The organism is Mesorhizobium sp. M1027 (assembly GCF_040318745.1).
GTDB lineage: Bacteria > Pseudomonadota > Alphaproteobacteria > Rhizobiales > Rhizobiaceae > Mesorhizobium.
The window spans coordinates 56,859-162,174 of record NZ_JAMYMW010000015.1 but is presented as its reverse complement, the minus strand read 5'-3'; the positions used below and the strand labels follow the sequence as shown (position 1 = coordinate 162,174).

Sequence of the window (105,316 nt, the reverse complement as noted above, 5' to 3'; positions counted from 1 at the left end):
TTGTTGAAACGATCGAGGCAACCGAATGCAACAACTACTTCGCAAACGCCGGCTACGCTTCCGTCAAAACGTGAAAGACTCTAGAGGATCATTTCCATGATGGATGGGTCAGGGGGCATGTGGTTGATGAGTGGGATGGGCCTCATCTGGATCCTGGTGTTGGTCGCCCTCGTGCTCGCGATCGCAGCGCTCGTCAAATATCTACAACGCTGACCGATTGAAGCGCCGAGACGTTGGCCGCCGCGGCGGGCTTCGGCCGAGATCAGCAACGACATGCGGATCAGGGGCTTGCCGTCACGACCCACGTCGACGACCCTGCCGCGAGTCGGCAAGGCCGGCGCTCAGTTCGCACGACCCGCCAGACTGCAATGCCTTCGAGTCCCGGGCTCCATGTCGCGTGACTTTTCGGGGCGACGCTTAGTTCTGGCGGCTATCGCATGCCTCGGTCACGCTGATCGGACCTTGTCCGTCGTCGCGCGAACATAGTTCAGGTTCTTGGTTCCGACGGCGCCGACCTTGAATCCGCTCTCGGTCAACAACGAGGCGATCCCATTCATGTCCACGTGACCATGTCGATGAAGTCTCGGCAATCTGGACTTGCGTACCGGCCTGCCGAAATCGATAAGCAACAGCCGGCCAGTGGGCTTCAAGACGCATGCTGCCTCGCGGACGAAGGCCGATCGAACGGGCTTCGACAGATGATGCAGCATCAGCGTGCCGATCACAATGTCGAACTGCGCGTCCTTGAAGGGAAGCTTCTGCGCCGTCCCGTTGACGAAAGTCAGATCGAGGCCAGACCTTTTGGCCTTGGCGCGCGCCCTCTCGATCATTTCAGCCGAAGCATCGACGCCCGTGACGCCTCCATCAGAACCCACTAGCCGCTTCGCGGCAATCGCAAGGGTTCCCGTCCCGCAGGCGACATCAAGCACCGCTTCGCCGGGCCGGAGCTTCGCCAAGCGAAGCATGTGCTCGCGAAACCGCCCCTCGCGGCCGAGGGTCAGAACGCGCGCAAGCCAGTCATAGCCCGCCGCCCGGTGCAGGACGATGCCGATCCCCCTGTCGCTCGCGCCGTGCGTGCCTTTTCCGCCGAGGCCTATGCGAGAAAGGAAGCCCCAGAGCAATACGATCGCGATTGCCGCTAGGATAAGGCCGTGGAACGCCGCCACCCAGGCGCCGGCGCCGATGTAGCCCATGCCAAAATTGCCCAGAAAGAGGAAGCCGGCGACGAGCGACAGTTTGGCAAGCAGGGCCATCGCGATCACGCCCTTGCGCGAATGCCGTCCGTTGCCGGCGCGGTGACCAGATAAGTGCATGTCGGCGACCTTCCGTTGCGGCCTGTCCAATATACGATTTGAGCTTCTGGACTTGGCGTATCATACTGGACACAATGTCCAGCATGAGATTCCGGACACCAGACCTTTGAATGTCCAGAAGCAGGCGCCGAACGTGGCGATGACCATAAAAAATCGACCGAACGAGCGACTCAAACACCATCGATCGCCGCGTCGCGCGGACGCGCGCGCTGCTGCAGGATGCGCTTATTGCCCTGATCCCGGAGCACGCATATGCGGCCATCACGGTCGACGACATTTGTCAGAGAGCAAATGTCGGCAGGTCGACCTTCTATACCCACTACGCAGACAAGGATGCTCTACGCAGCGCGACCATCGAGGCGCATCTGGGGTCGCTAAGCCGTGGGCGCATGTCGGCAAGTCAGGAGATTGGTGCTCGCCTGTTTGCGTTTAGCCTTCCCATGTTCGAACACGCACTTGCGTTCCGGTCGCTTCACCACGCGCTGCTTGCGAGCAGCGGCGACACGATCCATGACGAATTGCGCGAGCGTATCCGGCGCGCCGTCCGAGCAGAACTTGTCGGAAAGCGGGTCGGTGGAGGTGGAGTGCCCGTCGAATTCGCCGTCCAGTTCATCGCCGGCGCATTTCTTGCGGTCCTCACCTGGTGGGTCGCCACCGACACGAACCTTTCACCGGCGCAAGCGGATGATCTGTTCCAGGGAATGGCGGGAAACGGTGTCGGCGCCTGGGATATATCAGGCTCCGATTCGTAAAACGGGATTGGCCTTGGCGGCGGCAGACGTGGCGCCTGATAGCGGTCGCCAGGAGGACTTATCGGGCTGGACTTGCCGAAGTGCCGATGGCGAGAAAGCTCCACTCCAGCGGCTCGCGCCAGAGACGATCCGCGTGAAGGTCGGCGAGACCCTGAAAGTGCGTTTCATCGGCACCAACAACGGCTTCATCCCACGCCATGCACATCCATGGCGGGCTCTTCGAGGTGGTCACCCGCGACGGAGAGACGATTTTCCCTTCGGCCCGCTTCCTTGCCGACACCGTTAATGTCGGGTCGAGCCGTCGTCGGCGCTACCCTGCCATCCATGGCATCGCCACCGCGCCGCTCGCCACCGCGATGCCGAGTGCGAGCAACGCGATCCCCACCGTCGCCTCGAAGCGGCGGCCGCGCGGCAACAGCTTCTCGACGAAGACGACCAGCGTCAAAAGCAGCATCCAGGCGAGGCTCATGACACCGGCCGCGACCAGAACGGCAAACAACGCCCAGCAGCAGCCGAGGCAGTACAGGCCGTGCCGCAGCCCCATGCGAAGGGCGCCGATCCGCCCGTCGCGCCAGTGCTCGGCAATGAAGGCCAGTGGCGAGCGGCAGTGCCCGAGGCAGATGTGCTTGGCCGCCGTGAACTGGTAGAGCCCAGCCGCTGCGAGCGTGGCGCCGAGCGCGAGCTGCGCCCAACGCGAACGCTGAGGCGGATCGAAGCTCATCGCGATATCGCTGCCGAGCTGGACCAGCGCATACACTAGAAAGCCGGCTCCAGCCCAGACGAGGATATAGCCGGCGACGAAGATCCAGGTCGGAACTGCAACGCGGCGTTCGCGCCTTGACTGTGCCGACGCGAACATGAAGATCATCGGCGCAGCAGCAGGCAGCATCATCGCCGCCATCATCACGGTCCATACCGCGAGAAACACGGCGGCGTTGCCGATCGACCAAGGCTCGGCGGCGATGCCGCCCATCGCCATGCCGGCCATACCCTCCACGCCTCCCATCCGGCCGCGCACGGCAATGCCCATCGGCATGTTCATGCTGAGGGTTTGGTAGAGCGTCACCGCCCAGGCTGCCGCCGTCAGCAGCGCGAGGGAAGCAAGCAGGCCGAGTGGCACGCCGCCCAGCCTTCTGACAAGCGGCGGCAAGGAGAACCGGCCGATGGCGCGTGGGTCTGCCACCGCCTTAGCTCGGGCCGGTCCACTCGAACGGTATGTGCTTGCTCGAGCGGGCAGTGCCCGTCCAGTCCAGGCCGAAGCCCTTGGTGCTGACCTCGACGGAACGGCCCCAGGCGGCAACCTGGCCGGGACCGACCTCGGAGCCCGGTGGGTTGATCGTCTGCACGCGTTTGCCGGGTGGGGTAGTCGGCCCCGAAAGCGCTTCCGCACGCCCGACGACGCGGCCAGGGATCTCGACCCGCCAGGTGGCGAGGTCGCCCGCCACCTCGAAGGCGATCGGCACAAACTCCATGCCGCGCATTTCGCCAATGTTGGCGGCAAAGCCCGCCGGCCAGCCGCCGGCCTGCCCGCCGAAGATGGTCTGCAGCGCCTCGCGCTGCTTCTCGTTGGCCTTCTCATCAAGGTACATGCCCATGACGGCCTTTGCCTCGCCGGCCCAGAGATTGCCTTCGAACTCTCCAAGCGCCACCAGCGTCAGGCCGTCGAGCTTCACGTCGCCGTATTGGCCCTCACGCACGTGCCAGGCGAGCACGCCCTGGCAGTGATTGCCGGTCGGCCGCTGTGCAAATTCGCAAGGACAAGGGATGTCGCAGCTGCAGATGTCGAACCAGTCGCCTGCGAGCCGCCATCGAGGAACTGCGTTCATGGCTCTTACTCCCGAGAACTGATGGGGCAAGATTACTCCATCGGCGCTCGCGGCGCCACGTCTTACCTAGGCGGGGTAATGGGCGGCTAAGCGGGCGGCTCACTTTGCTACGGCGCTTGAGTGGCGCGCTCCGCTCGCGGCCTGCTTGGCGGTCCGTTACCCCATCTAGTCAGCGAAGCCATCGAAGGCGCGGTGACACGCACGCTTTGCCGTTTCGTAGATCACGCCTCGCCGATGCTTCGGCCATTCGTCGAGAAAATCGAAAGCATCCTCAAGACAGGCGATCTCTTGAATGAGACCTTCCGCGGCTCTCACGAACACGGGACTCTCAAATGCTCTCTCGCTCATCGAAACCTCCAATCTTTGAACGATTTCAGGTGGTTGAGGATGGTCGCCCCAGCAATCGGCAGCGACCTGCGGGAAATATGTGAAGGCCGATTTTCGACGTCAAGACCGCATGAAGCCAGTGCGCTATCCGACAAAAGTCCTCGGTTACGACGGACACGGTGAGTGCTACTCAGGCGACGGCCCGCTCGGTCCAGCCGGTGGGTTGAACGAACGTCACTCGCTTGGTCTATGGCACACGCTCACCCTCTGCGCAGAACGCGGACGAGATCGGCCTCTTCTCCTGTCCTATTTTCACGCCGCAGCCGCCCTTTTGCCGCACTGGGCAGTCCGACCCGTGGAGAAGTGGATCCGGATCAAGCCGTGCAAGACAGACAAAAGCAAGGTGCGCAGCCAGCCGGTGGTCGTCGAATTGCCGTTGCTGCCGGAGCTCGCGGCCGAGCTTTCGTGCGCACTGGCGGGCAATGGCAGCAGGTGAGCCAATGGTGGGCCCGGAGGGTGTTCAGAAAGCGATAAAAATCAATTTCTTAGAGATCAGTGGGACTTCAGAGTATTCAAATCTTTTCCAATGTTTTTCGATGTTGTTGTCCCACTCAGAAGTGCCTCAGTCCACCAAGCCGACGCACTGAACGCCTCACTCGGAAAGGTTTGCGCAAGGCGAAAGGAGGATCGCGTCGGTGTGCAGCCTTCCTGATAAAGGTCGCGGTTGCGCCAGGAGCGGTCATCGCTGAGGCAACCATCGAATGGCGTGTGTTGGGGCCGTGTATGGACGGCTCTCCGTTGGCAAGGGATTTGTGAGCTTTTGCAGTTGCTGGTTGGTGCGGCCATGTATCCGACCTGTAGGTGCGGCCTTTCATGTGCCGCTGGCCATAATGCCATTCGCGCGTCTCAGGTCCCGATCGAAAGCTCGCACTTATAGTGCACGGCCCCAGTGGGTTTTTCCGATCCGGCGGTTTCAACCGGCTTTGTGCATTAGCTCCTGTCCGCCCTTTCCAACCTCGTCGGCGACCGCTCGCCTTGTCTGAGTTATGCGATTACCGGTTCCCTGTAGCGCTCGCCGCCGGTCATCAATGCCCAGACCATGCGGGCTGTCTTGTTAGCCAGCGCAACCGCCGCGACCTTGGTCGTTCGTCGTGCCATCAACTGCACGAGCCATGGGCGCCTGGTCCCGTTCCGCTCGGCATAGCGGATGACTGCCATCGCCCCGACGACGAGCAGCTGGCGCAGGTAGCGATTACCTGCCTTGGAGATGCTGCCGAGCTTCTCCTTACCCTCGCTCGAGTTTTGCTTCGGCACGAGCCCGATCCAAGCCGAGAGGCATCGCCCCGACTTGAATGCGTGCGGATCGGCGACGGTCGCAACGAACGCACTCGCCAGCAGCGGGCCAACGCCCGGAATCTCCCATCAACCTGCGACCCAGTTCGGTCTCTCGCGCACTCGCACGGACCCGGCGATCGTTTTCGAGGATCTGTTCCTTCACGACACGAAGCTGTGCTTCAAGCATCCTCAGGCAAAGCCGTGCGTCGGCCGGTATCCTGGCATCGTTCTCGTCGTTGATGACCACGAGAAGTTGCTCAATTCCATTACGCCCGATCGGCGCCACGACCCCGAACTCGGATAGGTGCGCCCGCAACGCGTTCGATATCTGTGTGCGCTGGCGGTTGAGCATCAATCGAACCCGGTGCAGCATCATCACACTCTGTTGCTCAGGCGACTTCACCGGCACGAAGCGCATCGTCGGTCGTGTCACGGCCTCGCAGATCGCCTCTGCATCTGCAGCATCATTCTTCTGCCGCTTCAGATACGGCTTCACATACTGTGCCGGCAGCAGCCGCACATCGTGGCCACGCGCGATTAGCTCGCGAGCCCAATAATGCGACGAACTGCACGCCTCGATCCCGACAAGGCATCGCTGCAAACTCTCAAAGAACGGCAGCACACGCCCACGCGTCAACTTCCTGCGAACTTGCAACCTCACCAGCCGCATCCACGCCGTGGACTTGAAACACGGACTTCGCAATATCCAGACCGATTGTCGTAACGTTGCTTATCATAGCGCTCCTCCAGCTCTAATCCCGCGATCATACCGCAGGAAGGGAGGAGAGCCGTCCACCGCATCAGAAGCAGACTGGCGGTTCCGGGCATCCAACTCGCGATTAGCGGACGTAGAAAACTGGTAGGGCTATGGCGTTGAAAGTCCCAACGGAATTCTCGAGATTACTGGGAGTCTCGAGCGACTAGCAAGAGAGTGGAGACATGCGCGAGCCGCCTCTTCGAACTAACGGCTCACCAAAGTGGTTCATTGCCTTACCTACGCGATGCGCTTACGGCGCAGGCGCTCCTGCGTTGGGTGCAGGCGTCGCGGATGTCGGGGCGGTAAGCGTGGCTCCCGGCGTGTTCTTCTGCGTTGGCGGGCCGAAGTCGATCATCATCAGTATGATCACACCAATGACCATCGCCACGGAGATTCCGCCGGCAATCCATGAAACGATCACGAATCCTTTCTTGGCGGCGGTCAGGGGATCGGTTACCAGCTTCCTGTAGTCTTCGGTTCCAAGGAAGCTGAAAAACCGCTGCTTCCAGTCGGACCTCAGGTCTTCCTGCAGGCCCATGTAGTGGGCGCTGGTGAAGATGATGGCTCCAACATAGGCTCCGAGGACGACCGAAAGAGCTATCAATATCGTTGGTGGCGCGCTCGATGTAACCCTTGCTGCCACTACGCCAAGTCCGAGGAAAACCGCGCCGGCCACGGCAGTGGCAAGCTGTCTGGCGATGTCGGCAGTCTTGTTGATTTCCTCGGTCACCGCCTTACGCACATCGGCGATCGCCTTAAGAGAGTCCTTGCTGATGTCAGAGAGCGACAATTGGTAGGCGATTTTGGCGCCCTCGATGGCCGCCTCCAGCGTCGCAGGTGTGATGTCGCCGTCGATAGAGTGTCGCGACAGCTCCGCTCCCATAAGCCCGTGGCGGATCTCGGACTGATGATCGGTCTCGTAAACCCACCGTAACGCACGTTGAAACTGAAACAGCAGTTCCTTAGACACCTGCATGTCGACCTTGCCGTTGACCTTCAGTTTTGGCGGGCCGGAATAGACGATCATACCGTCCGCCAAAATCTCGTTAGCCAGGCAGCGTCGCGCCATTCGAATGCTGTAATGCGCCCACTCGTCGAACACCGGATCGCCAAACGGCATGAGCGGCAACGGCATGTCCAGCAGCCACGGCTCTACTCTGGCAGGCACGCTCGGATCACCAGATTCGCGGACTAGATCGCGCGGCGCAGGCCGTCGAACACTCTGCGCGTCCGGCTGCAATCGTTCGTCCCATGCGAGGAAGCGTCTGGCCAGTGTAGTGAACGGCTTGTCCGTTTGAGCGTGCTTCCAAGCCGGTGATGAGGCATCTCTCTCCAGCCATTGCCGAAGTCCGGCCAGCGTGAACAGAACTACCGCCGGCTCCATCGCTGGCTTCTCCACCGTCAACCTGAACGGTTCAAGCGCTGGGTCGAAGTCCGCGCTGGAATCAAGGGCCCCATCGGCTGCATGCTCGGCGCTCCAGACCAAGCCAGCATCACCGACAAGAGCCGCCACCTCGGTCGCGTCCGCGGCTGACAGCCCGGACAGCACGGCAGAGTCGGCGCCCTCATTAACGAGAACCCGATTCTCCGTGCTCAGTGCATCCAGCCTACGCCCGAACTTTTTCAGCGATAGGGACATCGAGGACCAGATCCTTGGCAGTTTCGATGATGAAGCGCGTGCCGCCACCAGCAATAGCCTGCCGGGTGACGCCGTTGTTCTCGAGCGAGCCAGGATAGTCGAGATTGACGCCCTCGGCAGTCTGCACTTTCTGTCGCTTAGAGACGGCGAAGACCGTTCGATCCGGCTTGAAATTCACTCCGTCCAGTTTGTTCGTCTTCAGCACGCGCCTGACGGTCTTGTCGAGTCGGGTCCTAATATGCTCGTCCTCCGGGCTGCCGGCCGCGACGAGGACCGCCTCGACGACGGCCTCATTGTCAAGGTTGTCGCGCTGCCTGAGGGCTTCTCGAGCGATCCTGTACGCGGCTGTGACGTTTTTATTCGGTAGTACGTCCTTGCAATCCTTCAAGACTTTGAGCACGGCTGCGTCTAGCGCCTTGGTCAACTCGTTGTCGGAACGTGAGCGCGAGACGTCAAGGAATCCGGCGAAGTACTCGGTCAAGTCCGGCGCCTGCTTGGTTCTGTCGCGGGCGGATACCCCAAGCCTCGCGACACCGTCGACAACTCGAATGAAGCAGGACTTCTGGATCGCCTTCCGATCGGCGATGAAAGCTTGAACGATCTGGCGCAGCCCGCTCTTGCCATGATTGTCAAATCTCTCGATGGCCTGGCTGTAGTCGTATTTGGCCAAGGCATAGACTCGGTCGTCCTCGACCCCGCCCACCAGCTCGAATACGAAGAAGGCGCCGTCGCTGCTGTTGCCTCGGTGCTGTTTGGCAAAGAGGCGAGAAAGGCGCTGCGCGCCCTTCTCAAAGGCGATGTCGCCCTTCGCGATGCTCTCAATGAGCTGTTTGGTTTCGGAAGCCTCGGCGAACTCATGGACCGGTGCGACATCAACATCCTGAAGCCGCGCCAAAAAGAACTCGGAGTGCTCCACCACTTCGAACTCGGGCTGCTCTTTGAATTCGGCATCCGGATCGCCGACGACGTGCAGAATCATCCTACTTATCCATCGCGTTGTCAGCTCGTCATCGCCTAGTATTCCCACAGTCATCCCCTACATTCGACGTGGAGGCGTTGTGCACTACCTCAGGACGAAATGCCAATAGTTCTAATTACTAATCTGCTGGTAGGAACAAATCAAGAACATTATGATCAAGCCTATCCCGATTGCGGAATGCCGAGGGCGTTGTCATGGGAGATCGTCCATTCCGCCACCTGAGGTTTGTCGGCACTTTTGCCGAAGAACCGCCGTTCGGTAGTTCCAGCCTATCGCGGAGTTCCTCCTCCACCCAAAGCGTCAGAAGTTTTTCCGAGCTCCGGAGTAGCAGTTGTGAGCGTAAGCGGACTTCTCGGATCGAGTTCCTCTTGCTCGTGCACGAGACCACTAGCGGCGAGGAGATCCGCCAAGCCAGCGATCACGCTCGCGTGCATGTCGCCGATAGGACCGGCCACGCCCCGCGTGGGTCTCCCGAAGCGGCGGAGCAGATCGGCGTCCATCATATGAGGGCGCAACGGAATGTTGACGTCGGCAAGATGTCTTTCGAGGTGCCGGAATATGCGGACGCCTCCGGCGTCCATATCTCCCCAGTGAAACGTCGGCGCTTGCGCCTGGGCCGCCAGCCTTGTGATTGTAGCGAGCGTCGGCCGCGAGGGGAAGCCACCGGAATAGATGACGAGGGCCCGTTCGGACCGTGCGACCTCCCGGATGTGCCGGACGAATGACGTGAAGTTCTCGATCGTCAGGACGTAGTCGGGCTTCGTCAGGAGACTGATCCCGCCAACGCAGTCGGTCGGTATTCCGACATAGGGAATCGCCGGAAACGACCGCCCGTCCAGCGATACGTCACCGTGCATGAGGATTGGTTGCGGCAGGCGCCTGATACCGGCGCTGGCAAGCAGTTCCTCCGGATCGAGGCGAGTCTGCTCGTCCATGCTCGCGAAGATCTTCGCCATTGCTGCGGCGACTTGCCGGACATTCTTCTCCAGCGCCTTACTGTCGCCGACCGTCAGCCGCGAGAACGTCCGGAAGTCCTGCTCCTCCTGCGGATCGCCCAACATGCGACTGCGTACTGCGATGGCGAGGCCGATCACGTTTGCAAGCGTTCGCCCGTCCCCATTCCGGACTCCGATGTGGGACACGCCCCGCGTCCAGGCCGCGACGGCGTCGTCGATCAAGCTGGCGGCGCCGACCGGTAGCCCCGGTTGCGACCGGAGTTCTGCAGCGGCTTGGTATGCTAGCTCGCCAGCCGGCCGCCGTTGGAGCTTCCGGTAGAGTACCCCGGCATCCTTCAGCCTTGCACCTGTTACCCGACGTTCCGTCTTTGGACCGGTTTGGACCAGCTCGATCCCGCCTGCTCGCTCCAGCGCTGCGAGTTCCTCGTCGAAGGTGTCCCGCCGGTCCATGTTGGCGAACCCGTCATTATCGATCGAGGCAATCAGGTTTCGCGCGGCCGGACTGCGTTCGTGCCGCGTCAGCAGATCGTCGACGAGTGAACTGATGGTGGAATACCCGTGCCGGCTCATTCGGCGGCGCTCGCCTTGAGGCCGAGGCGTTCCGCGAGTTCTTCATCCGTCGCGTGCTGCGGATTGGCAGCGCGCATCTCCTCGCGGACACGATCCTTGATTTGGATGGATTCGGCCAGGGAAATGTCCCCGCTGCGGAATACGTCGATGATATAGTCTAGATTCTCGTAGACGACCGCACGTTTCTCGGTCGGCGCGGCGATGACTACCTGGAGGCCGATCGCGCGGTAGAAGTCGAGCAGTGTCCGCTGGTTGGGGCCATCCATCTTGCTGAAGGCCTCGTCGAATACGGCGAGGCCCATTCCGAGATCACTTGGAGAAGTCGCCTGGCGGACGCCATGATAGGAGCTGGCGAGGGCCGCTCCTATGACGACGTAGAATGGCACCTGGCGTTCAGCACCGCTGGCCACGCCGCGTCGGCGGTCGAAGCTGGTCGTCCGTCCGGTCGCGACGTCGCGCATCCTGAGATCATAGGTGAAATAGCTGCGGTAATCTTGAAAGACTGTAAAGTCGAAGGATTCGTCGGCGAGGAGCTGCTCTATCTGTCTCAGCGCTCGCGCGTGCCGCTCGTCGCGAGGCGCGGCCCGGCCGAACAGGGCATCCAGCACGCGCTCGTCGGTCTCGCTGTCCTTGGCGAGATGATAGAGGTCGTCGAACTCCGGTTTGACGAGCTCCGCCAGACGATAGATCTCGCCGTGAAGGGGACGTGTACGGAGCGCCGCGGATAGCTTCTCCATCTCTGAACGAAGCTGCCCGAAACGGCTGTTCAGCTCATGAATGAAGGTCGTCTTGAAGAGACGCGAAATCCGATCTGCCGCCTCGTCCGCGTGCTCGCGGTACCGAATGAGCTCGTTTTCTTCGAGCATCGCAATGCCAGTCGACACCCATGGCTTCACCGTGCCGATGATCGGCACGTCCGCGTAGCCCTCGAGTGCGTCGGGGAAGTCGATCGCATACCTTCCTAGAGCCGCCCTGATCTCGTGACCGAGCTCCCGATATCCCTCCTTCGCGTCGTCCGCTGCCTTCTCCATATCGGAAGCAATCCGAGCCGGGATTCTAGCGGGATGGCCTTTATATCGCTCGCGGAGCGATCGAATTTGTGCTGCGGAGGTCACGACACTACGGAATTGTCGACGGCGATGGCCGAGGCACAGATAAGAGCCGACACTCTGCTCGCCCGCGCCTAGTCTTGTCTTGACCTCCTCAATCTTCGATCTGAGCGACGCGCGATTGTCGATTAGTTCATCGCGATCTGCCCTGAGACTGCTCAATAAGGTCTGCGACCGCTTCTCTGCGTCGAGTAGTTCAGGGTCGACCTGGGCCGATATCCGATCAAGTCGTCGCCGCGCATCGGCCAGCCTGTCGGCCAAATCCCCCTGCGCGAATGCGAGCGCTTCCAACTTTTCCTTTTCGCCCACCGGTCTACTGCAATCTTCGAGGCGTCGGATCGCGTCCTCAAAGAAGCGCTTCTTCTCAAGATGAATCCTCAAAAGCTGCGCCCGCTGTTCTATCCGCTCCCGTAGTGTGGCCTCCATTAGTGGTGCCGCAGCCCGCCCAATCTTGAGGCCATCCGGCCGGCGTATCTCAGTAATCAGGCCGTCGTAATATGCACCGTCAGCCATAACGGCGCGGCCGCTGGATAGAAGCTCATCTTGGTTCTCCGCAAGCCGTACATTGCCTATTCTGAAGACTACGAACGCCATGGCCAGCTTGTCGTCACTGCCGATCATCGAAGCTAGCGTGCCGCCCTCGGCCACGGTCGGCCTCGACTGGAGCTTGCGGGTATTTGCTACGCGGCATCCCGGATAGGTGTCCCGTCCATGCCGCAGGATTTCGGTTGCACGGTAGGCGTGCTCCGGATCGACAATAATGGCCTCGCGGTCGCGGGTGAGTAGCGCCTCAAGTGCATTGCGCCAACGTTCGTCGATTACGTCGGCGACCTCGCAGAGTGTGCGCGGCGTCATGCCTTCGCGGCGCAGAGCCTCCATAAGTTTCGAGGTTGCGGTACTAAGGGTAATCTGTCCCCGTTTGGCGTTGGCGAGCTGTTTGTTGTCCTCGGCTGTCTCGGCCTCAAGCTGCTTGACCCATACGATGGCGTCGTCTCGTTGGTCGGTCGCCTTTTCTGTCCGGGCGATCGCCGCTTCAGAAACCGCGTCCAGCAGCTCATCCATCTTCGCCGGATCGCGTGGCCAATCGGGCGGTGCGAGCCCGCGGCTGTCCTCCTCGACGCGTTCGAGCGCGCGGAGCAGTTCGCCCGGGTTTATGATGCTCAGCTTGTCGCGCAGCCCCAGGAGCTGGATCGCGCGCGCAGCGCGGAGGTGTCGAGCTGACAGACGCTCCATGACGTCAGCACGGTCTCGCTCCAGCCCCCTAATCTCCTGCTCGACGATGGCGCGCTGTCCCTGCGCGCCGGTCGCGGCAAGCTGTCGCTGAACGGACGCGAGCGCCTCGGTCTCGCGCTCAATCTCCTCCTCCACCCGCGCGAACTCCTCCATGACTACATGCAACTCGTGCGACTTCGACCTTTGTTCACGAATGTTCGTCAACAGCCTGGCGAATCCTTCAATCAGCATGGCGGTCTTCTCGATCGCGCGGCAGGTGAGCTCCTCGGCGAGAAGTCTGTCGAACTCCACTATTTGGGCGCGGATTGCGCGAAGTGCTTCTAGTCTTCGGTTGAGGTCGGCAATGGTTTTTTGGATCTCACGGTAGCGGCGGATAGAATCGCGTAGCTCGGCGATGTCGATCGGCTTGGGCTCGAGCAGGTAGCGGTGCACGAACTGTTCGACAGACGAGATGTCTGTGAAGGAGAGCGCGGCCACGAAAGTGCGAACGAACCGCTCGGGATCTGACGCCCGGCGCCCCGTGAACAATGCGCGCATGTACTCACGGATGAATGTCTTGGCGTCGTCCGGCGTGAGCAACTGACCGCCCGCTTCGTCGCAGGCCTGATCGAGTCGACGGCGCACTACGGGCCAGACGGTTGGCCGGGATCCGTCTTGGCCGATATCCAGCAGCATTGAGGTGTCGACGCTGATCCCCTCGGCTACAAACCGTCCCACTACCTCTGTCTGTTGTCCGCGTGCGGCCTCAACAGACAGCCCGAGGCTCACAGGCATCCGCCGCCTTTCCGAATCCTCGAAGACAAGCGCGATGTAGCTCCTTGCCTGATTCCTGAGGAACGTGTCCTCGTTGAGTTGGCCGAGGCAGTAGCCCCCGAGGGTGCGGTCTGAACGGCCACTGCTCTCGCCCGCCGATCGGTTGAACCGGTACAGACGAGACGAACCGCCCGCCATGATCGCCTGTATCAGATCGATGATCGTAGACTTGCCGGATCGGTTCTGGCCGAGGATGGCCGCATCGCCGGCCAGATCGAGGTCGGCCCTTACCATCATGTGCCAGTTAACGAGGACGATGCGCCGCAGTTCTATCATGCCTCGCCCCTCACCGTGGCCTGATCGTCCGCGTCGGGGTTCGGGGCAGTCGGGCGCGACAGGATCTGCTCGAGCGACGCGACGAAGTCGTCGCCGGCGATGCTCGTAACGAGCGCGCGAATGTCGAGATTCATATCCTGCGCGTCTGGGTCGAACTCACCGAGGCAAACAATCGCCTTCCGTTCGAGCATCCGAAGCACATCCCGGAACTCGTTTGGCGCAAGGGCCGCGCGCCGACTTCCGGCGACTATGCCCTGATAGGCCACATACGCCTCGTTAAGCGTCGTGCGGACGGTGCCGTTGGTGTAGATTTCGCCGAGTTGGAGCGCCTCTTCCCAGAGCCGTCGCATGAGGAGTAGGGCAATCGTCTCATCAATGCGCATCCTCGGCAGCGACGTGCGCTCCGGATCGGGTAGGATCCCCGCCCAGCCTTCAGTCTCCCGGTGGACGAGACGATAGCCGGCGACGTCAAAATAAGCCTCGACGAGCTTCGCGAGCTCTGGACGGTAAAGCGTTTCGAGCAACGTTGCGGCCCCACGGTCCTCCACGTGGACGAACTGGTTCCGCATTAGATGAGCAATGAACTGCGTGACCCTTAGGAAGGCACGGGGGTTCGAATTTTCGAGGGCGTTGAACTCAAGCAGCATACCCGACCTCGAAAGTGATGCTGTCATCGAGGCGCTTCACATGAAAGCCGCCGCAGTCTAGCCACTCGTTTGACACCCCCTCGTCGAACGCCGCGAGCTCGAACCTGCCCTCGAGCACTTTCGCGAGTCGCGAGTCGGCGTCGGCACCGAGGCCACCTGCAACCATCATTCGGATGGCTTCGAAGGCGAGGAAGTCGTCTACGGTCTCGATCCACATGGCGGCGGCCGTAGTTTCGCCAAAGGGCGGGACCCGCCTTTCGAGGAAACGGCTAACCTTTGCCGGCGTGATGGTCAGGCGATCCAAGTATGCCCGCTCGAGTTGACGTCTGAATTCGCGTATCGGATCGGGCGCCGGAAGAGCTAGGTCTGCGTCGGCGATCTCTGGCCGCGCCCCGCGCGGCTTCGCGAGGAGCTCGGGAGCGACCACAGTCAACCGAGGCTCAATCAATCCTCGGACCGTAAGATCGTCAACGCCCCGCGAAAGAGCGTCATCGAGGCCCTGGATCACATGCTCGCTGCGCTGAACGAAGTTGGTTCGGCGCCCGGCATATCTGACCACGTTGCGCAGCCGCGTCTCGAGCCTGGACCGGTGTTGCTGGATCGCCTCGAAGGATTCCTCGATGCGCTCGAACACGCGGCGGATCTGGAACACGTCCTCCTGCACGAGGTCGCGCGCCGCTTGCCCATCAGGAACCAGCCTGGCCTCAAGGTACGCGTCTGCGATTGCTGCCAGATCAATCTCGGAATCCTCCAACTCGTCGAGGGAGGCGATAATGGTCCGCCGATGCCGGTAGGGATGAGCCGTGGTCGAGATGGACGTGTAGTCGCGCAGTAGCACCCGCTCGACGAAGTCCTCGAAGTAGTGCCGCAGCCGCTCGGCAAGCGTGTCCGAGGAGAGCACCCGCCGGTCAACTTCCCGCAGGGCCGCGAGCACGCTTCTTAGGTACCGTCCGAAACGTGCCGAGTCTTGGGCGGCCTTGTTGAGGCCCAGAGCGTTCTCGGCTGGCTTCTCGCGTACCGCGCGGATCGCGTTCCTCACCTCCACCACTAGGCCGCCGAGTTGCTCGGCGGCGCCCTCCTTCAGGGAGCACAGGAATTCGGCGAGACGCATCGCGCCGGACGGCATCTCTACGGTCGTCTTAAGCCCATAGCTCGCCTCGTCCAGCCAGCCCGTCTGCAACATGCGGTTATAGATATGCCGGGAGCGGCTAATCGCGCTCCCGGTGGCCTCATCATCAACGCCTGCGACGCGGCGACGTCTAACCCGTCGGCCGGTTCGCGTGATGAGACGGTCTAGGTCGACGGCAGCTTCGTCCTCAGCCCAAAGGCCGGGCTCCCGCGTGACACAGTCGTAGATCACGCCGACCACCTCCGCCTCGGTCGGGAACAGCAGGTCCGACCGGTAGAGGCCGTCGTAGACGGCAAGGATCGCCCGCTCATAGAGCAGCCGGTTCCCGCCAGAGAACACCGTAAAGACGTCCGGGCCGAGTTGGCCGAAGAGTTGCGGACGCGATGCATCCGATACTGAAGATACTGCAGACTTTGCCAAGAATCCCACCCCTGAAGACGAAGTTGACGGGAGCCCGTCTGAAGGTCAAGTGCTTAAGGATGATGCCTACCGGTAAGACACAAAAAATGGTTCAAACCGGCTTCGGGCAATGATGAACAAACGGCTGTTTTTGTGATATTGGACATCAGCGTTGGCTCCAGAATGCGGCGCTTTGCGGTCCGGCAGCTTTGGCGCGCGAGCGGAGGCTGAAGTCATCAGCAAGCGGACCTTCCGCTGACGACCTACTCAGGTCGACGCGAGCCTTGGACCGGCACCGGTGCGTATTTTGCGCAGCAAGCTCGCACGCCACCAGCCAAGGCAAAGAAGAAAGGAGCGCCGCATGAATATTGACGAATACGAGAATGGCGGCCGCGCGCTCTACGCCGACTTCGCGGAGGCGGTGGCGGCGATCCTCCAGGCGGCGGCCGCCGAGCACAAGGACCTGCGGCTGCAGAACATCCAGCATCGCACCAAGGAGGTGGACTAGCTGCGCGCCAAGCTCGTCAAGGCCGACGCGGCAGCGGATGCGGCAATCGGTGATATCGCCAAGGACGTCTCGGGCTGCCGTCTCATCTTCTACACCAATGGCGATGTACACCGCTTTGGGCAGAGCGGCATCCTGCGGGAGAATTTCACAGTGGATTATGATCGCTCGAAAATCCACTACCCCGACAGCAAGGAAGACGGCGCCGAGTTCTTCATCTCCGAAAACTGGGTGGTGACACTCAGCGATGCTCGCTGTGCGCTTCCCGAATATCGCCGGTTCGCCGGGCTGCGCTGCGAGATCCAGGTCCAGACGGTCCTGGACCAGGCCTGGGCGGAGATGGCGCACGACACAATCTACAAGCCGATGGCCGATGTCGGGTTCGGCGCCGCCAAGGTCGAGGCGATGCGCAAGCGGCTGCGCAAGGTGATGCAGGAGTTTCTCCTGCCGGCGGGTTATGCGTTCGATAAGATTGCGAGTGATTATGCGCAATTGCGCGACGGCAAGGCGATGTTCGACAGCGACGCGCTTGGCGTGATCCGCGCCTGCACTGATCGCAATTCTCTCGACGATGCCGTCGAGAAATTTTCTAACTATGTGCTGCCCAACTATGACGACTATATCGCGGCCGCTCCCGAGATTATCGAACACGCTGTCGGATGCAGTAATCCGCGCACCGGCGATGCCCGACGTGCCGCACAAAAGGTATTTCGGCGAATATCCCGGGATCAAGAGCGCGCGGTGATCACCAAGATTTGCCGCATTCTCGAGACTGGCTGTCTCCTTTATGCGAGCCCCGAGCGAATGCTCGATGCGCTGATAGCGATGCGCTGGACGACGGCCACCGAGGACGAGCGCAAGCCGATCGACGATTTCACCCGGCATTTCGCGAAGCACGGACCGGCGGGGACTTGGCAGCAGGTCGGACCGGGGCTCCAGCGACTGCTGGTCGACCGCATCGCATGCTTTGACGATGCGGCGTTCGTCGCAGCGGCGCCCAGCGCTGCCATCATGCTGCGCGAGGCGCTGTCGAGTACGGTGACCGGCACTAGCTGGCAGGCTGAATCCGTGACGTTGCATACCAGGTCGGTCGCGGTGACCGAGGACCTCAAGGCGATGCGGCGCGACGCACTGCACCAGCTCGAGCGCCTGCACGGCCTGCTGGGCAAGGACGCCGCGCGCGAGGACGTCCGCCACGCCATGCTCGCTGCAGGCAATACGCCGAACAACGCCGGCTATACCGACCTGCTTGGCGAGGTCATCATGGAGGATCTGGCGCATGTCGTCCGGTTTTTCACTGCGGTGGTGCCCGATCTCGGCCTAGAAGCAAAGAGACAGCTCGAGGTCGATCTACACCATAAATTCTACGCGTATCACGCACTGCCGCCGGGGATGGCGGACAAGCCCGGACTGGTCGCCGCACAGGGCCGGTTGGTTGACGCGATCACGGCGTGCCGCGCAGCGCTGGAAGGCGATCCCGATTTCGACCGCTACCGGTTGCTCGTCGGGCACGACAGCGTGACCCCATTCATGTGGGCGAAGCCCGGGTTCGATTATGAGGTGCGGCGAAGGAGCGCTCCGCCGGGATCGACACCTTGGTGGCGAGCGTCGATGCGGCGAGCGCCGACGAGTGGCTCGCGCGGCTCGAGCGGTTCGTCGAAACCGTAGCGAGGATATGGCGACGTTCCTCGGGTTGCAGGAGTTCATCAAAAAGCTCGCCGCAGCTCAGCCGGACATATTGCTTGACTGGATGCCGCGACTGAACGACCGACTCGCCAACTGGCTGCCCGGCATGCTGCAAGGCCTGTCGGACGCGGGTCATGGTGCTGCGGTCAATCCGCGGATCGAAACTTGGGGGCGAAGACAGGCATCTCTCGTCGATCACCTGGATCTTCAGTTCGCCGAGGCGTTCCGGTTCGACCTGCTCGCGACCATCACCGCCAAAGGCCTGGCGGCGAAAGACGATCAGGTCCTCCAAAATGTAGCGGTGGCCGCTGCGCGGCAGTCCACCAAGCATCCGGACGGACTGTTCGACGCGATCTTCCTGCCGGCGGTTCAGTCGCTGTCGTCCCGCGGATTGTTCGGCTGGGTCGGCGGCATGTTCAACTGGGATCAGCTGGGGCTGCTCAAGGGGTTGTCGGCTGAACAGGTCGAGCCGCTGCTCGCGCTCATAATCGACATGCCCCGCCTCGGCGCACCAATGGCGAAGCGCTACTGGCTGTGATTGCGCACGAGCACGTCCAGGCCGTGATCGATCTAATTGGCCAGCGCTTCTTGCGTGAGCGCGAGACCGGCGATTTCCGGTACGAGGACCTGCCGCATGCGCTCAACTATCTGAGGGCACCGCTCGCCGCTGCGCCGGTCGAGATGCCGACTTTGTCGAAGTGGCGTCCCCGTTCTCCGGCCAATCTGTCTTATTCGGCTGCTTTCAATGGGCCACCGACGACATGGCTCCGCCAACCGAGGCGGGAGGCTCGCCGATACGCAAGCCAGCCAATAAATTGTTTTTGCAACCAGAATACTGCCAAGCCTGACGCGAGACCAATCGAAATGGCCGCTGCCGGCCCGGAAGGCTGCTGCGTGCCCAGGTCGAGTTGGGGAAGCAGCCAGTCGGGGATTACGCGGTGAAAAAGATAGATGTGATAGCTGGCGGCAGAGACCGGCAGGATGAGGGGCGCCGCCCAACCGGGCAATGTAATGCGCGGAATGAAAAGCAGGACGAAGACCGCGCCGAGCACCAGCATGAACTTGACCCAGGAACCTGTCCAATTGCCGCCCCACCAGGCCAGCACCAGGCAAAGAACAGTGGCGACGGCAAAGAACGCCTTCCGTTTCGGCGGCGTGTCGAGGAAGTACAGGCACCAGCCTAGGATGGCCAAATAAAGGATGTCAGGCAGTGTGAATATTTGCGGCCCGCCGATGTACCAGACGAGTGGCGTGAGGAACTTGGCTGCTACAGCAATTGCCAGCACGAAAATGCCAGAAGCGAGCGGCATTGCATGTGCGATGCGCCGCGCCTGCGGAATGGAAAACAGGATCACCCATAGAAGAATGGTCTGCGCATACGCCTCAACGAACCAGTATAGATACGGCATCATGTGCGGCGGTGCGGCAAAGCCGAGATTGCCACTCAGGAAGACCGATGGCCATAGCACCTCGCCACGCGCCAGGGAGAAACCCGCGACGATGGGCGCATAGAGCGCGAGGTTGGCTGCCAGCGGCCGCAACACCGCCAGACCATCGCCGGCGAACAGCCGATGGCGCTGAAAGCGAGCCAGGCTGAACCCGACCAGTATCACGAGTGTGGCGGCTCCGCCCGGAATGGGCCAGAGCGTTGCGTGATGGATAACAACCAGCAGGATCGCGGCAGCACGCAGGACCAGTTGACTATCGATGGACCGATTATGGTTGCTGGGTTCGGCGGTTCGGGTAAGGTCGCCAAGGGGCATGGTTTCCCATCCCTCCGGCAGGCTCCCGAGTTCACGTTCCAAGGTCAGCGAGAGCTGCACATAGAGCAGCGAGTCGCCGCCGAGCTTTTCGAAAGTGTCGCTGGGACCAACTTGACGCGGATAGAAGGCATTCCTGAAGGCGTCCAGGACATTCATGGCCATCTCCTGACGCGGGGCTCGCAGGCGAGCCTGGAGTGAAGCATAGTCGATCTTCCCCGAGGCGAGTTTCCGCAACGACGTCGCCCTGCCGACTTCAAGGTGCGGCCTTGGCAGTCCGCTTGCAGCCATCATGACCTGGAGCACCTCGTTGTCGTCGACGTTGGGTGTCGTCACCATCGCCAGAATGCGCTCATCGTCTCCGACGACTGCTGCGGCGATCCCAGCTTTCTCAAGCGCCGTTTCGATCGCGTCGTGGCTCAGGCGTAGGCCCGCGATCTTCGACATCCGTTTGCGGCGACCGACTATCGAATAGAACCCGCGATCATCACGCTTTGCGATGTCGCCTGTACGCAAATCGGCGACTTCGTGCGCCATTGCCAGATCCGCCCGTCGATGGGCATAGCCCATCATCACATTGGGACCGCTGTAGATGAGTTCGCCCGGCTCGCCATTTTGTTCGATTGGCCGGCCGTCTTCATCAGCCAACCGGATTTTGCCGCCCGGGATGGCAATGCCGATGCTGCCCAGATTGCCCTTGAGCTCGCCGGGGGGAACATAGGCGATGCGAGCGGTTGCCTCGGTCTGCCCATACATCATGAAGAAGCAGCCAGAGTTGTCCGCGAGATGACGCCGAAAGGTCTCGGCCAGAGCTTGTTGCATGCGTCCGCCGGCTACCGTCATGAAACGCAACTCAGGCAAGTTGTGCCTCCGGAAGCCGGCGTGGTCCATCATTTCGAATGAGTAGGGAACGCCACTGATATTGGTGCAGCGCGCTTCGCGCATCTCTTGAGCAAAGGCGGCGTGGGAGGCACCGTGTTTCGGGAAATAAATGCTGGCACCTGCCTCTAGATGAGAGTTCAGGACCGAGAGGCCGTAAGAATAGTGGAATGGCAGGATAAGCGCCGCCCGGTCCCGATGGCCGAGTTCCAGATAGCTGACTATGGCTCCCGCATTGGCCTCGATTGCGGCGGCTGACAGGCGAACATACCGGCTCTTGCCGGTGCTGCCGGAAGTACCGAGCAGCAAGGCGAGATCGGGATGCAGTGCGCCATTGGACTTCCCGGCTTCCGCGCGGCAGCGCCAGCGGGCGTCTACTCGTCTGCAGATGATTTCGGGCGAATAGTCGGCGACGAAGTCGTCCAGAGCCGATGCGTTGCAGGGCGGGATCAATCCGACGGCCTGCTTGCCGTGCACGGCTGCCAGATAGGAGATGACCGCGTGTTCCCTCGGCTCGGCTGCTACCGCGACCAGCTTTTTCTCCGGTCCGAACTCGGCTGCCAACGCTGTGACACGCAGCGCAAGATCGCGGTAGGTGATCGGAGTGCGGCCGGGAAAGATCAGCGCCGGACGATCGCCGTATTCTTCCAAGCGCCGGGTTAACCCCATTCCCCTGATCTCCGTCAATTTGAAGAGGCTTATTGCAGCCATCAGTGCAGTCGGGGACGGCGGCTATCACGTTTGTTGAGTGATTGCATCAACTTTTACCGGATGTGTTCGCGCGCGAGCGGAGGGCGAAACTACGATGTCCAGCGTGGTCGCCGGCAACGTCTGCTATCGGGCAACAGCAAAGATCACCTCAATGACCGACTTGCTGAAGGGTTTAGGGTGACGTCAGGCGTACGAAAGTCTCTCATGCAGGAACCCGCGGGCCGCAGACGATTGCCTTGGGGATTTGTGCCTCGGGGTGTGCCAGCGCCTGTCGCGAACTTCCGCATAGGATGGGATGGGCATGTCGGGAAGCGGCTTCCGGGCCAGGTCGCAGAGGCTGTAGCGTTGATTCCGACGGGATTGGTGTGCGTGACGACCGGCGCCACGGCGCCGCGCACATGACATCCCGTTGACCGGCGCCGGCGTGGCGCGGTCGTACGAGCAACTTGGCCATGCCGGCTCATGGGCGTTCTCCCGGTTCGGCGCTCTTGAGGCAGGCGGTGCACGAGGCTGGCACCACCGTTCGAACCTCTCGATGACGACCATGCGTCCGCCGCAGTAAGGGCAAGGCGGGCGGACGTCAGCCGGTTCTTCTGGAATGTCGGCTTCGAGCGGCGGAGCAACGCTCAGCAGTTTGCGCGCGAGTGCGAGGCTGGCCTTGCGGGCGGAGCCGGCGAGCAGCCCATAGTGACGGATGCGGTGGAACCCACGCGGCAGGACATGGAGCAGGAAACGGCGGATGAACTCGTCGGCGGCAAGCGTCATGGCGCGCTGGCGCTCGGCACCGTCGCGGCGATAGTCCTTGTAGCGGAAGGTGACTCCAGCCTAATCGAAGGCGATCAGGCGGCGGTTCGAGATGGCGACCCGGTGCGTGTAGCGCGACAGGTAGGCGAGCACCGCTTGGGGTCCGGCTAAGGGCGGCTTGGCATACACCACCCAGCGCTTGCTGCGAACAGGCTTCAGATGACGCAGGAAGGCCGACGGTCGGCCAGGTGTGCCGCCGATCCGAAGAAGGCGAGCCGACCGGCGTCGTGCAGCGCGACAATTGGCGACACGCGGAACATAGGTCCGCTGCGGGTCATGAATACCGGTTCCGGCGAACGTCCGCTATTCGGGAGCAAAATCAGGCTGGGAATGTTTGCCTAGGTGGGTCAGGAACGCTGGTTGCGGTGAACGTCGGCTATCCGGCGGCGAAATGGGCTGATGAAGAGCGGCTTCGGGTCATGATTTCCGGTTTATCGCCGCTGCAATGACCGATGGGTCAGAGACGCTGCATTTCGCGCTAGACCGCAGCTGCGGTATTCTCGATCATACGCTCAGCCATCCTATTCGCAGGACGTTGCCGCCGGTCGCCGCACCTATCGATCGGAGGCCTTCCAGCCTCGCGATAGCCGCGCTATGTGTGACTGCACACAACCTGACGACGAACAGGAGCAAGATTAGACATAGAAGCCAGCACAAGATCGCCCTCCCCCTGTCCTTGGGTCGTTTTCATGCGAAAACAATCAAACTGAGTGCTGCGGGATAGCGAGGCCGATTTGGCCCACTTCAGAGCGAAGTCGGCCATAACCCATTGGTTTGAGATTTTGGTGGGCCCGGAGGGTATTCAGAAAGCCATAAAAATCAATTGGTGAGAGATCAGTGGGACTTCAACCGACGCACTGAACGCCTCACTCGGAAGGGAGGTTTGCGCAAGGCGAAAGGAAGATCGCGTCGGTGTGCAGCCTTCCTGAGAAAGGTCGCGGTAGCGCCAACTGCTGACGCTCAGCGCGAAGACATTCCTGTTATGGGGACGTCAGAGGACCGGCCGCTTCTCGCGCCCAGAAAGCGATAGCAGACATGCAACCAGGCGGTACAAAGTCTCTAGCGTGACCCTTTCGAGACATTTGCGTGCGGCATTTGCGTCTCGAAAGCGGTTCTTCAGTGGTACCAGCACCAACGACCGTCTGCGGTCGTTCAGAACACGGGTTACCGTCTCTAAACCGGATATTGGACCGGGCAGCCGCCGGAAATTGATCGAATGGAGGTGATCGCCTGTCAGGAGGCGTTCAAAAACGACCTACGACCGCGATCTTCATCGCGGCCGTTTTCATGGTGTCATTCCCGGCTATGCTGACAAGTTCTTTATGATCGGCAGCTTGCGGATCGTCTTGCCCGTCGCCGCCCGTAGCGCGTTGGCGACGGCCGGGCCGATCGGCGGCACACCCGGCTCGCCAACGCCCGTGGGCGGCTCGTCGGACGGCACAATGTGCACCTCGACGCGCGGCATCTGCTCGATCCTGAGCGGTGTATAGGTGTCGTAGTTCTCTTGGTCTACGACACCGCCCGTCAGGGTCAGCTCCTCCTGGAGGATCGCGCCTAGGCCGAAGCCGATACCGCCCTCCATCTGAGCGCGGATCTGGTCAGGATTTATCGCGGTGCCGCAATCTACCGCGCAGACGACGCGGTCGACTTTGAAATCATTTCCATCGTTGAAGGTGATCTCCACCACCTCGGCGACATAGGTCGAGAGGCTTTCATGCAGGGCCACGCCGCGGAAACGGCCTTCCGGCAGAGGCTTGTCCCAGCCTGCCTTCTCAGCAGCCAATTTCAGCACGCCGGCATGCCGTGGATGGTGACCGAGCATCGACAAGCGGAAGTCGACCGGATCACGGTTCGCAGCGGCGGCGAGCTCATCGATCAGGGTTTCCATTGCGTAAGCGGTGTGGGTGGAGCCTACCGAACGCCACCACAGCACTGGGATGTTCACGTCCGTGGTGGTCAGCTCGACCTTCAGGTTCGGGATCGCATAGGCCAGGTTGGTGGCGCCCTCCACGGAGGTCGGATCGATGCCGTTCTCGATCATCGCCGCAAAGGGGGAACCGCCCGCGATCGATTGGCCCACGATGTGGTCATGGAGAGCGACGACGTTGCCTTCCTTGTCGAGCCCCGCCTTGACTGCGTGCACATAGGCCGGCCGGTACCGCCCACCCCGCATGTCGTTCTCGCGGGTCCACTGCACCTTCACAGGCTTGCCGGGTCCCAGTGCACGCGCTGTGGAAACAGCTTCGATAATGAGATCTGCGTCCGAGACCGCTCGGCGGCCGAAGCTGCCGCCGGTCTTCATCACGTGCAGCCTCACCTTGTCCGGCGTGGTGCCGCCTACTTGAGCGGCAGCCGCCTGATAAAGGTCGGGCATCTGGTGTCCGCCCCAGACGTCGATGGTGCCGTCTTCGTTGATTCGGGCGGCCGCGTTGAGTGGCTCGATCGAAGCATGGACAAGATAGGGGAATTCGTAGTGCCCTTGGATGACTTTCTCAGCACTGGCCAACGCTGCGGGAGTGTTACCGTCGTCGCGCGCGGTGGCCGCGCCCGGATCGTCTGCTGCCTTAGTGTATTCGGCCATGATCTCGGCCGTGCCGCGCCTTTCGGCCTTCTCTTCGTTCCAGGTCACCTCCACGAGATCGCGGCCCTTGAGCGCCGTCCACATGTCCCTGCCGACCACGGCAATGCCGCGCGGCGTCTGGACGACATCGACAATGCCGTCGAGTGCCTTGGCCTTGGAGGCGTCGAAGCTCTCGATCTCAGCGCCGAACTTCGGCGGATGGATCATAACGGCCGTATTGAATCCATCCATCTTGAGGTCGATCGTGTAGGTCTGCGCGCCATTGGTCTTGCCGGCGGAATCGTAGCGCTTGAGGCTGTCCGATCCGATCTGGGCCCACTTGTCGCGCGGCTTTAGCGGCACGTCGTCGGGAACCGGCATTCCCGCTGCGGCTTCAGCCAGGTCACCGAAGCGCGCCTGCATCCCTGAGGCGTGCGACACGATCCCGGAAGCGACTGTGATCTCGCCGGCTGGCACGTCCCACCGCTGCGCCGCGGCCGCCACCAGCATGGCCCGTGCGGCAGCACCCGCCTTGCGGTAGCGCTCCCACGACGAGCTCATCGAAGTGGAGCCACCGGTTCCCTGCGCGGCCCCGCCCCAGGCGAGATTGCCGTAGAGCGCGGTATTGCCATATCCGCCGACCACGTCCACATGCGCCCAGGCCCCGTCGAGCTCTTCCATAACCAGGGTGGCGATGCCGAAATAGGAGCCTTGTCCCATCTCGAACTGCGAGGAGTGGATGACGATTCGGTTCTCCGGTGTGATCTCGACATAGGTATGGAAGGGGTTCGCCTGGACCGTTGCAGGCGTCGTTTGTGCGTTGGCGGGCGCGGCCATCATTAGCCGGTAGCCCACGGCGAGGCCCGCGGTGGTGACGGCCGTGCCGAGGAGGAACTGGCGGCGCGTGGGCCGCACGGCATTGTGCTTCGGGAGAAACTGCAACTGCCTCAAGTCTCCAGCCGGTTGGCGGTCTCGTGGATGGCCGCGCGGATGCGATGATAGGTGGCGCAGCGGCAGAGATTGCCGCTCATCGCCGAATCAATATCATCGTCCGTCGGCTTCGGCGTCTCTGTCAGGAGGGCCACGGCCGACATGATCTGGCCAGACTGGCAATAGCCGCATTGAGGTACGTCGAACTCGGTCCACACGGCCTGGACCGTTTCGCCGATCTTGCCCGACAGGCCCTCAATGGTGGTGATCGAGGCTCCTTCGATGTCGCCGACTGCGGTCTGGCACGAGCGCGTCGGCATGCCGTTAACGTGAACCGTGCAAGCGCCGCACTGGGCAAGGCCGCAACCGAATTTCGTTCCTGTGAGTCCGATGCCGTCACGGATCGCCCAGAGCAGCGGGATCTCTGGATCGACGTCGAGTGTTCGCGCCTCGCCATTGAGGGTAAAAGCGACCATGGCTTGCTCTCCTTGTCCTGAGCTGGCTATCTCGTTGCGCCTCCGCCCGGCTGGGAACCGGGCTCTTCTTGCTGAGGCATAGCGACCACACACTAGGATCGCGCAGCTCGAGCCACAAGCCGCTAGCTGGCAATCGCGAGATCGTGAAGTGGCTCGTGTCGAAAGGCTGGAGGCAACTGAATGTCATTTTTGGGCCGACCGGCCGGTCAGTTTCCGGCTCGATGACCTGGTTGCAGTCATTCCGCTTCTAAGCCTAAAGCCCAGCCATGAACTGTAGCAGCATCATAAAAGACGACATCAAGCGGCGATTTTTCGTTGCGCTGCACCGCTAGCTCGTTCGCGTGCTTCATGATCCGCTGGTTATCCGCGGATGCTGGTTCACCATAGATGCCAACACAGAGCTCGCGAAACTTGCCACGCGCTATGCGGTTAAGGATGTGGTCGTCATTCGTAGCGAGCGAATGGCCGAAAATGAAGAAGCAATGGCTGGCGGTCTTCACATTCGCGGTGAACTGCTTGAAGCCTTGGTACAGGTAGGCATTGTGACGGATCTTCGCCTTCTTCTGGGCGCTGGTGGGCTGATGAAGGGCGGCTTAGGGTCATGATTTCCGGTTCATCGCCGCTGCAATGACCGATGAGTCACAGACGCTGCATTTCGCGCTAGACCGCAGCTGCGGTATTCTCGATCATACGCTCAGCCATCCTATTCGCACGTCGTTGCCGCCGTTCGCCGCACCTATCGATCGGAGGCCTTCCAGCCTCGCGATAGCCGCGCTATGTGTGGCTGCACACAACCTGACGACGAACAGGAGCAAGATTGGACATAGAAGCCAGCACAAGATCGCCCTCCCCCTGTCCTTGCTCGTTTTCATGCGAAAACAATCAAACTGAGTGCTGCGGGGATAGCGAGGTCGATTTGGCCCACTTCAGAGCGAAGTCGGCCATAAGCCATTGATATAATTTTGGTGGGCCCTGAGCGTGCTTGGAAAGTCAGAAATATCAAAGGCTTATTCGACAGTGGTACTGTGTTGCGTTACTATGCTCTCCGGTCTTTTCCGGTTGATTTGTTCCACCCTGATGCCGATTGCGGTCATTCGCCGCTGCCTTGGTCAATTCCCGATTCCACAAGCATCCGGTCCTGAGTGGGCAGACGGCCTTCCTAGCTGTAATTAGCCAGCGACACGTTGACCGTTCTCGTCATGCGCGGGTGAAATCTACGTTCGACCATATACGTCGTCGAAGCGAACGATATCATCCTCGGCGAGATAATCGCCGCTCTGCACTTCAATGATCACCAGGTCAATTCTGCCTGGGTTCTCCAGCCGATGCTTATGGCCGCAGGGGATGTAGGCTGATTCGTTTGTCGCCAGGAACAACTCCTGCTCGCCATTGACGATTTTCGCGGAGCCGCTGACCACGACCCAGTGCTCCGAACGATGATAGTGCATCTGCAGGCTCAGCCTGCGACCGGGCTTCACCTCGATGCGTTTGATCTTGAAGCGCTCGCCTTCCTCAAGAACCGTGTAGGTACCCCACGGCCGGTGTACCGTGCTATGGACCAGGTGAGCTTCATGTCCTGAAGCCTTGAGGCCCTCGAACAGCTTCTTGACGTCCTGAACGCGGTCGCGGGATGCGACAAGCAAAGCGTCCGGGGAATCGACGATCACCAGATCGCTGACACCGACCGTGCCGATGACGCGCTTGTCGGAGCTCACATAGCTGCCGGTCGTGTCGACCATATGCACATCGCCGCGTATCCTGTTCCCGCTTTCGTCGGGGGCGATCAAATCGGCCATTGCGTTCCAGGATCCGATGTCGTTCCAATCCATGTCGCAGGCAACCACGGCAAGTTTGTTCGTCTTCTCCATGACAGCGTGGTCGAGGGAGATTCGCGGGGCGGAGCCGAAATGCTCAGGCGCGAGTTCGATTTTGGCAAAGCCTTCGCCTTGACTGAAGCGGCCGTTCTCGTAGCTGTCGGAGACGGCCTGGATCACCGCGGGGCAATGCGATGCCATCTCGTCGAGCATGGTTTGTGCGCTAAAGCAGAAAATGCCGGCGTTCCAGAAGAAGCGCTTGGACGCGACATAGGCTTTGGCTGTGTCCAGATCCGGTTTTTCAACGAAACGGACGACTTTCTCACCATCCGCTTCGATATAGCCGAATGCCGTGTCCGGTCTGGTTGGGGTGATGCCCAATGTGGCGATCCGCCCGAGCTTCGCATGTTCGATGGCCCGGCACATGACGTCTAAAAATGCAGGCAGGTTGCCAACCATGTGATCGGCTGGGAAGACGCATAGAATCGCGTCAGGGCCTTGCGTTGCCTTGGCATGGATGGCGGCTGCCGCAACGGCTGCGGCCGTATCCCGGCCTTCAGGCTCGAGCAGAAAGGTGCGTGGCAGGACCACGGAATCTAGTTCGTCGAACTCGTCCTTAGTAAGGAAGAGGTGTTCCCCAGATGTCACGGCGACGAGTTCCACTACGCCCTTTATCGAACCGACGCGCAACACAGTGTGCTGCATCAGTGAATGCCCGTCTGCCACTTTGAGGAAAGGTTTAGGGTGCGATTGCCTTGAGGCGGGCCATAGCCGCGATCCGGCTCCGCCGCTGATGATGACGGGAACCACTTTCATATAACAACCTCGATTTCGTCTCTGGAGTGATTGCCCGCGCCCTTTCGAGCGTTAGCGTCACGATCGCCGTCGCTCTGGCTTGGTCTGCGGGCTCCGAGTAACAGCGAAGTTCTGGCGCGTTGCCGAACGGCCTCAGATGACGACGCTATCGGTATCGTACGACGCTTCCATGGCCTCGATGAGAAATGGACATTCAACTATGCCTGTTGGTTGCATCCGCCGAATTGTGCAGGTGGCGGGTCTTAACTGAGACCAGAGATTCTTTGGCTGTCTTCTATCAAAATCAAACGACTTGGCTCCTTCAGATCGAACTCAATTACGCGTGGTACGAAAAGGCGTGCATATCGTGTAAAGGCGCTCGTCGGAGGAAACCGAATTACGGTATCGCAGCGCCCGAGAAGATACATCTCAACGAGGGCGGAAATTGCGCCGTCAATCCCAAGTGCTGCAGTGTGTAAGGGGCCGTCTTGATCGGATCGGAAATGCTTGGGGACGGTGAGAAGATCGGGAAACCTGGCCGACAGGTGATCCAGGATTTGCGCGCTGTCCGTGCACAAGAACAGCCGCACAGGCTTGGGGTGCGGTAACGCTTTAGCCTTATCAACCGCAGTGCACACTTGTCGAACGGCGAACTCCGGATCGGCCCAGTAGGGCGCATGGTCCATGATGTCTTCACCGTTACCATGTCGAACATGAACCCCGATGATGCTGTGCCCCTCAAAACATTCTTGGTAAATGGCATCTATGCGTGTTTGAATTTCAGACCGAGGCTTGACACTCTGGAAGACCTGCCGCTCGGCATCCTCATCGCAGCGCCACATCAAACAGGCGTCACACACTACTGTGTTCGCTTCGACATCGTGTTCGGCCTGAAAGAGCTCGCCCAACTCGTCGCGCTCTTGGAAAATCTGCTCATCTGGGCGGTAAAGGCAGTCGATCGCTGGCCTATTCCACCACTCCGGGAAGAATGGACCCGGGAAGGAAAAGTCGTTGATCCGGTCGTCGCAAATAGCCGGTACGCCAGCGATGTCATTGATCGGTTGGAAGAACACCGGAAAGGCATTTGTGAAGGGTTGGTCGAGATAGCAGGACCCGCGCCAGTCGACGGCTAGCGTTCGTCCCGACCGCTGAGCGTAGCGCCAAGCGGCCGCCAGCGACCACAGACAATCACCGAACCCCGTACGCCTCTGAGAGACGACGAACCTGCGCTTTACCAATCCACTGACCTGCATTTTCGGAAATCTCGTTTCAGAGACGAGGTTGCATCTGGCTTGGGATCCCTTAATCGACACTAGTCGACCGTGACGCCGGACGATTTGGTAGAGGCTGCGCCGTGGGGCAGAAGAGCTCCCTCAGCACTGCCCATCCTTATCTCTGTGACGCTCGCAAATCTTGACGCCGGGTGCACTCGCTTCCGGTTTAAATTCAGCGTTCTCTAATGCGCGCGGCGACATGTGTAAAATTGATTGCGTGGATGTGGCCCATCCATGTGATGGATACTCAGGCGTTCCTTGACCATGAGCCTCTGCTGACGTGGGGCCGCGCTTTGCTAAGCGAAACAGCCGGTCGAGGCAGTCCACAAAGTCCCTGTTTCAAGTCCAATTCTTAACTGCCTCAACGCAACATGTCATTTGCGGTCGTTTCCTGAAGGACGGATGTGCAGGACCCGCCAGCCGTCGAATGTCAGGCGCAGGCCATCCACGTCATTTATGGCCATCATGGCGTCCGGTCCCATCGAAAGATGCGACACGGCGCCCTCTGACGCTTTCAGGTGCGCCAACATGGCGCAACTCCTGCCGGATAGCTTTCGAGCCGGCTGGACTGAGCGACTGGCACGCGATGCTGTGCGACGATGGCCGAGAGAGGAATTTTGGCGTCTGTAGTCATGTGGAGGATCGTTCCGACGGTTCTGCGGATTCTCGGTGTCGGAGCCGACACCTGTGCGAACCCGCTTTCGTCCGTTTTCGAAAGGCCGTTGAGGTTCATGACCCTGTTGTTCGCCGAGATCACCCGCCAGCTCAGCGATCCAGGTGAAGACCGGCACGCTTGTCGATGCGGCGATCATCGCCTCGGCCAGCGAAGACGATGAAAGCGCCATTGGGTCAAGCACAAGGGCCGACCAGCGTTTCCCTTCAAAGCCCATGTCGGTGCCTACGCCGATACGGCCCTTGTCGAGGAGATCGCCGTCACCGCGCCCACACCGAGGACGGCAAGGCCGTTCCTGATGCTCTGCCCGACAATCCCGGCGAAGTGCTTGCCGACAGCGCCTACCGAGTCATCTCGGCGGCGCGGTACGCGCCAAGGGTGGAAGTCCGCGCATCGTCGCAACCGCTATGTGGGGGTGGGACGAGGCCGAAAGCTCGACGCCTAGAACCAACCGATCCACAGAATTGTAGTCGGATCGAGAAGATCTTCGGTACCTGTAAACGAAGCTACGACCTTCGCCGGATGCGATGGCGAGGGCTGGCAAAGGCGGCCGTTCAAATTCGCCGCACTGCGATCGCCTACAGTATGAAACACAGTTTGATGGTCGCTTCGTCCCGCCCATCGTTGAAGCCCAGCCACCGTTTTCGGGATAGCGCGCCCGAAATTCCATGGAGGTCAATACGTAATGCCCTCCCCGCGCTTTTCGCCGCCGTCTCAGATGTGCAGCCGCCGACTGACACGAACTTTGTCTTCGCGCGGAGCGAAACCTCGCACCCACGACTTTGTGCCGCCGATGGGGCCGCGCTGCCCAAACAATCCATTTTGTGGATGCACCTCATCCAAACAATCGATTTCACTGATCAAAACAATTTCCATTAGAAGACGCTGAAGCAGGCAATGATTAAGATTACTTGGTTAGCGCAAAAGAGCGGTAAGGTGGAGTTGTCGGCTTGGACCCACATGCCCGCCACTTTATCTGGGAACGGCTACGTGCCCTGTTGGCGCAGGGCAAGACGATTCTACTGGCTACCCACTTCGTGGAAGAAGCGGAGCGGCTATGCAACCGACGTGCGTGCTTGAGAACGGACGTAGAATCCCAGGAGGGCGTCCTCACTCGCTGATTGATGAGCAAATCGGGTGCGACGTGATTGAAATCTATGTCGCTCACCCCGTGAGCTGAGTTCGGCACTCAGGCCGCATGTGCGACTTAGGCAGGTTAGCGGCGAGACTCTGTTTTGCTATGCCTCGAAGCAGGAGCAGGTGTGCTCGCTGGCTGACACTGTCAATGACGAGCTCCGCGCCGCATCTGTCGAAATCCTACCATAGGGTATGAGGCGGGCCGCAGTTTGCTGGCGGTGTGGCGAGCCAGATTCGAAACTTCAACTATAATAGAGCAGGAAGAAAATGGGCGAGAACAGGACAGTTGCTCTGGTTACGGGCATAACGGGACAGGATGGTGCCTATCTCACGCGTCTTCTGCTGGAAAAAGGCTACATCGTTCATGGGATTAAGCGACGTTCCTCTTCCTTCAACACGGGTCGCATCGAAGACATCTACCAAGACCCGCACGATCCCGATCCGCGCCTAATTTTGCATTACGGTGACCTCACTGATGCGACCAATCTCATCCGAGTAGTTCAGGAATCCCAGCCAGACGAGATTTACAACTTGGCCGCTCAGAGCCATGTCCAGGTCTCGTTCGAAACGCCGGAATACACAGCAAACGCCGACGGTATCGGAACATTGCGGCTTCTTGAGGCGATCCGCCTCCTCGGTCTGAAGGACAAGACCCGCTTCTATCAAGCCTCGACTTCAGAGCTCTACGGCCTCGTGCAATCCGTACCGCAGAACGAAACAACGCCCTTTTATCCGCGCAGCCCTTACGCGGCCGCCAAGCTCTACGCCTACTGGATCGTGGTCAACTATCGCGAGGCCTATGGTATCCACGCTTCCAACGGCATTCTCTTTAATCATGAAAGCCCACTGCGCGGCGAAACTTTTGTGACGCGCAAGATCACCCGCGCCGCCGCTGCTATCTACCTCGGCAAGCAGGACAAGCTTTATCTCGGCAACCTCGATGCTCAACGCGATTGGGGCCATGCGCGTGAGTACGTGCGTGGTATGTGGATGATGATGCAGCAGGATCAACCGGATGATTACGTGCTGGCGACGGGCAAGACGACCCCTGTCCGCCAATTCGTCGAATGGGTTTTCGAAGATGTCGGCGTCGAGCTCGAATGGCGTGGTGAGGGAGTCGACGAAAAGGGCTATGATGTCGAGACCGGCAGATGCCTAGTCCAGGTAGACCCACGCTACTTCCGCCCCACGGAAGTCGATCTTCTCCTGGGCGACGCCACCAAGGCGAAGGAGAAGCTCGGCTGGGTGCATGACACATCCGTGCGCGAGCTTGCCGCGGAAATGGTGCGGGAAGACCTCAAGGTCATGCAGACATCGGTAATAATGAAGGAAGCATAACGTGCGATCTGAAGGGAAAAGCGGTGTGTGGGTCGCGGGCCACAAGCATGGTGGGCAGCGCTGTTGTACGCCGCCTCGCTTCTGAAGACTGCAAAGTTATGGCCGCCCTGACGTTTCCCCCAAGTTTTATCCAGACGTGAGTTCGTTTCCGGGGGTGGATTTGCCCTGATGCGCGATGGACGCGACGGGTGCTGGTGCGGAGCGTTTCACGTTGCGCAGCGCGAGCGACCGTCGCGGGTTGAAGGTCGATGCAAATTCGTTGGGTGTCTGCCATCCGATGTGCGAGTGCGGACGCGCGCCGTTGTAATCGGCGCGCCATACATTGAGCCTCGCGCGGGCCTGGGCCAGGGACGTGAACCGCGTCTCGTTGAGGAGTTCATCGCGAAGGCGGCCGTTGAGCTCTCGATGAAGCCGTTCTGCATCGGTTTGCCCGGCGCAATGTAGTGCCATGCGACGCGGCTCTGATCGGCCCATGCCAGGATGGCATTGCTGGTGAACTCGCTGCCATTTTCACTGACGATCATCTTCGGCCGGCGGCGCTCGATCATGAGTTGATCCAACTCCCGCGCCACCCGCACCCCAAGACCGAGGAATCCGCGACCAGTGCCAGGCACTCGCGCGTGCAGTCGTCGACGGCGGCGAAGATGCGGAAGCGGCGGCCGTCGGTGAGTTGAATCGACACGAAGTCGAGCGACCACCGTTCGTTGGGACGCTGCGGCACCAGCATGGGTGCCCTGGTCCCGATGGCCCGCTTGCGCCCGCCACGGCGAAAGGGCCAGCTTCTCCTCGCGATAGAGCCGGAAGAGCTTCTTGTGGTTAATGACATAGCCCTCGCGCCTCAGCATCACGAGCAAACGCCGGTATCCGAAGCGGCGTCGTTCCTGCGCGATCGGACGAGTTGGGAATGCCAAAGTGGAACGGTGAACTCAACCCATCCAGTCCGCGTGCTACGAGAGCTTTACGGACATATCGCGGGTGTCCCAGTTTGCGCCATGGGCAGACGCTTGGCATCAATGCCTTGAACGTCTCGTAGGGGCCGGAGAACGAACCCTCGGATTTCGGTTCGGCGGCCGGCCATAGCTGTCATTGGCACTGCTGAGACCGGCCGGCGGCTTCCGACCCGACTACAGTCGTTCAGGACAGGAGAGCGGCGATGTAAAACGGACCTTGCACTTCGCGGGCAGCACGAATCATATCTGTCTCAAAAGTGAGGTGCAGGACAGATCGGATTTTATTGGAAATCCATTGACTAAGTGGAGCCCGGCACCATGCAGGCGAAAACAATTTCTCCCTTTAGTTGTAATCCACGCCTACGATCCCTAAATTCCCGGGGGCTGAGCAATGGGGAGGGGTTATAATGATTTACCACAACATGGTCGCGGGATGGATGGGGTTTCCGTACCTGAGTATTTCGAACGGCCTGACGTATTCCTACGCAATTGGTTATAAGCTAAAAGATAAGACGAACGAGCATTGGACCGCCCGCTTTATACGATTCAAAGACAAGAACAATAAGGCTGAATGGGGTGGAGCAACGGTATTCTATGAAGCTGTCCCGGCCCTCATAAATAATTTAGGCGTTAGTCCGAAGCGGACAGCATTTATTCCCGCTCTGTCATCCAGCGAAACTAAGGCTGACTCAAACAGGTCTTTGCCATGGATCGCCAAGGAATGTGCTCGCCTGTGCGGAGCGCAGTATATTGACACAGCCCTTTTGAAGAATGTGCATCAGAGGATCCATACGATCTTCTCCGGCGATGGCCGAACTGCAGAACTCGACAAAGCAAAATATCAGTCAATTAAAATAGATGCGGATCATGTCTTCGTTTTTGATGATATTATCACTCGTGGTGATACACTGTCACGCATCGCTCAAGCGGTCCTTGCCACGAATCCAAAGTGCAAGGTCTACGGTGTGGCGTTTGCAAAGGCTGAAAGTGTGGCCTACTGCCCCAATCCTGATAACGATCAAGTTCCTGCCAGGTGGGACGTTCTCTGGAAGCAAGGCGAACAGGAGCACGAAGCGAAATTCAAGAAGGGCTAGACCATGGCTGCATCGCCCATATCATCAACTTCTGTGGCCCTCACCGCCTTGATGAAACTCAAGGGAGTAGGGCGTCGCGGCGCCTTACGCATTGTCCATGGTCCCATTCCAGATGGCGATGCGAGGGAAATCATCGCTGACAGAGCGATGCGCGCAAAGCTTCCAGAAAGCGAGCTATTCAACGCGTGGGACCGCGCTGAAGTCGAACTGGAAAACACGAAAGCTGGCGGCATCAAGTTCTACTCCTTCCATGATGAAGGGTATCCGGAGCGGCTGCGAAATATCCCCGATCCTCCGGCCGTCCTCTATGTGAAGGGTGAGCTATCGGGTCTGCACGCAGCTAAATGCCTTGCTGTCGTGGGAACGCGAGAGCCTACCTCCTATGGAGAGGCCGTTGCCAGAAAATCGGCCGCAACTGCCGCCGAAGCAGGTTTCACCATCGTCAGCGGTCTTGCGCATGGCTGCGACACTATGGGGCATGAAGGCTGCTTAGACGCTCACGGCGTAGGGATCGCGGTTATGGCGCACGGCCTTGATAAGGTTTACCCCGCCGCTAATCGCGGATTGGCTACGCGTCTGCTGGAAAACGGCGGTTGTCTGGTCAGCGAGTACCCGCTCGGCGTCACGCCGATGAGAACAGCCTTTGCAGAGCGCGACCGCATCCAGAGTGGATTATCAGATGCTGTGCTTGTCGTAGAAACGGACGTTAAAGGCGGAACCATGCATACGGTTCGCTTTTCACGCGAGCAAAGGCGAATGCTGGCTTGCATAGATCATCCAGCAAAGTGGAAGCACGAGGATAAGACAAAGGGAAATCAGATGATGATCGCGGAACGATGGGCGCGAGGCATTGCTGACGGCCCTGCTCTTACTCAATTCCTTAAGGAGATCGAAAAGGTAGAGCCTTCTATCGAGCCTGCACCAGAAAAACCAAAAAATGATGATCCTCAAACTTCGATGGCTTTCTAGATGATTATATTTGATTTCGACCAGACCCTTGTCGATACATCTTCAGTCGAGCATCTGCGCGCTGCGGGCAATTGGAAAGCCGTCATGGCGCAAGCGGCGAAACTCCCTGTGTACGATGGGATCAACGAACTGATCCAAGAACTGCATGAGGCTGGACAGACCATCGCTATCGTTACAAAAAGCCCGGACATGGTACCAAGGGCATTCATAAAAGCCCACGGCTGGCCGATAGATATTGTCGTTGGCTATCACCATGTGAAGAACCGCAAACCCCATCCAGAAGGCTTGCTGCTCGCCATGTCAAAGGCGGCGGCAGCCTCGGACGTCTCTTACCATGTCGGTGACCAGGCACACGATACCGAAGCTTCTCGCGGCGCAAAGGTGGTCGCAGTCGGTTCCGCATGGGGATGCTCCGATATGTCAGAACTGGAAGCTTCGAAGCCAGACGTTCTGTTCTCGTCGGTTGCCGCGTTGCGAAAATACTTTAAGTCCGAGTTAGGCATATAGGCAGCGGGGCCCGAAGGGCGGCACTCATTGCAAATGTCAGGATTTTTGGGACAACTGATTGGCCGCATTTTCGCAAGCCAGCCTAAGAACTGCCATTCCGCTTTCCACCACCATCAGATGTTAAACGTCGCCAGTACGGACGGCAGCTTTCAGGATCGTTGGCAATACCGCTGAATGGCGAACTTTCAGCGCAGAGCCGGCATTGGTTCGGGGCAGATCAGCTCGTCTATTGTGCCCTGTGTTTTCGGCTTGCCGCCGGCAAGTTGCTTCAATGCATTCGCCCGCCTAATAAGGTGCCCCCTCGGACTCACTGGTCGCTGTCACTTATTCGGACCCTGAAATTGGCTGCCGTTGCGATTTCTCTGACTTGTCGACGACAGGGAGCCCTTCCTTTCTGGCCTTGGCAAACGCTCGATCGCTCTCCAGGAACTCCGCCAGCATGAATGGGATGAGTTCCGCTACCGATTCGGACTCGCCATAGGTCTGACGATAAAGCGCTGCATAGTCCTTCAGTGCTTGGTTCAGGTCTGCACTTACGCTTATGGTGATCTTCGAAGGAGTCCGGTCCGGAAGTTTGGCGAGTTTCAGATTGGTCATGATGACTCCGGTCAATTCGGGTACGGCCGCAGCACAAGATCCTTGTGCACGATGACGCGCAGTGGCCAACCGGGCCGGACAGTGATGGTGGGTTGGATATTGAGGTTCTTCTCGGTGATGCGCTGGCCAGCTCGACTGACGTTCTGCTGAGCGGATTCGCGGATTGCTTTGACCAGGTCGCTTTCGTCTTCCCCGAGGCTCAGCTCGGTGCCGACCCCTACCAACGTGGCCAGCGCAACGCCTTTGATCAGCTGCCAGGTGTGGAAATCCACCTTGTCCTCAAGCCCGGCATAGCCGGCGGTGTCCGTCGCCGGCAGATTGTCGATTTCGATCGAAGAGCCGTCGGGCAGCAGTATCCGATGCCAGACCAGCAGCGCGCGCCTTTGTCCAAAAGCAACGACGCTGTCATAGGTGCCAATCAGGCGAGAGCCTTGCGGAATGAGCAAGGTGCTGCCGGTGACTGTGTCGTGCACATTCTCGGTGACCTGTGCGACGACGAGGCCGGGCAAGTCGGAATTGATGCCAGTGATCAGGCTCGCTGCGATGACGCTGCCGGCCATCAGCTGATACGGCGAAGCCGGCGTCTGCAGTGCATGCAGATTGTAGATTCCACTTGTGTTCCGCTGGCTGACAAAATCGAGCTTGCGCTGTTGGTTGTTTTGGTCGCCCTCGGCCGGTGCTACGGAAGCTGAATCGCGTGCGGCATCGGATTGTGGAGCCGTTCCATCAAAGGGTGGACGCCCGCCCTGCCCGCTGCCGGCGGCATCCGCTTGCCGGGGTCGATTTTCGATCCGGAAGAAGACTTGCGATTCGCGCGCCTCGATCGCCTGCTGTGCAAGGCGCTGCTCCTCCGCCGAAACCTCCTGGCCCGGCGCGATGCCCAGCTGGCGTTGGTGCTCAAGGATGGGGCGGCCGAGGTCGCCGGGCAGCGGTGGTCCAAGCACCGGAGGCTTGGGCTTGATCCCGGAATAGTCCTTAGGCAGCCTTTCAATTGCCTCCGCGGTTGGCTTCCGCTCAGTGTTGTAAAGCTCTTCAGCCTGCTCTTTGATGCGCAGCGCCGGTCCCTGCAGCGCCATCATGGTGACGCCTAGAACGGTCCCGGAACCAACAGCAGCAATGGCGACAATAATGCCGCGCTTGAAGCGCACAGCGCGGCGAGGCGAGGCCCGCAGCTGCAGCTGTTCTGGATCGAGTTTCGGTGAAGCATCGGAGCGGGAAGTATCCGTCATGGGCCGTCCCTCACCTGCTGGAACGCGAAAAGAGCAATTTCCGCAGCGGCGCTTGCCTGCCGTCGGTCCTCGTGATGCGCACCACCTGTTGCTGCTTGGCGCCGAGGCGCAGTTCGGCCGCGGCGAAGAGGCGATCGACAATGTAATAGTTGCCGCGTATGCGGTAGTTGACGAGCTGGTTGTCCCCGTCAGCACCGACGATGAAGAGCGGCGGGGCCTCGCCCTGATCGATGCGGCGCGGAAACTCGATGTAGACCTTGCTGCCATCATCGAACGCGCGCGTCGGCCTCCAGGGCGGCATGTCGCCGGTAATAGAATAGCGGAAGCGAATATTTTCGAGAGCCACATTCGACGCCACTGGGATAGCAGCCTCGGCCTGCGCATTGCGCCGGCTTAGCGCGATGATCTGGTCCTCGCTGTAGGTCCAGGAGATGGCCGCCATGGCGGTCTTATCCGTGCTTTGAAGCTGCAGGTGATAGCTTCGCCGGTCCGTGGTGATCACCAGATTGGTGGCAAGTCCTGGCGCGAAGGGCTTCACCAGCACATGGGTGCGCTGGTCATCGCCGGAGCCACTGACGGTGTCGCCAATCACCCAGCGCACTGTATCGCCGGCCGACACGGATTGGAGTTTCTCCCCTGATTGCAGAGCGATATCGCTGACGCGCTCCGGTGCGGCATAGAGCTGGTAGAGCGCGCCTTCGGCAAAGGGGTAAACCTGCACCGCATTCACATAGCCATATTTGGTGGGTTGCTGCGTCGCCGCCTTGTTGGCATCGGCGACACGTTCTTCAGGCGAGCGCTTGTCTTCAGCAGCCTTGCCCGGCTCGGGCTGCAACTGGCCGGGCAGCGGCAGCGGTTTCGGCACTTCCACGACCTTGACGGGCTTCTCCGGCGCCTTCTCGATTGCCGCCGGTTGGAACTTGGCAGCATCATAGGAAATCTGCGGCGGCGGCACCGGCTTCGAGGCACAGGCGGAGATGACTGCAGCCAACGCCGAGAGGATCAGCGCAATGCGGAGCGACGAGAGTCTATTTATCATTGGCGGGCTCCTTTGGGGGAACGGAAGTCTGCGCGGCACTGTCGAGCTCGCGCGACCAGTCGATGGCATTGATGAAGACGCCGAGCGGGTTTTTGCGCAGCTGATCGGTATTGTTCGGCGGCCGGATCACAATGGTGAGGATCCCGGTCCAACGCGTTGTGCTGGCGAGGCTGCCGCGCTCAAAGACCTGCTCGGTCCATTTGACTTGAAAGGAGCTGTCGGACGCTCGAACCACGCTCGTCACCTGCACCGAGACGCTGCGCGTGCCGATCTTGCCGAACGGGTCGTTGGCCTTAGCGTACTCGTTGAGAAAGAGGGCTCCACGGTCGGTGGCAAAGTCGTAGGCCGACAGCCAATTCTGCCGTACTAGCACCGCATCGGTGGAAACAGAGCGGACATTCTGGATAAAGCGGCCGAGATGCCAGGCGATCTGGGCATCGGTGGGCTCGTAGGTTTGGATTGCCGGCGCGACGGCGCGCGCCTCGCCGAAACGATCGACCTCGACAACATAAGGCACAACGCGGCCCTGCATCGACTGCCACAAGAGTCCACCAGAGAGCCCGGTGGCCAGAGCGAGGCAGCCAAAGGCCATCAGGCGCCAGTTCCTTGCCTGCACGCGCGCAGTGCCGATGCGCTCGTCCCAAAGTTGGGCGGCCTTCTGGTATGGTGTGACGGGCTGGGGCGTCTTCCCGTAACGTTGAACAGGTCGCTTGAAGAGCATCTAGTCTTCCTTATCGTTGAGAGAGGGGTTGGCGCCGCTTCCACCCCGATCGCCATCGCGGACGGCCTGCGTGGCGGCGTGGCGATGGGCGCGCGCGGTCTGTTCGGAACGCAAGCGCCTCGCCCACGCCGGCGCGGCATTGGCACCTGACGCGGCAGGGTTTCCGGTCATTGATGCCGTCGGCGTGCCGCCCGTCGCGGTCCAGGCGGCATCGCGGCCGGCATCGGCGCTGCGCCGGAATGGTTCTGTTGCAGATCGCATTCCCCGCATCGCGGCGCCGCCAGCTGCGCCGGCAACGCCCTGCAGTCCAGCCGCTACGCCGGAGAGGCCGGACTCGGGCGATGTTGCACGCCCCATCTGCCAAGCTGTGGAAGCAGCCGATCCCATGGCCGTGCCGGCTCGAACGGCGGCGAGACCGCCGCCGGTTGCCATGCGCGCGCCGGCAAGCGCCGCACCTCCGGCAACGAGCGTTGATCCGGCGGCCGCCGCGGTGGTTCCGAGTGCGGCTCCCGCGCCAAGCTGCGGCGCGCCCGAGACAAGACCCGAGGCAATTCCCGGCCCGAAAATGCCGAGCCCAAGCAGCGCCAACGCGCCCAGTACCTGTGACATGGCTGCGGCCAAGTCCGGCTCCTTGCCTTGCAGCGCGGAAGCGAATTCGCCGAAGAGCGTGGAGCCGATGCCGACGATGACAGCAAGCACCATGACCTTAATGCCCGACGAGATCACATTGCCGAGCACGCGCTCGGCCAGAAACGCCGAGCGGTTCCAGAGCGCGAAGGGCACCAGAACAAAACCGGCCAATGTGGTGAGTTTGAACTCCAGGATAGTGATGAAGAGCTGAATTGAAAGAATGAAGAAGGCGATGAGGACCAGAAACCAGGCGAGAAGCAGCACGAAGATGGTCAGCGCGTTGCCAAAGATCTCGGGGAAGCCGACTAGCTGGCTCGCTTGATTGAGCAGCGGCCAGGCGCCCTCGAAGCCGGCCGCGGCAATGCGGCCTGGCCGCAGGAGACTGTCGGCGGACAGATTGCCGGCCGATGCGTTGATGCCGAGCCCGGCAAAGGAATGGTAGATGATGTCGGCGAGGTTCTTAAAATTGTTCAGGATGAAGGCGAAGGCGCCGACATAGAGCACTTTTCGGACAAGCCGGCCAAGAACATTGGGCTCGCCGCCGAACGCCCAGACCAGGCCTGCCAGCGTGATGTCGATGCCGATCAGGATGGTGGTGAGAAAGGCGACGTCGCCCGAAAGCAGACCGAACCCGCTATCAATATAGCGGGTAAAAGTCTCCATGAAGCGATCAATGACGCCGAGGTCGTTCATGTCGCCGCCTTCCTCGTTGTCTTAAGAACTGTTGATCAGTTGCCGGGATAGGCCGTTCCGGTGCCCAGGAAACGCTTCGTCGTCTCGCGGGCGGCTTCCTCGGACTGCGCCTTGCGGGCAGCATCTTCGGCTTCAGCCCGGAACTGGGTCGCGAGCAGCGTCTGGATCTGAATCTGCTGCTTGGTCGAAAGCGCGATCAGCTGATTGGTGGCCTGGCTTGCCTCAAGGGCACCTGCCGCGCCCTGACTGCGGTTGACGAGATCGGTAAGCAGGTCGCCGTCGGCCCGCACGTTCTCCACGATCTGCGACTGCGCGCTCATGGTTTGGCGGAACGCCTGCATGGCGTTTTGCCAGCGCTCGCGCGCGGCGCTCGCCACATCGCTGACCTTGATTGTGGCGTCGTAGCTTTCCGGATATTGCACACGCCACTGGTTCTGAAGCTTGTCGAGATCGAAGCTCAGGCCGCTGGCCTGGGTCATCAGGCCGTCGATCCGTTGGAGCGAACCTGTGAGCTGGCCCACGGAAGAAAAATCCAGGCGCTGAAGGTTGCGCGCCATGTTCTGCAGCATGGTCGCCTGGTTCTGAAGCGACTGGATCTGGTTGTTTATCTGCTCCAGGGAACGTGCCGCTGTCAGCACGTTCTGCGCATAATTCGACGGATCGAACACGATTAGGGCGTGGGCCGGCTGGACGTAGTCGGCCATCGGTTTTGCGATTAGGGAAACGGTGATCAGGCTGGTGAGAAGGCGGCGCCGCATCATGACGATTGCTCCTTGTCTGGTTGAGGGAATTGCTGGAGAAGCTCGGCAGCCCAATCGAGGCCGCGCGCACTCAGGAACCGGGAGGCAAAGCTGTCCTGCCCGTGCTCTGACAGGACGCTGTCGATCAAAGCTTGCGTGGCCGGATCAGAGGCGCCGCAGAGCGCAAGAGCGATCGGGCCGAGCCCGAGCTCGAAGAGGCGGTTGCCGCGGCGCGACTGCAGATAATACTGGCGCTTCGGTGTGGCACGGGCGACCAATTCGATTTGCCGCTCGTTCAGGCCGAAGCGCTCATAGGCTGCCCGCGCCTGCGGTTCCACGGCACGGTCATTGGGAAGAAAAATGCGCTGTGGGCAGCTCTCGATGATCGCCGGCGCGATGGAAGAGCCAGCGATGTCGGCAAGCGACTGCGTGGCAAAGATCACCGACACGTTCTTCTTTCGCAGCACCTTCAGCCATTCACGGATGCGGGCGGCAAAGAGAGGGTTGTCGAGATAGACCCACGCCTCGTCGAGCATCAGCAGCGTCGGCCGTCCGTCGAACCGCTCCTCGAGGCGATAGAACAGATAGGTGAGCACCGGGAGCACAGCGCCTTGGCTGTGCATCAGCTCTTCGGTCTCGAAACACTGCACATCCGACAAAGCCAGCCGATCTTCATCGGCATCGAGCAGCCGGCCGAAGGGACCGTCGAGCGTGTAGGGCATCAACGCGGCCTTGAGCCCATTGGACTGAAGCAGAACCGACAGGCCCGTCAGCGTGCGTTCCTGCACCGGCGCAGTGGCAAGGCTGATGAGTGCCGACCAGATCGCCTCCTTTACCTCCGGCGTAACGGTGACATTCTCATGGGCAACGAGGCCGGCGATCCATTCCGCCGCCCAGCTGCGAGTAGCCTGGTCGCCGATATTGCTCAGTGGCTGGAAGGCAAGCGCACCATCCGCGCCCAGCGCGTGGTGTTCTCCGCCCATGGCCAGTGTTGCCGCACGAGCCGAATTGCCCTTGTCGAAGACATAGACCTGCGCCCCGGCATAGCGTCGAAACTGCAGACCGACTAGCGCAAGCAGAACCGACTTGCCGGCACCGGTCGGCCCAACGACCAGCATGTGGCCGACATCGCCAACGTGGGTGGAAAGCCGAAACGGTGTCGACCCGTTGGTCTCTGCGAAGAGAAGCGGCGGGGATTCGGTCCCAGTCACGTTGGTGAGATGCTCGTTATCCACCGGACCGGCCCACGCCGACGACAGCGGCATGACATGGGCAAGATTCAGCGTGTGAACGAGCGGCTGGCGAACGTTAGCGTAGACATGACCGGGCAACGAGCCAAGCCACGCCTCGACCGCATTGATGCTTTCACGGATCGTGGTGAAGCCGAGCCCATTGACTATGCGCTCAATCGCTCGGAGCTTTTCCGCGGCGGCCTGTCGGTCCTGGTCCCATACCGTCACCGTTGTGGTGAGATAGCCGAAGCCGACGTGATCGCCGCCCAATGCCTGAAGGGCGGCATCCGCATCGAGCGCCTTGTTGTCGGCGTCACTATCGACGAGAGGGACGGGTTCGTTGGTCACGACCTCGCGCAGGATGGCTGCGACCGATTTGCGCTTGGCAAACCACTGACGGCGCAACCGGGTCAGTGTCTTTGTGGCTTCCGTCTTGTCGAGCGGGATGAAGCGCGTCATCCAGCGGTAGGCGAAATCCTGATGGTTGAGCGCGTCGAGGATCCCTGGCCGGGTGACGTTCGGGAAACCAAGGATGGTGAGGGTGCACAGATGCTGCTCACCCAGCATCGGCTCCAGGCCGCCGGTAAGCGGCGCGTCAACCAGAACACCGTCGAGATACATTGGCGTTTCCGGCACGGCGACCGGATGGCGGTAGGTCGAGATTGTGCCGTGCAGATAGGTTAGCGTCTCGGCATCATCGAGGGCGCGCACTTCCGGCATGAAGCCGGACAGCAAATCCAGGACGCGGTCGGTCTCGTCGCAAAACCACGCCAGCTCCTGGCGCCAGTCTCTAGCCCCTCCCGAGTGATGCGAGTCGACCAGTGCGCTTTCCGCCCGCGCCTGGCCATCTGGCGCCGGCATGAAGACCAAGGTCAGATGATAGCGACTCTCGAAGTGCGCGACCTTGCCCTCGAAGGCCGCGCGCCGTTCCTCATCGACCAGCCATGAGGCAGCATCGGGAAAAGCCGAGCTCGGATAGCCCAGCGCTTCAACGCGCTCGGCCTCGAAAAACAACCCCCATCCGGAGCCCAACCTTCGTAGCGCATTGTTGGCTCGTGCGCAGATGCCGACCAACTCGGCTTCGGTCGCGCTTTCAAGGTCGGGGCCACGGAACCGGAAGGTTCGCTGGAAGCTACTGTCTTTATTGAGCACGATGCCGGGCGCGACCAAAGCGGCCCAGGGCAGATGGTCGGCAAGCCGATCGGCTTTGCCGCGATACTCCGAAAGGTTCAGCATGCAAGCCACCCCTTCAGGCGAAGATGACGGACAAGCACGCTGGCGAAGTCCGGATCGCGGCGAGCGGCAAAGACCGCGAGGGTGTGGCCGGCGATCCAGAGCGCCAGTCCGGCGATCCACTGCTGCAGGCCAAGGCCTATTGCCGCGGCCACCGTGCCGTTGAGGATCGCCACCGCTCGCGGCGCGCCTCCCAGCAGGATCGGCTCAGTCAATGCCCTGTGAACGGGGACTTCGAAACCCTCGACATGCTGCTCTCCGGTGGCCATCAGACGAGTGCCCCGCCGCCGAAGGAGAAGAAGGAGAGAAAGAAGCTCGATGCCGCGAAGGCGATCGACAGGCCGAAGACAATCTGGATCAGCCGGCGAAAACCGCCTGCCGTGTCACCGAAAGCAAGGGTCAGGCCGGTGGTGATGATGATGATCACCGCGACGATCTTGGCGACCGGTCCCTGCACCGACTCAAGGATCTGCTGCAGCGGCTGTTCCCAAGGCATGCCGGAGCCCGCTGCGTGGGCCGGGACGGTGAGAAGAAACGCGAGCGCGGTGGACGAAAGGAAGCGAAGCTTCTTGAGCATGAGGTGACCTTTCAAAACTGCTGGAGTTGCGGAAGCGTGAGCGGGGTGACGGCGTAATCACCGCTGCTGTCGAGACCGGTGACCTCAGCGATCGCGTCAATGCGGCGCGAGGATCCGCGCCCAGCGATGAAGACGATCAGATCTACCGCATCAGCGATGAGGCGGCGGGGAACGGTGACGACAGCTTCCTGGGCGAGCTGCTCGATACGGTAGAGAGCGGAGCGCGCCGAATTGGCGTGAACCGTCGCGATGCCGCCGGGATGCCCGGTGTTCCATGCCTTCAGCATGTCCAGGGCTTCCGCGCCCCTGACTTCGCCCACGATGATGCGGTCGGGTCTGAGCCGCAGGGTCGAGCGCACGAGATCGGCGAGCGTGACCGACCCCCGCCTCGTCCTCAAGGCAACGCAATCCTTCGCCGCGCATTGCAGTTCGCGCGTGTCCTCGATCAGGATCACCCGCTCGTCGCAATCGGCGACTTGTGCCAGCAGCGCATTGGCAAGTGTTGTCTTGCCCGACGACGTGCCGCCGGCGACCAGGATGTTGCGCCGCTCGCGGACCGCCTTCTTCAGCGCATCGGCCTGCAGCGGCAGCATGACCCGGTCGGCGACATAGTCGGCCAACGTGTAGCGTTTCGCCGCAGGCTTTCGGATGGCGAAGCATGGCCCCAGCACGACAGGCGGCAGCAGACCCTCGAAGCGCTCGCCCGATGGCAATTCGGCGCTGACAATCGGATTGTCAGCATGCGCCTCGGCGCGCACGTGGGAGGCGACCAGGCGGATGATGCGTTCGGCCTCAGAAGGATGCATGTGCACGCCGGTGTCGACCCGGCCTTCACCCAACCGATCGAGCCGCAGCGCACCGTCGGGATTGACCATCACCTCAATGACGGTCGGATCGGCAAGGGCTTCGGTGATCGCCGGACCCATGGCGGTGCGCAGCATGACGCGGCGGCGATGGTCGGCTTCCGGATGAGAACTCATCCTTCCCCTCCCCTGCGATCGTCGGTGCCAAGTGACCGTTTCCCGGAAGCGATTTGGCGGCCTACCTGTTCAACGAATTTGTCGAAGCGCTCCTGGGCAATCGCTTGCGTGGCCCTGTCCGGCACCGGCGTGTGAGCATGAAGCGTGACCGAAAAGCGGATGAAGAGCGCCAGGCTCTCCAGGATCATCTCGACATCGCGCCTGACATGTCCGAGGTCACGGGAAAGACGGTCGAGCCTCTTGCCGTAGCGGTGGTCGAGTTCATTCTCCCCACGCCGCTCGATAAAGGCCTCGACCGCGTGCGCCACAATGGCCGATTTGGTGGTCGATGGATTGCGGCTGAGGTTCTCCAGCTTCTCGCTCAACTCGGGTCCAAGCAAAAACTGGTGACGAATGCGGTGGGGCTTCATGCTGCTTGTTCCCTCTGACCGGCGCTGATGCACCGGCGACGGGAACGAGCATCGTCGAGATCCTCGAAATCGCTTACGGCCGTTATCTACGCTGAGATGCGCCCGCGTATGGCGCGCCGTTCAGAAGCCGGGCACGATGTCCTTGTCGTCGCCCATTCCCTCATTGAGGCCGTACGCACGTGCTGCGGTGGAAATCCGATCCATGACGCGCTTGTCGGCGAGCGTCTCGCAGTCCTCGTCTGCGGGCGTGAACAGATCGCCATGATCAGGCTCCTGGGCGACGAGGGTCCGTTCTTCGGGCAGGCCCGGATGGCGCTGCTGCTGGACACCTCCGTCTTCGATTGCCGCGCCGGCACTGTCGTCGTCGCCAGCAAGACGCCGATCCACGCCGCGCACCTGTCCGCTCCAATCGTCCGGGCGCGACGTGGGCCGATCCGCGTAGGCACCGTCGCGCAGCACCGGCGAAGGCAGCACTCGCTCCGTGAAATTCGGATCCTGGTAATAACGCAACTTCTTGGCGCGAATCGGCGGCAATCCCGAAACCAGGATTAGTTCGTCAGCCTGCGGCAACTGCATCACCTCACCCGGCGTCAGCAGGGGGCGAGCGGTCTCTTGGCGGCTTACCATGACGTGGGACAACCAGGGCGCCAACCGATGGCCGGCATAGTTACGCATCGATCTGAGTTCCGTCGCGGTACCGAGCGCGTCCGAGATGCGTTTGGCCGTGCGCTCGTCATTTGAGGAAAAGGCAATCCGCACATGGCAATTGTCGAGAATGGCGTTGTTCTCGCCATAGGCCTTGGAGATTTGGTTCAACGATTGCGCTATCAGATAAGCGCGGATGCCGTAGCCTGCCATGAAGGCGAGCGCAGTCTCGAAGAAGTCGAGCCGACCGAGCGCCGGGAATTCATCCAGCATCATCAGGAGCTGATGCTTGCGGCTCTTCTTTGGATCGCCCTCCAGGCGCTCGGTCAGCCGCCGGCCGATTTGATTGAGCACCAATCGCACCAGGGGCTTAGTGCGCGAGATATCCGACGGCGGCACGACCAGATACAGCGACATCGGTCGCTCGGCATCCACAAGGTCGGCAATGCGCCAGTCGCAGGCCGATGTTGCCGCGGCCACCGTTGGATCACGATAGAGCCCGAGAAACGACATGGCGGTCGAGAGAACGCCTGAGCGCTCGTTCTCTGACTTGTTCAGCACCTCACGAGCCGCCGAGGCCACGACCGGATGGACCTGGGGCTTGTCCACCGTGCCGAGGTGGTTGGTGGTCATCATCCGCTGCAGTGTCGCAGCGAATGAGCGTTGCGGGTCCGACAGGAAGGTGGCGACACGGGCGAGTGTCTTTTCCTCTTCGGCGTAGAGCACGTGCAAGATGGCGCCAACTAGAAGTGAATGACTGGTCTTCTCCCAATGGTTCCGCCGCTCCAGCGCGCCTTCCGGATCGACGAGAATGTCGGCGATGTTCTGAACGTCGCGGACCTCATCTGGACCTTTGCGCACTTCCAGCAGCGGGTTGTACCGCGCCGATCTCGGATCGGTCGGATTGAACAAGAGACAGTGCGAGAACTTCGACCTCCAGCCAGAGGTCAGCTGCCAGTTCTCGCCTTTGATGTCGTGAATGACGGCCGAGCCGGTCCAGGAAAGAAGGGTTGGAACAACGAGTCCGACGCCCTTGCCCGAACGTGTCGGCGCAAAGGCCATGACGTGTTCCGGTCCGTCATGGCGCAGATAGCGATAATTCAGTCCGCCAAGGAAAACGCCGGCCGGCTGAAACAGCCCCGCCTTCTCGATTTCCAGCTTCATGGCCCATCGTGAGGACCCATAGGTGGTGACCAACCCCCGCTGCCGTGCGCGCCAGAGGGACCCAGCTATCGCGGCGGCACAGCCCAGGAACCCACTGGCTCCGGCCAGTATGCCAGCCTTGTCAAAGACCGCAGGCGCATAGGCGTCAAATTGGAACCACCATTCGAACAGCTTCCACGGCTGGTAGATCGGCCAGCCGACTGTCACAAACCATGGTGCGCCGAGTGACGGCTGATAGGAGAGCATGTGGGCGCACCATTGGGTTGCAGTCCACACGCCAAGAATGACAATTGCGAATACGACAGCGATCTGCCCAATCAGCAACTTCGTGGGTGTCAATGGCTTGCTCCGCTCTTCTGGCCCGACGGACCAAACATCGCGCCGAGCGATGAGAATTCGAACGGCCGCTACATGCGACTAGGTGCGATGACAAGGTTGATAGGCATTGTTCAGCTGCGAACAGCGAAAATCCGCCGCAGCAACCGATCGGCGGTGCCAGGTACGCGGTTTGGTCGCAGAAGATGTTGGGGCTTTAGGCGCGGGCACATTGAAGATGTGCTGACAGACAAACCTTTGGAGCCGACGCGTTTGTGCGAGTAGCGAGCTGAAAGGCTCGGCGAGAAGTCGTCGTTCTCAATCGGGCGACGGGGGATACATCGGCGAAGACGGCATAAGGCAGGATGGGCCAGACCGAGCCGACGGCAACGTCGTAGCCAAGGCCTTGGAGCGCATAGCGCCTGGCCAGGAGGCCGCCGCCAGTCAGGCTTACGCGGCGCGTCGTTGAGCGAGGTGAAGACCCGAACGGGCTCGACGAGGGTCCACGGCGGTCACAATGTGGTGGTGGTGATCGCAGTAGACGCGATCCGGCGAAGTTGGCCCAGCACAAAAACGATAACCGCCAGGTACAGAAGCGTCTTCGCTCACCGGGAAGCGGCACTGATAGAGGCCTAGCTGAATGAGGGGGACGTCTCTCGAAGTTGGTCTGATATTTTCAGGCATGATGGTTTCCTAGTTCGTAGCAGTTACCAGCTGACGGCCGCAGTGCGACCCGTCGGGACGAGCTTCTCTCGTTTTGGAGGGCTATGGGTCACCATATGGTGTTGGTAGCACCATCAATGAAGCCCTACGCCCTGCTTCTGAAGCCAATAGTTTGCGACTTAAGGCCACACGCGCGAACGCATTAGCAATCTAACATCGTGTCCCCGAGGCACTCGCCCGCCGCGGTTTGCCGGCGGCGGGGTCGCACTGGCCTGTGGGGCCCTAGGCCCACTCGCGGCGCTCGCACTGGATCTCGGTGCGGGTTTCCCTTGTCTCATCGCCCTGTCAGCGCCTTGCAAATGAGCGAAACCAAGCTGTCGCGCGCTCGCTCGTGGAGTGCGCCTTTCGGCCGCCATGCAAGGAAATCATCAACGCTCATCCAATCAGCCGGGTTTGTGTCGGCGTCTGGCTGGCTGAATTCCACATACAGATGCAGTTCGTCCGGCACGAAGACGACCCTCCACAATCCTTTGATGTCATTGGCAAGGTTGTAGGCGAGGACGGTCATGGCGGGGCACTCCTTTCGCCGTGGAGCGTGCCTATCTCACGGGAAAATTCCATCACCAGAAGTTAGTATTGACGCTCGCGCTTTCTCAGAAATCCAACGTCCGCGTGATGCCGAAAGGTGCAGCCAGCTTTTTGTGTATCTCGATTGGGAACACGGGACCGCCGCGAAAGTTCGGTGCACGCAGCGAATCCTCCCCCTCCAGGTATTGCTGCAGATCGGTATCCCGATCGGCCCGCGCTCCCCGCAAGGGCGCGGGCCTCGGCCTGTGGTGCTCATGCCATCTACTTCGATCCGCAAGATGGAATATGATCTGGATAGAAGGACCCTCTCGGTGTGGTTCGTCGCCAGCGGTAAACGGTACGAGTTTGAGGGGGTACCGCCGGAAACCTTTGCCGCGTTCCGGGCCGCGTTCGCCAAGGGCCGCTATTTCAAAACCATATCCGCAACAAATTTCCGCTACCGTCTGGTTGCGAGCGATGACCCGGGATGACCTGACCTGCCGGCGGCTTAATCGGTCCTGTCGCTCCAACCGGCGGTTAGTAGACGCGTTGCCGCTGTGGCGCTTAGGGTTGGTTACGGTCCGCGCTCACTTGGCAAGCACAACCCCCCGCATCCCCCCGCCTGGTGCAAAGCGTTTGATCGGTCCCGCCGTTCTGGCAGTGCGGCGGGACTTTTTTGCGGTCCAGGTGGAGCATCGGCGCGCGGGGAAGGCGCGGTGCACGCAGCACCCTTTTCTCATCCAACGTACGTCGGTGGCGCGCTGAAGGGTCTCAAACGTCGGTCTACCGCCGGAGCTCAACTAGCTGAACTATTGCTCGACCGGAAGCGGCTGGTGCTGCGGCTCAGCGTGGTGGAAGACCTGTCCAAGATCGCGCGCGTCGAACGTTTGGCCGCAGACTGGGCAGTAGACCAAGTGCTTCGACTCGTCCTCTAGCGGCCCGTCATGCGGCCTGCCCTCATAGCCTGTCGCGATGTTGTCGGTTCTAATCCGGGGCAACGACAAGTGCCTTTCGTCGTTTTGGCGGCCGATATTTCTCCATTAGCCGGACCTTGTCACGGTCGACCGTGACCAGCGGCCCGAGGTCGATCGTCACGGTGTCCTCGTCGATGCGCGTGACCTCGCCTCTCAGGTCGATTTGCTGGCCTCGGTTCACCTTGGTGTGGTCGATGATGGAATGTGGGAAGTCGTAACCTGGGATAGAGACGCTTACGCGGTCCTCTGTTATCCGCCTTCGAACCGTGGCAGTAATCGCCACCTGGTCACCAATGCCTATTTCGCGAGCCATGCCATGGATTCTGGTGCGGGCAGCGTCTTCTTCAAGAGGTTTCTAATATACGCCCGCCATCCTAAGGCTGACCGTACGACCAGGGTTACAAAAGTTGAACTTCATCGGGGAACACTCCTTCTGTCTGCCTGTTCAATTTGCCAGGCGCATCCCGCGCATTCAGACAGGAGAAAGAAGATGAAACGCATCCTTTTGGCTTCGGCCGTGCTGGCGGTGTCGGCGGGGCTTTCCTTTGCCCAGACGACGAGCGGAACTTCGAGCGGAACTTCGAGCGGAACCTCGATGACCGGCACCTCGACCACGACAACCATGCCCAGTACGACGGATCAGGGCACCGGCACGACGAGCAGCGGGACCAACATGTCCGGCGATCAGGGCACCGACACGAACACCACCAGCGGCATCACAAATCCGAACTCGGCCAGAGACTGCGCGCCCGGCCAGCAGCGCTCAGCAGGCTGCGCCAGGTCAGCAGGACACGACAGCCAACACCGCCGCGCCAGGCCAGGTGAAAAAGACCGACGAAGGTTGCTGATTGGCACATCGGCACAGGTTGGAATCACCAGCGTGTGGCTGGCCAGTCTCCCCCGACCATCGCCTGAACTCAACTCGGCTGGCGAGCAAGTTCCCGCCAGCTCAACGCTCTGATGCTGAAAATACTGGACCAGATCTATTCGGTCTCACCGTTAGCGCCAGCGAAGCGATGACACCGGGGCGGGACAGGCGAGGCCGCTACAGCTCCAGGCTTGCGCACGGCGTCGACGACTTCGCGCATCGAGTCGAGGACGAGCTGCCGACGATCCGCATGCGGATCAGCAACTCAGGGTCGATCGAGGGACGGCCGATCGGGCAGGCCGCACCATAATACCCAAGCGGAAAGGCCACGCCCACGCCTGGACACTGCCAGTGTATATCGGCGGGCTGCTTGCCAATGAGCTCTAGTGATGTCGAGCGCCCGCTGCGCCGATATGAGCGTGGAGGCCATGAACAGGCGTATCAAAGGCGGGGGTCCGTCGCCTCTCCTTGCTGGCGGCGGGCTCCGCAAAGCGCGGTGTTGGTCGGAGACAATAGAACCTTATACCGCAATCCAACTTAGCTAGTTGTAATGTCCCCTCCTCTTTTGCAGCAGCCAGGAATGCCCTGCAGGCCTCCTCCGGCTCCATCTGACGCTGCCCCCAGTTTCTATCCATTTTTGAGTTCCTCAGCCCTCCAGGAACGCCAGAAGCGCCGCATTCACCGCGTTGCTCTCTTCGCGTTGAACCCAATGCGTCCCTTTCTCGAAAGTCTGCACGCGGCCATCGTCGCAAAGGGCGAGACTGCGCTTGGCCAGCCCGGATTCCAGAGCCTGGTCCTGCATCCCCCACATAACAAGAGTGGGCGTCGTGATCCGCTCCTTCAAGCTCGGGCGAAAGGGCAAGGCGCGATACCAGTTGAGCATGTTGGTCAGCGCCCCCGGCCGCTCCCAAGTCTGCCGATATTCTGCAATCTCCTCTTCTTCGAAGGCGCCTTCCCGGCTGGATGTCCTAAGTGCTCGTGCGAGCAAGGCGGAGCGCCGCGCACCCAAAACGGCTTCGGGCAGCAATGGGATCTGGAAGAAAACCACGTAACTGCTCCGCAGAAACTGCGTCGGAGATCGCAGGGCATGGGTAAACACAACGTCGGGATGGGGCGCATTCAGGATGACGAGCTTGTCCAGGCGATGAGGCAACTTTGCCCCGGCGGCCCAAGCGACGATGCCGCCCCAGTCATGTCCGACGAGGTGAAACCTTCCGATGCCGAGCGCGTCGGCCAGGGCGAATACATCGCCGAGCAGCTTGGGGAGCGTGTACTCGCTGATACCCTCTGGCTTGTCGCTGGTGTTGTAGCCCCTCTGGTCGGGAACGATGACCCGATATCCGGCGGAAGCGAGCGTACCGATCTGCCGTCTCCACCCGATCCAGAAGTCCGGGAAGCCGTGCAGGAGCATGACCGGCTTACCCAGAGCAGGCCCGGCCTGAACGACGTGAAGCCGAATGCTTCCGGCGTTGACGAACTGATGTTCAGGCGCCAGCGAGATCATGGCTGGTAACGTGGGTGTCGTTAAAGTGATCCAGCGCAATGAGGATTTAGATCAGGCTGCGTCGTCCCGACAACATGCACGCTCAGCCGTCGCATCCCCCGCCAGATGAGCATGGGAGCCGAAGGGCCAAGTGGGGATGGCGCAGGTGTTGCTGCAGGCGGCGGATGTTTATTTGTAAGCGCAGGTCTGCACCTGCATCCTTTGGCGCTATTATACGTTTGCCCCGCGAAGAAGATGCTCCGGACCGGCGGCCATGTCGAAGAAAACAACCGAGGACGCTTACGAAGGTCAAGTGCAACTTGAGCGGCGGGCCGAACGGGAGAGCCGCGGACGCAATGCCGAATGGCCGTCAGAGATTCCCAGCCGCGGCTGGAAGGACGTGCTGTGGCGGGTCTTTGCTGAGGTAACCGAGGACCGTGTTATGCTGATCGCGGCGGGGGCTGCATTCTATCTGCTTCTTGCCCTCTTTCCAGCGCTTGCCGCGTTCGTGTCCATCTATGGTTTCGTCGCCGATCCTCAGACCATCGCTGAGCACATTGCGTTCCTTGGCGGCGTACTGCCTTCGGGAGGTCTGGATATTATCAGATCTCAGCTTGCGTCCTTGGCCGCTCAGAAGGCTGGCGCGCTCAGCTTCGGCTTCATCTTCGGCCTTGCCGTCGCACTGTGGAGCGCCAGTAACGGCATAAAGACGCTATTCGAAGCCATGAACATCGCCTACGAGGAGAGTGAAAAGCGCGGCTTCATCCACCTGAATCTCCTGGCCTTGGGCTTCACACTTGGCGCCATCCTCATTGGTATCGGCTTTATCATCTCGGTGGGGATTGTGCCGGCCGTGCTTGCGCTGCTGAACCTCGGCGGCTGGACCGAAGCCCTTGTGCGGATCTTTCGGTGGCCGATGATGCTGATCATGGTGGGCGTCGGGATCACGCTGATTTACCGCTACGGACCCAGCCGGGAAAGGGCAAAGTGGCAATGGGCGACATGGGGCGCCTTCCTCGCCGCTGTGGTCTGGATCGCAGTCTCGATAGGCTTCTCCTATTATCTTGAAAACTTCGCCAACTACAACGCCACGTATGGAGCTCTTGGGGCAGTCATCGGCTTGATGATGTGGACTTGGATTTCTGTGATTATCCTGGTTGTAGGTGCGGAGCTGAATTCCGAGATGGAGCATCAGACAGCGAAGGACACCACCACAGGTGCACAGCAGCCGATGGGTGCGCGAGGTGCCACGGTCGCCGACACGCTGGGCGAATCGGCCGATGCGGCCGACCAGCAGTCGCGTTCGAGCGAGCGCAACACTTAGCGCGCAGATCACTTTGCACGCCATCGTCAAGCGGCTGCAGCCGAGCGTGGCCCAGCAACGGCTCAAGTCGCTGGTCGCCGGCTTGCCCAATGACTGGCGATCTCACCATCCAGAAGCAACGCACAAGCACCGTCGCCGATGCCGAAACCTCGCCAGCCTCGACGAGGTCATTCTTCTGCTCAAACGTCAGAGCCGCCGACTTGAAGGGCGAGATCGCCTCGCTAATCGACGACGATCCGCTGTGGGCCTGTCTCGATCAGGTCTTCCGTTCGGTCAAGGGCCCCGCGTACTCCTGACGCCGAGTTGTCCGAGATTGACACCTTTCCAATAAGGCCATCGCAAACTCGTGGGCTTGGCGCCGATCGCCAATGACAGCGGCAGGCGCAGCGGTCGAAGACCGGTGCGCGGCGGCCGTAAAGGTACGCGCTCCAGCCTCTTCCTCATCGCGCTCACCGTCGCCAGATATGATCCCCCCGGCGCCTTCAGGCAGGAAAGGGAAAGATGATTATTCGCATTGCGCCCGCCCGCAAGCTACCCGTCATTCCCAATGCAAAAGCACGCGATGCGCGCCACGAGTTCGCAAACGCAACTTGACACCCCAGATAGTCACTCCTTGGGAACCAACGGGCCTTACCTCCGTTTGCTCCTCGAATGGAGGAAACCATGAACAACCGGAATTCTGAACGGCGTCCCCCGACTGCGGCAAGAGCTGGTGACGGTACCTCGGAAGACATAGGAGCGACCGTAAGCGGCACGTTATCCAAAGCGTCCGACATAGCGCAGGGGGCAGCGGAAACCGCCAAACGGGCGGCCGTTGGTGGCGCGTCCACCGTGACCAATCAGGTGAAGGAGATGTTGGACCGTCAGGTCGGCAGCGGCGCCGAGGTGATGGGCCAACTGGCGAGTTCGACCAAGCGTGCGGCCGAAGACCTCGACGCAAACGCACCGATAGTCGCTGGGGTCGTGCGCACCTTCGCGAATAGGCTTGATGGATACGCAGACGACCTGCGAGACAGGTCCGTCGATCAGCTGGTTCTTGCAGCGTCCGATTTGGCCAGGCGCAAGCCGGGTTTGGTGTTTGGGCTGGCCGCAGTAGCGGGCTTTTTGACGTTCCGCACACTGAAGAGCGCGCCTCCCGCACCAGAGTCCATCAAGGGAAGGCGGCAGGGAGCGAACTGATCTGATGGCACAGGAACAACTGAAGAATTCGCCTCTCCCTCAAGCACTGTCGGCAGTGTTGGCGGACGTCGCGGACCTCTTTCAAAAAGAGTTGCGCCTGGCGCATGCGGAGCTGTCCGCCAACGTCTCAACGAAGCTCCAAGCAGGTGTGTGGATGTCTGCTGCTGGCGTGCTGGGAGTGGTCGCCGCTCTGCTTCTAGTGCAAGCCCTCGTACTTGGAATAGCCAGCTTAGGGATGGCCCTGCACTGGTCGTGTCTGATCGTCGCGGCCGCAACGGCCCTCGCCGCTGCTTTCGCCTACTATCGTGGCCGCGCTGATGCGCAAAAAGAACTTCTGCCGACACACTCCATAAGCCAAATAAAGCAGGATATTGCGACAACCAAGGAGCAATTAACATGAGCCGCAATTCACAGGTCCAGGATTTTGGAACGAAAGAATGGCTTCTCAGCTCCGCTAGGAACAATCCCGAAGGCCTTCTGCTCGTCGCAGCAGGGTGCGCGCTGCTAATGCGCAGCCGCAGTTCAAGTGCCGGGCATCGCGAGCAATCCCGTGCAACCGACGGGCGCCAAAATGCTCCGCACGTACGCACCGCCAGCGGCGGGGCGTCCAAAGCGCAGGAAGAGGCTAGCGAGACAGCAGAGGCCATGCGCGACAATTTAGCCGGCATTGGGGAGAAGGTGAGTGAAACCGCAAGTCAGTACGCATCATCCGCCGCGTCATACGCAGAACAGGCCGGTCGCTCCGTATCCGAGAAGTCAGGGCGCGTGGTGCAGCAAGCCCAATCAACGTTGCAAGACACGATTGGCCGCATGGTGGAAGAACAGCCATTGGCTTTTGTTCTGGCCGGCTTCGCAGCTGGTGCCGCTATAGCTGCTGCTTTGCCGGCCAGCGATGTCGAGAGGCGCACGCTCGGCCCAGCAGGAGAGCGATTGACGGATGCTGCTGAAAAAGCTGGGGAACGCTTGAAGTCCTCGACAGCAAAGGCGGGCGAACGGCTCAAAAGCGCCGCCGAGGAACATGGGCTGAATTCGGACGGCCTGAAGGAGGTCGCAAGGGACGTTGCGGGCGCCTTTGGAAGCGCCTTGTCAGAAGAGCAATCAAGTGAACCCGTGCAGCCGCCTTCGCCAAGCCCAAGTGGATCGAGCGGTTCATCCACTCCGGCCGCCAAGCTGCAACCGGGCAGCGCCACCCCTTCGGAAGGAATAACGGCCAAATCGCAGCGGTCGGGCAACGCTCGGTCGAGCAAACCTGCCCGCCCCGGTGGCAAGAGAGATTTATGATGGCCGATCCGCAACTTGAGCATCTTGAATACGAAGTTGAGGCTGCCCGGGCTAAGCTCGCCGAGGACTTGTCGACACTTCGGTCGCCAAACACGCTCTCCGAATTTACCGATGATTTGAAACACGAAGCGCTTGAGGCAAAGGATGCGCTGGTGGAGAAAGCAAGAGCCTCAATGCAATCGGTGGCGCAGGCGATTATTGACGATCTCAAGGCCAAGGCGGCTGCCAATCCGAGCGCTGCTTTGGCGATTGGGGCCGGTTTGGGGTGGCGTTTCCTCCGCCATCCGCCGATCGCAACCGCACTCGTCGGAGCGGGATTGATCAGCTTGTTGCGGACCAATTCAGCCCGGCCACCCAGCGAGCAGCAGGTTGATCACCTATCGTACGCCAAGGAGCGCCTGAAGGAGCAATCTAGCGATTTGGCGGAAAGCGTCAGTGATTTCGCTCTTGAAACGGCTGGCAAAATAAAACGCGAAGCTGCCGAGTTGACCGGCGTGGCCAAGGAAACTGTTAAAGAGAAGACAGAACGTCTGGCTGCGGGTATCCGCCATAGCGGCGTTGGGCCGCACCCGGGCGAGACTGTCGCAAAAGCATCCGCACCCTTCGATGAAGCTTCGTTAGCTGTTCAAGACGCATCGGGCAATGAGCATACCGAGGACAAACTCCTTCTGGCGGCGGCGGGTTTGGCAGTCACCGCGGCTGTCGGCTTTGCCTATCAACGACGTCTGAATGAGCAGATGGACACCGACCGAACTGGATGAGCGTAGACAGAGGTCATTGCAGAGAAACAGTCGTCCTGAAGGCAAAGTATGATGCCGCGCTCACATTTATCGAGTCCCGACGAGTTCAGCCATCGGATTGCATATTCTGGAACCACGGACGGCGCGATGACGATGCGCACGGCGGAGAAGATCGGACAAAGCGGTCAGACCCCTTCGAGCATGATGATCGTCGGCCGGTCGGTCACGGCCTTCAGCGAAACCGCCAGCGACCGGCTGAAGCGGAATTCACCCCGAAAACCGTGCAAGTGCTGCCGACCCCATAACGTGAGCGCAACGGCGCGCTCTGTCCGCTGTCAGGACGAACTTTCTCCGATCCGGCTTGGCGCTGCCGGTGCCCGCGCACGCAACTGCTCAGTCATCTGGGGCGTTCTCGGGCATTCCGCTATCGCGACCGCGTTTCGAACGTTTTAACACGCCCCCTCAAGCTTGATCTCGCCGAGCGCTGCACTAGCCCTTCCGATCTTGGCTATTGCCAATGCGTATTCGACCAGGCTTGCGCAGACGAACACTTCAACTCTCAAAGTCACGACGCCGGAATGTTAGCATCACTCGTCGTAGCAATTTCTGGAAATGCGCAACTCGACAACCGCCTGCTACAGCCAGGCGTGTTCGTCGTCCAGCCTTCACGAAGGGGACGCGCTGGCGGACGAATCCCCATCACCCAGTTCACGATGACTGCGTCCCACCCGCTCACCGCTTGGCGCTGTCACTGTCGGCTTCGGCTCGGACAAGGAACTGCTCGGTCGTGGAGGGAAGACGGGATTTCAGCCAATCGGCCATCGCGACTTCCTCTTGCAGATTCTCTTCGCAAGCCCGAAGAACCTCGGTTTCGCCGAGCGATCGAGCGGCGGCAATCAGGATCGTGTAGGAGGCGATTTCCATGTGCTCGAACGTGTAGCTCGCGAGCGATCCTTTCATCACCTCGTCTCCAGCGAAGACGCCGCTCAGCGATTGCGCCATCGCCGTCAGCTTACCGCCAGCATCCTTCATCATGGATGAACCCTCGTCCATCTGATCTAGACAAGTCTTCAGCCGGGCAGCCTGCTGCTTGGTCTCGTCGAGGTGCTGTCGGATCCGGTCGCTCAGTTCGGGATAATTCTCGATACGGCTCAACTGCCCGTTCAACATCGTTTCTGCCTGCTCTTCCATGGCATGAGCGTCTCTAAGCCATTGGACAAACCATTCCCGGCTTTCTGACATTTCGAATCTCCTTTGCTATTTAAGGAAAAACTTTCAGAAGAAGACATTGTTCCGGAGCAAAGCCGCGGAACAGGCTTGATCCTGCCAGAGGATCGGCGCCGTCGGCGGATCTCAATTCACCTCACGAAATCCTCAGCAACGCGGGTGAGGGCCAAGATCGAGGAAGATCGGCGCCAGGAAAACGGGCCATGGACGCTCGCCGCTGCGCCGCTCCATCACAAAGTCCAACTGGCACTGGCCGCTTCCTGGCCATCCGACGCGGCGACATACGGCGACATATTGAAGGTCCCGCATGGCATACTGCGACCGCTGCATGTCGTTCCTGGCAAGTAAGAACGGCAAGCAGATGAAGCTACCAGGCTCGGCGAAGCTGAAGTGGATTCTCGACGAGGCGCTGATCGCGGCCGCTGGCGCTCCGCATTGAGCCTTGTGCCTCACCGCGCCACCGCAGTCACAAGGAACGCGACGGCCTCTCCGCTCGTTGATTGCTTTTCGACTCGAGCCGCCGTCATGAGGTTCTAATATACGCCGGCCATCCTAAGGCTGACCTACGACCAGAGTTACAAAAGTTGAACTTCATCGGGGAACACTCCTTCTGTCTGCCTGTTCAATTTGCCAGGCGCATCCGGCGCATTCAGACAGGAGAAAGGAGATGAAACGCATCCTTTTGGCTTCGGCCGTGCTGGCGGTGTCGGCCGGGCTTTCCTTTGCCCAGACGACCAGCGGAACTTCGAGCGGAACCTCGACCAGCGGAACCTCGACCACCACAACCATGCCCAGTACGACCGATCAGGGCACCGGCACGACGAGCAGCGGCACCAACATGTCCGGCGATCAGGGCACCGACACGACGACCACCAGCGGCACCACGAATCCGAACTCGGCCAGGGACTGTGCGCCCGGCCAGCAGACTGGCAGCGCTCAGCAGGCGGCGCCTGGTCAGCAGGACACGGCAGCCAACACCGCCGCGCCGGGCCAGGTGAAAAAGACCGACGAAGGTTGCTGATTGGCACATCGGCTCAGGTTGGAATCACCAGCGTGTGGCTGGCTGATCTCCCCCGACCACCGCCTGAACTCAACTCGGCTGGCGAGCAAGTTCCCGCCAGCCGAGCATCAGTTCAGGAACCTTTGCGCTTGCTTGTGCTTTCAGTGGGGCACGCGTGGTTTCTTTTGCTTTCGGTCAGATAGATATCCGTCTTCTCGCGCATCTTGCCTGAAGGGAGCTGCGGTCGCGCTCAGAGGAGAGCCGCGCTGTATTGCCGATAGCGCTAGAGCGATTCGAAGCCCTACGGCAACCGGCAGTTGGACTGACACCAAGTTGGCTCCGAGAGCGTTGGGAACAGCCTTGCACGGCACGTTGCTCAGTTTGGACCTTCGCAAAGGATGCATGGAATGGCGAAAGACGTTTCTCGCGAGGAAGAGCAACGCGGCACCGGAAAGGTCCTCATCTGGGGCGCCGCGATCGCCCTCGTTCTCTTTGTTGCCCTGCTGGCCATATTCGTTCTGGAGTAGTCCTGATTGCTGCAGCAGGATCAAACTTGGGTGCACGACGTTCTGAGCCTAGAGAGCTGCAGAGCCTACTTGGATCTTGAGCACCGTGGGGTTGAATGCAAGCTCCCGTGTGGTGCAAGTGACTGCTAGGCTTTCGTGGTTTTTGGTGTCCTCTTCGGTTTAGATGCCACGGCCGACGTCACAGCAAGTGCGGCCTTCAGGCGCTGCTCCCGAAGCCGCGGTCTTTGCGTCTCGTGCCGCACGCTCAATGTCGGTCAATCCTCGTGCAGCATCCGAGGTGCGCTCGTCTCTGGCTTGTCTTTCTTTCTCGGTAGGCAAATTCCTACACTCCGATGTGCCAGCACAGTCGGCTGTCGGCATCCAACCACGGTCGCCATATCGTATTCCAACAGAAAAAACCCGCCTCGACTGCCGCTGAGCGCGCGCATCCCCGCCTCTGGAACGCTTCAAATACTTTGCCGTTGTTAAAGGCACCTGCAGGAGCCAGGCATGAGAGTATTCCAACGAATTTTGCCGCTCGCCGTGTTCGCCTTGCAGCTTTTTGCCGTGCAGTCATTTGCTCAGACCGAGGAGCAAGATCTGCCGGGGCAAGGCGCATCATCGACAACCGAAGATGCCCAGGATGTCGGCGTCGACGTTTCGCTTGGCAGGCACGAAGTGAAACAGCAGATCGCAAGGGAGCTTGAATCTCCGAGGTGGAAGTGCCTCTGGCAGTTCATGTGCCTATCGAGCTCGCTAAGCGGGTCTGCGAGAAAGAGGTATTCGACGCACGCGCCAATGTGAACCAAAGCTGCACCGCGACGAAATACATCCCGGAAATTGCCGAAGCAGCACGAAATCGTCCGCAAACCTCTGCCGTTCCGGAGCAATAGGCGAAGACGAATACTATGGGATACAGAAGGCGTGCTTGGCTACTCTGGTCGATCGACAAAGCGCCCCCCGAAAGTGTGGAGCGCTTGCGCGTAAGTTTTCAGGCAGCGTCGATACCGCTTGGCTTCCCCAGAGGATGAATCAGTTTGGGGCCGTATGCTTCGACAAAAGGCGCACACCAGATTGCGAAGGCAACCTTCGACCGGTAGAGGCGGACACTGCTTGTTAGCAGCATCTTGATGATCGCCAGACTGACGAGCTTCTCTGGTCAGCATAGTAGCTTTTTGAGACTCCCCGCCCTTTTAGGTATACTTTCCCCTGACTGTCGACAATTGTTAGGGCGTCGTCAGCTGTGAGCGACCATCGCCCTTCCGCCCCGATCGGGAGACAGCGCAGATGGAAACCTCGTTCAAGAACGAACTGTTGCGGCGCCTGAGCGCACCGGATCTGACGTTGCTGCAGCCTCACCTCGAAGCCCGTCACTTGGGACTGAGGACGCACCTGGAGCAGACCTCGGTCCCGATTGACACCGTCGATTTCTTCGAGAGCGGTCTCGGGTTAATGGTGGCGAAGCTTCGGGCTGAGGTCGAGGCCGAGGTTGGCCTTATTGGCTTTGACGGTATGACCGGGGCAGCCCTGGTCATGGGTGAGGACCGGTCCCCACACGATTGCTTTGTTCAATTGAAGGCTGAAGCTATTGCTATAGACGCGCGTTGGCGGATCGTTCTTATGGGCAGCCCGAGGCGGAATACATCCGACTGATCGGGATGCCCCCGTTGCTCATGATGTCACCCGTGCTGCCCTCTCTCCCGTCGCTGACCACATTCGGGAGGTGGCGATTGGCACCTGTCAGGACGTTCTGGCAAGGGTTGTCCAACGGTATGAAACCGCAGTGTCGATCCAGGACAGGATCGTTGAACATTGCAAGGAGGTCGGATTAACACCGCAAGCAGATGAAGCTTTTTTGCAGGCCTTGTGGTTGTCGCTGGCGAAGGCCAGGACGGCCTTGGAGCGTGAGGTCCCCCCGGCACCGCTGCACCTGGCCGGCCGCTCTAGTCCTGGACAATTGCCGACCTCGTCGCTGGTCAGCATGCCAGAATGTCGATGGCGGAAGCCATGAGGACCCCGATTGAATGTTCTCATTCGTTTGTAATCGGGGGTGCAAGTCAATCCGGCTCCAGCGCATGTTGGCCTCAGGAACAAACCGCCGTCGCATCCGTTCAGCATCGCGAAGGACGACACGGCTGTCCACGGCCTTTCCGGTACTGCAAAGGAGACATGACATGCTCGGTCCGCAGAGGGGGTTTTCGAAGACCATCTGAGGCTTCGCGCCGCTGGCGACATCGAGGAGGATCTTAGGTGCAACTATGCTGTGGACGTGGTCCTCTTGACCTCGAATTCGAATTTAGAGGCCATGATGCCGTCCGCCTGTCGTCCAAACGCCTGCGCGAGCAGCTGCCTCAAGGTGAGTTCAACTACATCGCAAAACAGGTCCGCGGCCCCTATACACTGCTGATCTGGTCGGCAACTTCGTCCAGGTTCGACGCCATTGGGGGCCCGAGAAGAGATCGGGAACCTTGATCAGGTGCGGGCAAAGGTCCGTTGCGAAAAATGCGGCCGCAAGGACTCGATGACAGCGGAAACCCTTCAGGCAGACGATCCTCATTCCGGAATTTCCGCAATGGAGCGCAGCCGAGATGCTCAAGCCGCTGCTGGCGCGGCGGACTGAAATCAGCGGTCAACCCGACCGTCGCTCGCTGTTGGCTGCCGGTGTGCCGTCGCCGAAGGAACAACAAGAGACTGGTCCAGTTAGAGCCATGCATGCGTCGATAGAAATGAAAGAGGAGATGACAATGGCGACGAAAAAAAGCTCTCAGGGCAGCTCCAAGGGCTTGGAAGACCTTTTCTATGATGGTCTGAAAGACATCTACTACGCCGAACGCAAGATTCTGACGGCGCTCCGGAAAATGGCAAAGGGCGCGGAGTCCGAAGAGTTGAAGGCGGCGTTCGAAAAACATCGTGACGAGACGGAAGGTCAGATCGAGCGTCTGCAGCAAGTTTTCGACGCCTTTGGCAAGAGAGCCCAAGGGAAAACGTGCCCGGCGATCGACGGCATCATCGAAGAAGGACAAGAGATTTTGGAGGAATTCGAGGAGGCTCCGGCATTGGACGCGGGTCTCGTGGCTGCAGCCCAGTCCGTCGAACATTATGAAATAGCGCGCTACGGGACTCTTGTCACATGGGCCGGGTTACTTGGCTTGAAAGACGCCGTCCCGCTACTCGAACAGACGCTCAAGGAAGAAAAAGCAACCGATGAGGCGCTCACCCGACTAGGCGAAACAGGCGTCAACGAACGGGCGATGCAACAGGCCGCATAACTTCGGATCGAATCGACGCGACCGCGGCCCCCGGCAGACGGGATTGGAGCGTGGTTGTATTCGCCAATCCAGGCACACGTGTACACCGCAGCCGCCGAGCCGTCGACGTGGTGGTGGCCGACCGGTTTCGACTAGGCCACCGGAACTGACAATGGGGGACTGCGAATGCGATTACTTGCCCACGCCTTGGGCGACAGGATGTTGGTATGAACGAGGATACCGCTCGTCGGCCCACGGCAGGCTCTTCCGGGTTCGACAGCTTTTTCATGGCTGGTTTCGAGTGTTCCTCCCACAGGCGCGCCGACGGGGCCCGTCTTGATCTGATCCGCGCGACCTCACATGACATCCATGCACATGCCGACTATCGCCGTTGTGCCGAGCTTGGGCTTCGCACGATCCGCGACGGCTTGCGCTGGCACCTGATTGAAACAGCGCCCGGAGTCTTCGACTGGTCGAGTTGGACGTCGGCGATCGAAGCAGCCCAGGCGGCCGGGGTGCAGATTATCTGGGATATCTTCCACTATGGCTCGCCAGACCATATCGACCAAGGTGGCCCGGGGTTTATCAAGGCCTACGTCCGTTTCGCCGCGGAAGCTGTTCGGGTTCATCGCTCCGCTACCGGGGTGGCTCCCCTGGTGTGCCCGATCAACGAGATTTCGTTTTTTGCATGGGCTGTGGAGGTCGGCTATTTCCCCCGCGTCGGGCCGAACAAGCGTGGATGGTTCAAACGACACCTTGTCAGGGCAGCGGTCGCCGGCGTGAGGGCCATGCGGGAGGCCGAACCCGGCTGCAGGTTCATCTGGGCTGAACCGCTGATCCATATTGCTCCTCGTGACCGTACTCACCCCGAGCGGCGGCGCGCCGAAAATGCTCGCCAGGGCCAATTCGAGGCGTATGACATGCTGATCGGGCGCGTGGAACCGGAGTTGGGCGGCAGCGAGGACGTTGTGGACGTCATCGGCCTCAACTTCTATCCGCACAACCAATGGTACTTGAATGGCCCAACGATACCGATGGGGCACCACGAATACCGTGCACTTTCGGAAATGCTGGTCGAGGTCGCCGAACGATATAAGAAGCCGATGTTCATCGCCGAGACCGGCGCCGAAGGTTCAGGCCGGCCAGCCTGGCTTCACTACGTTTGCGACGAAGTGCGCGATGCGACGAGCCTCGGAGCACCTGTTCAGGGTATATGCCTGTACCCGGTGACGGCCTACCCAGGTTGGGACAATTCGCGCCACGCCGAAGTCGGCTTGTTCTCCACCATTCATGCGGACGGCTCGCGCACTGTTCGCAAGCCACTTGCGGACGAGTTGGAGCGCCAGCGCCAATCGTTCTTGGCGTTTGAGGAACAACAAGCAAGCGCGCTATAGCCTCGCTGATACGAACAGTGCGCGCTTTTCAGCTGCATCAACAGCACAGCATATCTAGAGCTGTTCGCCGAGAAGCCGAGAAACATGGGCCCCTTTGGCCGTGGGTCGCCCGACGCCGGTCAGGCCGGCGCATCATTCACTCGGCCGCCTCGCGCTGCGTCGGCGTGACGAGCATCCCGTTTGCTGGCAGGCGTGTCTGAATGCGCCCGAACGTAGCCAATGCCTGGCCGACCACCTGATCCATATTGTAATAGCGATATGTTGCAAGACGTCCGACGAACCAGACCTCCGGGCACGCCGCGGCCAAAGCTTCGTATCGTTTGTACAAAGCCTCGTTTTCGGCCCGCGGCACCGGGTAATAAGGATCTCCGACGTCGGTGGGGTATTCGTAGGTGAGGCTGGTCTTCGGACTCTGCTGACCGGTCAGATGCTTGTACTCGGTGATCCGTGTGTATTTTTCCGTCTGCGGATAGTTGACGACGGCGACCGGTTGAAACTGCTCGCAATCAAGCGTCGTGTGCTCAAAGCGCAGCGAACGGTAGGGCAAGCGACCAAGCTTCCAGTCGAAATACTCGTCGATCGGACCGGTATAGATCATCTGCTGGAAGGGGATCTTGTCGCGAATTTCGCGGTAGTCGGTCTGCAGCATGATCTTGATCTTGGGACTATCCAGCATGCGCTGAAACATGCGCGTATACCCGCCTGCCGGCATGTTCTGGAAGCTGTCGCCAAAATACCGATCGTCGCGATCGGTCCGGGTCGGGACTCGCGCCGTCACTGACTTGCTCAACTGGGAAGGGTCGACACCCCACTGCTTCCTCGTGTAGCCGCGGAAGAATTTCTCGTAGAGCTCTCTGCCTACTGTGCTCACCACGACGTCCTCGGCGGTGCGGACTTCTTTGACCGTTTCGCGTCGGAAAGCGAAGAAGTCCTGCAGCTGCTCGGACGTCAATTCAAGGCCGTAGAGGCGGTTTATGGTGTCGAGATTAATCGGTATCGGCAGCAGCTTTCCATCGACAAGCGACAGCACACGATGTTCGTAAGGCCGCCATTGCGTGAATTGCGACAGATAGTCGACGATCGATTGGGCGTTGGTGTGAAAGATGTGAGGCCCGTAACGGTGAATTAGTATTCCCGCCTCGTCGTAGCAGTCATAGGCATTGCCGCCGACGTGATTTCGTCGGTCTATGATCAGGACGCTTTCCTGCCGTTGCGATGCGATACGCTCGGCCAGCACACTGCCGGCGAAACCGGCCCCTACGATCAACCAGTCGAACACGCTCACGCCCTCCTCAGGAATGGGACGACGCTCTTCATCGCATGGGCGCGCTCGATGTGGGCAGCCATCGCGCTCCAGGTCTTCTCCCAGGACATGTCGGCGAGGTAGGCGTCGGCCTTCTTCACCAGGAAATCGCGGGGGTGGGCCAGGATCGAGCGAAGCTTGGCCTCGATGTCCTCCGCCTCGACAATCTCGACAAGGCCTTCGACGCCGTAGGTACGCACAACGTCGACGATCGCCGTGGACAACACCGGCAGTCCTGCCGCAAGAAACTCGGGAGTCTTGGTCGGGCTGATGTAGCGGGTCGCATCGTTGAGCGCGAACGGCATCCAGCCGGCACTCCAATGCCTGAGATAGTTCGGCAGGTCTGCATAGGACTTGCCGCCCAGCCAATGCAGGTTGCCTGCCGTGGGAAGGCTCGCCCGATCGATCTTGACGACAGGGCCGAGCATGACAAAATGCACGTCTGGCATTGCCGCAGCCGCATGCGCGATAAGTTCAAGGTCGAGCCGTTCGTCGATGACCCCGAAGTACCCCACCCTCGGGTGAGGTATGTCGGCCTGATCGAACGGGTCTTCACCTGGCGCCCTAGCCTGATGGAAATGGGTAACGTCGATGCTGCTCGGGAAGGGAAAGATCGCCCGATGCAAGCTGCGCTTGGCCTCGTAGAGGCTCTGCCCGCCCGTGAAGACGACATCGGCACGTTGCAACAGCGCCTTTTCCAACTGCGTCAACTCTGCGGGAGCGTCTTTGAACGCGGAGAGTTCATCCATGCAGTCGTAGACGCAGACGTCACAGGCGAGATGATCGCTGAAGCGTAGCGCCATGGGCGTGTAATACCAGGTCGTCAATCGGTCATGCGGCGTGGAGGCGAGGATCTGATCGACGAACCTGCGCTGGATTGCGTCCGCCCTGGTCGCGGAAGTACCAACTGGGATCAGCGGCGTCACTATTCTGATCTTGGGGGTAATATTGTGCACCCGCATCGAAGGGTGGCGCCTCTCATCGAAGATCGGCTCTTCGAAGTAAATTAGCTGTTGCTGTTTTGACGCCAGGGTCAGAATGTGTTGTGGTCTCTGATATACGAAGTTCCATCGGAGGTGTGAAAAGCAAATTAAAATAGACGGTTGTACAGGGTTTTTTGGTGTTTTGGCCCGGCCCGCCGCCATTTCCATGTAGATTATCCTTCGATATAGTTACAAAATGCCTCGACTAACAAAAGTCAATCGAGGCAGCTTTGACATGAAGTTCGCAGCCTTCTATATAACTTCCATCCCGATAAGTTGTTCCATAGCTCCAAACTGTCTCGGGCGAGACCAGCCGTCCGCTCCACTTGCGACGGCTCGACAGAGAAGGGGCGAGCCGGCCGCCCCCATTCGATCCACATGATGAAGCCCCTCGCGTCAGGTCGGGCTCCCCAAATGTGGCCCTTTGCCACAGAGCGGTTCAAATCCTTCAATCGTTCAACAACCGTTCATCAGCGGAGCTATAAATACGCTTGGAATCGATTCATCTGAGTCGCGCCGGTGGTTCATTTGAATGGAGACCGAGACGAATCGAGGGATGGCTGGCGAATGAAGATCGACTTTGAAACCAACGTCTTTCCATTGTTTCACCCGCAGGTTGTGGATGATCTGAAGGACCCTTGTCCGGTGTTCGACGGCACGCTCTGGCACGTCTTCGGCTCCAGCGGCACCGTCACAACAGAGAGCTGGAAAATCCTCCACGCCACAGCGCCGGATCTTTATGGACCCTGGACAGAGCACGAGGCGATCGTTTTGCCGGTAACCGGATCTGGCATTGCGGCGCCCGGCGTCATTCATGAGTGCGGCGTCTTCCACATGTTTATCCAGACCGAATTCATGAAGTCCGGCGGACGTTGCGAGCACGCGGTGTCCAATGACGGCTTTCATTGGGTGGTGCTCAATCCGGCGATATTGTCGCTGCTCGACACCGATGAGGACGGCATCTACGATCCCCACCCCGCAATCGTCGGAGGCAAGCGCTATATCGTCTATTCAGGCATGCCCAAATTCACCAGGGTGCCCCAGCCTGATGTCTATCTGGCGCGCAGCCAATCCGATTCCTGGTTCGGGCCATGGAAACGTCTCGGCAAGATACTCGATCATCTCGACGTGCCACATCACAATGCGCGCGAGCACCCCGATTACGAATGGGGGATCGAAGGCGCGCAGCTCGTCGAGCTGCCGGACGGTCGTGTGCTTCTCAACGCCACCTGCTTCCTCCCCGAAGGTCCGCGCGGCAGCCGGCAGCGCGTCTTCTTCGCCATCGCCGATGACGTCAAGGGTCCCTACGTTTCCGTTGGCCCCGTTCTCGACCCTGGTGAGCCCGGCGAGAATGGCCATTCGACGGTGATGATCGACGGCCGGCAACTGACCTTGTTCTACCAGAGCAGGCGTGAGGCTACGAACCATCGCTGGCGGTTCGGGTTGGCTAAGTGTGACCTGGATCGGCATATACTTTCGAGAGTTGCCTAGATGGTAAGTTCCGGCATTTTGCCGGAACGGAGGATGCTCTGGCTGTTGGTTGGTGGGACGGATCCCTTTGTACTGGCGATTGAGGGTAGCAGGGGATTCGCAGCCAGTGGGCAAAGCTTGCGACGAGGGATCTATACACGTCAGGCAAGCCGGTCGCCTCATGGACGGCGGTGCCAGCTGCAAGCCTAGCCTAGCAATGAACTGTAACTGAGCGCAGCAACGCGGCCAGTCGATTCACGCGGTTTTGATCCTGAGCAGGATGTCCTGATCGTAGTTTCCAAAGCCCTTGCCGAAAATGTTGATCCCGCCGGGGCGCTCGGCGTCGTCCTTGACGCCGATACGGACGCGGATTGAATGATGGCTCTTCAGATCGAGTGCGGCGAGGCCGGTTTCGGAAATCCTGAGACCGTCGACATAGGTGCCGTCATTGGCAATTCGCCAGTTCTTCAGCTTGCCGTATTGCGAGCCCTTGAGCTTCCACCAGGAGGGCGTGAAGACGCCGCGCTTGTCGCCGAAATCCCCCGGCGACGTCCAGGTGCCGACATCGACACCATTGATCGTCAGCGTGATGTCCGAGGGCCAATCGGCGCTAGTGCCCGGCACTTCCGAAGACAGCTCTATCGCCACTTCGAGTCCGGTGATCTCGGCATTGGCAAGCTTGGCATTGTTGGGGAACTGGTATTCGACAAAGCCGCGCGTGAACCACAGCAAACCGGCTTTCATGCGATCCGGATCAAGGAAAGTGTTCGGCACATCGAGCAAGCCGATGATGCCGTCCGGCGAACAAAGGCCGCAGGGCGCGGTAACCTCGAAGCCGGTGTAAAGCCCGATCGGCATCGACACTTCGATCGCATCGTTCTTGACGGCACGGTATTCGCTCTTGAACACGACGAGCACTTTTTCGGCGGTCGGATAGCAGATTTTCCGGTTGCCTTTCTTCGCTCTCTCGGTGCGGATCAGCCCCGCATCCTCCAGCACCTGGATGTTGGTCGAGACGGTCGACTGCGGTAGCGACAGCACGGCGGCGATTTCGTTGACATTCATCGGCCCCTTCTCATGCAGCAGTTTCAGCATCGAGATCCGCGCCGAGGAGGCAAGCCCCTTGAGCACGGCAATGCCTTCCTCAGGTTCAATCACCAGAAAATTGCGACTCATGAAATCGCCAGTCTATGCTCGTGACAGAGGTTATGGCTTCGCTCATTGCAACGGCGCTGACCGAAACGCCGAGCCGTTGATTTGGTTACATTAAGCCCTCGACCGTCAGTATGCATCGCAAGCCGTACCCGCAAGGATGGTGCGACATGTCTACATTTGTTCTCCGACCGCCAGCTCCTTGTAGTGCGGGGGTGCTTGTCAGTCCGTGGCCTCGATTTGCAGACGACTAGATACTGGCAGCCACAAAGAGAGGCAGAAGCCGAACACGGAATTGGGGCCGTTCCCCTGGCCAAATCCCCAAGATACGGGACCTCGACGTCGATGTTAGCCGAACCGGCGCGGATGGATGCACAGGATGCGGTTCGCTGAAGTGCGTGCCGCCGTGAAGTAAATCATCGGATTCGCCACCCGATAGAGTCGGGACGGGGTTCTACCTATTGCTTTTGAGCATGATCTTTTCCGAAAATCGCGATTCCACTTCTTCGGGATCGCGCCAGTGCCGGCCTACTTCACTGCTGGCCGCGGCAGCGACCCTGTCCACCATGGCGAGAACAGCTAGCGGTGCGGTGTGGTGGACCATGTGGCCGGCCTGCGGGATGATATCGACAAAGGAACCAGGAATCTCCGATTGTAGTCTAAGAGCCTCGGCTTTCGCATCGAACAACCGGTCGCCGGCCCCGGCAATAATGCCGGCAGGCATCAACAGATCATTGTAGCGGGTGAAGCGGCCGCCGGCCAGCGCGTCGGCCAGCATCAATCCCGATTCGGCCGCGATCGACCGCAGCTGTGAGGCCAGCTGGCGATGTCCTTTGCCGACGAAGCAAACCCCGCCGAGACGATGCCGGGGCGAAATACTTGCCCATGGCGAGCGGCCAGGTGAGCAGCACAAGCAGCGGCAGCAAAATGTGGGGGAAAACACCACCGGCGACAGGCAAGGGTGGCAGCCCGCCAGTGCAAGGCCCAGGCGCGGCGGCACCGATGAAGACTTCCGATCGAATCGTCGTCCGATCGAGCTCATCGACTCGCCCGCCTGCCATCGAACCCAAACTCAGGCCGCTGAGCGGCCGAGTAGTAGATGCGACTTCGCTGCTTCATGGCTCACACTCCACTTTCAGAAAAGAGCGTGTGTTGCTGCGATCCGTTGAATCCGCCACCCAAAGCGGACGCGCCGCGAACGCGGCTGCTAGGCAGGCCGAAGCCTGTGCAAGTACAGCTGTGCGTCACAAGCCAAGTGAACCAAGAAGCTGCACGAACCGCGGGTGATCGCGAATGGCGTCGAAATCGACTTCGTGACGGATTCGTTCCAATACGTTCTGACTCATGCTTCCTCCGACGGCTCTTTCCAGGTACCGCACCGCTGCTCCACTTCCCCGAGCACGGAATACATGCAAGCGGCGTTGTACTGCGTCACGAAGTCGTCCGGATCGATCGCCAGCGCTCTGGCCAGCCAGGAACGCGCCCTTCTTCCGCTCACCGATATACGCGAGCGCGAGGGCGCCGCGATGCAGCGGTGCCGCATTTTCAGGATGGCGGCCAGTTGCGCGTTCGGCGCGCTCGAACCAGATCCTTGGTTCCCGAGCGGATGAAGGCGATCGCGCAGGAGCGTCCCCGAGTGTAGAGTTGCCACCCCGGATCTCGCCTTGGCCGGCTGCATTCCTGGCTGTGTCTCCTAGGATACATTGTCGAGCAGGGTCGACTCATCCAAGCCTTGTCTCGGCTCAGGCGGCCATTCACCATTCGGCGTCATCTCGTTGACTGCCTCGGGTAGATCCCGCGCAATCCTTCTGATTAGCTCCTCGCGCGAAAGGCCCGTCTGCATCGAAATGGACGTGAGTGTACCTTCGTCCATTGCCGCTTCGACGTCCCTTGGCTCGATCGGTTCGTTTGGCCCGCTGCCAACCCACGAGTCGACCTTCGATCCTGCCCCCACCTCCCTGAACCGGTCGAGGATCTCACCAAGGTCAGCCCTCGACACGCCATTCGTTATCTGAGCCAGAATTCTGCGTTGCGGGTCGTTTGGGTTAAGATACCCCGCTCCCGGAATCAATTCACAGAGCTTGTCGCGATTTTGGTATGCCAGAACGCCAAGCATCGCGATCGCCAATCTTCCCAGATTTGCCATTTGGTCTCCTCCACGGTTTGGCCGATGAGCGAAACGAAGCCAAGTCTTGGCGGATGACGACCCGTGTGGGCTCGAACAACTTCTTGCCGGTCGGCTCACCGGCGGAGAGGACGCGTCCTTCGGGGTACTCGTTTTCCATCTGACGTCTTCTCCTGACGCAGAACTTCGGGGCGCTTGGCCGCAGTCGCCCTGCACCGATCGAGCGACCCTAACCCGGCGCCTCCCGGGTTTGTTCCGCTTGTCAGAGTTTGTCGGCGACGATGGAGAGCGCGACCCGACGGGTAACTCTACCGGCTCGAGAGATAGAGTCTGCCCAACTTGATCATACTTCAGAACGACGGCGGCTCAGTTAGCCTCAGCTACCTAGGACTGCCGCCGGCTCGCGCACGAATTTCAATTTCGGCGGGACGGCGAACACCGTGAACCGCTCAGCCAGGCTATCAAGAGCTTGACGCATGCCCACTCCCGCAGCAGCCGCACCGTGTCCACTGATGACCATCTGCGGGTTCAGGGCTGCCAGGTGCTTCACGGATCTTTCCGCCGCATCCCAGTCCGGCGTGAAGTAGCGCGGCGGACCGTGCATCTCAAGATCCTGAACGGCGACCTCGTAGACTGACTCCTGACCGGTGGTGATGAAAGCGTCCCCTACGATCAGCGAGCGGTCCTCCTCGCGCCAGAGCGAGATATGCCCAGGAGCGTGCCCGGGTGTGTGTACCCATCGCCATCCGGGCATTCCGGGGATCGATCCGTCGGCAGGTAAGAGTTCCAAACGGTTGCCAAGATCAATTGGCCCCCGTGGAAAAAGCGGCGAAAGCAGCGCCATCAGTCCACCCCCGACCCAGGGATCCGGTGGCGGATAGGACGCGGTTCCGTCCAGATAGGGGCGCTCGAGTGCATGCGCGAAGACAGGCACGTCCCACCTATTCGCGAGGTCTAGAACCGTTCCCACATGGTCGAAATGGCCGTGGGTCAGGATGATCGCGGCCGGCCGTGCGTTCGTGCCAAACCGCTTTTCCGCGACCGCAAGAATGCTGCCGCGGGACGTCGGCAACCCGGTATCGATCAGCATCCAGTTCCGATCTCCGCTGCCCGGTGCGCCGAAGAACACGACATTGACGATTGCTAGGCGCAAATAGCCCAAGTCCGGTGCGATGCTCCAAGCGCCGTCGCCACGATCCTCGCGCCTGGCGTGGTCGATCTCGGAAAGTCGAATCTGAACGGTCATGTGATCCCGTGCCTCTCTTGTTGCTGAGCAGCCGCTCGAGTCGATCGGCGGCGGTGGTATATCGCCCCGAACTTGGCACGGCCCTCCTTGTTCCTCCTTCGCCACCCAGCTCCGGACAGTCCACCACAGGAACAAAGGCTCGACCAAATCGGTTCGGCATTACCCGGTCGCGCCAGGACGAGCTGGACTGAGCAACGAAGATGGCGCGCCCATTGGATGCGGTATTTCGCCAACGCGGTTCCGGGTCCTAACAAGGCGGCCGAGTTCGAAGCCGACTGCTGAAAGAAGACTTCGAATGAGCGAAGTGGGGCGTATGGACGAGCACCAGGTGGAGGCTCCGGTTCCGCAAGCTTCGCCTATGACTGGTCAAGTTGGGCGCCAATGGTCGAGGCGGCCCGATCGGCAGGTGTCCAGGTTATCTGGGACATCTTCCATTACGGATCTCCAGACCATGTCGATCAGGGATCGCTGCATTTCATCGATGCCTATGCCTCGTTCGCGGCAGAAGCCGTGAGGGTACAGCGTTCGATCGCCGGAACACCGCCTCTGTTGTGTCCCATCAACTAGATCTCCTTTTTCGCATGGGCTGTTGAGGTCGGCTATTTCCCGCGTGGGGCCGAACAAACGTGGATGGTTCAAGCGGCATCTCGTGAAGGCTGCCATCGCGGGTGTTCGTGCAATGCGGGAGATCGACCCCGCCTGCAGATTTGTCTGGGCCGAGCCCCTTATCCAAATCGCTCCTCGTGACCGGACCCGCAGCGAACGGGGTCGGGCCGAAAACGCCCGTCAGGGGCAGTTCGAAGCTTACGACATGTTGCTGGGCCGCGTCGAACCTGAGTTGGGCGGGAGCGAAGATGTTGTCGATGTCGTGGGCCTGAATTTCTAGCCGCACAATCAATGGTAAATAAACGGGCCGACGATATCGATGGGACACCATGAGTACCGCGCTTTGTCGGAAATGTTGCTCGAGGTTGCTCATCGGTACGGTAAGCCGATGTTCATTGCCGAGACCGGCTCAGAGGGATCCGGCGGGCCGGCTTGGCTCCACTATGTATGCCGCGACGAGGTGCGTGCCGCTATGGGTGTCGGAGCATCGATTCGAGGGTATTTGCCTGTACCCGATAACGGCCTACCCGGGCTGGGACAATTCGCGTCATGCAGAGGTGGGGTTATTTTCGGCCATCCACCCGAATGGCACACGCCGCCTCCGTCAGCCCGTCGCGGACGAACTGGTGCATCAGCAAGATCTGTTCACGGCAAACCGGACGCGCTGATTGTGTTGCGACACACCGCAAGGGCGAGCACCGAAGACCAGGGCAAATTACGGTGTATTCCTCAGCCAAAATCGGCGCCACGCGATGCCAAGTGGCATGGGTGCGAGGATGACCGTGCAGCATCAGGAAGCGGTGGCCCCTTCCACCAACCCGCACTCTGAGCGTCGCTTCCGGAAGTTTGATCTGCTCCAGCGAGAAACCTTCAAACATGCAACTCCCTCCATTCGCAACATTTGCCAAACGTGTAAACGGAGAGGCAGTTCAATGTCGGCTTCCGCGGGATCTGAACTTGCCTTGTATTCCGCGAAGAGGTCGTGAGCCGAACGGCGGCTTTAACTGGTCCCTCGGCAATAACCGGACGGACAGCAAACGGCCCCCAAAAAGCCGCCAGGCGGCGACGCGCCTGATATCGCACTTCGAGATCAACTCTGCCGTTTCCTGTTAGCCGAAGTTGCAAACGGCCCCGCTCACAATCGTGGTTGCGCCTTTGGGCATCGTGGTTCAGACCGCTGGCGGATTAGAACTCTGTTGGCTTTGCGATCGGCTCATCGCTGCCGACTATCGGGGACCTATATAAAGGGGCATGTCCACGCGCCGAAAAATCAATGCAACAGCGAAGCTGATTGGAGAGTGGCCTTTAACCCCGGCTGCAACGCTTGGATCGCCCGTCAGAGCGAGGGGTATTTTTCTCGAAATACGCGCCCGCCTTCCAATGGAGTTCAGGAAACTGCTCAATATCGAGTCCCGCGTGCTTACCCTGCGCCTGCCTGAGGGCGCCGAGAATGATGTGCAGGTGGTATTCGGGATCGTATCCAAAGCACTGCAGAATATCGAGGGCCTGCGCGTAATCCCCCGTGAAATCGAGGACATTCTGACGATCTCGACGGCCGAACGGCACCGCTGGTTGAAAGATGGTCGCTTGCAGAGCGCCGGGACGAAAACGGTGAAACTCCGCGGGCGGGCAAGGAACATCACCTTTCACGTGTTCGACCCGCAGCACGTGGAGGATGTGCTTGACCGCGACCTGGTTACGGTCTGGCGCGAACAGGACGCAGCGACAGCTGCAGAGAATAGGCGGCGAGCCGCAGGGAAGGCCGCTATGAAACGCGCTCAAAGAAGCGGTCGCGGAACTGCAGCTTCAGCTGGCTACGGCCCCGATGAGAACGCGCACTCCAGTTTGCGCGGCTGGGAAGATTTTGAGAAGGACGGACTCCTGCGCTGATAGGCCGGGCGCACAAGCAGGTTAGGACGTTTGCCTGCGCCGTGCGAGATGCGCAAGGAGGGCCGTCAAACGCATCGCGTTCAGGACCCGCTTCGCAGGGACACCGCCCTTGCGCGCCATCTCGACACCCCAATGCATGTGGTCGAGCTCGCGGATCGAATGAGCGTCCGGATTGATGCTGAAGATGCAGCCCTGATCGAGTGCCTTTTGATGCCAGCGCCAGTCGAGGTCGAGTCGCCACGGATGTGCGTTGATTTCGACAGCGACGCCGTGTTTCGCACACGCTTTGAGGACTTTGTCGACGTCGAGATCATAACCGGGCCGGCGCAACAGCTGGCGACCGGTCATGTGCCCGATGATTGTCGTCCGAGGATTTCCGATCGCCTCAATGATACGCTCCGTCTGTTCCTTCTTGGGCAACTTGAAGCGGCTGTGCACGCTCGCGACGACGAAATCGAACGTCTCCAAGATATCATTCGGGTAATCGAGCGAGCCATCCGCCAGGATGTCCGCCTCGATGCCCTTCAGTATGCGAAATTTTCCATTGTATGCCTTGTTCAGCCGGTCAGCTTCGCGGTGCTGTTCAGCAATCTCCTGCAACGAAAGGCCGCCTGCGTAGTGAGCGGACTGCGAATGATCGGCGACACCATAGTATTCGAAACCGCGCCTACGCGTGGCTTCAGCCATTGCCTCAAGCGTTTCGGTGCCATCGGATGCGGTCGTGTGAGAATGCAGGATGCCATGCAGATCTTCATCCCGAATGAGGGCGGGTAGCTTCTGCTTTGCCGCTCGCTCAATCTCGTCCCTGCCTTCGCGCAATTCAGGCTCGATAAACTGCAAGTCTAGAGCTTGGTAGATTTCTTCTTCTGTCGCTGACGCGATCAGCTTTCTCCCGCGATGAAGCCCGTCGGCGTTTAGGGTGAATCCCTTGTCGGCCGCGAACGTCTTCAGTTGCTCAAGGTGGTCTGCCGAACCGGTTGCCTCGAGCAGGCTCGCGCCAAAGTGCTTCCTGTCCGTGACAACAAGCCTGAGGGCCATATCCTCGATTCCAGTCGACTTTCTGGCCTGCGCTACCAGGGCGAAGTCGGAAACGAGCTCGCAACCGCGTCGGAAGTCACCTGCAATTTCCACGCGCGAAAACTCTGGATGCTGTTGCTTTACCGATATGACCGCATGGTGGAGAAGAGCGGCGGCCTTGTGCAGGTGAAGTTGCGTTTCGCCGCTTCGCACGATGGCCAGGTTCTGCAGCAGCTTTGTCTGAAGCGCGGCGCCGAGGCCTTTGACTGGGCGGATGCGGTCTTCTCTCGCTGCGGCCTCGAGCTCCGCCAGCGAGTTCACGCCGAGCGCCTGATGAAGCTTCAGTATCTTATCGGGACGAAGCCCGGGTATGGCAAACAGCTCCATCACGCCCGCTGGAACATCCTCGCGCAGCTTCTCAAGGCTTGGGTGCGTGCCGGTTTGGTAAAGCTTGGTCACGATGTCTGCGATCGCGTCACCGATCCCCGGGATCTTGGTGAGGGCGCCGGCGGCGATGATCCGATCAAGCGGCTGCGACAGCGCCATCAGACTGTCTGCCGCGCGCAAGTATGCCTTTGTGCGATAGGGATTGTCGCCGCGCATAGACGCCCGTTGCGCGTATTCCCTTAAAAGACTGGCGACGGTCCTAGGATCGATTTTTGCCATGGCTTCAGCCAAACGAGACCGATCTCCGCAGGTTCCAATGAGGCAAGGCCGTGAGCGCCGCGTTGCCCTTTGAATCCCGGCTTTACTGCCTCTTCCCGCGTCGGACGCTACAGATTGGGCAAGGATTGGTCAGCGCGACCCCATCCCGCCAGAGCTTTGGAGGCTGCGCGTTTCTTTAATTCAGGAGCATCGCCCACGTGGAAATGAGAGGGCGCGTCTATTGTCTTCATCTCCGCCCACGTGATCGGTGCCGCGACAGGAGCGCCCGGACGTGATCTTGCGCTGTAGGGCATGATCGCGGTCGCCCCGCGCTGATTGCGTAGATAGTCCACAAAGATGCGACCCTTGCGGCGCGCCTTTGACAACACGGCCGTGAAATGGGCCGGATCGCTCCGGGCGACCGCCTGCGCCAGGCGAGACGCGAAGTCCTTCACCTGTGGCCACTCGGCGCCAGGGGTGAGCGGCGCGATGACGTGCACTCCTTTGCCTCCCGTCAGCATCGGGAAAGTCGTAAGTCCCAGCGATTTAAGGATAGCGCGGAACTGAAAGGCAGCGGCGCGGACGGCCTCAAAATCGAGGCCTTCATCGGGGTCGAGGTCGAACACGAGGCGGTCGGCCTTTTCGACATCCTCGATCCGAGCCCCCCATCCATGCAGCTCAATCGTTCCCATCTGGACGCAAGTCATCAGTCCGTCGGCATCGTCGACATAGAGATATGGTTCCTCGTGCCCGTCTTTCTCTGTGATGCCGACGTGGTGGACTTTGTCGCCAAAGCTGCCGGCGTCGTGTTTCTGGAAGAAGCACTTCTTCGCGCGGCCCTGTGGGCATCGAACCAGACTGATCGGCCGGCTGCCAACCCAAGGAAGCATGATCGCCGCGACCGCTGCGTAATGGTCGGCAAGCTGTCCCTTGGTGATGTTGGACTCCGGATAGATGACGCGGTCACGGTTACTTATCGCGATGGCGGTTGTCGCAGACGCGGCGAGATCGGCTGCATGACGTTCCGTCTCGAGCACGACCGCCTCCGGCTTCTTGTCTTCGCGGAGACCAAGATAGCTCGGATGTCGTAACGTCCCTTCATTTGTCATTTCGGTGAAGGCGATCTCAGCGACCAGTTTCGGACGGAGCCAGTGTGCGCCGCGCACTTCGGCGCGTGGTGCGTCGACGGTTGCGGCCTTCTGCTCAAGCGGCGCCATGATCTTCAAGAGACGAAGAAGTTCAGCGGTGTCGAAGCCGGTGCCGACTTTCCCGGCGTAACGCAGCTTGCCGCCGTCATGAACGCCAAGGATCAGGGACCGAAACGCGCGGACCTTGTCGGACGGGGTCCAGCCGACAATCACAAATTCCTGCCGCCGGATGCATTTGATCTTCAGCCAGCTTGCGCCGCGGGCCGCCACATAACTCGAATCCGCGAGCTTTGAGATGACGCCCTCAAGGCCGGCTGCGCAGAAGCGATCGAGCAGCTCTTCTCCCCGGCCGAGGATATGGTCGGAGTAACGAAGGACCGGATTTTTCGCAGGCAAGATCGCCTCCAGCTTCGCCTTGCGCACAAGAAGAGGAAGCCTTGTCAGATCTTCGCCGTCGAGCTGCAGCAGATCGAACGCATAAAAGTCGATAGTCGCTGGGGCACCCTTCAATGCATTCTGAAGCGCCTGGAAGTTAGATCTTCCTTCCGCATCGACGACCACAGCCTCGCCGTCAATCAGGGCGGAGCGCACCTTGAGCTTGCAAGCCTCGGAGAGGACCGAGGGAAAACGGCTAGACCAGTCCAGACCAGATCGTGTGTAGGCTCGCGCCTCGCCTCCGCCGACGGCAACGAGAATACGATAGCCGTCGTATTTCATTTCATGGATCCAACGATCGCCGGCAGGGACCGTGTCCACGAGCGTTGCGAGCTGGACCGGCCGGAAAGCGGGCGGCGCTAAAGTGACCTCGTCACGAGCGGGCGACTTCGCTTGACTAGAGCGCTCGACGCATTGATTGCCTTACGCGACGTTGGCTTGACCACTCTGACCTAAACCATACTCGAGAGACGAAACAGCGTTATCCGCCGTCCAACGCGCGACTACTTCTTTAGTTTCGCTGCCGGCCGTGTTGAGCTTTTCGCGATCATTGCCGACCCGCTTGATTAGCGCCTCGGCCTGAGGCCGTGCTTCCTGCCTCCGGCCCTTCCATTCCCGATTTTCGCACACAGCTCACAGGCAATAATCAAGAGCAGGAACGTGCCCTCAAATGCCGCCACAGCGTATCTGGTTTCTGCCATCGGGTTTCGAAGCCTGACATTCCGGTTCCGGTCCCCCCACCTCAACGTGCCCCATTGACGCCAAGTACCTCGCCCAGAGCAGCTCCGATACCAGTTTCAAGAAGTGCAAAATGCCCATGAATGCGCCGACCAGAGTCAATGCTCTCGTATCCGGGTCTATTTCGAGCAGCACGGACTTGGTCAGCATTAGACAGCCTAACGGGTCCTTCCCAACATAGCCATGGGCACCGGCCTGCTACTCACGGAGCACCCCCTCCTCCTTGGCAGCAGCCTCGAAAGCCTGACGGACCTCTTCCGGAGTCACACGGTCCTGAAAGGCGTCGGCGCACAGTTGCACAGCCTTCCTCCACTTAGGTCCCATCTTGGTCCATTTCATGAGTTCCTCGGCGGCACCCTCGACATTGTTACACCCGTAGGTGACCCCAGGTCGGTCGGTCTTGACGTACACCGGAGGGGAGAACCAATGGGTTGCCACGACAACTCCTACTCAGGGGAGAGATACACGTTGGCCTCCTTAGCGGCAGCCTCAAAGGCCTTTCGTATTATGTGGGGGTCAATCGAATCGCCCTCCAAGGCTGACAGGCAGAGGGTCACCGCCTTATGCCAGCGAGGCCCTCGCCGGGTCCACATCTTGAGCTGCTCAAGGGCTTCCTTCGCATTGTTGCAGCCATGCCTGACACCGGTTTCAGTCTTCACGAACACCGGAGGGACGAACCAGATGGGCGCCATGATACCTCCTACTCAGGGGAGAGATACACGTTGGCCTCCTTGGCAGCCGCCTCAAAGGCTTCACGCACCTCTTGGGGGGAGGATTTGCCCTCGCATGCATCGACGCAGGATTGGACCGCCTTCGTCCACCTCGGGCCCTTTGTGTCCCATGCCAGGAGTTCCTCGGCGGCTCCCTCGACGTGGCTGACCCCATTGCGAATGCCCGGACGTTTCGTCTTCACGTAGACCGGGGGAGCGAACCAGAGGGGACCCATAAGAGGGAACTTAGAGCGGGAAGAGCCCGCCGACCAACCCCGCTTTAGCTGCAGCTAAGGGAACGATGTAGGCCCTCGCGGGTTTAGAGGCGGCAGCGGGATTACTTCGTGGATGTGCAGCCGCTGTGGGGGGGTCCGTCGCCTCTCATCTCCATGCTTGGCGGCGGGCTCCTTTCGCGAAGGCGGTGTTGGTCTGAGACACCTAGAACCTTATACCGCAATCCAATTTAGCTGGTTGTCATTGGGGGGAGTAATGTCCCCTCCTCTTTTGCAGCAGCCAGGAATGCCTTGCGGGCCTCCTCAGCTTCCATCTCGTCGAAAATCACGGCCATGCAAACACGCACCGCGAGGTCCCACCAAGGGCCACGCTTGGTCCACTTCATCAGCTCCTCGCCGGCTGCTTCGGCGTTGTTTACGCTGCGGATGATCCCGGGACGCTCGGTCTTGACCGGGACCGGAGGGTTGAACCAGTGGAGAGCCATGCGGTCACTCTTTGTCGGCCCGATCAAGTTCCTCCAGCAAATACTTTTGCTCAGCCCGGTTCCCGTTCTACAGGCAGAGTGAGCAGGTTGCGAAGGTAATTACGGATTACCTCTGACTATTGAAATGGCGCAGGACGGCGCGCTTCCGTTGCGATGCCACAGCGGCTGAAGTTGGCTGACAGCTACTCGCGACCGTCGATAGCCACGCAGAGGCCCATGGCAGTTGCTGCCTCGACGATCGCCTCGGTTAGTTCTTCGTTGGAGGCCACCAAATAAGGCGCAGTCTCCCGAGCTTCGCGTAGTGCCGCTTTGATCGAGACCGTGTCGCCACGGTCCGCCCTGTTGAGGAGGCGGTTATTCGCGAAGATCGAACCCGACGAACAGGCCAAAGGCTGGGGCAACATTGACGATAAGCTCCACCAGCTCGCAGTCAGTTTCCGCCAGATGTTGCCCGTCTCGGCTCACCGCTGCAATAGTCTCTTTGACGGAGATGATTTGGCCGCGACGGACTTGTAGGATCAGCTCGTGAACAAGGTGTTCGGCAGTCACTTTGTCGGGTCGGCAGTTCGTCCAAACGTTCATACAAGGCCTCCCACCTCAGCGAGAACCCAAGGGAACATTCATGACCCTCTGTCGAGAAAAATCAAGAAGAATGTTTGATAACTTCTGAGTGGGAATCAGGGGGACAAGCCACGAAGCGAGCCTCTATACTCTTTGACCTGACGCTCAGCCAGCCCGCTAAGGGACTTCTTCCGTCGGCCCCTGTTTGGCCCGATCAATAGCCGCAAGTAATGACTGTAGGGTTGGCGGCAGTTCTGGTTCGACATCCAGATTTAAGAACGTTTGTACGTGATGACGATAGCCTTCGGAACGGATCAGTTTCCGAAACGCTCCGGAGACAGACTGATGGTCTGCTTTGTTGCTCGTTGTCATGTTCGGGAAGTCCGTCCCCAATGAGCCGTAACTCGCCCGCAACGAACGGGTTCCATCAGGAGGTCGGAATATTTTGGCTGAAATTTCTGAGCGGGAGATCGGCTAACTCGCTCGCGCGAAGACCCCCGTGCAGAAGATCGTGTCGATCTAGCGTCGGTGTTGCACATAGCGACCGTTGAAATGCTTCTGTCCAATGTTTGCTCACGCTGTGATGCCAACAGGGCAGGCTCTTGCGGCAGGGTGCCGCAAGGTCGCGACGATGAAACGCCGGCCCAGTTCAACCCGCGCGACGTCCTTCAAAGCTGGGGGGATCGATCTTCACCAAGCGGTCTGCGGACTCGACCGCAGTTCGTATCCTGCTGCACAGCGCGAGATTTTCGGCCAGCATTTCTTCAGTGCGTTGAATCGCGAGCTCGGTCCGGTGGATGCGCTGCCTGGCATTGGCAACTTCCGATGTCAAAAGATCGGCCGCCATCCCGTGGCCGTGGGGTTCCATAGTGTCCATCAGTTTCTAATACATGGGGGCCGATATCGTTCCCTGATGTCGGGCGAAACGGCGGGCCGCAGAAAAGCGCGATGGGCCGAATGACCAATGCGCGCCCTGTCAAAACAGCGCCGGCAACAGGCGAACGGCTTCGGCCGCTCTACATCCCACGGGCAGAGGCGATCACGGTCCAGAGGGCCATTGATCTGTTCAGGTACGACTACAACCTAAGCGAAGACACACTCAGGCGGCTGGTGATCAAGCACCGTCTTCACAACCAGACAATGCCCGGTGCTCCGTGGAGAATAAGCGCTCCCGGTTTGGCTATGGCGCTCGCCGGCGATGATGACGCGGTTGCGCGGTTGAGGCGGGACGATCGCGAGCATCCGGACGTAACTCGGTATTTCAAGCGGCTCGGCATCCCGCGACCCTGACCTGTTACCAAAAGTTATGGTCGCGGCGACTGTCTAAAATAGACATTAAGTAGATGTCGCGGCCCGACAGGGCTCCACACAAGAGCGAACCGTTGCTGCCTTGCGCATCGCCCTCTAGGCCGCCGGCGTCGAGTTCATCCCGGAGAACGGCAGCCGCGCCGGCGTGAGGCTCCGCAAACCTTAGGCCGTAGACTCGTTACTGCGCAGCCACACACCTGCTTTTCGCCATCGGACGAAGCGGTTGCAACAGGTGGTGCGCGGGCCATAGCGCTGAGGCAGGTCGCGCCATGGAGCACCGGAGCGCAGCACCCAGAAGATGCCGTTCAGCACGCGCCGATCATCAACACGTGGCACACCTCTTGGCTTGTTGGGTAGACGCTTTATTCCATTGCTGACCATTGTCCAAAAGCGCTGTTAACCAAATTTTCTCACCCGCCAATGCTTATTCGCGCGACTGAAGGGGTGAGGTGATCGATGTGTGATTCAAACATAAGCGCGTTTCCGCTGCATCGGCGGCGGAAGTTGGTCGAAGGGATCGCCCGGGTCCTGGAATCCAAGAACGGGAAGGACGCGAACGCCTTCTGGCGCAACACCGCCAAGGCAATTCTCGTTCAACTGTCCGAATCAGGAATTGCACCCGGCGTCGCCGAACAGGAAGTTGGAACGCTTCTTCATGCTGTCTTGGCCGACATCGCCACCCGCAGTGCTGCGAAACTTGCACAATAGCATCGGCTCACGATGAAGGATTGCCGCATAGAGACGCCCCGGGGCTCCACAAGCGTAGCACCACTGCATCCGTCAAACGCAGGTTTCTCACTGCGGATGAAAAGATAGGCGCGTTCGTCGAAATCATGCGCGCGAATGTGCTCTCGGGCGAGATACGGCTCCGCCTCGCCATCGACCAAATCGAGGTAGGCGATGCGGAAACCCGCATTCACGAAAGGCCGACGGACCTTTTCCACGAGCTGAACCCGCAAAACCAATGAGCCGCCGTTGAGTTCCACACTGCCATTTATGCGACTTTCTAAGCAGATAACGCGAACATCGAGCCCGAAAGCACCGTCTTTGCTCTCTGCCCCATAAGTCATTCGCGCCGAAGGATCGCGATCAGTATTGCGGCACTGTCGGGCCATGTGTGGAAGGTCGGCGTTCGGCTCAGCAGCAAGAAGCCGCCATTCGTCTGACGACCCTATCGGAGTCATCACCCATTTGCGATTCCCGAAACCAGACTTTCGATGCCAGAACATGAGCGGCCACATCGCGGAGGAAGTCGATTAATGGGCTAGGCGCGGCGGGTACCGTTGACCCTACGATTATTCTGATTTAGAACAGATAGAGAACATCACTGATAGGACTTGATGCGCCAATTGGGTGGAGAGCCAATGATGGTTTGTGCTTGATCATTGTTAGCGTGGTTTTTCCAGCAACAAGGTTCTGCCAATTGACGAATCGTAGCACCGAGCCGATACCGGAGCGAAGATAGGGGCGACGGACATTGGCTGACCTAAATTGGGAAAAGTTACTCAATGCGCAACGGCGCAAGGATAAGGCCAAGGGCAAGGCCGCCGAGCGCTCCGCCAAAACCGCCGAACACCGGACCGAGCTGGAGCGCGATCATGACCGCATTCTGTTCTCGACACCTGTTCGACGTATGCAGGACAAAACGCAGGTTTTTCCACTGGACCCCCATGACAGCGTGCGGACGCGCCTGACCCATAGCCATGAAGTAGCTAACATGGCACGCAGCTTCGGTACCGCGCTGGTCCACGTCTATCCCGACAAGTTGAATTTGCCCGAAGCCGTAAATGCCGGGCGTAACGTCCCTGCCCTGCTAGAAGCGATCGGGCTGGCCCACGACCTGGGCAATCCGCCCTTTGGTCACCAAGGTGAGGATGCGATCCAATCTTGGATGAAGTCCAAGGGACCAGAGATCTTTGAAGGTCTGGATGGTGCCGCATTGCGCGAAGATTTCCTTCGTTTCGAAGGAAACGCTCAAGCATTCAGGCTGCTGACCCGGCTGCAAATCGTCAACGATGACTTCGGACTCAACATGAGCTACGCGTTCCTCGCAGCTCTAATGAAATACCCCAGTCCTTCAGATAAGGTGAACAAGTCGGTGCTGGCTCGCAAGAAGTTCAACTTCTTCCAGTCAGAAGCCAACATCGCTAAGGAAGTCTGGGCTGAAACCGGGCTTGCTGAAGGTATTCGGCACCCGCTTACCTTCGTCATGGAAGCCTGTGACGACATCGCCTACTCCGTCGTCGATGTTGAAGATGCCGCGAAGAAGGGGCTCGTCAATTTCGACCGTCTCGTCGGCTACCTGATGCACAAGGCAGAGGAGGACGAGTCCGTTCTCAAGGTAGTCGAGAAGGCCAAGGAGCAGCACCAAGAATTCCGTGAGAAATCCCTGTCGGCGGCAGAGCTTGACGACATCACAATGCAGATGTTTCGGGTCAACGCGATTGGTGTGATGATCGTCGCGGCGACAGATGCGTTCGTGACAAACCTGGACGCCATTATGGCCGGCACGTTCGACAAGGAACTGATGGCAGTGTCCAAAGCGGCACGCCTATGGCGTTTGCTCAAGGAATTCGCCGGCAAGCACATCTACCCGCACCGCCAGGTGCTTGAGGTTGAACTGACGGGCCATCAGACGATTCACGGACTCATGGACATCTTCTGGGCAGCCATCACCAACCGGAAAGATCCGCTGGATATCGCCTCGAAGCGAACATCGCCCCTTCACAGCTATGTCTATTCCCGAATTTCGGAGAATTACCGCCGCGTCGCTGAGGCTTCGGACAACCGCATGCCTATCCGCTATCGTGAACTGCAACTGATGACGGACATGGTGTCGGGCATGACGGACGGCTTCGCGATCTCGCTGCTGAAAGACCTGCGGGCACGGGGCGCGGCATGACCACATCCCAGCATATGCTGGACCACGGTCTCAGCTCGGACATTGCCGATTTCATCCGAGGGCCGCAAGGGCACGATATCGGCGATCTTATCGACCATCTGAGTCCGGTCGGGGATTGTGCGATCTTCGGCGGCCTGCCACGCGATTTCGCCCGCGACGGCCGCAATTCCTTCAGGTCGGATGTCGATGTCGTGGTTGACGCCGTCCCTGGAGCATTGGAGGCGCTGCTCGGGCAATTGGGCGGTGAGCGTAACCGGTTTGGCGGGTATCGCTTGAAGTACGGCCGCTTCGACTTTGACGTCTGGGCCTTGCAGACGACGTGGGCGGCCAGCAATGACTACGTCGCGGTCCACTCGCTGACTGACCTAGTCAAAACCACGTTCTTCGATTGTGATGCAGTCCTGTTCCACTGCCGCACGCTGGAGATCACCCGGTCCGAGCGGTTCTGGGCGAGCATCGAGCATGGCATCGTCGATATCAATCTCGAGGCCAACCCCCACTACATCGGCACGCTCGCGCGCACCTTGCGCATCCTGTTCGATTGGCGGCAGCAGCTCACACCGCGGCTTGCCAACTATCTGGCAGAGGGTATCGCGCGTAGCCGCAACGAGATTCTGGACTACGCCACGCGTAATGCCGCCGGTCTTGGCCTAGCGTCTGGAACGGACCTCGATGCGGCGATTTCGGCGCTCTACGAGCACGGTGTCGGAAAGACCCTCCTCGAGTGCAAGTCGGTATCGACCGCGCGTCTACCGACCCCGGGCGTTGGCGGGCCACCCCGAGGGTCCGCTTTGCAGGCGAGGACGGCCGGCTTGCGAGATTCCAGATACTAACCCTTGAAATTGGTTTTGAAAGAAGTCGAACCACAACCCTGCAGTCACAGCCTCAGCTTTGGGCCGAAGAGCTTGAAGATTCGGCGTTTTCTCGGCGATGGTCGAAGACGATCTCTTACTTCACTTCGCGATGCCCAACCGTCTGTCTGAGACCGCAAAGAGAGCAAACGGAAGCTGGGAAGCGATCAGGCCGGTGCTCGGCGCAGTGCCGCTGGCAAGCTCCGGCACTCGACAATCTGGTCACCAAGAAGGTCGGCAATCCAACCATGGTGTCGCTCCGGGATTGCCATCCGTGCATCCTTCAGGCCGCTTATCACGGCCTTTGCGAGACGTTCGTTTCCGAGCGCTAAAAGGACGCGATCAAGTCGCAAAAGGTCCACCGTGGCGAGCAGCTGGAGAGTTGGAAAGCGATGAGTGGCGATGCTAATTGCTTTGCGTTCATCAATGATTGCCAATCCCTGAGACGATACAGCGAGGGCCAATGTCGCCGCCTCACCATCATCCAGAGTCGTCTCCGCGGCGCCACTGACCAGGCTTTCAAATATCGCCCCGCTCTTTTCGTCAAACTCAGCAAACTGCAGCAATTCATCCTGTACCAGCTGTTGAGCGAGGTCGGCGTCATTGCGCCCGCTAACCCGATCATGGATGAGCTCATCTCTCACGACGGTACTTGCACTCAGCGTGACATTCAGTGACCGAATGATCTCATGCGCAGCGCCAGTGGCATTGAGATTAATAATGACGCTGGTGTCAGCAACTAGTTTCGGTGGAAGATCACCGTAGAATTGAGGTCGCCGCATTGGCCCCACTTTCCTCGGCATCAATATCACTTAGCAAAACGCGCACCTGGATCCGGTCGATATGAAGGAGCCTTGCAATTTGCCCCTCACTAAGGAGCCCCCGCTTTGCCGCCTCATATGCCATCAGGCCCATCTTCAGCGACACTGGTCTGGCCGCGTCGTCTTTCAGGCTATCACTCCTCGAAACGTCACCTAACACTTGCTGCGCTTGCTCATCCGTAATGTTTCCGTTCTGAACGAACCAATCCCAAGTTCCTCTTTTCGTAAGCTGGAGCTCTTCAAGGCGCCGGACAAGCGCTTCGCGCGAAACATGGAAATAGTGGGCAAGAACGATCACGTGCCGGCGAGTGAGGCTCGTAGCACCCGCCGTAACTTCAGCAAATTTCTGCCGAACAGCCTGCGCCGGCGTCAAGAAGCTCCTTGCGAAGGCATTGGCATATTTTTCCTCGCGCGAACTCTCCAGTTCATCGATCTCATAGACCTCTGCGTCTCCGCGCGTAGCTACTAAATGACCAAGCTCATGCGCGGCCGTTTGAGTGCGCCGATCGATTGGATGGTTCGCATTTAAAAGTATGCAGGCACCCACCTTTTCATCATAGGCGAACAAGCCTGAGATTTTCGCCGCTAGGCGTCGAGCGTGAACACGGACACCCATCTGCAGCTCGAGCAGAGTGACTATATCTGCGATCGGCGCAAGCCCAAGACCGAGCCAATGGCGAAGTTCCAAAGCGTGTTGTTCTGCCTGTTGGCGAACGTCGCCAACAAGGATGCGTCTTTCAGGCGGCAGGTTGCGCGCATATTCGACACCGAGCAGAGCCTCAAGCTCAACCTCAGCCCTTACGAGTTGCGCCAAAAGGTCGGCGGCTTTCGCAACCGATGGCTCTTCGTTTTCGGTCAGCTTCCTAAATCTCGGCGTTAGCTCGACGTGGACCGCTTCCTTGCGGAGCAACGCGTTGGTGTTCGTGTCTAGGAACCCTGCCAGCCTCTGCAACTCCCCAATCTTTGCGCGCCGCGTACCCTTTTCCATCGCAACTAAGGTAGTGCGTGCCACACCGATTGCCTCGGCAGCCTCCGCCTGGGTTTTGCCCGCACTTTCACGCGCGATGCGAATTCTCTCGCCTACTTCCACTAGTGAGAGCTGATTATTGGCCTCACTCATCGCTGTCAGGCCAGCCACTGAGCGACAAACGATTTGGGTCCGAGATCTTTCATAAATGCCTTCCATTCAAGTTCATGCCGTTCAAGCAGGCCCAAGAGCTCGCCTTCCGCATCCGCATGCGACATGTCCAATACTTCGGACAATTGCCACGCGTGACGGCTCATGCGTTTCCGATGGGCGGGTGAAGAGCCCAAATCAGCCAAATGATCAAGGTGCAGTGCGCCGGCGATGGCATACTGTTCCATCGCCCCTGTTATTTTGTTGAAATCCCTGGCAGCTCCCCGAGCAAACTTGGGAACTGACAAGTCCTCCCAGATGTAATTCTCTTTCGGCTCGTCAACACCGGCCGCATGAAAGCTGAGCCTGCGAAGCATACAGGCAGCGCAGATGCCGCAGTGGCGCCACTTGTGATCTACGGAGGAATTACGGTTTTGCTGCCAGCACGATCGCGTCTCGATCCACTCTTTCGGCTCGATGGGAAGAGCCGCGAACTCGCGAAGCGTCTCGCCCTTCGTTTTCCACAAGTGCGGAAGCCGATAGGCGACATCGTAGTCAAAAAGCGCAGCGAACAAACGCTCCATCTTGGTGAGAAAGCGTGGGTGGTTTCTGTAGTCCTCGTAGCCATGACTGGTTTGTACCAGCGAAGGCCCGAGCGCGCCCTGACCGCTTTCCGGCATGACTATGTCATGAGTTCCGAGCAGATAGGCTGCGATCGCGCTCAAAAGAGTGAATTTGAAGCCGCGGCTCCGAGCGGAGGACTCGTTGAAGCCGTCCGGTCCAGGTTTGACCCTGAAGGGAATGTTCAGGAATGGAAGCTTTCGAGCGTCGCGACGGGGGCGATCATCTTTTTTCGAGCCCACCCTGATACGGATCAACCGATCCGGGCGCCCTCCTGCCGAAAGCAAAGCGCTCACCGCCCGCGAATCCAAACCATCGCTGAACGGCGTCACTATGCGCGTGGCATCACCAAATTCCAAACGGCTCTGCTGACCGACCTCTTCCTCGGGCGCCCGCTGGCGCTGGTAGAAAGAGAGGCTCCACTCATCGCCAGTTAGAAATTTCAAAACGGAAACGAGCGCCGCGATGACCTCGGGTTCTTGCCAGCGAGCCAAATCATGGACAGGGACAGCTAACTCGAACTTCCGCATCCAGCCCCATGCCGAGCGCTTGCACGTCTTGTCGCAATATTCAACTGCAGCGCTCAGGACCAAGGTGTCGAAGATACGAGTGTCCCAATTCTTCGTACGGTAGTCGTCCAAATCCTTCATGTTGAAAATGATGGATTTGCCAATCTCGACCGGTTGCCAACTTTCCTTGGTTTTCCCGCCGGCCTCAATAACGGCAACCTTGAGTGCGGGGCATTCCCCATGAAGAACCTTCATAGGGAAACCCCATCGTCAAGACCGTTGCGCGCCGCGGGAGTTCTCGTGATGGCGACCGTGCTGTCACCGAAAAGCGAACGAGCGATACGGGTGAACGAGCCGTTCTCGTTCATTCTAGCGCTGACTTCGCCCATGCGATTGCGGATGGTGCGGCTTGCACCTGGCCCGCGCTCGACGAGGTAGTGCTCCTCAGTAGTTCGCGCGTTCGCATGCAGACGCTCGCTCAAGGCCGTGACAATCCCGTCCTGGACCGCATCACGTCCTTGCAAGCCTTGCTGGACGGCCATTTGGGTGCACTCGATCGCGTTTGCGGCCAGTGGATGCACCGCCGGATCATCGCGCAGCTCTTGCAGCTGCCGCTGCAATTCATCCGGCCGCGTGCTGAAAAGATCGCCACCGTCAACAATGTCAATCAGCTGCCTGATCACACCGCGCACTTCCATATTGGCGTCCTGAACCAGCGCGGATTCGGTCGCTTCGCAGACCTCGGAGATAGAAAATGCCGGCTTGTACGCCCATTCAGCGACACGCCGATATTTAGGACGCAATGGCAGGCTTTTATGCGGACCGTCACTCATTGGAATCTCCCCAATGTCAGATATGTTGATATTTTTTTCTGACATTGTCAATGCGGCGACGTGCGTTTAATCAGGATGACCGCTAGAGGTGGATTTCTCACGACACCCGCGCCACACATCACAGGGGTAAGCTGGCAGTCTCTCTGGAGGCTCGCCATCACCGATCCGATCGCCCGCAACGAAAAGCAACTCGGCGCTATCGTGTGCCGCGCCCGCAAGCAGACCAGCCTCACACAGGGCGCGCTGGGCAGCAAAAGTCATCTGCGCCAGGGCGCCGCATCCCGGCTCGAAGCCGCGGAGCCCGCGCTCCAGCTGCGCACGCTGATGGCGCACTTTGCGTTCTTGGCCTTGAACTCGGCGCGCGGCCGCGCAGCTAGGGCAGTGAAAGCGACATCGAGGACCTTTTCTGATGTCTCGGCCCCCGCCATAAACAAGATAGCGCTCATCCCATCATTTCGCGAATTCCGAGCGACGTCGTTGCGACAGCCAAAGACAAGTCGCCTCCATACGATCTGGACAATTCGGACGATCCGGACTATGTATGTGTGACAGAAATGGAGGCCGCCATGGTCGCAACAGTTCGAAAATCTGGAACAGGCGTGCACGTTAATGTGAGCAGCGCGGCCGTCGCCGACATTCTTGAAGTGTTGGCACGGCACAACCCAGGAATCTCCCGATCGGCACTAAAGGGCAAGAGCAAAATGGTAGCTGCGGTCACTGCGGCAGCTGTCCGGCTTTCGGAGGAGAACCAGCGTCAGATTCTGGTCCATGAAAAGGATCTTGCCCAGGCAATGGAGACGGTGGTCGCGGATCTCGCTGGTCGAGGCGACAGCAGGCTGATCAAGCTCGACGTCGAAAGGCCTGTTGAGGTCAGTCACGGCGCGGGACTCGGCGACGTAGTAGATCTCGAGGAAGGTCGGCGACGGGTCGCGGAATATGCAACAGCGGTTCGCCTCGAAGACTGGGCCGGGCCGGTTGCAGGGCCGAGCGATATTGAGAAGGCCTTTGGAACAAGAAGATCCACACTCCATGATTGGCAAAAACGGGGAGCCGTCATCGGCTTGCTGAAGGGTGAACGAAAGCATGTCTTTCCCTTGGCACAGTTTGTGGACGGCCGGCCGGTCAAGGGGATGTCTGAAGTCACCAGGATCATCCGTAATTTTCGCGCGGCCTGGCAATGGCTGATTCAGCCGAAGCCCAGCATCGGGGGCGCTCCCCTCGACCTCCTCAAGGCTGGACAGGTAAGCGAGGTTGTTGCGGCCGCCGAACGTGACTTCAGCTGATCGTGAAGCTTGATCCCAAGACAGTCGCAGACCTCGCTCTCGGATTTCAGCCGCGTTCATACCTCCGCGTGATGCGCGCCGCGCATATGGCGACGCCGCTGGGGACGGGATTTGGACACACACGCTTCTCAAGTCCGGATAAGACGTTTCAACTCGTCTACATCGCGCGCGACCTTGCAACCGCAATTGCCGAGACCATCGTCCGGGACAGGTTCGAGGGGAGGATGAAGCGTGTCCTTGATCAAAGCGAGATCGAAGAGTGGGCTGTGGCGGAGATAACTGCGACTTCTCCCCTCGTGGTGCTCGACCTGCGGACCACGGGTCTCCTCAGGTTGGGGGTCAGCACCGACGCCGCTCGAGCCAAGAAGCACCGAGCGGGGCGACAACTCAGCGCAGCGGTTCATGGCGCCTTTGCGATCGACGGCCTGCTTTATGCATCCCGTCTCACATCCGCCGAGTGCGTGGCCGTTTACGATAGAGCCATTGAGGGAAAGCTGGACGCGACGCCAGCAATAAATCTAGTGCAGCACCCAGATCTGATAGGAGCCCTGCAGTCTATTGGTGTCTCCCTTCGGGGAGGTGCCTGACCATGGCCGGGAACGTTACGTCGGTGAATTTCTCGGGACGTTTCAAGAAGCTGAACGGAACCGTCGCACTGACCGCGACACGTGCGGACATTATCCGGTCATTGCTGACCGTGGGGGATCCGAGCCGAAAGGCGGCCGTGCGCGTCGTGGGTAGGTGGAGGCGACTGGCTATCTCGACAATGCGCTAAACACGACGCTTTACTTCCGCAAATCTCGAGCAGTCGGAGAAGGTCGGTGTTTCCTTCCTGCTCGGCGAGGCATTCACCCACTGGTACGCGCAGGACAGGATGAAGATTGAATATCTCGTCCATGTGGGTGGGCTGTCGAATTGCTCGTGGACTTCACCGGCCACTCCGCTTGCCCCGAAGACGGGCGCGTCCCCGCCAGCCGCAAAGAGTCGTCCCGATTTCATCGGCATACGCCGCACGGAGAGTCATGTCTTCGAAAGCAAGGGCCGGATTCGGCGGCCGGCGGTAAGTGCTGTGAGCAAGGCGCTCAGGCAAGTGTCCGCCCTTCATTCGGTCAATGGCGAGGCGCCAAAGACCCGGTGTGCAAAGTTTCTTCATGCTCAGGAGCGCCGGCACCGAGGGGTTCGTGTCCGACCCTCCCGGTGATGGAAAAGGCGGCGCTGTCAACTTCGACGTGCTGATGCGCTCGCCAAGGCATACTCCTTCTTCCTGGACGAACCTACGACGGATCTGCCGGCAGAAGTTGTTGACGGATATGTTGGTCGCGAAATTGAAGACGGTGTCTACTTCGGCCTTGACCAGAAAGTCTTTGCTGCCATCCTGGAACGCCCCGACAGTGAGCAAGAACGACGCCGTCGGACAGCTGAGATATTCGAAATTATAGCTGGCAGGTCGCAATCATATGAGGGTCGGAAAGAGCGGAACGTTTCGCCTGGTCCGGACGGAACCATACTCATCGACCGTCGATCACACCCCCGCAGCAGACAGCGGATAATTGCAAAATAGCGATTGCAAGGCTGGGCCCGAGTCGCCTTAATTGCATGGAGAACGGTCAACGATGCCATCTTACCCTGTCGGAATTGGTTGTTACTCTCCTGGCCGGACAATTTGATGAACGCGCTTTCTGGACAGTTCGATCTGTTCGACCTTGATCCCGGCTATAGGGAAACACCGCGACGCGTTGTTCCGGCTCGGCCTGCCCGGAAACAGCCTAATGTTGCACCGGAGACTGAGGATGGTCTGGTGCAGCTCCTAGAAGACACCGGGCGATTCAAGGTTTTGCGAAGGCTGGTGCCCCGTCCGATCATCGATCGCGCCAGCAGCAGATTTCCGAGGCTTGCTGTCCTGGTCGATGTCGAGACGACCGGTCTCAATCATGCCCGCGACGAGGTGATTGAAATCGGCGCGGTTGCTTTCACCTATGACGATGCAGGGATGATCGGTCACGTCGTCGGGGTATTCAGCGCACTACGTCAGCCGTCGGGTCCGATACCGGTAGAGATCACGCGCCTCACCGGTATCACCGACGAGATGGTAGCTGGACAGACGGTGGATCTCGGCGCACTCGACGCACTTATTGAGCCTTCCGATCTCATCATTGCTCACAATGCCGGTTTCGACAGGCCGTTTTGCGAGCGTCTATCGCCATCGTTCATCCCGAAACCATGGGCCTGCTCGGTGACGGAAATCCGCTGGGCGGATCACGGGTTTGAGGGCAACAAACTTGGTTATCTCGTCGGGCAATCAGGCCTGTTCCATGACGGACATCGCGCGACCGATGATTGCCATGCCCTCCTCGAAATTCTTGCAAGACCGATCGCCGGCAGCGACGCAACGCCATTCGCCGAGCTCTACGCTGCAAGCCAACGACTCCGCGTCCGCGTGTGGGCTGAGAACAGCCCCTTCGAGATGAAGGATCATCTGAAGGCGCGTGGATATCGATGGTCGGATGGCAGCGACGGTCGACCAAAGGCCTGGTGGGCCGAAATCGCTGAGGAGAATCTCGACGACGAACTTCGGTTTCTGCGCGGGGACATCTATCGTTGGCCCGAAGCGGAGCCGCTCATGCAACGGCTTTCAGCAGCGGATCGCTTCAAAGCAGCGTAGTTTGCAGGTGCTGACCTCCCGGTCGTTACAAATCATCTTTGCTTTAATTTGAACGGTGGGCCACTACTGCGGCATATTCTTGGTGCTCGCATATGGGGGAAGAAGGGGGATGGCTGACGAGGATGTGGCGCCGCGGCGCCAATTCCAGATTGTCCGCAACGGCGATTCGACACCGGCCAACATAGATTGGTCCCAAGGAGTCGAGACAGTTCAAAAAGGCATCGCCGATGCCCTGAACGCGCGCAACGTGGCGTTCCTGTTGGGCGCTGGCTGCTCCTCGTTGCGTGTCGACGGAGAGGAGCGAGGCATCTCAACCATGCAGCCCCTCGCTGAGATATTTTGCAACACTACCACCCAAGCGTTGGCAGCCGCACGGCAGGCTGCGGAAGACGAGGATCTATTGGGCGAAGGCAGCGCCGACGTTCCCCCTGTAGAGCCGCCTGACTGGCTTCTAACCAAAGAAGAAGTAGCCATTCTCCAAGAGGCGGGCGTCGAACTCGAAGATGAGTACGCGCGCAACCTTGAGCGCCTGATGGAGGTATTGCACAGTCTTCGTTTCGTCTCCCAACGCAGTGCGAAATCATCCCATTGGGCGCGAGCCAAAGAGCTGACGGAGGTAATCAACAAGGTCCAGGCATTCCTCTGGGGCGGTGCACTGACGGTGCTTTCGCGAAGGGGGATACAGCTGTCCGCGACCTCTATGAGAAGTTCTACCGAAAATTAGTGTTGGGCGACCGAAGCCTACCCCGGCCATGGGTGTTCACCACGAATTATGATCTGTTCAATGAAACTGCGATGGACCGCCTCGGCATTCCTTATGCCAATGGTTTCTCCGGCATCATAGAGCGGCGTTTCAATCCCTCCACATTTCGCTACGCCTTGGCTGAGCAGCTCGATCTTTCAAACCGCAAATGGTCGGCAGTCGATGCGTTTGTCTACCTGTGCAAGTTACACGGATCGATCAGCTGGACCGAAGACGATCACGGCCTGTTCCCAATCCGTGAGAAGTGGCCGGCCGACGGCAGCGCCAAGATGATGATCTTTCCCACGCCGGCAAAGCAGAACTCGAGTCTAGGGTCACCGTATGCCGACCTCTTTCGCGAATTCCAGTCGCGCATCGTCCGCGAGCAAAGCGTGCTTGTGACTTCGGGCTACGGGTTCGGGGATGAGCACCTGAACAACATCATTTACCAGGCGCTGACCATACCGACCTTTCGGTTGATTATCTTTGCGTCACCGGACGCACCCGGAGAGATTGCCAAACTGCGCGCCCTTGGTGATCCGCGGATCTGGATAATCGGTGGCGATGGTCCCGAGCCGGGTACAAGGGCACATTATTTCGACACGATGGTCGATCGGTTCATGCCTCAGCGGCCAAGCGAGCGTATCGACGACGCCGTTCGCAAAGTGATGAAGGAATTGGCTCCGGACAAGGACGATACCGAATGAGTCACGACGATCGCAAACGCGCCGTCGGCAAGGTCACATCAGTGGCAGCAGACAGGTTTGTGGTCGAGATGCACGCGGGAACCGACAACTTCACGGTCGTGGGCTTTGACGACGTGCATTACGTCGCACGTTTGGGCTCGTTCCTGATGATACCGACTCACGCGGAATATGTTGTCGCTGAAGTTGTGGGGCTGCGCGAACGTGATGTTGCTGCATCCTCGAGAGGCGACCTCGACAGGGCCGGATCGGCGAAATTCCTCGACGTGGTGCCCGTAGGTATGCTGCCTGCTTCAGGGGACGGAAAGTTCCGGTTCGGTGTGTCGGTTTTCCCTTCGCTCTATGCCGACGCATTGTATGCTCTCGATAGCGAACTCGACAGGATATTTGAGACGAAAACCGAGGCTGAGGCCGGTATCGGGCCTGACGGGCAAAACTGTGTGCCGGCGAACGCCACCCGCTTTCGTGTTTTAAGCATCGGTCAGTCCGTCGTGTTCGAGGACTATGCGGTGAAGGTCCGCCTCGACGATTTCTTCGGTGGCCACGTTGCAGTGCTTGGCAACACGGGAAGCGGAAAGTCGTGCACAGTCGCTTCGATTCTACAGGAGCTTTTTGAAAAACCGGACGAACATCATGCCCGAGGTGCCACGTTTGTGGTGTTCGACGTCAACGGCGAGTATCGGCAGGCGCTCGAACCACTGGCAAAGTCGGGCGGTATTGGGGTCGACCGAGTTATACTCGATGGAACAGCAACTGGTTTCCGCTTGCCCCATTGGTTTCTGGACCTCTCAGAATGGGAACTTCTGCTCCAGGCGAGCGAACGCACGCAGGTCCCCATACTGCGTATGGCGCTTGGCCTTTCAACGATGTTCTCAGAAGCTGGTGCGGACGATCTCGGCGGCGTGAAGAACCACATCCTCGCCAAGTGCATCACGCAGATCATGCGCGACGATTCCAGCAGCCCGTCCAAGCATGACCGGATAGTTGGCATCCTCCAGCGATTCAACACTGGTAAAATCAATCTGCAATCCATCCAACCTTTTATTACAATTAGCTACGGTCAGCTGGCTGATGCCCAAGGTTTGGACGATTTTCTCGTCGGCGAGAATGCCTTTGTTATCGACGAGTTGAAGCTGCCGGATTACGAAAACATCCCTTTCGATTCCGCTCACTAGGAGAGGCAATGGATCTCGCCATCCTTTACGAGGAGGCACACGGCAACCGCCAGATTCGTGACTACTGCTCGCAGATGGTCACCCGCCTCAAATCACTTGAGGAGCGTCGGGAGTATGAATTTCTGCGCCACTCACTGCCAGTCGGGGGGCAAGCCGGTGAAGGTCAGAATGAATTCCTCGCCCGAATCCTCGGGCTGACCGCGAAGGGCAGTGGCCTGACTAAGACCAATCAGATCGTGATCGTTGATATGAACGCCGTATCGGATGACGTCGTCGAGCTTTTTTGCTCGGTTCTGGCACGCATGACGTTTAGGCTGCTGCGGCAAGCCGATCCGCGCAACCGCTTCCCAGTTCACTTGCTGCTTGAAGAGGCTCATCGCTATATTGCCTCCACACCCTCCCGTTATGCGTTGGACGCAGCGAAGGTTTTTGAACGGATAGCCAAGGAGGGTCGGAAGTACGGTATGTTCCTGATGGTAGCATCACAGAGGCCAAGCGAGCTTTCAAAAACCGTGTTGTCTCAGTGCTCCAACTTTGTCGTTCACCGCATTCAGAACCCAGACGACCTGTCGCAAATCCGTCAGATGACTCCATTTATCTCCGACGCCGTTCTCAAACGATTGCCATCCCTCCCCAAGCAGCACGCGTTGGTGTTCGGAACATCCGTGAATTTGCCGACGACGTTCCGCGTCAGGGACGCATCTCCCCGGCCATCCAGCGACGACACCAAAATAGTTGATCTCTGGTTCCATGAGGAAGGTCGCCCAGCGAACATCCGACTCGCCCTGCTGGTACCCGATCCGGATGACATATTCTCAAATCTAGTGTGACACTAGCCGCAAATACTGAGGAGCTCTATGTCTTTGGCCAGCCTTTCATTTTCAAGAAGATCATCCCATCGAATGCGCCGAGTTTTGCCGCGGCTTCGGTAGCGTAGCGCTTTCGAGACTCCACGGATCGGCCGGATGAGCGCTCCAAGATCCGGCCGCCCCAACTGTCCGATCCTTTTCGGTATATCGAAATGTTCAGCCCGTCGGTATTCAGATAGCTGTTGCCAGCGTGCGAGACGCGCCACTTACGCTGGAGCCAATTGCGTCGGCGTTGTGCAGCACTGTGGAGCGCACGTTCGCGCATTCGCGGCGCCTCGTAGTCCTGCTCCATCTTCTCCGCACAGACACACCCCACGCCGAGCATTTCGGCATGGTCAGGATGAGTCATGTAATGGACGTATCTGATCTCTTGGGTTTCGCACATTTCGCAGATCTCAGACGGTTCATCGAGATCCTCCACATTGACGCAGGTCCAGCCCTTATGCGGAATTCCCGATCGCGACCATTTCCCAGTCATCGATCCCCTCCCCCTCCCGACGAACCTATTCCTCTATCTCGACGCCGACGTCCTGCTGGCTGCCGGGAAAGTCGGGCACAATGTCGCCCGCCAATAGCTTCTCCTTCGACAGCAGCCCGGCATCTTCAAGCGCCTCGAAATCCGGCAGGTCGCGCAGCGTGTCGAGACCGAACTCCAGCAGGAATTCTTTGGTGGTGACGTAGGTGTAGGGCGCGCCGGGCGTCGGGCTGCGCGGACCGGACGCAATCAGCTTCGCGCCGCGCAGATGACCGATGAGATCGCGGCTGATCTCCTTGCCGAAGAAGGAAGAAAGCTCGGCGCGGGTGATCGGCTGGAAGTACGCCACACACATCAGCACCAGCACTTCAGATTGTGTCAGATCCACGGCTCGCTCGTTTCCGCCGACCGCGGCACGGATGGCATCGGCATAGGCCGGCCGCGTCAGATGCTTCCAGCCGCCGGCGACGGCGACGAGGTCATAGGGCCGACCGCGCAGTTCTTCGCGGATGTCGTCGATGAGGAGATCAATGCTGCAGCTTTTGCCGACGATGCGGGCGAGCGTTTCGCGGTTGACCGGCTCGCTGGCCGCAAAAATCGTTGCCTCGACGCGATGCATCCATTCTCGCCAGCGCGCCTCCGGCGGCAGGTGATCCAGCTCCCGGTCAAACAGCTGGTCAGCCGATCGACGGTTATCTGACGGGCTCCCCCCTCGCCTGCGCACTGCCTCCACCATGGTCGTCAGAGCCCGTACATGCGGAACGCGGTGCGGCCGGACATCTCGCGGACGGCGCCGAACTCGACCAGCCGGTCGAACAGGCGGCGCAGCCCACGGTCGCTCATGCCTGCGATCTTTTCGGATCCCACGATCGCATCGTCGGACAGGAGCTTGTCGACAACAGCGTCCGCTGCTTTGGCTCTAAGCTTCGGCGTGACGGCAAGCAGCCGGTCCGCGCGTCGCCCGAGTTCGGCGTGAAGATCAATTGCGCGCAACGCAGCGCGTGCCTGCGCGGCAAGCAGGCCTTTCGCACGCTCGGGATGTGTCTCAATGCTTGTCGCGACAGAGCCAGCTGCCGATCGACGCGGGCGGGCGCTTGTGCCCAAGGCCGCATCGGCGCCCAGCAGCGGCACCGCATGCGCCCAACCCAGCCGTTGCGCCAGCAGGGCATCGGCGAGCCAGGCTCCGAGGACGCGGCCGAAGCCGTGTCGTTCGGCGGCCATGAAGGCACCGTTCAGGATCCCGACCACATCGGTGCCGGCGCCGAGTTGCCGTAGCGCCGTCGACAGATCGCTAACGGCCTCGTCGTCACGGGCGTGACCGAGATCTTCCAGCACCGCAGCGAGGTTTTTCGCCGTCAGCAATTCCTCAGCCGGCCGGGTCGCCAGCCGACGCCAGGCGAGGAGCAAAAGACCGGCGGGCCCGACATTGTCGCCCGGCCGCGTGAGCAGCACGGCATCGCGCAGCGAGCTTTCATCCTCGACGCGGCCGGCCTGCTTCGCAGTTGCCGCTGCCGCCGAAAGCGCCAGCCGCTGCCGCCAGGCGCCGGCCCATCGCTCCTGCCGGCGGACCACCGCATCGAGCGCGCCGATGGTGGCGCCGGCGGCGAGCGCGACGTTCCTCAACGCCTTTTCCCGCAAGGCTTTGCGCATCGGGAACCGCCCGACGTAGCCAGGCCGGCACCGTTGCCATCGGCGCGATCGAAGGGGCACCGGCAGGCGTGGCGTCGTGGCGCGGAGAGGGTTTAGGACGCAGAATCATCGACAGCACGATGAATCATGGCGGCGCTTTTGGCAATCGGATTGCGCAGAAAGCGCTGCGCTTGTCGTCCACTCAAAACGAATGATAATGTTGCCTTATCATTCGTTGTTTACGAGCCTACGGAGCCATGGTAGAATACGCCAGAATGGTAGACTTTTGGAGCCTTTCGTGTCCCTGAACATCAAAAATCCGGCCACCGTGGCTCTCGCCGATGAACTCGCGCGCCGCCAGGGCATCAGCAAGACGGCAGCCATTCACCAGGCCCTGAGCGAGCGCTTGCACCGCCTGGGCTTTGGAGAGACCGCTCAGGAGCGTTTGCTGGCAGAATTGCGCGCAATCCGAGAAAGAGTGGCACGATTGCCTGAACTGGATAGTCGCAGCGACGAGGAGATCATCGGGTATGACGAGCATGGAATCCCTAACTGATGGTGATCGATACCTCAGCTGTTGTAGCGATCCTTCGGAGCGAGCCTGAGGCAGCAAGGCTGGAACGAGCGCTGGTCTTGGACCCAATCCGTCTGGTCCCGGCAACCTGCGTGCTCGAGGCACGCATGGTGCTGGTCAGCAGGCGCGGCGAACACGCGTTGGCCGAGATCGATCTTTGGCTGCGCAAAATCGAGGCCGACATCATTCCTGTCGACTCCGAATTGGTTGATCTGGCGACCCAGGGTTGGCTGACCTACGGCAAGGGCCACCACCCGGCGGCGCTGAATTTTGCCGATTGCCTGTCCTATGCTTTGGCAAAGCGTGCAGATGAACCGCTGCTTTTCATCGGCAAAGACTTCTCCCAAACGGATATCGAAGCGGCATGAGCATGGCTGGCGACGCGCAACGATCATCCGCTGCTTCCGGCGAGGACGACATGCCCGACATCATCGATATCGTCATGCAGATGGGCGATGCCGACCTAGCCTCGTCCCCTCCCCTTCCAGCCATTGCCAATCCCAGCCTGCCTGCGCATCTTGAGGCGCTCGCCGGCCGCGCGCGCGATTATATCGAGGCGGCGAGTTCGGCCAACACGCGCCGCGCCTACGCAGCCGACTGGAAGCATTTTTCGAGCTGGTGCCGGCGCCAAGGCAGCGAGATGTTCCCGCCCGATCCTGAGGTCGTCGGGCTCTATATCGCCGCCTGCGCGTCAGGTACGGCCACTGGCGACAAAAAGCCCAACACCGTTTCAACCATCGAGCGCCGGCTTTCGTCGCTCTCCTGGAATTTTGCCCAGCGCGGCCAGCCGCTGGACCGCAAGGACCGGCATATCGCCACGGTGATGGCTGGCGTTCGCAACACCCACGCCTCCCCTCCCCGGCAGAAGGACGCGATCCTGCCCGAGGATCTGATCGCCATGCTGGAAACCCTCGACCGCGGCACGCTGCGCGGGCTGCGCGACCGCGCCATGCTGCTTCTGGGTTTTGCCGGTGGGCTGCGGCGCTCGGAAATCGTCGGGCTCGACGTTGGTCGCGACCAGACCGAGGATTCTTCTGGCTGGATTGAGTTTTTTCCTGACAAGGGCGTGCTGGTGACCCTGCGCGGCAAAACCGGTTGGCGCGAGGTCGAGGTCGGCCGCGGCTCCTCCGACGCTACCTGCCCGGTGGTCGCGCTGCAGACCTGGCTGAAGCTGGCGCGGATCGGCCATGGCCCTTTGTTCCGAAGGGTAATAGGGCAAGGCAAAAGAGTCGGCGCCGATCGGCTTAACGACCAGGAAGTTGCGCGGCTGGTCAAGCGCACGGCGCTCGCAGCCGGCGTGCGTGGCGATCTGTCGGAGGGCGAACGCGGTCAAAAGTTTGCTGGCCATTCGCTGCGCGCCGGCCTCGCGTCCTCGGCCGAGGTCGACGAGCGCTATGTGCAAAAGCAGCTCGGTCACGCCTCGGCCGAGATGACGCGAAAGTATCAGCGCCGGCGCGATCGTTTCCGCGTCAATCTCACCAAGGCGTCCGGGCTCTGAAAAGCCCCCTCCCTGCCCCGTTTTGTCCGCTGGGATGAGGCGGTCAGATCTCAGGCGATAACATACCTCATCCAGCACAGCGAGCGCTGTATCCAGACTATCGGCGGCCGACGCTTCGTAGTCAGGCATGAGGCACGGCCCACAAGAGGGCATCGCGATAAAAGTACGCCAAACAACGCTAAGGGAGAACAAGCAGTGATCTGATTTCGTTCGACGCTCGTTTTCGAGAGCCGTTCTGGGTCGTTCGCAATCAACTGTGTAGGCCAGCGGAGCGAGCAAGGAGCGCCAGATCCGGACAGGGCTGAGTGGGGTGTTTCTCCGAAAGGGGGGCCATGCCCTAAGGGACACGAGATGTACTGGACTCGTCGATCCGCGCGGTTTCGATTCGCGCACCCGGGCACGCGGCGCGGCAGTCTGACGCTGTGGTTGACAGAAGAAGCCTTGGCCAGGTGGCATGCGCCGCGAAGAACGACCCGCGGCGGCCAGCCCCGCTATTCCGATCTCGCCATCGAGGCGGTCTTGACACTGGGATGCGTCTTCGGGCTTCGTCTGCGCCAGAGCGAGGGATTGGCGACCTCGCTGCTCGATCTGATGGGGCTTGATCTACCGGTTCCCGATCACACGACGCTAAGCCGCCGGGCGCAGATATGGGAACCATCGGCCAAGCGGCAGCGGCATCCCGAGGACGGTCCGCTGCATGTGCTGATCGATAGCACCGGATTTGAAAGTCTACGGCGCCGGCCAATGGCTGGAAGACAAGCACGGTGCCAGATCACGCCGGACCTGGCGCAAGCTGCATTTGGTTCTCAATGCCGACAGCGGGGAGATCATCGCCCATTGTCTGACCGACCAGGACGGCGACGATCCCTCGCAGGTGAAGCCGCTGCTCGACCGGATCGACGCAGAGATCGACCAATTCACGGCCGACGGAGCATATGATGGCGGTCCCACCTACTGCGCGGTGCTGCAACACAGCGTCACCGCAAGGATAGTCATCCCGCCACGTTCAACGGCCGTGGAGAGTGATGACACCGGACCACCCGGTCAAAGGTACGGTCACATCACGGCGATCGCCAATGATGGAAGGCTGAATTGGCAGGCGTCCACCGGCTATGGCAAGCGCGCCCTGATCGAGACCGCCGTCGGGCGCTACAAGGGGCTGATCGGACGTCGCCTGCGAGCCCGCTCCTTTTCGGCTCAGCAGACCGAGGTCGCCATCGGCTGCGCCGTTCTCAACCGCATGACGGCGTGCGCACGCCCGGAGTCCGTTCGCTGCCCGGCAAGGCCGACATAGCAGGCGGCATCAAAGAGCTGATTGTGCCTAATGCCACATTTTGCACCAATGCCTTGTGGCGCGGGCAGCCACAGGCACAGGCTACGCGGAAAATGAAAAGCGGGGCCAACCCATTCGCTTGCACACAGCCTGGGTTTTGCCAGCTCCTCAACCGCAAGGTGCTGTCAATCTTCGTCTTGCCATGTCTGAACGTCGAACTGTTCACGCCATTGGCGCCGCTTTGTCATCCCGTGCCCCGAAATGAGGCCGTCGTTCGAACGATATGCGCAGTTGCTTATCCGCCAGAAACCGGCGAGCCAGATCGGTGTCGCGCTTACCCACGCGTGACACCCAGTCCGAAAACAGGCGAACCGCGCGCCGGTTCATATGCCGCGAAGGACAGACCAGCCAGTATCCCGGAAACTCGATGACCTCGAACTCTATCGAGACCGGAACCAGAGAACCCGACACCAGGTCCTCGAATGCGATGGATGTGCTTTCCAGGACCACACCTGCACCGTCCTTCGCCAGTTGAACCGACATTGACGAACGGTCGAAACGATAGGGATACGTCATGCGGGCGCCCTGGATACCGTTGCACGGCAGCCAATAATCCCACCGGAAATAGGCCTTCACACTGTCGATCAACCGCGCATGGCGAAGCTGCTCGCGCGGATCCGGTGAGATCGCGCGCAGTTCGGCAAGATAGGAAGGCGAGCACATCGGCAGGATCAGATCGTTGACGACGCAATCCGAATAAAGGCCGGCCCAGCCGCCGTCGCCATAACGAAGATCGAGATCGATGACCTCCGTTTCGAAATCCGAGAAATTGGGCGTGGCGTCGACGCGCAAATTCCAGCTCGGATAGCCCTTGCTGAACTCGGCCAACCGCGGCGCCAGCCATTTCTCGCCGAAGGAAGGACTGACGCGCAGGCTAAGCTGGAAGCTTTCGCGCTGCCGCACAATGGCATTACGCACCTCGCGTATGAATTCGAAAGCCTGGGTCGTGGTCTGGAAGAGCCGCTCACCGTCGATCGTGAGCGAGAGATGGCGCTTTTCGCGCTGAAAAAGCCGCACCCCGAGTTGGTGTTCGAGCAGCCGCAGCTGCTGGCTAACCGCCGAAGGTGTCACCTGCAATTCCT

The 105,316-nt window shown here is 60.0% G+C and carries 96 protein-coding genes and 11 pseudogenes (1 of these 107 running past the window's edge); 45 read left to right on the top strand and 62 right to left on the bottom strand.

Annotated elements, in window-relative coordinates; translation table 11 throughout:
• Positions 1 to 446: 446 nt before the first annotated feature.
• Entirely contained in the window at positions 447 to 1,313 is an 867-nt protein-coding gene (locus NKH50_RS26000) for a class I SAM-dependent methyltransferase (RefSeq protein WP_352881835.1), read from the bottom strand.
• A gap of 152 nt (positions 1,314 to 1,465) precedes the next feature.
• Between NKH50_RS26000 and NKH50_RS25995 the strand changes: the two are divergent.
• The 3 genes and pseudogenes from NKH50_RS25995 to NKH50_RS25985 form a co-directional block, all read left to right on the top strand.
• A pseudogene (locus NKH50_RS25995) lies at positions 1,466 to 1,651 on the top strand (TetR/AcrR family transcriptional regulator); the annotation flags it as partial.
• Between the two features lie 102 nt (positions 1,652 to 1,753).
• Positions 1,754 to 2,065 (top strand): TetR-like C-terminal domain-containing protein, encoded by a 312-nt coding sequence (locus tag NKH50_RS25990; RefSeq protein WP_352691279.1) that lies wholly within the window; start codon positions 1,754 to 1,756, stop codon positions 2,063 to 2,065.
• A 121-nt stretch (positions 2,066 to 2,186) separates the two neighbouring features.
• Positions 2,187 to 2,370: pseudogene (locus NKH50_RS25985) on the top strand (multicopper oxidase domain-containing protein); the annotation flags it as partial.
• Between the two features lie 5 nt (positions 2,371 to 2,375).
• Here the strand turns inward: NKH50_RS25985 and NKH50_RS25980 are convergent.
• From NKH50_RS25980 to NKH50_RS25970, 3 genes are all read right to left on the bottom strand, one after another.
• Positions 2,376 to 3,248, bottom strand: a complete 873-nt coding sequence (locus NKH50_RS25980) for a DUF2182 domain-containing protein (protein WP_352691278.1) — start codon at positions 3,246 to 3,248, stop codon at positions 2,376 to 2,378.
• A 4-nt stretch (positions 3,249 to 3,252) separates the two neighbouring features.
• Positions 3,253 to 3,891, bottom strand: coding sequence for a DUF1326 domain-containing protein (locus NKH50_RS25975; protein ID WP_352881833.1), 639 nt, complete (start codon positions 3,889 to 3,891; stop codon positions 3,253 to 3,255).
• Positions 3,892 to 4,056: 165 nt separating this feature from the next.
• Positions 4,057 to 4,239 carry a DUF982 domain-containing protein gene (locus NKH50_RS25970; protein ID WP_352881831.1) on the bottom strand — a complete coding sequence of 61 codons (183 nt, stop codon included), beginning with the start codon at positions 4,237 to 4,239 and terminating at the stop codon, positions 4,057 to 4,059.
• 79 nt (positions 4,240 to 4,318) lie between these two features.
• Here NKH50_RS25970 and NKH50_RS25965 point away from each other — a divergent pair, with 79 nt between their 5' ends.
• Entirely contained in the window at positions 4,319 to 4,714 is a 396-nt protein-coding gene (locus tag NKH50_RS25965; protein WP_352881829.1) for a hypothetical protein, read from the top strand.
• 548 nt (positions 4,715 to 5,262) lie between these two features.
• Here NKH50_RS25965 and NKH50_RS25960 read toward each other — a convergent pair.
• The 7 genes and pseudogenes from NKH50_RS25960 to NKH50_RS25930 form a co-directional block, all read right to left on the bottom strand.
• Positions 5,263 to 6,287, bottom strand: a pseudogene (locus NKH50_RS25960) (IS110 family RNA-guided transposase).
• Between the two features lie 273 nt (positions 6,288 to 6,560).
• Positions 6,561 to 7,949 (bottom strand): hypothetical protein, encoded by a 1,389-nt coding sequence (locus tag NKH50_RS25955; protein WP_352457993.1) that lies wholly within the window; start codon positions 7,947 to 7,949, stop codon positions 6,561 to 6,563.
• Positions 7,918 to 8,928 carry a nucleoid-associated protein gene (locus tag NKH50_RS25950; protein ID WP_352881825.1) on the bottom strand — a complete coding sequence of 337 codons (1,011 nt, stop codon included), beginning with the start codon at positions 8,926 to 8,928 and terminating at the stop codon, positions 7,918 to 7,920. Before NKH50_RS25950 ends, NKH50_RS25955 begins: the two co-directional genes overlap by 32 nt.
• Positions 8,929 to 9,197: 269 nt before the next feature.
• The gene (locus tag NKH50_RS25945) at positions 9,198 to 10,454 is read right to left on the bottom strand and encodes a Wadjet anti-phage system protein JetD domain-containing protein (protein ID WP_352881823.1); all 1,257 of its coding nucleotides are present in this window, start codon (positions 10,452 to 10,454) and stop codon (positions 9,198 to 9,200) included.
• Complete coding sequence (locus NKH50_RS25940; RefSeq protein WP_352881820.1) at positions 10,451 to 13,885, bottom strand: SbcC/MukB-like Walker B domain-containing protein; 3,435 nt, start codon at positions 13,883 to 13,885, stop codon at positions 10,451 to 10,453. Before NKH50_RS25940 ends, NKH50_RS25945 begins: the two co-directional genes overlap by 4 nt.
• Entirely contained in the window at positions 13,882 to 14,532 is a 651-nt protein-coding gene (locus tag NKH50_RS25935) for a DUF4194 domain-containing protein (protein ID WP_352457989.1), read from the bottom strand. Before NKH50_RS25935 ends, NKH50_RS25940 begins: the two co-directional genes overlap by 4 nt.
• Positions 14,522 to 16,081: a Wadjet anti-phage system protein JetA family protein gene (locus NKH50_RS25930; protein WP_352457988.1), complete on the bottom strand. Its 1,560-nt coding sequence runs from the start codon at positions 16,079 to 16,081 to the stop codon at positions 14,522 to 14,524. The genes NKH50_RS25935 and NKH50_RS25930 overlap by 11 nt, the downstream gene beginning before the upstream one ends.
• A gap of 340 nt (positions 16,082 to 16,421) precedes the next feature.
• Between NKH50_RS25930 and NKH50_RS25925 the strand changes: the two genes are divergently transcribed.
• The 3 genes from NKH50_RS25925 (at position 16,422) to NKH50_RS25915 (ending at position 18,789) form a co-directional block, all read left to right on the top strand.
• Positions 16,422 to 16,568: a hypothetical protein gene (locus NKH50_RS25925; protein WP_352457987.1), complete on the top strand. Its 147-nt coding sequence runs from the start codon at positions 16,422 to 16,424 to the stop codon at positions 16,566 to 16,568.
• Positions 16,569 to 16,931: 363 nt separating this feature from the next.
• Entirely contained in the window at positions 16,932 to 18,233 is a 1,302-nt protein-coding gene (locus tag NKH50_RS25920) for a hypothetical protein (RefSeq protein ID WP_352881816.1), read from the top strand.
• A 7-nt stretch (positions 18,234 to 18,240) separates the two neighbouring features.
• Positions 18,241 to 18,789 carry a hypothetical protein gene (locus NKH50_RS25915; RefSeq protein ID WP_352457985.1) on the top strand — a complete coding sequence of 183 codons (549 nt, stop codon included), beginning with the start codon at positions 18,241 to 18,243 and terminating at the stop codon, positions 18,787 to 18,789.
• 190 nt (positions 18,790 to 18,979) lie between these two features.
• Here NKH50_RS25915 and NKH50_RS25910 read toward each other — a convergent pair whose 3' ends face one another.
• From NKH50_RS25910 to NKH50_RS25875, 8 genes and pseudogenes are all read right to left on the bottom strand, one after another.
• Complete coding sequence (locus tag NKH50_RS25910) at positions 18,980 to 21,601, bottom strand: AMP-binding protein (protein ID WP_352881813.1); 2,622 nt, start codon at positions 21,599 to 21,601, stop codon at positions 18,980 to 18,982.
• 489 nt (positions 21,602 to 22,090) lie between these two features.
• Positions 22,091 to 22,635: pseudogene (locus tag NKH50_RS25905) on the bottom strand (IS91 family transposase); the annotation flags it as partial.
• A 1,073-nt stretch (positions 22,636 to 23,708) separates the two neighbouring features.
• Positions 23,709 to 25,907: a xanthine dehydrogenase family protein molybdopterin-binding subunit gene (locus NKH50_RS25900; RefSeq protein WP_352881810.1), complete on the bottom strand. Its 2,199-nt coding sequence runs from the start codon at positions 25,905 to 25,907 to the stop codon at positions 23,709 to 23,711.
• A gap of 5 nt (positions 25,908 to 25,912) precedes the next feature.
• Positions 25,913 to 26,371: a (2Fe-2S)-binding protein gene (locus NKH50_RS25895; protein WP_352881807.1), complete on the bottom strand. Its 459-nt coding sequence runs from the start codon at positions 26,369 to 26,371 to the stop codon at positions 25,913 to 25,915.
• Positions 26,372 to 26,607: 236 nt separating this feature from the next.
• Complete coding sequence (locus NKH50_RS25890; RefSeq protein WP_352881844.1) at positions 26,608 to 26,904, bottom strand: DUF4917 family protein; 297 nt, start codon at positions 26,902 to 26,904, stop codon at positions 26,608 to 26,610.
• A 681-nt stretch (positions 26,905 to 27,585) separates the two neighbouring features.
• Positions 27,586 to 29,001, bottom strand: a complete 1,416-nt coding sequence (locus tag NKH50_RS25885; protein WP_352457980.1) for a mannose-1-phosphate guanylyltransferase/mannose-6-phosphate isomerase — start codon at positions 28,999 to 29,001, stop codon at positions 27,586 to 27,588.
• A gap of 242 nt (positions 29,002 to 29,243) precedes the next feature.
• A complete protein-coding gene (locus NKH50_RS25880) occupies positions 29,244 to 30,233 on the bottom strand; it encodes a nodulation protein NodZ (RefSeq protein ID WP_352457979.1) in 990 nt (329 codons plus the stop codon).
• A 395-nt stretch (positions 30,234 to 30,628) separates the two neighbouring features.
• Positions 30,629 to 31,144 carry a hypothetical protein gene (locus tag NKH50_RS25875; protein ID WP_352881846.1) on the bottom strand — a complete coding sequence of 172 codons (516 nt, stop codon included), beginning with the start codon at positions 31,142 to 31,144 and terminating at the stop codon, positions 30,629 to 30,631.
• Between NKH50_RS25875 and NKH50_RS25870 the strand changes: the two genes are divergently transcribed.
• The 3 genes and pseudogenes from NKH50_RS25870 (at position 31,054) to gmd (ending at position 33,402) form a co-directional block, all read left to right on the top strand.
• Entirely contained in the window at positions 31,054 to 31,806 is a 753-nt protein-coding gene (locus NKH50_RS25870) for a transposase (RefSeq protein ID WP_352881803.1), read from the top strand. The genes NKH50_RS25875 and NKH50_RS25870 overlap by 91 nt on opposite strands.
• A 68-nt stretch (positions 31,807 to 31,874) precedes the next feature.
• Positions 31,875 to 32,190 (top strand): annotated as a pseudogene (locus NKH50_RS25865) (nodulation factor ABC transporter ATP-binding protein NodI); the annotation flags it as partial.
• 141 nt (positions 32,191 to 32,331) lie between these two features.
• Positions 32,332 to 33,402, top strand: a complete 1,071-nt coding sequence (gmd, locus tag NKH50_RS25860) for a GDP-mannose 4,6-dehydratase (protein WP_352881800.1) — start codon at positions 32,332 to 32,334, stop codon at positions 33,400 to 33,402.
• Positions 33,403 to 33,528: 126 nt separating this feature from the next.
• Here the strand turns inward: gmd and NKH50_RS25855 are convergent.
• Positions 33,529 to 34,298 (bottom strand): annotated as a pseudogene (locus tag NKH50_RS25855) (IS3 family transposase); the annotation flags it as partial.
• A gap of 461 nt (positions 34,299 to 34,759) precedes the next feature.
• On the opposite strand from NKH50_RS25855, the gene NKH50_RS25850 reads away from it, so the two are divergent.
• The 3 genes from NKH50_RS25850 to NKH50_RS25840 are packed head-to-tail and all read left to right on the top strand — an operon-like array spanning position 34,760 to position 36,922.
• Positions 34,760 to 35,446 carry a phosphoribosyltransferase gene (locus tag NKH50_RS25850; RefSeq protein WP_352720241.1) on the top strand — a complete coding sequence of 229 codons (687 nt, stop codon included), beginning with the start codon at positions 34,760 to 34,762 and terminating at the stop codon, positions 35,444 to 35,446.
• Positions 35,447 to 35,449: 3 nt separating this feature from the next.
• Positions 35,450 to 36,415: a DNA-processing protein DprA gene (dprA, locus tag NKH50_RS25845; RefSeq protein WP_352881798.1), complete on the top strand. Its 966-nt coding sequence runs from the start codon at positions 35,450 to 35,452 to the stop codon at positions 36,413 to 36,415.
• Entirely contained in the window at positions 36,416 to 36,922 is a 507-nt protein-coding gene (locus NKH50_RS25840; protein WP_352720246.1) for an HAD family hydrolase, read from the top strand.
• 324 nt (positions 36,923 to 37,246) lie between these two features.
• Here NKH50_RS25840 and NKH50_RS25835 read toward each other — a convergent pair whose 3' ends face one another.
• The 13 genes from NKH50_RS25835 to NKH50_RS25770 form a co-directional block, all read right to left on the bottom strand.
• Entirely contained in the window at positions 37,247 to 37,519 is a 273-nt protein-coding gene (locus NKH50_RS25835) for a DUF2274 domain-containing protein (protein WP_352720248.1), read from the bottom strand.
• 11 nt (positions 37,520 to 37,530) lie between these two features.
• Positions 37,531 to 38,748 carry a TraB/TrbI/VirB10 family type IV secretion system protein gene (locus NKH50_RS25830; protein WP_352881842.1) on the bottom strand — a complete coding sequence of 406 codons (1,218 nt, stop codon included), beginning with the start codon at positions 38,746 to 38,748 and terminating at the stop codon, positions 37,531 to 37,533.
• A gap of 10 nt (positions 38,749 to 38,758) precedes the next feature.
• Positions 38,759 to 39,787, bottom strand: coding sequence for a P-type conjugative transfer protein TrbG (trbG, locus tag NKH50_RS25825; protein ID WP_352881795.1), 1,029 nt, complete (start codon positions 39,785 to 39,787; stop codon positions 38,759 to 38,761).
• On the bottom strand, positions 39,777 to 40,508 hold the full coding sequence (gene trbF / locus NKH50_RS25820; protein ID WP_352881793.1) for a conjugal transfer protein TrbF: 732 nt from the start codon (positions 40,506 to 40,508) through the stop codon (positions 39,777 to 39,779). The genes trbG and trbF overlap by 11 nt, the downstream gene beginning before the upstream one ends.
• Positions 40,509 to 41,831: a P-type conjugative transfer protein TrbL gene (gene trbL / locus NKH50_RS25815; RefSeq protein WP_352881791.1), complete on the bottom strand. Its 1,323-nt coding sequence runs from the start codon at positions 41,829 to 41,831 to the stop codon at positions 40,509 to 40,511.
• A 35-nt stretch (positions 41,832 to 41,866) separates the two neighbouring features.
• A complete protein-coding gene (gene trbJ / locus NKH50_RS25810) occupies positions 41,867 to 42,592 on the bottom strand; it encodes a P-type conjugative transfer protein TrbJ (protein ID WP_023718720.1) in 726 nt (241 codons plus the stop codon).
• Positions 42,589 to 45,039 carry a conjugal transfer protein TrbE gene (gene trbE / locus NKH50_RS25805; RefSeq protein WP_352881789.1) on the bottom strand — a complete coding sequence of 817 codons (2,451 nt, stop codon included), beginning with the start codon at positions 45,037 to 45,039 and terminating at the stop codon, positions 42,589 to 42,591. Before trbE ends, trbJ begins: the two co-directional genes overlap by 4 nt.
• On the bottom strand, positions 45,033 to 45,305 hold the full coding sequence (locus tag NKH50_RS25800; RefSeq protein WP_352571685.1) for a VirB3 family type IV secretion system protein: 273 nt from the start codon (positions 45,303 to 45,305) through the stop codon (positions 45,033 to 45,035). The genes trbE and NKH50_RS25800 overlap by 7 nt, the downstream gene beginning before the upstream one ends.
• Complete coding sequence (locus tag NKH50_RS25795) at positions 45,305 to 45,613, bottom strand: TrbC/VirB2 family type IV secretion system protein (protein WP_023680310.1); 309 nt, start codon at positions 45,611 to 45,613, stop codon at positions 45,305 to 45,307. The genes NKH50_RS25800 and NKH50_RS25795 overlap by 1 nt, the downstream gene beginning before the upstream one ends.
• Before the next feature lie 11 nt (positions 45,614 to 45,624).
• A complete protein-coding gene (gene trbB, locus NKH50_RS25790; protein WP_352881787.1) occupies positions 45,625 to 46,593 on the bottom strand; it encodes a P-type conjugative transfer ATPase TrbB in 969 nt (322 codons plus the stop codon).
• Entirely contained in the window at positions 46,590 to 47,003 is a 414-nt protein-coding gene (locus NKH50_RS25785) for a CopG family transcriptional regulator (protein ID WP_352881785.1), read from the bottom strand. The genes trbB and NKH50_RS25785 overlap by 4 nt, the downstream gene beginning before the upstream one ends.
• Before the next feature lie 120 nt (positions 47,004 to 47,123).
• Positions 47,124 to 49,151 (bottom strand): conjugal transfer protein TraG, encoded by a 2,028-nt coding sequence (locus NKH50_RS25780; protein ID WP_352881783.1) that lies wholly within the window; start codon positions 49,149 to 49,151, stop codon positions 47,124 to 47,126.
• 973 nt (positions 49,152 to 50,124) lie between these two features.
• Complete coding sequence (locus NKH50_RS25770; RefSeq protein ID WP_352467844.1) at positions 50,125 to 50,358, bottom strand: hypothetical protein; 234 nt, start codon at positions 50,356 to 50,358, stop codon at positions 50,125 to 50,127.
• A gap of 205 nt (positions 50,359 to 50,563) precedes the next feature.
• Between NKH50_RS25770 and NKH50_RS25765 the strand changes: the two genes are divergently transcribed.
• Positions 50,564 to 50,848, top strand: coding sequence for a KTSC domain-containing protein (locus NKH50_RS25765; RefSeq protein ID WP_352881781.1), 285 nt, complete (start codon positions 50,564 to 50,566; stop codon positions 50,846 to 50,848).
• 493 nt (positions 50,849 to 51,341) lie between these two features.
• Here NKH50_RS25765 and NKH50_RS25760 read toward each other — a convergent pair whose 3' ends face one another.
• A complete protein-coding gene (locus tag NKH50_RS25760; protein ID WP_352881778.1) occupies positions 51,342 to 51,644 on the bottom strand; it encodes a hypothetical protein in 303 nt (100 codons plus the stop codon).
• A 177-nt stretch (positions 51,645 to 51,821) separates the two neighbouring features.
• Here NKH50_RS25760 and NKH50_RS25755 point away from each other — a divergent pair, with 177 nt between their 5' ends.
• Positions 51,822 to 52,292: a hypothetical protein gene (locus tag NKH50_RS25755; protein ID WP_352881776.1), complete on the top strand. Its 471-nt coding sequence runs from the start codon at positions 51,822 to 51,824 to the stop codon at positions 52,290 to 52,292.
• Between the two features lie 553 nt (positions 52,293 to 52,845).
• Here NKH50_RS25755 and NKH50_RS25750 read toward each other — a convergent pair.
• Positions 52,846 to 53,703 (bottom strand): alpha/beta fold hydrolase, encoded by an 858-nt coding sequence (locus tag NKH50_RS25750; protein WP_352881773.1) that lies wholly within the window; start codon positions 53,701 to 53,703, stop codon positions 52,846 to 52,848.
• A 253-nt stretch (positions 53,704 to 53,956) separates the two neighbouring features.
• Between NKH50_RS25750 and NKH50_RS25745 the strand changes: the two genes are divergently transcribed.
• The 6 genes and pseudogenes from NKH50_RS25745 (at position 53,957) to NKH50_RS25715 (ending at position 58,227) form a co-directional block, all read left to right on the top strand.
• Positions 53,957 to 55,006: a YihY/virulence factor BrkB family protein gene (locus NKH50_RS25745; RefSeq protein WP_352881770.1), complete on the top strand. Its 1,050-nt coding sequence runs from the start codon at positions 53,957 to 53,959 to the stop codon at positions 55,004 to 55,006.
• A pseudogene (locus NKH50_RS29040) lies at positions 55,005 to 55,600 on the top strand (transposase); the annotation flags it as partial. The gene NKH50_RS25745 and the pseudogene NKH50_RS29040, both read left to right, overlap by 2 nt.
• Before the next feature lie 69 nt (positions 55,601 to 55,669).
• The gene (locus NKH50_RS25730; protein ID WP_352811648.1) at positions 55,670 to 56,185 is read left to right on the top strand and encodes a hypothetical protein; all 516 of its coding nucleotides are present in this window, start codon (positions 55,670 to 55,672) and stop codon (positions 56,183 to 56,185) included.
• A 4-nt stretch (positions 56,186 to 56,189) separates the two neighbouring features.
• Entirely contained in the window at positions 56,190 to 56,585 is a 396-nt protein-coding gene (locus tag NKH50_RS25725; protein ID WP_352457931.1) for a phage holin family protein, read from the top strand.
• On the top strand, positions 56,582 to 57,466 hold the full coding sequence (locus NKH50_RS25720) for a hypothetical protein (RefSeq protein WP_352706224.1): 885 nt from the start codon (positions 56,582 to 56,584) through the stop codon (positions 57,464 to 57,466). The genes NKH50_RS25725 and NKH50_RS25720 overlap by 4 nt, the downstream gene beginning before the upstream one ends.
• On the top strand, positions 57,463 to 58,227 hold the full coding sequence (locus tag NKH50_RS25715) for a hypothetical protein (protein WP_352881764.1): 765 nt from the start codon (positions 57,463 to 57,465) through the stop codon (positions 58,225 to 58,227). Before NKH50_RS25720 ends, NKH50_RS25715 begins: the two co-directional genes overlap by 4 nt.
• Before the next feature lie 711 nt (positions 58,228 to 58,938).
• Here the strand turns inward: NKH50_RS25715 and NKH50_RS25710 are convergent.
• Positions 58,939 to 59,448 carry a ferritin-like domain-containing protein gene (locus tag NKH50_RS25710; RefSeq protein ID WP_352612666.1) on the bottom strand — a complete coding sequence of 170 codons (510 nt, stop codon included), beginning with the start codon at positions 59,446 to 59,448 and terminating at the stop codon, positions 58,939 to 58,941.
• A 292-nt stretch (positions 59,449 to 59,740) separates the two neighbouring features.
• Here NKH50_RS25710 and NKH50_RS25705 point away from each other — a divergent pair, with 292 nt between their 5' ends.
• From NKH50_RS25705 to NKH50_RS25680, 6 genes are all read left to right on the top strand, one after another.
• A complete protein-coding gene (locus tag NKH50_RS25705; protein ID WP_352881761.1) occupies positions 59,741 to 59,872 on the top strand; it encodes a hypothetical protein in 132 nt (43 codons plus the stop codon).
• A gap of 228 nt (positions 59,873 to 60,100) precedes the next feature.
• Positions 60,101 to 60,454, top strand: coding sequence for a hypothetical protein (locus tag NKH50_RS25700; protein ID WP_023680319.1), 354 nt, complete (start codon positions 60,101 to 60,103; stop codon positions 60,452 to 60,454).
• Positions 60,455 to 61,449: 995 nt separating this feature from the next.
• Positions 61,450 to 61,743 (top strand): hypothetical protein, encoded by a 294-nt coding sequence (locus tag NKH50_RS25695; protein ID WP_352881758.1) that lies wholly within the window; start codon positions 61,450 to 61,452, stop codon positions 61,741 to 61,743.
• Between the two features lie 483 nt (positions 61,744 to 62,226).
• On the top strand, positions 62,227 to 62,592 hold the full coding sequence (locus NKH50_RS25690) for a hypothetical protein (protein WP_023677855.1): 366 nt from the start codon (positions 62,227 to 62,229) through the stop codon (positions 62,590 to 62,592).
• Between the two features lie 1,091 nt (positions 62,593 to 63,683).
• Positions 63,684 to 64,208 carry a YciE/YciF ferroxidase family protein gene (locus NKH50_RS25685; RefSeq protein ID WP_023677856.1) on the top strand — a complete coding sequence of 175 codons (525 nt, stop codon included), beginning with the start codon at positions 63,684 to 63,686 and terminating at the stop codon, positions 64,206 to 64,208.
• A gap of 206 nt (positions 64,209 to 64,414) precedes the next feature.
• The gene (locus NKH50_RS25680; protein ID WP_352690969.1) at positions 64,415 to 65,581 is read left to right on the top strand and encodes a glycoside hydrolase family 1 protein; all 1,167 of its coding nucleotides are present in this window, start codon (positions 64,415 to 64,417) and stop codon (positions 65,579 to 65,581) included.
• 136 nt (positions 65,582 to 65,717) lie between these two features.
• On the opposite strand, the gene glf is transcribed toward NKH50_RS25680, so the two are convergent.
• Together glf and NKH50_RS25670 are read right to left on the bottom strand one after the other, a co-directional pair.
• A complete protein-coding gene (gene glf / locus NKH50_RS25675; protein WP_352492345.1) occupies positions 65,718 to 66,860 on the bottom strand; it encodes a UDP-galactopyranose mutase in 1,143 nt (380 codons plus the stop codon).
• A gap of 2 nt (positions 66,861 to 66,862) precedes the next feature.
• Complete coding sequence (locus tag NKH50_RS25670; protein WP_352457923.1) at positions 66,863 to 68,035, bottom strand: glycosyltransferase family protein; 1,173 nt, start codon at positions 68,033 to 68,035, stop codon at positions 66,863 to 66,865.
• Between the two features lie 399 nt (positions 68,036 to 68,434).
• Here NKH50_RS25670 and NKH50_RS25665 point away from each other — a divergent pair, with 399 nt between their 5' ends.
• A complete protein-coding gene (locus NKH50_RS25665; protein WP_352881754.1) occupies positions 68,435 to 69,358 on the top strand; it encodes a glycoside hydrolase family protein in 924 nt (307 codons plus the stop codon).
• A gap of 234 nt (positions 69,359 to 69,592) precedes the next feature.
• Here NKH50_RS25665 and NKH50_RS25660 read toward each other — a convergent pair whose 3' ends face one another.
• Positions 69,593 to 70,513, bottom strand: coding sequence for an ArsR/SmtB family transcription factor (locus tag NKH50_RS25660; protein WP_352881752.1), 921 nt, complete (start codon positions 70,511 to 70,513; stop codon positions 69,593 to 69,595).
• Positions 70,514 to 70,943: 430 nt separating this feature from the next.
• Positions 70,944 to 71,531, bottom strand: a complete 588-nt coding sequence (locus NKH50_RS25655; protein WP_352881750.1) for an alpha/beta fold hydrolase — start codon at positions 71,529 to 71,531, stop codon at positions 70,944 to 70,946.
• Between the two features lie 241 nt (positions 71,532 to 71,772).
• Here NKH50_RS25655 and NKH50_RS25650 point away from each other — a divergent pair, with 241 nt between their 5' ends.
• On the top strand, positions 71,773 to 72,099 hold the full coding sequence (locus NKH50_RS25650; protein ID WP_352457919.1) for a hypothetical protein: 327 nt from the start codon (positions 71,773 to 71,775) through the stop codon (positions 72,097 to 72,099).
• An 83-nt stretch (positions 72,100 to 72,182) separates the two neighbouring features.
• Here the strand turns inward: NKH50_RS25650 and NKH50_RS25645 are convergent, their stop codons facing one another.
• Positions 72,183 to 72,635: a YidB family protein gene (locus tag NKH50_RS25645; protein ID WP_352752461.1), complete on the bottom strand. Its 453-nt coding sequence runs from the start codon at positions 72,633 to 72,635 to the stop codon at positions 72,183 to 72,185.
• A gap of 355 nt (positions 72,636 to 72,990) precedes the next feature.
• Complete coding sequence (locus tag NKH50_RS25640; RefSeq protein ID WP_352457917.1) at positions 72,991 to 73,860, bottom strand: MBL fold metallo-hydrolase; 870 nt, start codon at positions 73,858 to 73,860, stop codon at positions 72,991 to 72,993.
• A gap of 679 nt (positions 73,861 to 74,539) precedes the next feature.
• Between NKH50_RS25640 and NKH50_RS25635 the strand changes: the two genes are divergently transcribed.
• Positions 74,540 to 74,746, top strand: coding sequence for a hypothetical protein (locus tag NKH50_RS25635; RefSeq protein WP_352755408.1), 207 nt, complete (start codon positions 74,540 to 74,542; stop codon positions 74,744 to 74,746).
• Positions 74,747 to 75,029: 283 nt separating this feature from the next.
• Here NKH50_RS25635 and NKH50_RS25630 read toward each other — a convergent pair whose 3' ends face one another.
• Entirely contained in the window at positions 75,030 to 75,344 is a 315-nt protein-coding gene (locus NKH50_RS25630; protein ID WP_352467863.1) for an alpha/beta fold hydrolase, read from the bottom strand.
• Positions 75,345 to 75,717: 373 nt separating this feature from the next.
• On the opposite strand from NKH50_RS25630, the gene NKH50_RS25625 reads away from it, so the two are divergent.
• Positions 75,718 to 76,356 carry a hypothetical protein gene (locus NKH50_RS25625; RefSeq protein WP_352881747.1) on the top strand — a complete coding sequence of 213 codons (639 nt, stop codon included), beginning with the start codon at positions 75,718 to 75,720 and terminating at the stop codon, positions 76,354 to 76,356.
• Positions 76,357 to 76,377: 21 nt separating this feature from the next.
• Here the strand turns inward: NKH50_RS25625 and NKH50_RS25620 are convergent, their stop codons facing one another.
• The 9 genes and pseudogenes from NKH50_RS25620 to NKH50_RS25580 all read right to left on the bottom strand — a co-directional run.
• A complete protein-coding gene (locus tag NKH50_RS25620; RefSeq protein WP_352881840.1) occupies positions 76,378 to 78,039 on the bottom strand; it encodes a DNA polymerase/3'-5' exonuclease PolX in 1,662 nt (553 codons plus the stop codon).
• A 107-nt stretch (positions 78,040 to 78,146) separates the two neighbouring features.
• Positions 78,147 to 79,925 (bottom strand): annotated as a pseudogene (gene ligD, locus NKH50_RS25615) (DNA ligase D); the annotation flags it as partial.
• A 612-nt stretch (positions 79,926 to 80,537) separates the two neighbouring features.
• Complete coding sequence (locus tag NKH50_RS25610) at positions 80,538 to 80,777, bottom strand: DUF982 domain-containing protein (RefSeq protein ID WP_352625651.1); 240 nt, start codon at positions 80,775 to 80,777, stop codon at positions 80,538 to 80,540.
• 8 nt (positions 80,778 to 80,785) lie between these two features.
• Positions 80,786 to 81,031: a DUF982 domain-containing protein gene (locus NKH50_RS25605; protein ID WP_352473718.1), complete on the bottom strand. Its 246-nt coding sequence runs from the start codon at positions 81,029 to 81,031 to the stop codon at positions 80,786 to 80,788.
• An 8-nt stretch (positions 81,032 to 81,039) separates the two neighbouring features.
• On the bottom strand, positions 81,040 to 81,285 hold the full coding sequence (locus NKH50_RS25600) for a DUF982 domain-containing protein (protein ID WP_352881744.1): 246 nt from the start codon (positions 81,283 to 81,285) through the stop codon (positions 81,040 to 81,042).
• A 227-nt stretch (positions 81,286 to 81,512) separates the two neighbouring features.
• Positions 81,513 to 81,767, bottom strand: coding sequence for a DUF982 domain-containing protein (locus tag NKH50_RS25595; RefSeq protein ID WP_352492321.1), 255 nt, complete (start codon positions 81,765 to 81,767; stop codon positions 81,513 to 81,515).
• A gap of 354 nt (positions 81,768 to 82,121) precedes the next feature.
• Positions 82,122 to 82,349 carry a hypothetical protein gene (locus NKH50_RS25590; protein ID WP_352881742.1) on the bottom strand — a complete coding sequence of 76 codons (228 nt, stop codon included), beginning with the start codon at positions 82,347 to 82,349 and terminating at the stop codon, positions 82,122 to 82,124.
• Positions 82,350 to 82,977: 628 nt separating this feature from the next.
• Positions 82,978 to 83,175: a hypothetical protein gene (locus tag NKH50_RS25585; RefSeq protein WP_352881740.1), complete on the bottom strand. Its 198-nt coding sequence runs from the start codon at positions 83,173 to 83,175 to the stop codon at positions 82,978 to 82,980.
• A 644-nt stretch (positions 83,176 to 83,819) separates the two neighbouring features.
• A pseudogene (locus tag NKH50_RS25580) lies at positions 83,820 to 84,017 on the bottom strand (transposase); the annotation flags it as partial.
• Positions 84,018 to 84,092: 75 nt separating this feature from the next.
• On the opposite strand from NKH50_RS25580, the gene NKH50_RS25575 reads away from it, so the two are divergent.
• Positions 84,093 to 84,344: a DUF6074 family protein gene (locus NKH50_RS25575; RefSeq protein WP_352541505.1), complete on the top strand. Its 252-nt coding sequence runs from the start codon at positions 84,093 to 84,095 to the stop codon at positions 84,342 to 84,344.
• Here NKH50_RS25575 and NKH50_RS25570 read toward each other — a convergent pair.
• Positions 84,290 to 84,877 carry a hypothetical protein gene (locus NKH50_RS25570; protein WP_352881737.1) on the bottom strand — a complete coding sequence of 196 codons (588 nt, stop codon included), beginning with the start codon at positions 84,875 to 84,877 and terminating at the stop codon, positions 84,290 to 84,292. The two genes, NKH50_RS25575 and NKH50_RS25570, sit on opposite strands and share 55 nt — an antisense overlap.
• Before the next feature lie 236 nt (positions 84,878 to 85,113).
• On the opposite strand from NKH50_RS25570, the gene dgt reads away from it, so the two are divergent.
• Positions 85,114 to 86,538 (top strand): dGTP triphosphohydrolase, encoded by a 1,425-nt coding sequence (gene dgt / locus NKH50_RS25565; RefSeq protein WP_352624851.1) that lies wholly within the window; start codon positions 85,114 to 85,116, stop codon positions 86,536 to 86,538.
• Positions 86,535 to 87,371 carry a hypothetical protein gene (locus NKH50_RS25560; RefSeq protein WP_352881736.1) on the top strand — a complete coding sequence of 279 codons (837 nt, stop codon included), beginning with the start codon at positions 86,535 to 86,537 and terminating at the stop codon, positions 87,369 to 87,371. Before dgt ends, NKH50_RS25560 begins: the two co-directional genes overlap by 4 nt.
• Positions 87,372 to 87,556: 185 nt before the next feature.
• Here NKH50_RS25560 and NKH50_RS25555 read toward each other — a convergent pair whose 3' ends face one another.
• From NKH50_RS25555 to NKH50_RS25540, 4 genes are read right to left on the bottom strand one after another with little or no spacing between them, the layout of a single operon-like run.
• Complete coding sequence (locus tag NKH50_RS25555; RefSeq protein ID WP_352881735.1) at positions 87,557 to 88,171, bottom strand: PIN domain-containing protein; 615 nt, start codon at positions 88,169 to 88,171, stop codon at positions 87,557 to 87,559.
• Positions 88,146 to 89,330 (bottom strand): helix-turn-helix domain-containing protein, encoded by a 1,185-nt coding sequence (locus tag NKH50_RS25550; protein ID WP_352624856.1) that lies wholly within the window; start codon positions 89,328 to 89,330, stop codon positions 88,146 to 88,148. The genes NKH50_RS25555 and NKH50_RS25550 overlap by 26 nt, the downstream gene beginning before the upstream one ends.
• A gap of 5 nt (positions 89,331 to 89,335) precedes the next feature.
• Positions 89,336 to 90,712, bottom strand: a complete 1,377-nt coding sequence (locus tag NKH50_RS25545) for a 7-cyano-7-deazaguanine synthase (RefSeq protein WP_352624858.1) — start codon at positions 90,710 to 90,712, stop codon at positions 89,336 to 89,338.
• A complete protein-coding gene (locus tag NKH50_RS25540; RefSeq protein ID WP_352624859.1) occupies positions 90,709 to 91,290 on the bottom strand; it encodes a hypothetical protein in 582 nt (193 codons plus the stop codon). Before NKH50_RS25540 ends, NKH50_RS25545 begins: the two co-directional genes overlap by 4 nt.
• Positions 91,291 to 91,856: 566 nt before the next feature.
• Between NKH50_RS25540 and NKH50_RS25535 the strand changes: the two genes are divergently transcribed.
• Together NKH50_RS25535 and NKH50_RS25530 are read left to right on the top strand one after the other, a co-directional pair.
• Complete coding sequence (locus NKH50_RS25535; protein WP_352881732.1) at positions 91,857 to 92,573, top strand: antitoxin Xre/MbcA/ParS-like domain-containing protein; 717 nt, start codon at positions 91,857 to 91,859, stop codon at positions 92,571 to 92,573.
• A 2-nt stretch (positions 92,574 to 92,575) separates the two neighbouring features.
• A complete protein-coding gene (locus NKH50_RS25530; protein WP_352752471.1) occupies positions 92,576 to 93,160 on the top strand; it encodes an RES family NAD+ phosphorylase in 585 nt (194 codons plus the stop codon).
• A gap of 341 nt (positions 93,161 to 93,501) precedes the next feature.
• Here the strand turns inward: NKH50_RS25530 and NKH50_RS25525 are convergent, their stop codons facing one another.
• A complete protein-coding gene (locus tag NKH50_RS25525; RefSeq protein ID WP_352881730.1) occupies positions 93,502 to 94,026 on the bottom strand; it encodes a hypothetical protein in 525 nt (174 codons plus the stop codon).
• Positions 94,027 to 94,239: 213 nt separating this feature from the next.
• Between NKH50_RS25525 and NKH50_RS25520 the strand changes: the two genes are divergently transcribed.
• The 5 genes from NKH50_RS25520 (at position 94,240) to NKH50_RS25500 (ending at position 98,686) form a co-directional block, all read left to right on the top strand.
• Positions 94,240 to 95,235, top strand: coding sequence for a 3'-5' exonuclease (locus tag NKH50_RS25520; RefSeq protein WP_352624865.1), 996 nt, complete (start codon positions 94,240 to 94,242; stop codon positions 95,233 to 95,235).
• Between the two features lie 109 nt (positions 95,236 to 95,344).
• Positions 95,345 to 95,959, top strand: coding sequence for a hypothetical protein (locus NKH50_RS25515; RefSeq protein WP_352881728.1), 615 nt, complete (start codon positions 95,345 to 95,347; stop codon positions 95,957 to 95,959).
• Positions 95,959 to 96,684 (top strand): SIR2 family protein, encoded by a 726-nt coding sequence (locus NKH50_RS25510; RefSeq protein WP_502906917.1) that lies wholly within the window; start codon positions 95,959 to 95,961, stop codon positions 96,682 to 96,684. The genes NKH50_RS25515 and NKH50_RS25510 overlap by 1 nt, the downstream gene beginning before the upstream one ends.
• A complete protein-coding gene (locus tag NKH50_RS25505) occupies positions 96,681 to 97,856 on the top strand; it encodes a helicase HerA domain-containing protein (protein ID WP_352881723.1) in 1,176 nt (391 codons plus the stop codon). Before NKH50_RS25510 ends, NKH50_RS25505 begins: the two co-directional genes overlap by 4 nt.
• 8 nt (positions 97,857 to 97,864) lie before the next feature.
• Positions 97,865 to 98,686 (top strand): ATP-binding protein, encoded by an 822-nt coding sequence (locus tag NKH50_RS25500; protein WP_352881720.1) that lies wholly within the window; start codon positions 97,865 to 97,867, stop codon positions 98,684 to 98,686.
• 25 nt (positions 98,687 to 98,711) lie between these two features.
• Here the strand turns inward: NKH50_RS25500 and NKH50_RS25495 are convergent, their stop codons facing one another.
• From NKH50_RS25495 to NKH50_RS25485, 3 genes and pseudogenes are all read right to left on the bottom strand, one after another.
• Positions 98,712 to 99,203: a hypothetical protein gene (locus tag NKH50_RS25495; RefSeq protein ID WP_352881718.1), complete on the bottom strand. Its 492-nt coding sequence runs from the start codon at positions 99,201 to 99,203 to the stop codon at positions 98,712 to 98,714.
• A 25-nt stretch (positions 99,204 to 99,228) separates the two neighbouring features.
• The gene (gene scpB / locus NKH50_RS25490) at positions 99,229 to 99,936 is read right to left on the bottom strand and encodes an SMC-Scp complex subunit ScpB (protein WP_352752473.1); all 708 of its coding nucleotides are present in this window, start codon (positions 99,934 to 99,936) and stop codon (positions 99,229 to 99,231) included.
• Positions 99,937 to 99,941: 5 nt separating this feature from the next.
• Positions 99,942 to 100,959, bottom strand: a pseudogene (locus tag NKH50_RS25485) (DUF1403 family protein).
• A 168-nt stretch (positions 100,960 to 101,127) separates the two neighbouring features.
• Here NKH50_RS25485 and NKH50_RS25480 point away from each other — a divergent pair.
• From NKH50_RS25480 to NKH50_RS25465, 4 genes and pseudogenes are all read left to right on the top strand, one after another.
• Positions 101,128 to 101,385: a type II toxin-antitoxin system VapB family antitoxin gene (locus tag NKH50_RS25480; RefSeq protein WP_031195575.1), complete on the top strand. Its 258-nt coding sequence runs from the start codon at positions 101,128 to 101,130 to the stop codon at positions 101,383 to 101,385.
• Positions 101,385 to 101,771, top strand: coding sequence for a type II toxin-antitoxin system VapC family toxin (locus NKH50_RS25475; RefSeq protein WP_352690994.1), 387 nt, complete (start codon positions 101,385 to 101,387; stop codon positions 101,769 to 101,771). Before NKH50_RS25480 ends, NKH50_RS25475 begins: the two co-directional genes overlap by 1 nt.
• Positions 101,768 to 102,901 (top strand): site-specific integrase, encoded by a 1,134-nt coding sequence (locus NKH50_RS25470; protein WP_352881716.1) that lies wholly within the window; start codon positions 101,768 to 101,770, stop codon positions 102,899 to 102,901. The genes NKH50_RS25475 and NKH50_RS25470 overlap by 4 nt, the downstream gene beginning before the upstream one ends.
• 351 nt (positions 102,902 to 103,252) lie before the next feature.
• A pseudogene (locus NKH50_RS25465) lies at positions 103,253 to 104,195 on the top strand (IS5 family transposase).
• A gap of 201 nt (positions 104,196 to 104,396) precedes the next feature.
• Here the strand turns inward: NKH50_RS25465 and NKH50_RS25460 are convergent.
• Positions 104,397 to 105,316: the 3' portion of a LysR substrate-binding domain-containing protein gene (locus NKH50_RS25460; RefSeq protein ID WP_352881714.1), read on the bottom strand. Its footprint extends 52 nt past the window's final position; the window shows 920 of its 972 coding nt (coding positions 53–972); its start codon lies beyond the right edge, outside the window — the gene reads right to left on this strand; its stop codon occupies positions 104,397 to 104,399.

Bases quoted from the DNA above. Each gene is read 5' to 3' on its own strand.
- NKH50_RS26000 (WP_352881835.1), bottom strand. From the start codon at position 1,313: ATGCACTTATCTGGTCACCGCGCCGGCAACGGACGGCATTCGCGCAAG.
- NKH50_RS25990 (WP_352691279.1), top strand. From the start codon at position 1,754: ATGTTCGAACACGCACTTGCGTTCCGGTCGCTTCACCACGCGCTGCTT.
- NKH50_RS25975 (WP_352881833.1), bottom strand. From the start codon at position 3,891: ATGAACGCAGTTCCTCGATGGCGGCTCGCAGGCGACTGGTTCGACATC.
- NKH50_RS25970 (WP_352881831.1), bottom strand. From the start codon at position 4,239: ATGAGCGAGAGAGCATTTGAGAGTCCCGTGTTCGTGAGAGCCGCGGAA.
- NKH50_RS25955 (WP_352457993.1), bottom strand. From the start codon at position 7,949: ATGTCCCTATCGCTGAAAAAGTTCGGGCGTAGGCTGGATGCACTGAGC.
- NKH50_RS25950 (WP_352881825.1), bottom strand. From the start codon at position 8,928: ATGATTCTGCACGTCGTCGGCGATCCGGATGCCGAATTCAAAGAGCAG.
- NKH50_RS25945 (WP_352881823.1), bottom strand. From the start codon at position 10,454: ATGAGCCGGCACGGGTATTCCACCATCAGTTCACTCGTCGACGATCTG.
- NKH50_RS25940 (WP_352881820.1), bottom strand. From the start codon at position 13,885: ATGATAGAACTGCGGCGCATCGTCCTCGTTAACTGGCACATGATGGTA.
- NKH50_RS25935 (WP_352457989.1), bottom strand. From the start codon at position 14,532: ATGCTGCTTGAGTTCAACGCCCTCGAAAATTCGAACCCCCGTGCCTTC.
- NKH50_RS25925 (WP_352457987.1), top strand. From the start codon at position 16,422: ATGAATATTGACGAATACGAGAATGGCGGCCGCGCGCTCTACGCCGAC.
- NKH50_RS25920 (WP_352881816.1), top strand. From the start codon at position 16,932: ATGGCCGATGTCGGGTTCGGCGCCGCCAAGGTCGAGGCGATGCGCAAG.
- NKH50_RS25915 (WP_352457985.1), top strand. From the start codon at position 18,241: ATGGCGACGTTCCTCGGGTTGCAGGAGTTCATCAAAAAGCTCGCCGCA.
- NKH50_RS25910 (WP_352881813.1), bottom strand. From the start codon at position 21,601: ATGGCTGCAATAAGCCTCTTCAAATTGACGGAGATCAGGGGAATGGGG.
- NKH50_RS25895 (WP_352881807.1), bottom strand. From the start codon at position 26,371: ATGGTCGCTTTTACCCTCAATGGCGAGGCGCGAACACTCGACGTCGAT.
- NKH50_RS25885 (WP_352457980.1), bottom strand. From the start codon at position 29,001: ATGAAAGTGGTTCCCGTCATCATCAGCGGCGGAGCCGGATCGCGGCTA.
- NKH50_RS25880 (WP_352457979.1), bottom strand. From the start codon at position 30,233: ATGCAGGTCAGTGGATTGGTAAAGCGCAGGTTCGTCGTCTCTCAGAGG.
- NKH50_RS25870 (WP_352881803.1), top strand. From the start codon at position 31,054: ATGCGGCGATCATCGCCTCGGCCAGCGAAGACGATGAAAGCGCCATTG.
- NKH50_RS25875 (WP_352881846.1), bottom strand. From the start codon at position 31,144: ATGGGCTTTGAAGGGAAACGCTGGTCGGCCCTTGTGCTTGACCCAATG.
- gmd (WP_352881800.1), top strand. From the start codon at position 32,332: ATGGGCGAGAACAGGACAGTTGCTCTGGTTACGGGCATAACGGGACAG.
- NKH50_RS25850 (WP_352720241.1), top strand. From the start codon at position 34,760: ATGATTTACCACAACATGGTCGCGGGATGGATGGGGTTTCCGTACCTG.
- dprA (WP_352881798.1), top strand. From the start codon at position 35,450: ATGGCTGCATCGCCCATATCATCAACTTCTGTGGCCCTCACCGCCTTG.
- NKH50_RS25840 (WP_352720246.1), top strand. From the start codon at position 36,416: ATGATTATATTTGATTTCGACCAGACCCTTGTCGATACATCTTCAGTC.
- NKH50_RS25835 (WP_352720248.1), bottom strand. From the start codon at position 37,519: ATGACCAATCTGAAACTCGCCAAACTTCCGGACCGGACTCCTTCGAAG.
- NKH50_RS25830 (WP_352881842.1), bottom strand. From the start codon at position 38,748: ATGACGGATACTTCCCGCTCCGATGCTTCACCGAAACTCGATCCAGAA.
- trbG (WP_352881795.1), bottom strand. From the start codon at position 39,787: ATGATAAATAGACTCTCGTCGCTCCGCATTGCGCTGATCCTCTCGGCG.
- trbF (WP_352881793.1), bottom strand. From the start codon at position 40,508: ATGCTCTTCAAGCGACCTGTTCAACGTTACGGGAAGACGCCCCAGCCC.
- trbL (WP_352881791.1), bottom strand. From the start codon at position 41,831: ATGAACGACCTCGGCGTCATTGATCGCTTCATGGAGACTTTTACCCGC.
- trbJ (WP_023718720.1), bottom strand. From the start codon at position 42,592: ATGATGCGGCGCCGCCTTCTCACCAGCCTGATCACCGTTTCCCTAATC.
- trbE (WP_352881789.1), bottom strand. From the start codon at position 45,039: ATGCTGAACCTTTCGGAGTATCGCGGCAAAGCCGATCGGCTTGCCGAC.
- NKH50_RS25800 (WP_352571685.1), bottom strand. From the start codon at position 45,305: ATGGCCACCGGAGAGCAGCATGTCGAGGGTTTCGAAGTCCCCGTTCAC.
- NKH50_RS25795 (WP_023680310.1), bottom strand. From the start codon at position 45,613: ATGCTCAAGAAGCTTCGCTTCCTTTCGTCCACCGCGCTCGCGTTTCTT.
- trbB (WP_352881787.1), bottom strand. From the start codon at position 46,593: ATGAGTTCTCATCCGGAAGCCGACCATCGCCGCCGCGTCATGCTGCGC.
- NKH50_RS25785 (WP_352881785.1), bottom strand. From the start codon at position 47,003: ATGAAGCCCCACCGCATTCGTCACCAGTTTTTGCTTGGACCCGAGTTG.
- NKH50_RS25770 (WP_352467844.1), bottom strand. From the start codon at position 50,358: ATGACCGTCCTCGCCTACAACCTTGCCAATGACATCAAAGGATTGTGG.
- NKH50_RS25760 (WP_352881778.1), bottom strand. From the start codon at position 51,644: ATGGCTCGCGAAATAGGCATTGGTGACCAGGTGGCGATTACTGCCACG.
- NKH50_RS25755 (WP_352881776.1), top strand. From the start codon at position 51,822: ATGAAACGCATCCTTTTGGCTTCGGCCGTGCTGGCGGTGTCGGCGGGG.
- NKH50_RS25750 (WP_352881773.1), bottom strand. From the start codon at position 53,703: ATGATCTCGCTGGCGCCTGAACATCAGTTCGTCAACGCCGGAAGCATT.
- NKH50_RS25745 (WP_352881770.1), top strand. From the start codon at position 53,957: ATGTCGAAGAAAACAACCGAGGACGCTTACGAAGGTCAAGTGCAACTT.
- NKH50_RS25730 (WP_352811648.1), top strand. From the start codon at position 55,670: ATGAACAACCGGAATTCTGAACGGCGTCCCCCGACTGCGGCAAGAGCT.
- NKH50_RS25725 (WP_352457931.1), top strand. From the start codon at position 56,190: ATGGCACAGGAACAACTGAAGAATTCGCCTCTCCCTCAAGCACTGTCG.
- NKH50_RS25720 (WP_352706224.1), top strand. From the start codon at position 56,582: ATGAGCCGCAATTCACAGGTCCAGGATTTTGGAACGAAAGAATGGCTT.
- NKH50_RS25715 (WP_352881764.1), top strand. From the start codon at position 57,463: ATGATGGCCGATCCGCAACTTGAGCATCTTGAATACGAAGTTGAGGCT.
- NKH50_RS25710 (WP_352612666.1), bottom strand. From the start codon at position 59,448: ATGTCAGAAAGCCGGGAATGGTTTGTCCAATGGCTTAGAGACGCTCAT.
- NKH50_RS25705 (WP_352881761.1), top strand. From the start codon at position 59,741: ATGGCATACTGCGACCGCTGCATGTCGTTCCTGGCAAGTAAGAACGGC.
- NKH50_RS25700 (WP_023680319.1), top strand. From the start codon at position 60,101: ATGAAACGCATCCTTTTGGCTTCGGCCGTGCTGGCGGTGTCGGCCGGG.
- NKH50_RS25695 (WP_352881758.1), top strand. From the start codon at position 61,450: ATGAGAGTATTCCAACGAATTTTGCCGCTCGCCGTGTTCGCCTTGCAG.
- NKH50_RS25690 (WP_023677855.1), top strand. From the start codon at position 62,227: ATGGAAACCTCGTTCAAGAACGAACTGTTGCGGCGCCTGAGCGCACCG.
- NKH50_RS25685 (WP_023677856.1), top strand. From the start codon at position 63,684: ATGGCGACGAAAAAAAGCTCTCAGGGCAGCTCCAAGGGCTTGGAAGAC.
- NKH50_RS25680 (WP_352690969.1), top strand. From the start codon at position 64,415: ATGAACGAGGATACCGCTCGTCGGCCCACGGCAGGCTCTTCCGGGTTC.
- NKH50_RS25670 (WP_352457923.1), bottom strand. From the start codon at position 68,035: ATGGAAATGGCGGCGGGCCGGGCCAAAACACCAAAAAACCCTGTACAA.
- NKH50_RS25665 (WP_352881754.1), top strand. From the start codon at position 68,435: ATGAAGATCGACTTTGAAACCAACGTCTTTCCATTGTTTCACCCGCAG.
- NKH50_RS25660 (WP_352881752.1), bottom strand. From the start codon at position 70,513: ATGAGTCGCAATTTTCTGGTGATTGAACCTGAGGAAGGCATTGCCGTG.
- NKH50_RS25655 (WP_352881750.1), bottom strand. From the start codon at position 71,531: ATGAGCTCGATCGGACGACGATTCGATCGGAAGTCTTCATCGGTGCCG.
- NKH50_RS25645 (WP_352752461.1), bottom strand. From the start codon at position 72,635: ATGGCAAATCTGGGAAGATTGGCGATCGCGATGCTTGGCGTTCTGGCA.
- NKH50_RS25640 (WP_352457917.1), bottom strand. From the start codon at position 73,860: ATGACCGTTCAGATTCGACTTTCCGAGATCGACCACGCCAGGCGCGAG.
- NKH50_RS25635 (WP_352755408.1), top strand. From the start codon at position 74,540: ATGCGGGAGATCGACCCCGCCTGCAGATTTGTCTGGGCCGAGCCCCTT.
- NKH50_RS25630 (WP_352467863.1), bottom strand. From the start codon at position 75,344: ATGTTTGAAGGTTTCTCGCTGGAGCAGATCAAACTTCCGGAAGCGACG.
- NKH50_RS25625 (WP_352881747.1), top strand. From the start codon at position 75,718: ATGTCCACGCGCCGAAAAATCAATGCAACAGCGAAGCTGATTGGAGAG.
- NKH50_RS25620 (WP_352881840.1), bottom strand. From the start codon at position 78,039: ATGGCAAAAATCGATCCTAGGACCGTCGCCAGTCTTTTAAGGGAATAC.
- NKH50_RS25605 (WP_352473718.1), bottom strand. From the start codon at position 81,031: ATGGCGCCCATCTGGTTCGTCCCTCCGGTGTTCGTGAAGACTGAAACC.
- NKH50_RS25600 (WP_352881744.1), bottom strand. From the start codon at position 81,285: ATGGGTCCCCTCTGGTTCGCTCCCCCGGTCTACGTGAAGACGAAACGT.
- NKH50_RS25595 (WP_352492321.1), bottom strand. From the start codon at position 81,767: ATGGCTCTCCACTGGTTCAACCCTCCGGTCCCGGTCAAGACCGAGCGT.
- NKH50_RS25590 (WP_352881742.1), bottom strand. From the start codon at position 82,349: ATGAACGTTTGGACGAACTGCCGACCCGACAAAGTGACTGCCGAACAC.
- NKH50_RS25585 (WP_352881740.1), bottom strand. From the start codon at position 83,175: ATGGCGGCCGATCTTTTGACATCGGAAGTTGCCAATGCCAGGCAGCGC.
- NKH50_RS25575 (WP_352541505.1), top strand. From the start codon at position 84,093: ATGTGTGATTCAAACATAAGCGCGTTTCCGCTGCATCGGCGGCGGAAG.
- NKH50_RS25570 (WP_352881737.1), bottom strand. From the start codon at position 84,877: ATGTGGCCGCTCATGTTCTGGCATCGAAAGTCTGGTTTCGGGAATCGC.
- NKH50_RS25560 (WP_352881736.1), top strand. From the start codon at position 86,535: ATGACCACATCCCAGCATATGCTGGACCACGGTCTCAGCTCGGACATT.
- NKH50_RS25555 (WP_352881735.1), bottom strand. From the start codon at position 88,171: ATGCGGCGACCTCAATTCTACGGTGATCTTCCACCGAAACTAGTTGCT.
- NKH50_RS25550 (WP_352624856.1), bottom strand. From the start codon at position 89,330: ATGAGTGAGGCCAATAATCAGCTCTCACTAGTGGAAGTAGGCGAGAGA.
- NKH50_RS25545 (WP_352624858.1), bottom strand. From the start codon at position 90,712: ATGAAGGTTCTTCATGGGGAATGCCCCGCACTCAAGGTTGCCGTTATT.
- NKH50_RS25540 (WP_352624859.1), bottom strand. From the start codon at position 91,290: ATGAGTGACGGTCCGCATAAAAGCCTGCCATTGCGTCCTAAATATCGG.
- NKH50_RS25535 (WP_352881732.1), top strand. From the start codon at position 91,857: ATGGTCGCAACAGTTCGAAAATCTGGAACAGGCGTGCACGTTAATGTG.
- NKH50_RS25520 (WP_352624865.1), top strand. From the start codon at position 94,240: ATGAACGCGCTTTCTGGACAGTTCGATCTGTTCGACCTTGATCCCGGC.
- NKH50_RS25515 (WP_352881728.1), top strand. From the start codon at position 95,345: ATGGCTGACGAGGATGTGGCGCCGCGGCGCCAATTCCAGATTGTCCGC.
- NKH50_RS25505 (WP_352881723.1), top strand. From the start codon at position 96,681: ATGAGTCACGACGATCGCAAACGCGCCGTCGGCAAGGTCACATCAGTG.
- NKH50_RS25500 (WP_352881720.1), top strand. From the start codon at position 97,865: ATGGATCTCGCCATCCTTTACGAGGAGGCACACGGCAACCGCCAGATT.
- NKH50_RS25495 (WP_352881718.1), bottom strand. From the start codon at position 99,203: ATGACTGGGAAATGGTCGCGATCGGGAATTCCGCATAAGGGCTGGACC.
- scpB (WP_352752473.1), bottom strand. From the start codon at position 99,936: ATGGTGGAGGCAGTGCGCAGGCGAGGGGGGAGCCCGTCAGATAACCGT.
- NKH50_RS25475 (WP_352690994.1), top strand. From the start codon at position 101,385: ATGGTGATCGATACCTCAGCTGTTGTAGCGATCCTTCGGAGCGAGCCT.
- NKH50_RS25470 (WP_352881716.1), top strand. From the start codon at position 101,768: ATGAGCATGGCTGGCGACGCGCAACGATCATCCGCTGCTTCCGGCGAG.